The organism is Petroclostridium sp. X23, from assembly GCF_030013905.1.
Classification (GTDB): domain Bacteria; phylum Bacillota; class Clostridia; order SK-Y3; family SK-Y3; genus X23.
This window is the reverse complement of sequence record NZ_CP124862.1, coordinates 3,460,285-3,575,627: the sequence shown is the minus strand read 5'-3', so window position 1 is coordinate 3,575,627 and position 115,343 is coordinate 3,460,285. Positions and strand designations below refer to the sequence as shown.

Genomic DNA, 115,343 nt, shown 5'->3' with positions numbered 1-115,343 from the left:
GCTCTATCCTGCACCGAACCTATTAATACTTCCATGTCCAATGCGTCCTTGTAGATATATCTAAGTTCATTTTGAAGATCATATGCGTTATTTTCATATATATCAAAGATAAGTAATTTCTTAGGATTAAACCGGGCGATTTGTCGGCAGAGTTCGGAACCGATAGAGCCTCCTCCTCCGGTGACCAATACTACTTCATCCTTCAAGTATCCGCAGATTTCGTCCATATTCAATACTACTGGATCTCTTCCCAGAAGATCCTCTATATTCACGTCTCTAACCTGGGTAATATCCACTTCGCCATTGATCAGCTCATTAATCGTGGGAAGTGTCTTTAGCTTGCATTTGGTAAGCTTGCATATCTCCAGAATTTCTTTCATTTCTTTTTTCGTTGCCGACGGAATGGCGATAATGATTTCATCTACCCTATACTTTTCGGCAAGTTCCTTTATCTTGGTCCTATCCCCTTTAACGGGAACGCCATGTACATGCGACCTATGCTTATCGTAGTTATCATCGACCATCACCACAGGTATACTGATTCCCTCATAATGACTTTTCATTTCTTTAATGACCATAGAGCCGGTAAACCCCGCACCTATCACCATCACTCTCTTTCTTCGATCTGTTCCTATAAAAGACATGTTCTTCAACCGCCGCATTACTCGATAACTCAAACGGGTGCTGCCAATAAATAAGAATGTCAACATCCACGAAATCGCATATACGGTTCTAGGAAGCATTAATCCCAACAAAAGTCCGAAAGTTAAAGATGCAGCAACGCCTGCAAATGTTGCGACAAACACCTGAAAAAGCTCCTCAACGCTGGCATATTTCCAAAGACTTGAATACAAACGACAAAAGTAATATATGGTTACGTTAATACCGGTAAGCCATAAAGTTGAATGGAGAAAAACATTTATATATTGAACGGGTATTTTTCCATCGAAGCGGAATAATAAAGCAATATAAACAGCACTATTGATGAGCAGAATATCTGCCAATAGCAACACAATTTTTTGCACATTTAACTTTAGTATGGTTCTATGTACTACTTTTCCCTCACACTCTATCACGCAGTTCCCCTCCTAACCGTTAGAAAGCCGCTAACCACAGCGGCAGATAGTTGTCTTCATGTATTATTATGGTAAAAATTTAGCTAATTTACATATTAATACATTTTCGTCCAATTAGCAATATCTTTTTATATTTTTTACAAACTTTTAACACGATTACAATTCCAACTTTACCAAGTTAAATAGTTAAAGTAATGTTATATAATAAAAGCTTCGGCTTACTGCGGGTTATCGCATCACCAAGCTGTACGATCCTTCATTGCTAATGTAATTATCGCAGTTTCATCCTTATACTAGTTCTTTAGGCTTGCTGTTTATGGGTACTTAGCTCTATACATATTTTAAGTTTATTATACATTATTGGACATACTATTGCAATAATTTTTATCCATCTAATGCATATGCCGAACTTGTCAATATTAATCACTTGACAAAAAGTGGACATTTTATGAATACTAGTATTTTTTAGGCGATTGTCCACCTCTCCCGCTTGACACATTCATTATTTTTACATATGATTGTTACATCAATTCGTTTTTATGTTACAACAATGTTAACATTTCTATTTTTTTACATATATCGTTAGAGGAGGTCAAAATGTGGCTAAGAAGAATGTTTTAATTGTTGATGATGACATTAGCATACTTCGGCTTCTGGAAGCGGCATTAAAAAAAAATGATTTTGATGTGCTGAAAGCCTCCAGTGGTGAGGAAGCCATAGGGATACTTGAAAGTCATCCTGTTCACGCAGTAGTACTAGATGTAATGCTGCCGGGAATGGATGGCTTAGAAACTCTGAAGGTGATTCGGAATCATCCGCTTCACAAGTCTGTTCCTGTCTTAATGCTTACCAGCCGGAATGAAGAAATCGATAATGTCATCGGCTTAGAGCTGGGTGCAGATGATTATATCGGCAAACCCATACGTTATCATGAACTGATCGCAAGGATTAAGGCGGTACTCCGCAGAGCAGGTGAAAATAGTGAAAGTCTTTCTAAAAAATTAGTTGTCGGCAATCTGCAGATTGACCTTTCCTTTCGGACTGTGCGTTTAAATGATTATGAGATACCACTTTCTTTTAAGGAATTTGAGCTGTTATGTCTTCTGGCTAAAAAACCCGGCAAGGTCTTCACGCGTGATGAGATCCTTGATATGGTTTGGAAAGAGGAGTACTTCTTGGAAACGCGGACGGTGGATGTACATATCCGGCGTATCCGGCGTAAATTTGAAAAAGTGGCACAGAGTGCTGTTGTAATTGATACTATTAGGAATGTGGGGTATCGGTTGATAGCGATGTAGAGGGGCGAAACAGGCAAAGTGTTTATCGTTCGGAAATCTGACATGGGCAGGGGCCCAGGGCCGCAGTCCAGCCAAAAACCAGGCCTGACAGCAGACCAGGGCCCCGCCCATGTCCGACTTCCTCTTCGTGCTAAATCGCACTGCCCACATCATTACTCAATCTCCATATCCTCCAAAGCATTCAAAATATCATCTTCATTTATTCCAAACTCTCTTAAAACATCTTCTTGTGAGATTGCTTTATCTGCTGAATAATTTCTCATTCGTTCTTCAGCTATTTTCATTAATTCCAGATCTTCCATTCTTTCCATCATTTTTTCATATTCCTCTATAGACAGAATTACTGCTTCGGGTTTATTATTCTTTACAACAATATACGGCAAATGATCCTTTGCAACTTGCTGCACAATTTTTGAAGCTTTCCCTCGTCCTAAATCAGTCACTGAAATAATACGACTAATAAATTCTCTAATATCACCTGGTATAATGGACGGCATGCTATCACCCTACTTTAAATAGTTTAGTTTTATATCTCTATTATATAATACTTCATGCTGATTTAACACCATTATTTTTAATCATTTTTTTCTACAAATATAGGAGGATGTGAAAAAGTGGGTATCGTTCGGAAATCTGACATGGGCGGGGCCCAGGGCCCCGCCCATGTCAGATTTCCTCTTCGTGCTAAATTCGGCTGTCCCCATTCTTATAGGCGGGTGGACAGGGTCGTCCACCCCTACGGACACTAAAGTCAGCTATGCAAGGTGTCTTTTATTTCTTTGAGTTCTTGAATGAATGAATCTATGCAGGCGGTTAGTTTTGCATACATCGCTGCTGCCTCTTCTATGTTGCCGTTATGGGCATTTTTCTCCACGGTTTTTACCATCGTATATATTTCATCGGCATAGAAATTGGCTATGGAGCCGGCCAGTTTGTGAGCGCTTCTTTCCAGCTTCATGCAATCTCTATTTTTCAGGTCTGTTTCTATTTGTTCTATTTGTGTCTCATATGTCTTTAAAAACTCATTGATGATATCAATGATCACATCTTTTCCGAATAATTCAGCTTCTTCTTTGAAGATTTCCATATCAATGAAGGAATCTCCTGAAGAGGACGATATAGACGTAACCGCTGAAAGAGCGTTGGTCGTTCGGAAATCTGACATGGGGATAGAGCTTCTTTCATCAGTCGCCAAGCACGGGGACGGAGCTTCAGCTTCACCAAAACCGGGCGCAGCAGTAGCTCCGTCCCCGCGCTTCACTCCTTCTATGAGATATTCAGGCAGGCATTCGGCACCCATGTCTTGCTCCTTCTCTTTGCTGCTGCTGATTTCGTTGAGGATATTTAACAGCTCCTTCTCCCGTATAGGTTTTGATAGATAGTAATCCATCCCTTCCGCAAGCAGTTTTTCCCGGTCGCCTACGATGGCCGATGCGGTGAGTGCGATAATGGGAATATGCCTCCCGGTTCCGGCCTCATTTTTACGGATGATTCGTGTTACTTCTATCCCGTCTTTTTCCGGCATATTTTTATCCATCAGGATGCAGTCATATTCATTTTCTTGCATTAGCTTCAGCAGCTCATTCCCATTGTCTGTGATGGTAACATCACAATTGTAATATTCCAGTAAATGCTTGATATAGATCTGATTAATGGAATTATCTTCAGCGGCTGCTACTTTTAGTCCCCGTAAGTCTCTATTCACCCACTGAGGTATTTCCCTTTCTTCTATAACCTCCAATACCTTTATATTGTCTGCGATATTAAAAGGCAGCGTACAGACAAACATACTTCCCAACCCTTCCGTACTTTCTACTTGAATATCTCCCTGCATCATGTTCACCAACTTTTTAACGATTGCCAGGCCCAGGCCTGTTCCTCCATATTTTTTTGAAATACGTGCATCTACCTGGATGAAACTATCAAAGATACAGTCCAGCTTATCCGGTGGAATTCCGATTCCGGTATCTTTTATCACAAACTGTATGACCGCCGTATTTGCTTGGATGGATTTTAGATTTACTTCCAGCGTTACGCTTCCCTCATGGGTGAATTTGATTGCGTTGGTGATGATGTTGTTGAGAACCTGCTGAATTCTCAAGGGGTCTCCTTGCAAACATTCCGGCACTTCCGGATGAATCATACAATAAAACCGTATGCCTTTTGCTTTCGCATCATACTCCAGTACCTGTGCTAACTCCTCCAGCAGCAGCCGAAGATTGAATTCCTTGTACTGCATCACCATCCGGTTAGCCTCAATCCGCGAAATATCCAAAAGGTCATTGATAATCTCCAATAGCGTTTGTGCTGATGATTGAATCATTTCCACGTACCGGTTCTGTTGCAGGCCGGATTTTTTTAATAGACTGACCATACCGATAATTCCCTGCAGAGGCGTTCGTACCTCATGACTGATATTGGCTACAAAGTTTGTTTTCGCTTCGCTGGCATCGGCCAACTTTTTATTGGTATCAATCAATTCTTTATTTTTTTCTCTTAATTCTTTGGTTCGCTTTTCAATGATACCTTCCATCTGCTTGTATAGTTTCGCATTCTCCAGAGAGATTGCGATCTGGGAAGCCAACATCTGAAGGATATACAGCCTTTCACGGTTAAACGCGCCTTGGATCAGTTCGTTTTCAAGGTATAATATGCCTATGATTTTTCCCTTCACAATCACCGGCATGCAGAGAACAGAAGCAGGAGACGCCAATATCACTTCTTCCCCTGTTCTTACTACATAGTGAATAAGCTTTTCAGGCAGCTCATCATCTTCATCTAGCAGATTGGATTGTACTAATTGAATCTCCGCATCCGCGTGTCCTTTTGCTGCGACGCTTAGATTCCCTTCTTCGTTAATCAGAAACACAGCCTTCCGTGCTCCGGAATTTTGCAATACGGTCTTTATGAGAAGCTTAAGCAGTTCATCCAGCTGGATTTCCCCGGAAATGGCCTGACTGGCTTTTATGATCGCATGAAGATCGATACTGGACAGCGCATTGTATGCAGCATTCCCGCTATTATGCTCATTGGTGCCGTAGCCCTTTTCATTATCTTTTGATAACATCTCCGCGTATTTGTTTTCCAGATCTTTTACCTTTGCGGTGGCCCCCCATTTCTGATAGCAGCTGCAGGCATTTTTGAAATAAATAGCTGCAATCTTTGTTCTGCCCATCGCATGATAAAATCTTCCGGCTGCCTCATTAGCCATCGCTTCTTCTTGTATAAACCGATTCTTTCCGGCATGCTCTACCGCCAGGTCATAATAGGTAGCTGCTTCTTGGAAATCTTCATAAATCCGTGCTCTTTCTGCTTTCATCAGATACAGCTTATGCAGGTTATTCTCCGGGGCGGAACGCGAAAACCTTTCCATCACTCTAATGCTTTTATTTATTTTTAGACGGTAAACATGTTTTTGAATTCCTTTAAAGACATCCATGTTTGCTGCGGCTACAAGTGTTGTATAGAAGTGAACCAAAGGGGTACAATACGTCCCCAATACACCGTCCAGATACTCCCATACCCTTGGTACATTCTCCAGTGCTTTGTCGGCTTTTCCAAAGGAGTAGTACTGTATCATCCGATGGAAATAGATATTGAAAACAACCGTTCTGTCGTTGGATTCTTTATACACCGGAAGCATCGTACTCTCATCAAAATATCTTCCTGCCAACCGGCATGGATCTTCTGTCTCCCCTTTAAAATTCAAAATGGTTTGAAGATATATCTCACACAAGCGTATGGAAGTTTCGTGCTTGGTTTTTAACATTGCACCGCGATGCTCATGCCACTCCTTCTCAATGATCGCAAGCTCTCGCCCTGAAAAGTATGAATACACAAAATACTGCATAATGCAGTGGCCGGCTGAAATCAAATCTCCCGATGCGAACCCGCATTCATAGGTGTGCGGAAAATCTTCCAACGTTTTTCTGAGGGGATCTACTCCATGTCGTATGATCATGTTGAACATCAGTCGGGTCTTACATTCATATTTTTTTACATTCATTTTTTCCTGAAGCTTAAGCGCTAACTGCCCGAACGTATACCCCAGCTGTGCCTTATTCAGCAGTGAAGAACAGATGAAGCCGTGCCCCGAGTATGCGATTATGGTTACATCGGTAATCCCGTGTTTTAACGATAATAGCATGACATAGAACCCGATAATGATGGTGGTGTAATACGACGAAGAGTAGCTGGCCATACTGATGGTGTTTAATATGCTCATAGCTGTGATATATTTCTCATTGGTCATAGGGGGTATATTCAACAGCTCTTCCATTTCTTTGCCTCGCAGTGCATGCTGTATCCTTATATAAAGCCAGAATATATGCGCCAAAGTAGGGTTTTTAGGAATGCGTATTCCTAAACGTTTTAGGATATATCTTCCTGTCTCCAATGCTTTTTTTAAGTTATTTTGCACTGTATACGCCGCAATCAATACCTCGTAGACCCGTGCCTCATCCAATATATTTTTCACATGGTCAAGGATCTCATCGGCTGTTTTTTCCATCAACCGGAACCGGGTACATACATAAGCCGCTTCAATAGCTTGAATATGCAGATTCAGTGTAATCTCGTACTGTTCTTTCCACTTATCGCCACCTAACAGATGAATCCCTGACTTGAAATACTCCAATGCCCTTTCATAGGCCGAAGACGCTTTGGCCTTTTTTCCGGCCTGGAGGTTAAGCCGTGCAATCAATTGCTGTTCCTTTTCTTCATAGATGCATGCATGCGCCATATTATAATGGTCAACGATTTCAAAAAGCATGGTCTCTTTTTCGCTAGCTGCCGTATTCTCATACAACAGCTTTGCGATTTTATAATGGATGATGCACTTTTTATCATCATCCACCAGCGAATATACCGCCTGCTGCACCCGGTCATGTAAGAAACGATACCCCTCTTGCTCTTTTATAATTAATCCATCGTCTACGGCAACCTGTAAATATTCTGAGACAGTATACTGCGTTTTCTCTGTGACTGTTGCCAGTGTCCGGACAGTAAAACTGTGATTCATACACGCAGCTGTTTTTAAAATTTCTACGCTTTCCTGAGGAAGCTTCTGTATTTTCTTGATCATCAAGCTCACAACATTTTCAGTGGCATCCTCATGGATGATACTGTCCAAGTCCCATTCCCACATCCCTGCCTCCCTATTCAGCCATAGAAATCCATCTTCTTTTAATGTTAATAAGAATTGAATAAGGAAGAACGGGTTACCCTGGGTTTTTTGGTGGCAGATATGCGCAATCTGCTCGGATTCTTGAGGAGTTCTCTTTAGAATTTCTGCAATCATAGGGGTGATTGCACTAATCTTTAAAGGCTGCAGTGTTATAAAATTGGTACATTGTGATTCTTTTGATATTACTTCTAAAAAAGTATTCATAGCAAGTGACTCTTTTACTTCTTCTTGTCTATATGTGCCAATGATAAGTATATACTGCCGGTCTGTATCCTTAATCAAATTCTCCAGCAGCTTGATGCTTGCATCATCCGCCCATTGAAGGTCATCCAAGAATAGTACCAGCGGATGATCTTTGGAAGCAAATAACCGGATAAAGCGTATAAATACCGTATTAAAACGGATTTGCGCTTCCATAGGTCCAAGGGTTTGTACGGCCGGCTGCGAACCGATAATCTTTTCTATTTCAGGAAAAACTTCAATCATAAGCTGACCGTTACCCGATAGCCTATCCAATATACGGTCTTTCCACTGTCTGATCTTTTCATCGTTTTCAGATAGTATATTTCTGAAGATTTGTTGAAAAGCTTGTATGAATGCCGAATACGGTGTATTCTTTTTATATTGGTCAAATTTTCCCGAAGCACAGGTTGCTCCTCTAGCTTGCATATCGTCCGACACACGGTTAACCAGCATTGTTTTGCCGACACCGGGAGAACCGGCAACAAAAGCTATCTCCAACCGGCCTTCCTTAACCCGGTCATAAGCTGTCATAAGTTTTTCTTTTTCTTGCTCACGGCAGTATAACCGGTCAGGTATGCACAGCTTGTCCGGCAGATCATACATGCCAATTATAAATTCATCGACATCCTCCTCTTGTCCTTCATCGGATAAGCGCTTAGAATATTCTTCTAAATCATATTTCAATCCATAAGCACTTTGATATCGATGATCTGCTTTTTTCTCCATCAGTTTTTCTACAATCTCAGATATTGTCTTGGGAATGCGGTTGTCTAATATATGCAGTGGGTGAGCTTTTTGTGCCAGATGGAAGTGGACCATCTCCATCGCGCTATCTGAGTTAAAAGGATGCTTTCCTGCCAGCATGTGATAAAATATAATTCCTAATGAATATAAGTCGGAACGAAAATCTATAGGGTCGTTGATCCGTCCTGTTAATTCGGGTGAGATGTAAGATAGATCTGTAGATATATTCTTTTCAGACCGGATGATTTTTACTGTTGGTTGCTTTGCATCAACCATTATGCTTCCCGGATGAATATTTTGATGAACCATACTCTTTTGATGCAAATCTGATAGTTCTTTCGTAATAGCTATGGCAATCTTTAGAAATGAGCTTATGTTCATCGGACCATTTTCCAGAAGGACAGCTAAGGGTTGATAATCTTCGCTGCTATTGTAAGCAAGTATATTATTCGAATTTAGCATAGAATCACCTGATTGGTTATATATTTTAAAATATATTATATTATAACTATGCGATATATGCTATACGAGGATGTAAAAAAGTGCTTAATCGTTCGAAAATCAAACATGTGGACAGTCCCTCTGTTATGCCAAAACCGGGCAAACAGCAGGGACAGTCCCCAAGTTCGATTTTCTCTATGTGCTAAATTTGACTTTTTCACAACCTGCTATAGGTGAATATACACATTTTTCTTTTTTAAGAATTTATAGAGGTCCTTGTTCCCTCTATATCCGCAGTAAATCCATACGGGAATGATTCCGATACCAACGGTAGCAGCACAGATTACGAGCATTAAGATGCCTTTCCCTATCATTCCTTTTTGAATATACCAGATTGGCCCTTTCACCAAGGCATCTCTATTCCATCCGTCTTTTTGTATTCTCATATGTCGCATGTGCACCTCCTGCTTTTTCCACATTATGCTTGCAGTATATATTTATCATGCTAATGTTACGGTTATTCGATTAATTGTTACAATAATGTAAACAATGCCAAAAGGACAGGTATAGGCCTGCCCTTTCAGCATTAAACGATTGATCTATAAAAATTTTTATGGAAGTATTAATGATCGATATATATATTTCTTCTCTTTAAAAGTTGGTAGAAATCCTTATTGGCCTGAAACCCGCAGTAAATCCATACCGGAATAATGCCGATGCCTAATGAGCATAAGCAAATGAGCAGCATCAGTAATCCCTTCCCAGGCATATTACGGTATATATACCAAAACGGGCCAGCAATAGCAGCTGCTGTATTCCACCCATCTTTGTGCACCACGATTTTTTTCATATTTACTCGTCCCCCCATGCATATCCTTGCGAGATCAACAAAGAAATATTATTACAATCATAATATTCCTATCAAAATAATATCCATTATTTGGGTTTTTATTCATTTTATATTATATTAGATGGACTTTGTTATTTCAATCATTATCGGTCGCAATATACAACGAATTGTGACATGGAGGGTTCTGAATTGTAAAGTAATGATTTGTTTTAGATGTTTATGTCAAAGATTGTAATAGTATTTTTCTATACAGCGCAAAAAAACGCGCCTATCATTAGACGCGTTTTTGCTTAGCTTATATTTAATTATTCAACGATAGATGTAACAACGCCGGATCCTACAGTTCTTCCGCCTTCACGGATAGCGAATCTTAATCCTTCTTCGATAGCGATGTTAGTAATCAGTTCAACATCCATAGTGATGTTGTCACCAGGCATACACATTTCAGTGCCTTCCGGCAGATTGCAAACACCGGTAACGTCAGTAGTTCTGAAATAGAACTGTGGTCTGTAGTTGTTGAAGAAAGGAGTATGTCTTCCACCTTCTTCTTTAGTTAATACATAAACTTCACCTTTAAACTTAGTGTGCGGTTTAATGGATCCTGGTTTAGCTAAAACCTGTCCTCTTTCGATTTCATCTCTCTGAACACCTCTTAGAAGTGCACCGATATTGTCACCAGCTTGAGCCTGGTCAAGAAGCTTTCTGAACATTTCGATACCGGTTACAACAACTTTTCTCGGCGCTTCAGAAAGACCTACTAGTTCAACTTCTTCAGAAACCTTAAGTGTTCCTCTTTCTACTCTACCGGTAGCAACTGTACCACGTCCAGTGATGGAGAATACATCTTCTACAGGCATTAAGAACGGAAGGTCGCTTTTTCTTTCCGGAGTTGGAATGTAAGCATCTACTTCTTCCATCAACTTCAGAATCGGAGCATATTCAGGTGCATTAACATCAGTTGAAGTAGATTCAAGCGCTACTAAAGCTGAACCCTTAACGATTGGAATATCATCACCTGGGAATTCATATTCGCTTAATAATTCTCTGATTTCCATTTCAACTAACTCTAATAATTCTTCATCATCAACCATATCTGCTTTGTTCATAAATACTACGATATAAGGAACACCAACCTGTCTGGAAAGAAGAATGTGTTCTCTAGTCTGAGGCATTGGGCCGTCAGCAGCAGATACAACAAGGATACCACCGTCCATCTGAGCAGCACCGGTGATCATGTTTTTAACATAGTCAGCATGTCCCGGGCAGTCAACGTGAGCATAGTGTCTGTTATCTGTTTCATATTCAACGTGAGCAGTAGAGATAGTGATACCTCTTTCTCTTTCTTCCGGAGCTTTATCGATCTGGTCGTATGCAGTATAGTTAGCTTTACCGGAAAAACCTAAAACTTTTGTGATTGCAGCTGTTAATGAAGTTTTACCATGGTCAACGTGACCAATTGTACCAATGTTAACATGGGGTTTGTTTCTCTCGAATTTAGCTTTTGCCATTTTAAAATCCTCCCTCTTGTATTAATGGACAATGGACAATGGACAATGGACAATGATGAGCGTACTCACACTTCCATTTCCACTTCCATCCCCATTTGTATTAATATTAAATATTTTTTGCAGGCTCATCCTGCGAAATATCTGTTTTAAACATTTTATTACTAATATTTCATATTTTCAAGAAGTAATTAGAAATCTGTTATAAAACTTTCTAATAAGCTCAAACCATTCATTGTACATTGTCCAATGTCCATTGTACATTTTATATCGGTTAGTCTGCTTTCTTTGTTCTTGAAGTAATAATTGTTTCCTGAATGCTCTTCGGTACTTCTTCAAAGTGGCTAGGTTCCATACTGAAGGTACCTCTACCTTGGGTTCTGGAACGTAATGTCGTTGCGTATCCAAACATTTCACCAAGCGGAACATTTGCAGTAATCTGCTGTGCTCCAGGTCTTGCTTCCATACCTTGGATCTGACCTCTTCTGGAGTTCAGGTCGCCCATTACATCTCCCATGTAGTCTTCAGGAACCATAACAACAACCTTCATGATTGGCTCTAACAGAACCGGATCCGCTTTTCTGCAGCCTTCTTTGAAAGCCATAGAACCGGCAATTTTAAACGCCATTTCTGAGGAGTCAACTTCATGGTAAGAACCATCATACAATGTTACTTTTACGTCAACAACATTGAATCCTGCAAGTACACCGGCTTGCATAGCACCTTGTACACCGGCATCAACGGGAGCGATATATTCTTTAGGGATAGCTCCCCCAACGATTTTGCTGACAAATTCGTAACCTTTTCCCGGTTCTTGCGGCTCAATTTCAAGGAATACGTGTCCGTATTGACCTTTACCACCGGACTGTCTTGCATATTTATGTTCAATCTTAACCGCTTTTCTGATTGTTTCTTTATAGGAAACTTGAGGTTTACCTACATTTGCTTCAACCTTAAACTCTCTTAAGAGACGGTCAACAATGATTTCAAGATGCAATTCACCCATTCCGGCGATGATTGTTTGCCCTGTATCTTCATCGGTATATGTTCTGAATGTCGGATCTTCTTCCGCAAGCTTAGAAAGCGCAATACCCATTTTTTCCTGCCCGGCTTTTGTCTTAGGCTCAATCGCAACCTTGATAACCGGTTCCGGGAATTCCATAGACTCAAGAATGATCGGGTTTGCTTCGTCACACAATGTATCTCCGGTAGTGGTATCTTTCAAACCAACCGCTGCAGCAATATCTCCGGCATATACCGTTGTAATATCCTGTCTGTGGTTCGCATGCATCTGAAGGATACGTCCGATACGTTCTCTCTTACCCTTTACAGAGTTAAGAACATGGGAACCGGAATCCAGCGTACCGGAATATACTCTGAAGAAGCAAAGCTTTCCTACATAAGGGTCAGTCATAATCTTAAATGCTAAAGCTGCGAATGGTTCTTCATCACTTGATGGACGAACCCCTTCTTCCCCTTCAGCTTCAGGAATAATCCCTTTGATTGCAGGTACATCCAGCGGAGAAGGCATATATTCGATAACTGAATCAAGTAACTTCTGTACCCCTTTATTTTTGTAAGAAGTACCACAAAGAACAGGAATCATTTGTACAGCAATCGTAGCTGATCTGATCCCTTTCTTAAGTTCATCGATCGTAATCTCTTCACCTTCAAGGTATTTCATCATGAGCTCTTCATCTTGTTCAGCAACAGCTTCAAGAAGGGCCGCATGATATTCTTCCGCCTTGTCTTTCATATCAGCAGGAATTTCTTCTTCTCTGATATCTTTTCCAAGATCATCATAATACATATATGCTTTCATTGCTACCAGGTCGATGATGCCTTTAAAGGTATCTTCCTGACCGATAGGCAATTGAATCGGCACTGCATTACATTTTAATCTATCCTTCATCATGGCTACAACATTATAGAAGTCAGCTCCCATAATATCCATTTTGTTTACATAGGCCATACGAGGAACTCCGTATTTATCTGCCTGACGCCAAACTGTTTCCGACTGCGGCTCAACACCACCTTTTGCACAGAATACAGTTACAGATCCGTCAAGTACTCTTAAAGATCTTTCAACTTCAACAGTAAAATCAACGTGTCCTGGTGTGTCTATAATATTGATTCTATGATCATTCCATTGCGCTGTCGTTGCAGCAGATGTAATGGTGATTCCTCTTTCCTGTTCCTGCTCCATCCAGTCCATGGTTGCAGCACCTTCATGAACTTCACCGATTTTATGAACCCTACCTGTATAAAATAGAATTCTTTCTGTTGTAGTTGTCTTACCGGCATCGATGTGCGCCATGATACCTATATTTCTTGTTTTTAGTAATGAGAATTCTCTTGGCACAGAACTCCTCCTTTCCTCAATGAGTGGGGAGTGATGAGTGGGGAGTGGGGAGTATTCTTCCCGTTGTCCCAAACTCTATTATCCCTATCAATAATTAATACTTATTTTATACATTCTTTTCGCATATACTAATATACAATATATGCTTATATATTTAGACTAAAATAGACATTTTTACACCTGGAAATTAATAGCTAATAAGTTTACCTTATGGATCGTCAGGATTTTGCTCCCCACTCCCCACTGTTCACTCCTCACTATTCTACCATCTATAGTGTGCAAATGCTTTGTTAGCTTCTGCCATCTTATGCGTATCTTCTTTCTTCTTCACTGAATTACCAGCGTTGTTGATCGCATCAAGAAGTTCATTCGCTAATCTTTCTCTCATGGTTTTTTCACCACGGTTGCGAGCGTATAATGTCAACCATCTTAAACCTAATGTCTGTCTTCTTTCAGGTCTTACTTCGATAGGTACTTGATAAGTTGCACCACCCACTCTTCTTGCTTTTACTTCAAGAACCGGCATGATATTGTTCATTGCCTGCTCGAATACTTCTAGTGGATCCTTACCGCTTTTTTCTTTAATAATATCAAAAGCTTCGTATACTACCTTTTGCGCTACACCTTTTTTTCCATCAAGCATGATGCTATTGATCAGCTTTGTAACAACCTTATCGTTGTACATTGGATCTGGGAGCACTTCTCTTTTAGCTATATATCCTTTTCTTGGCACTTTTCTTCCCTCCTTTGCATGATAAATCATTATCATCGGTACTCGACAACGCCGCGTATCCAGTTAATAGCTAATAATTAATAGTGAATAGTAGTTGCTCTGCTAAACACAATGCATTATTCACTATTCGTTATTCACTATTCACTGAATTAATCCGGTTGCCGTCAGTGCTGACTACTTGTAATTTATAATAACTATATATATAAACTCCGTACGTCGCACCTAAGTTTCGTGCATACCGCACGAATCAATTCATTCTTATTATTTTTTTGCTGCAGCACCTGGTTTAGGTCTCTTTGCACCATATTTCGACCTTCCCTGCATTCTCTTAGCAACTCCAGCAGTATCCAGAGTTCCTCTGATGATGTGATATCTCACACCAGGAAGGTCCTTAACTCTACCACCTCTGATCAGAACAACGCTATGCTCCTGAAGATTATGTCCAATCCCAGGGATATAAGCTGTTACTTCTACACCATTGGTAAGTCTTACTCTGGCAATTTTTCTTAACGCAGAGTTCGGCTTCTTAGGAGTCATGGTTTTAACTGCTGTACATACTCCTCTTTTTTGTGGCGAGCTTTGGTCAGTCGGCATTTTCTTCAATGAGTTTAATCCTCTTTGAAGAGCAGGAGCCGTTGACTTTTTTTCGGTTGTTTCTCTTCCTTTTCTTACAAGCTGGTTAAATGTTGGCATTCATACACCTCCCCTCGAGATCAATTAATAATTAACAATTAACAATTAATAATTGTAATTGGCGTATATGGCAGCTAGCGGTTCATCTATTAGCTGCTATTTCAATATAAAAAATACAGGAGCAAACTTAGCGCTTTTCAATTATTCACTATTCACTATTAATTATTCACTAACAATGACTGCTACTGCCGCTCCTACGGTTATGTCGCATGCTTTTCCCAATTCTTTCATGGTGTTCACATATTCAATCGGGACAGAGTGACTTTGGCAAAGTTCTTTAAAATGTCCTGTTACTTTTTCTTCTGCGTCTTTTGCTATAAATGCTTTTTTCACTTTACCGGTTTGTATTGCTTTTATAGATTGCTTTATTCCTACAATCTTATTTGCAGTCTTGAGTTCATCTAACATCAAATATTATCCCCCTGATTGCACATTTAATGAAGTATAAAAAACTGTGTATTTTCACACACTGCAATATTTTATCATTGAAGCAAATCAGTGTCAAGGGTTTTGTTGAGAAAAAAGCATAAGGGCAGACACAAGGCCTGCCCCTACATTTATATCCTGAACCGATTGTAAATTTATTCGATTACCAGCGGCTCTTCGACAGATTCGATGCTTATATCTCTGTATCGCGTCATACCTGTTCCTGCGGGAACAAGTTTACCGATAATAACATTTTCTTTCAACCCTACAAGAGGATCTATCTTTCCTTTTATCGCGGCTTCCGTAAGTACCCGTGTGGTTTCCTGGAAAGATGCCGCTGATAGGAAGGACTCGGTCGCCAGAGATGCTTTGGTGATACCAAGCAGTACACGACCGCCTTGGGCAGGTTCAAGTCCTTGTTCCAAAGCTTCATTGTTCTTTTGTTCAAATTCAAACATATCTACCAAGCTGCCGATTAACAGGTCGGTATCTCCCGATTCATCAAGCTTCACCTTACGAAGCATCTGTCTTACAATGACTTCGATATGCTTGTCATTGATATCAACACCCTGGAGTCTGTACACTCGCTGTACTTCCTGGATCATATATGCCTGCACAGCCTGCCGTCCCTTGATCTTTAATATATCATGCGGATTTACCGAACCTTCGGTTAATTCGTCCGCTGCTTCTACTACATCGCCATCGGCTACCTTGATTCTTGAACCGTAAGGGATGAGATATGTCTTAGATTCTCCGGTTTCATTATTAGAAATAATGATCTCTCTTTTCTTCTTGGATTCACTATTCTTCACAGTACCGGGTATTTCCGCAACGATCGCCAATCCTTTAGGTTTTCTGGCTTCAAATAGTTCTTCTACTCTAGGTAGACCCTGTGTGATATCATCCCCTGCAACCCCGCCGGTATGGAAGGTTCTCATGGTGAGCTGCGTTCCGGGCTCACCGATGGATTGGGCTGCGATAATACCTACCGCTTCGCCTACATTTACTTCTTCGCCGGTAGCAAGGTTGGAGCCATAGCATTTTGCGCATACACCGGATTTGGAATGACAGGTGAGCACCGAACGTATCTTCACTTTCTTAACGTTAGCTTTAACGATTTTTGCGGCATCATCATCACTCATCATATGTCCGCTAGGAACAATCACTTCTCCTGTTTCAGGGTGCAGCACATCTTCCATAGTATAGCGGCCTAATAGTCTATCCTCCAAGCCTTCTATGATCTCATTACCGTCTTTGATATCTTTAAGTACCATTCCTTCAGTGGTTCCGCAATCTATCTCTCTTACAATAACATCCTGACTGACATCTACCAATCTTCTTGTGAGGTATCCCGAGTCAGCTGTTCTTAACGCCGTATCCGCCAAACCTTTTCTGGCACCATGAGTGGATATGAAGTATTCCAATACATTCAGACCTTCACGGAAATTCGCTCTGATCGGTATTTCTATGGTACGACCTGATGTATTCGCCATCAGACCTCTCATCCCCGCCAACTGACGGATCTGGTTGATACTACCTCTCGCACCGGAATGCGCCATCATATAGATCGGATTGAACCGGTCCAAATGGTCCATCAGTGCATTAGTAACACTCTCACTGGTCTGGTTCCAAGTTGCTATAACAAGATTATATCTTTCTTCATCGGAGATAAGACCTCTCTTATACTGCTTGGTAATCTTATCAACCTTTTCTTCCGCCTGCGCAAGGAAGTCTTTCTTGGCTCCCGGAATCTCCATATCGGATACACTGATGGTAATCGCGCCCCGGGTTGAATACTTAAAGCCCAATGATTTAATTCTATCCAGAACAATCGCTGTCTCCGTCGTACCATGTGTTCTTATACATCTATCGACAATCTTGCCTAACGGCTTCTTATCGACTAAGAAGTTAATCTCCAAATCAAATATTTTGTCAGGATCGGTTCTATCTACATATCCTAAATCCTGAGGAATCGCTTCATTGAATAAGATTCTTCCTACTGTTGCGTCAATCAGTTTACTCTTTAGCTCTCCATCAATCATTTTTCTTACTCTGACTTTAACGGCAGCATGCAGGCTGACTACTCCGCTTTCATAGGCTAAAATCGCTTCATTAAAGTTGGAGAATATTTTCCCTTCTCCTTTGTCGCCTTTTTTCTCAAGGGTCAGATAGTAGCTTCCCAATACCATATCCTGTGTAGGTACGGCAACCGGACGTCCATCCTGAGGCTTAAGCAGGTTATTGGCTGAAAGCATGAGGAACCTTGCTTCCGACTGCGCTTCGGCAGACAATGGTACGTGAACCGCCATCTGGTCTCCGTCAAAGTCAGCATTATATGCGGTACATACAAGAGGATGAAGCTTAAGCGCTCTACCTTCAACAAGTACCGGTTCAAATGCTTGTATACCAAGTCTATGCAGTGTAGGCGCACGATTTAACAGCACCGGGTGCTCTTTGATTACCTCTTCCAATACGTCCCATACTTCATTTTTTACTCTTTCTACCATTCTCTTGGCACTCTTGATGTTATGTGCCAAACCGTCATTCACCAGCTTCTTCATTACAAACGGTTTAAACAATTCCAGAGCCATTTCCTTCGGAAGACCGCATTGGAACAATTTAAGTTCAGGGCCTACAACGATAACCGAACGCCCGGAGTAGTCAACACGCTTACCCAACAAGTTCTGTCTGAAACGTCCCTGTTTTCCTTTTAGCATATCGGACAGTGATTTTAGAGGTCTATTTCCCGGTCCTGTAACCGGTCTTCCTCTGCGGCCATTATCAATAAGCGCGTCTACAGCTTCCTGAAGCATTCTCTTCTCATTCCTTACGATGATATCAGGCGCACCTAAATCCAACAGTCTCTTTAAACGGTTATTTCTATTGATTACTCTTCGATATAAATCATTAAGGTCGGAAGTGGCAAATCTACCGCCATCTAATTGTACCATCGGTCTAAGCTCCGGCGGAATAACAGGCACGACATCCATGATCATCCACTCCGGTCTGTTGCCTGACTGTCTGAAGGCTTCAACAACTTCAAGACGCTTAATGGTTCTTATTTTTTTCTGGCCTGACGCATCTTTCAAATCTCTTCTTAACTCTTTTGAAAGTGATTCCAATTCGATTTCCTGCAGAAGGTCTTTGATTGCTTCCGCGCCCATACCGGCCTTAAATTTGTTGCCGTATTTCTCCATTGAGTCTCTATATTCCTTTTCTGAAAGCAGCTGCTTTTTCATTAAAGGTGTTTTTCCTGCGTCAATGACTACATAGGATGCAAAATAAAGGATTTTTTCCAATGCCCGGGGTGACATATCCAAGATCAAGCCCATTCTGCTCGGAATCCCTTTAAAATACCATATATGTGATACAGGGGCAGCCAGCTCAATATGCCCCATACGTTCACGTCTAACCTTCGACCGTGTTACCTCAACACCGCAACGGTCACAAACGATGCCTTTGTAGCGGATTCTTTTGTATTTACCGCAATGGCATTCCCAGTCTTTTTGAGGTCCGAAGATTCTTTCACAAAACAGCCCGTCTCTCTCAGGTTTTAACGTCCTGTAGTTAATGGTTTCAGGTTTTTTTACCTCACCTTTGGACCATTCACGAATTTTTTCCGGAGATGCAAGACCTATCTTAATTGCCTGGAAATTATTAAACTCAAACATGGCTTCAGCTCCCTTCCTTATAGTTCTTCGTCAAAATCTTCTATATCGTCTGAGGTGTCATCCTCTTCAAAAATATCATCAGGAAGGTCCTCATTGAGATTATTTACACTTTCCAATTCATCTATATCAAGGTCATCAATGAGCACTTCATCTTCATTAAAATCATTTGCATCATCATCATAATCATAAAGAGGCTCTTCATCTTCTCTGCCTTCGATGTTCACGCTCAGGTCTTCAAGCTCATCTTCCACCGATTCCTTAATCTCGATTTCCTGATTTTCTTCACTAAGTACCTTGATATCCAAGCCTAAGCTTTGAAGCTCTTTAATTAATACCTTGAAGGATTCCGGCACACCCGGCTCCGGCACATTCTCACCTTTTACGATGGCTTCATAGGTTTTTACACGGCCCACAACGTCATCCGATTTGACCGTAAGAATTTCTTGCAGTGTATAAGCCGCGCCATACGCTTCCAGTGCCCATACTTCCATCTCACCGAATCTCTGTCCTCCAAACTGGGCTTTACCACCAAGCGGCTGCTGTGTTACCAGCGAGTACGGACCGGTTGAACGGGCATGGATCTTGTCATCAACAAGATGCGCCAGCTTGAGAATGTACATATATCCTACCGTTACTCTATTATCAAATGGTACTCCTGTTCGTCCATCATATAACACTGTCTTACCATCCGGGTCATATCCTGCCTTCACAAGGGTTTCCATGATATTTTCTTCTGTCGCACCGTCAAATACCGGTGTCGCAATCTTCCATCCTAATGCCTTCGCAGCATAGCCCAAGTGAACTTCAAGTACCTGACCGATGTTCATACGTGAAGGTACTCCCAGCGGATTAAGCACGATTTCTAAAGGTGTGCCATCGGGTAGGAACGGCATATCCTCTTCCGGCAGTATTCTGGAAATAACACCTTTATTTCCGTGACGTCCAGCCATCTTATCACCAACAGAGATCTTTCTCTTTTGAGCGATATAGCATCTTACCAACTGATTTACTCCCGGAGGCAGTTCATCCCCATTTTCCCTGGTAAATACTTTCACGTCTACGATAATTCCTGCTTCACCGTGAGGTACTCTTAAGGAAGTATCTCTCACTTCTCTAGCCTTTTCACCGAAGATCGCTCTGAGCAGCCTTTCTTCAGCCGTAAGCTCGGTTTCCCCTTTTGGCGTCACCTTACCTACCAATATATCTCCCGATCTAACCTCAGCACCGATACGGATAATTCCTCTTTCATCAAGGTCTTTTAACGCATCTTCACCGACATTAGGGATATCTCTGGTGATCTCTTCAGGCCCCAGTTTGGTATCTCTTGCTTCAGATTCATATTCTTCGATATGAATAGAAGTAAATACATCTTCTCTAACCAGCTTTTCACTGATGAGAATCGCATCCTCATAATTATAGCCTTCCCAAGTCATAAATCCGATTAATATATTTCTGCCTAGCCCGATTTCTCCTCTATCGGTAGAAGGACCATCCGCGATGACTTCACCCTTGTGGACTTTATCGCCTCTGGACACGATAGGCTTTTGATTTATACATGTTCCTTGGTTGGAGCGCATAAATTTAAGCAGCTTATAAGTATCCCGTTTACCGCTTTCCGTCCGGATCACAATTTCATTGGCAGAAGCCTTTTCAACAATGCCCGCCTCTCTGGCCAGCAAAACAACGCCCGAATCTTTCGCTGCCTTATATTCCATTCCCGTTCCTACGATAGGAGAATCCGTTCTCAATAGTGGAACAGCCTGACGCTGCATGTTCGAACCCATCAGCGCACGGTTCGCATCATCATTTTCCAAGAACGGGATCATGGCGGTTGCTACCGACACTACCTGTTTTGGTGAAACGTCCATAAAGTCAACTTTTTCACTTTCTACTTCAAGGATTTCTTCCTTGAATCTTGCAGTAACCTTTTTATCAATAAATCTTCCTTCTTCATCCAGCGGCTCGTTTGCCTGTGCGACAATATATTCATCTTCAATATCCGCAGTCATATAAACGATTTCATCGGTAACCATACCGGCTTCTTTATCCACCCGTCTGTATGGCGCCTCAATAAAACCGTATTCATTGATTCTCGCATATGTACTCAATGAACTGATCAAACCGATGTTAGGTCCTTCAGGCGTTTCAATAGGGCACATACGTCCGTAGTGAGAATGGTGGACGTCACGCACTTCGAATCCGGCTCTTTCTCTGCTTAGTCCTCCAGGACCAAGGGCACTCAATCTACGCTTATGTGTTAGTTCCGCCAGCGGATTGGTCTGGTCCATGAACTGAGACAACTGGGAGCTTCCAAAGAACTCCTTAATAGCAGCAGCCACAGGACGAATGTTAATGAGCGCTTGCGGTGTTACAATATCAAGATCCTGAATGGTCATTCTTTCACGAACCACTCTTTCCATTCTGGCTAATCCGATTCTAAATTGGTTTTGCAGCAGTTCCCCTACAGAACGCAATCTTCTGTTACCCAAATGGTCAATATCATCTATAGTACCAATATTATAAGAAAGGTTATTGTTATAGTTAATGGATGCCATGATATCTTCAATGGTAATATGTTTAGGAATCAACTCATTGATTCTTTGTTTGATCTCATTTTTAATATCCTCTTCAGATGAATTTTCATCCAAAATGGTTTTTAACACATCATATTTCACTTTTTCAGTAATACCAATAGCGGTAACATCAAAGCTCACATGTGCTTGAAGATCTACCATACCGTTACCCAGTACTTTGACCTTTCTACCTTCAACATCAACGTTAACGGCATTCACACCTGCATTTTGTATACGCTCCGCAGTAACTCTATCAATTCTGCTGCCTGCTTCAACCAATATTTCTCCGGTTTGAGGATCAATAATATCCTCTGCTGCGCGTTGATTGTTAATTCTTACGGAAATTGCCATCTTTTTATTGAATTTGAATCTTCCTACCTTTGCGAGGTCATACCTCTTTTCATCAAAGAATAAGCCGCTTAATAAAGATTTCGCGCTTTCAACCGTAGGAGGCTCACCCGGTCTTAACCTTTTATAGACTTCAAGCAAACCTTCTTCTTCCGTTTTTGTACTGTCTTTTTCAATGGTTGTCAGTATTCTTTCATCTTCACCCAGAATGTCAACAATTTGTACATCCGAACCAAACCCTAATGCACGGATCAATACTGTAACCGGCAGTTTTCTGGTTCTATCTATTCTCACTGAAAAGATATCATTAGAGTCGTTTTCATATTCCAACCACGCACCCCTATTCGGAATCACTGTGGCCGAGAACAATTTCTTACCCACTTTGTCAAACTGCATAGCATAGTAAATCCCCGGCGACCTTACCAACTGGCTGACGATAACTCTCTCAGCGCCATTAATAATGAACGTCCCCTGGTCAGTCATAAGCGGAAAGTCCCCCATGAATATTTCCTGCTCTTTAACTTCTCCGGTTTCCTTATTGATAAGTCTTACTTTTACTTTTAGCGGTGCAGCATATGTAGCATCTCTTTCCTTACATTCTTCAACCGAATATTTCGGATTGTCTTCAAGAGAATAATCAACAAACTCCAGAATTAGATTACCTGTGTAGTCAGTGATGGGTGATACATCTCTAAATACTTCTCTCAACCCTTCTTCAAGAAACCATTTATAGGAGTTCTTCTGAACTTCTATAAGATTTGGCATGTCCAATACTTCATCAATTTTCGAATAGCTCATTCTGACATTTCTTCCAAGTTGCACGGGATGTACCATACTTTAGATCACCTCATTTTATTTTTAGGGGGGTTTTATCAATGATTTAGTATATTTTTTATAAAACTACATAAATTATAGCTAGATATCAATTTTTAGCAACACTAAAATATTATTAACAATTATTGCCTTGGTTATTCATTTATGATATAATTTATGTAGTAAAATCGACAATTTAATATGGCACTATAGCGTGTATAGCAATTGACTACAATGCAAGTAGTAATTTTAACATATTATCATCAATTAGTCAATAACTTTTTAAAATAAAAAAAACACCTCTTTCGAGGTGCTTTTTTATTGCTTTTCTTTACTATTTTACTTCAACAGTTGCTCCAACTTCTGAAAGTTTTGCTTTCATGGATTCTGCTTCTTCTTTAGATACATTTTCTTTAACCGGCTTTGGTGCGCCATCTACTAATTCTTTAGCTTCTTTTAAGCCTAAGCCTGTTAATTCTCTTACAACTTTGATAACTTTAATCTTTTCAGCTCCGGCACTGGCAAGAACAACAGTAAATTCAGTCTGTTCTTCAGCTGCAGGTGCTGCTGCACCAACTACCGGACCAGCTGCTACAGCTACAGGAGCTGCTGCAGATACGCCGAATTCTTCTTCTAAAGCTTTTACCAATTCTGATAATTCTAATACTGTTAACACCTTAACATCTTCAATTAATTTTGTAACTTTTTCACTTGCCATTTTAAATTACCTCCGACTTTTTTTAATTAATAGTTAATAATTAATAGTGAATAGTATTATCGCTCTATCCTCTGATGAGCACTGATTCACTATGATTTTTTACTTGGTTAATAGCTAACAATTAATAGCATTGTACACACACTTTAAGTGGACCGGTCACTATTCATTATTTACTATTCGTTATTCACTGCCTTACTCGCCTGCTGCTTTCTTTTCTGCGATCGCATTCAACGCAACTGCAAGACCTCTTAAATTACCGTTAAGAACATTTACGAAGCCGGATATCGGAGCATTGAATCCTCCCAATACCTTTGCAATAAGTACTTCCTTAGGCGGCAATTCAGCTAATGCTTTAACCCCATTAACGTCAATAACTTTTCCGTCAACAAAACCGGCTTTGATTTCCAGCTTATCGTTCTTCTTCGCGAACTCGCTTAATACCTTCGCAGCTGCGACCGGATCTTCATAGGTTAATGCTAATGAAGTAGGCCCATGTAAGAACGGATCTAAAGCTTCATAACCGGTTTCGTTAGCAGCAAATCTTGTTAAAGTGTTTTTTACAACTTTATATTCAACACCTGCTTTTCTCAGCTCATTTCTAAGGTCTGTATCCTGTTCTACAGTCAATCCCCTATAGTCAACCAAAACACCGGAACTAGCACTTTTTAACTTCTCAACCAGTTGTTGAACGGCTTCCTTTTTTTGCTCAAGAATTTTTTCACTTGGCATCCCAACACCTCCCGTCGATCAAATGTACAATGGACAATGTACAATGGACAATGATTTTGCTTCAACTCACTACTGTATTCATAACTGCATGTGATTGTACATCTCCAGGAAATATAAAAAGGTTCTCTATCCGTAGATATAGAGAACCTTTAAAATATCTTATTAACGTCCAGACATAAGTCTTTCTGTGAATCTCAACATTTATATATGTCCTCGGTAGGATGATCAACTATTAAGCTTACGCACCTACTGTCTACGGATTGAATATTCAATTTATGCTTATTTAATATAGCATTAATTTATAAGTCTGTCAACCCCAAAAACTATCCATTTACTGTAAACCAAAAACATTGTCCATTGTACATTGTACAATGTCCATTATTCTTTATTCGGATACTCTTGTCGGATTGATTTTTATTCCCGGTCCCATGGTAGAAGCTACTACTACACTTCTCAGGTATTGTCCTTTTGCAGCAGAAGGTTTTGCCTTTACGATCGCTTCCATTAAAGTGTGGAAGTTATCGGAAAGCTTTTCCTGACCAAAAGAAACTTTTCCGATAGGACAGTGGATAATATTTGTTTTATCCAATCTATATTCAATCTTACCAGCTTTGATATCTTTAATCGCTTTCGCTACGTCCATTGTAACGGTTCCTGCTTTAGGGTTAGGCATCAAACCTTTTGGACCAAGGACTCTACCTAATCTACCTACTACACCCATCATATCCGGAGTAGCAACAACAACATCAAATTCAAACCAGTTTTCACCTTGAATCTTTGTAACGAGGTCTTCAGCACCTACAAAATCAGCACCATTTTCCTCAGCTTCTTTCGCTTTGTCTCCTTTAGCGAATACAAGCACTCTTACAGTTTTACCTGTTCCATGAGGTAAAACAACAGCACCTCTAACCTGTTGATCCGCATGCCTTGAGTCTACACCCAATTTAATATGCGCTTCTACAGTTTCATCAAATTTTGCCTTTGATACCTGTGGTATTATGCTCAAAGCTTCTGCAGGATCATACAGTTTAGCTTTATCTACAAGCTTTGCGCTTTCTAAATATTTCTTTCCTTTTTTCACTACAAATATCCTCCTTCTGTGGTTAATACGGAATATTATTCCTCCCACTTACATAAAATGTACAATGTACAATGCACAATGTACAATGACTAAGACTATTAGTCTTCAACTACGATGCCCATGCTTCTTGCTGTTCCGGCAATCATGCTCATAGCAGCTTCTACACTTGCTGCATTTAAGTCAGGCATTTTTTGCTCAGCAATCTGTCTGAGAGCGTCTTTGGTAATCTTAGCAACTTTCGTCTTATTCGGCACACCGGATCCGCTTTCAATTTTACATGCTTTTTTAAGTAAAACCGCAGCCGGCGGAGTTTTAGTAATAAACGTAAAGGATCTGTCCTGATATACACTGATAACAACAGGAATAATCAGTCCTGTGTCCTTAGCAGTTTTTTCGTTAAACTCCTTACAAAATGCCATAATGTTTACCCCATGCTGACCAAGAGCCGGACCAACCGGCGGCGCTGGTGTTGCTTTACCTGCAGGTATTTGTAATTTAATAAAACCTGTAACTTTCTTTGCCATTGTTTGCACCTCCTTATAACACAATGTGGTATGGCGGGCTATACACCCTCCCACTTACAGTAGCATTGCTACCGAAAACCGGGAGCAAATTTCGGAGTATTCCTCCTCATCCTCCCATGTATATTATTAGTAATGGACAATGTACAATGGACAATGTACAATATACAATTACTAAAAATATCTAAAAAAACAAACACTTTATAATAATTTCACAAAGATAGAGAACAAACTATACTATGCACGAACTAGTATTGTACATTGTACATTGTACATTCAACTAAATCAGTGTAGTCCTTCAATCTGATCAAATTCCAATTCAACCGGAGTTTCACGCCCAAACATGGATACCGAAACTCTGATTTTTTTCTTCTCAAGATTTATCTCTTCTATAACTCCAATAAAATTCTCAAGAGGCCCGGAAATGACTTTAACGCTTTCTCCAACTTCATATTCAAAGGTTGGAAGACCCACTTCAACACCCATGGCTTTTACTTCCTCTTCTGACAGAGGCACAGGTTTGGAACCAGGGCCTACAAATCCGGTTACACCACGTGTATTCCGAACTACGTACCAGGTTTCATCTGTCATTATCATATTAATCAATACATATCCGGGAAAAACTTTTTTCATTACAGCCTTCTTCTTGTTGTCCTTTGTTTCAATCACTTCTTCCATCGGCACTTGAACTTCAAGAATCTGATCGCCTAATCCGCGGTTTTCTACAAGTTTTTCAATATTCGCCTTTACCTTGTTTTCGTATCCGGAATATGTGTGAACAACATACCATTTTGCATTATCTGTCATAAGCCTAAGAAGCTAGATGAGCTTCCATTCCTCCTTCTTATCTATTTAAGAGATAGTTTAAAGCCTCTCCAAAAATAACATCGAGAGTCCAAATAACAACACCTACTACAATGATAGACAGAATAACAACAAGTGTATTATTTCTAACTTGGCTCCATGTTGGCCATGTAACTTTTTTCATTTCCGCTCTAACTTCTCTAAAGTACTTCATCATTCTGGAGAAGGAAATATTCTTTTTTGATTGCTTTGCAACTTCAGCCATCGTATCTTCACTTCCTCTTTATTTGTTGATACTCTTCCTCATAAGTAAACTATCCAGATAGTCCTATAAATAGTATTGACAAATCTTCAAGTGTTTTACACTTAAATAATGAGGAAATACTATTTTGTTTCTTTATGAGCAGTATGTTTTCTACAGAATCTGCAGTACTTGTTCATTTCAAGTCTATCAGGGTCGTTCTTCTTATTCTTCATGGTGTTATAATTTCTTTGTTTGCACTCACTACAAGCTAACGTAACTCTTACTCTCATGCTGGCACCTCCTAAAAATCTTGTTAGTTCACAGTTCACAGTTCACAGCTCACGGTTCACAGTATTAATATTCTTTAGAACCACGCCCCGCTTCTGGACTGGATTAGGTCTTTACATATATTTGTTAAATTATTAAAAATAATAATTACATTATAGTTAGTAATTAATTGTTAAAAATATTTGCGCATAAAAAAAAGACCTATGGAAAGCAATAATCAATATATCATATTTATCTTATTTCGTCAAGTTTTTTATGCAATTAAAAATTACAAGGTAAATTATTGACTTCTAAAGAAGAACACTAAATAAAAAGTTGAATATATTATAATAATTCCCCTAACCCTTGTTAAAACTATTATTAGTTTTTGCATTGCAAAGAAACGATAAGGAGTGGAACAAGACATGTATGTATATGAGAAAATCACAGTAGTGCCAAAATTGCCTGAAAGAATTAACCGCTTAAATGATTTGGCATATAACCTCTGGTGGTCATGGAATACGTATGTATTGGAAGTTTTTAAATCCATAGATCCTAAGCTTTGGGTAGAATGTGAAGAAAATCCGGTATTATTCCTTCAGCAGGTAAGCAGTAAAAAACTGATAGACGCGTCAAATGCTAAGGAGTATCTTCAAAAATATGATGGTTTTTTAAATGAATTTGACACTTATATGAATTCTCACGATACGTGGTTCGATAAAAATTATTCTAATATGAAAGACCATAAAATTGCATATTTTTCTGCTGAATACGGACTTCACGAAATTCTTCCGATATATTCCGGCGGTCTGGGTGTACTTTCAGGTGATCACTGTAAGTCTGCAAGCGATTTAGGATTGCCCTTTGTGGGCATAGGTCTTCTCTACAAACAAGGATATTTTAAGCAGCATATTAACCGTGAAGGATGGCAGGAAGCTCAATTTTCAAGATATAATTTATCCCAAATGCCGGTTCAACCAACTAAATCCCAAGATGGAAACGATATTATTATATCTGTAGATTTTCCCGGAAGGATTGTGTATGCGAAAATATGGGAAATTCATGTCGGTCGCATTAAAATACACTTACTGGATACCGACATCTCTAACAATAATTCGGAAGATCGCTATATCACTTCCGCACTTTACGGTGGAGATCAGGAAATGCGAATCTCTCAGGAAATATTGCTTGGGGTGGGTGGAATAAAGATGTTGGATGCCTTAGGCATTCAAGCGGCAGTTTATCACTTAAATGAAGGACATTCTGCGTTTTGTACTTTGGAAATCATGCGCAAACTTATCCAAAATGAAGGATTATCGTTCCATGATGCCAAGGAAGTCTCCGCCGCTGCTACCGTTTTCACTACCCATACGCCTGTTCCTGCCGGAAGCGACAGATTTCCTCTTTATTTGATTGATAAATATTTTGGCAATCTGTGGACAGCTTTAAATATTAGCCGTCAGCAATTTTTAGAACTAGGCATAGATAATGGCGCAGATGCTTCAGATGTGTTTAATATGACTGTTTTAGCGCTTAAGATGACGGGACAAAGGAATGGCGTAAGCAAATTGCATGGTATGGTATCCAGAAATATCTTCAACAGTGTGTGGAAGAATGTTCCTGAAGAAGAAGTTCCTATAGGATCTGTTACAAACGGCATTCATACCGCTACATGGCTGAATGATTCGCTTAAAGGGCTATATAACAAGTATCTGGGACCTGACTGGATATACAATATACCGGATACGTTTATGTGGAACAATATTCGTAATATTCCTGATGAGGAGTTATGGAATACACATATAACCAACAAACAAAACATGATAAATTTTGTAAGAGAAAGACTTAAGAAACAAGAAATGAGAAATGGAGCCCCTCATGAAAAAATTGAAGAAATCAATAACATGCTGGATGCAAACGCACTCACCATTGGTTTTGCCAGAAGATTTGCGACATATAAAAGAGCCACTTTGATTTTCAGGAATATGACACGGCTGCAAAAAATTATTAATAATGCCGCGATGCCGATGCAAATTATCTTTGCAGGTAAAGCACACCCGGCGGACCATCCCGGCCAAGAACTCATTAAAAACATTCATGATTTGGCACATCAGGAAGGGTTTAAAGGAAAAGTGGTTCTGGTTGAAAACTATGATATGAAGCTGGCCGGCCACCTCATCTCCGGTGTCGATATTTGGCTTAATAATCCTAGAAGACCCCTTGAGGCCAGCGGTACAAGCGGTCAGAAAGCCGCACTAAACGGTGTGATTAATTTCAGTGTACTGGACGGTTGGTGGGTTGAAGGCTATAACCATCATAATGGCTGGGTCATTGGCGATGAGAATTACTACACTGATGTAGAACATCAGGATAATATAGATTCACAGTCACTATACACGACACTGGAAGAGCAAATTATTCCAATGTACTATCAAAGAAACCAAAAAGGACTTCCCAGCGGATGGATTCAGATGATGAAAGAGTCCGTCCGAACATGTGCACCGGTGTTCAGCACTGCAAGAATGGTTCAGGATTATACCAATGAATACTATGCTCCGGCAATACGAAAAAATGAAGAAATCAGTAAAGACCATTACGCACTTGCCCGGCAGCTGACACAATGGAAATCACAAATACAAAACCAGTGGAATCAGATTAAGATTATTCCTGATAGAAAACTAAACTATCATTCGGAACATAAAATATTTGCCGGACGTCCGATTGAACTCAGCACAACGGTACATCTTGGAAATATCGACCCTGATAACGTTAGGGTTGAGGTATACTACGGAAAGATCGGCAGAGACGGGTTGATCGAGCAGCCGGAAATAGGAATTATGGAACTTCAGGGTGATAAAGGAAACAATATCTATCATTACAGAGGGTCCATACACATGGATACCGGCGGAGAATATGGGTATACGTTCAGAATTCTTCCATATCATTCCGAGCTGGTAAGCGAATATGATGTAGGATTGATTAAATGGGTGGACCACAACGAGCAAACGCTACACTAATTTTTAGTGAATAATTAATAGTGAATAGTGAATAGTGAATAGTGAATAGTGAATAATTGGTGGGTAGTATGAGTGTACAATGGAGCGTTTGCTCAATGTACAATGGACTATCTGGTGAATGTACAATGGACATTGGACAATGGACAATGATGGTATGCGAACATTGATATTCATTTGAAGTATGATGTGTGTTTTAGTGTGAGATGTTTTTTATTACAGCGAAAAAGTCATTCAGGGTTAGAGCAATAACCTTGAATGACTCTTTATATTTTACAACAAATGAATTCTGTATTTCGGGCAACCATTTTTTATACGTCATGCTACTTGTCCAATATCTTTAATAAAGTTCATGCTATATAAGTTGAATTAAACATTTGAATCGGAACGGCACAGGGGCCGTTCCCTACATAGAACACCAAATTCCATTCATACATGATTTTCAATTCGTAGGGAACGCCCCCCGTGGCGTTCCGTTGACTTGCAATATCCAATTATTTAATTCAACTTATATAGCACTCAAAAGGAATGTGACCCATCAAGTATGCTCCATTCTTTTGTAGTGGCAGGCCTTGTGTCTGCCATCGCCAATCATCTACATATTTCTGGCAGACACAAGGCCTGCCACTACATGTACCTATCAAATTTAATATTTTTTTCAATAGAGTCACGTTCTCCCGAGACATGTCATTGTCCATTGTACATTGTCCATTGATTTCGTCCATTGTCCATTATTTTTCTATTCAGTGATTAAAAACATCTAACAATCCCACTTTCTCAATCTTTTGTTGAATCGCCTGCGGGTCGGTGGTATAAAGATCTCTTTGCTTCATCCGTTCAAAGTAGACTGATCCTGAGAAGGTGTATTTTTTTGTGAGGCCTTCTTCGGTTTGCATTTCTTTTTTTACGTAGGCAATGGCGTCTCCTACTGCTGTTTCAACAGGTAGCTCCATTCGTTGTTGTCCCAATGCATAACGCACCGCATTGTAACCTGCCAATACTCCGGTACAAATCGCCTCGGTGTGTCCTACCAGCAGTCCGGCTTTTTCCCCGGCGCAGAATAAATTATCCGCCCCTTCTACCTTTAGACTGTTGTCCCTCGGTGCCATTCCGATATACCTCATGGAGTTTCCTAACCCCCCCGCATACGGATCCGCATATCTGGCCCTTTCAAATCCCGGTATGCTTCTGAGCCGATCCAATGGAATATAGGGCGACATGAGCTTTGCATGCCCTGTATCCAGTAAGATAATGTTGGCAGCATACTCTTGCAAAGCATATTGCTGACAGGCTTTTTTAGATAGAGTGTCTTGCGGACACAGATGCTCTGGAATAGCTACCATCACGACTCCCTTTTCATTTAGTTCCTGTACTATTTCGTCTGATAAAGATTCTTTGTATAGCTTGCATGACCCACTCATCGCTCCGAACGATCCATCTTTCTTGGTTCCGATGATTTCTTTTACACCTGCCGCGTCAGTTAGACTGATACGGCCGCCAAAGCTTGGGCATCGTATAATACACATCGCGCACCCGTTCCCGTATTTGACGCAATTGTGAATCGGACCTGCCGTACCTGTGGTATCTATGAACACATCTCCTTCAAATGTATCTTCTTTATTAGTGGTTACGGTTATAATCTTTCTATTTTTCATGTGGGCAAGCCCCACTCTGCTGTTATAATGAATTTTTACCCCATATTTCATCAGCATGATTATAACCGCACCCTCGATCCTGCTCACATCATATAGGCTTGCATGCTTATGTCCGGGAAATGTGATACCTGTATGCCTTGAAGTGTTATCACAAACTTTAAACAGTTCTCCGCCGCCCATTGCAATCATTTCTTCAGTTGCTGTAAATCTTCCGTTATTTCTCATGATTCCGCCCACCAAACCGGTACCCAAAATCATATCTGTTCTTTCAAGCAGTACAACATCGGCTCCACCTTTAGCCGCCTGCAGTGCTGCGGCACATCCTGCCCACCCGGCACCGATGACAATTACTCTATCCATTCCAAACTCACTCCTTACGTCAAAAAATATCCATGTATATTTTGTCGTATAAATCAGCATATTGATATTAAATATACTTCTATGGTTCTTTATCTATAAGTATATCCAAATACGGTTATTTTAGTGGAATGAACATTGTTTAAATTATTTTACTCAATGTTAATAAATTAACATTGACAACTATATCGTAATATTGTAATATATAAATATAAAGATATACTATCAAAAGGAGTGACGGTTATGAAAGTTTTAATTGTAGGCGGCGTTGCCGGCGGCGCAAGTGCTGCAGCACGTCTAAGACGTATCGATGAAAAGTGTGAGATTGTATTATTTGAGAGAGGAGAGCATATCTCGTTTGCAAACTGCGGCCTCCCTTATTACATTGGAGAAGTCATCAAAGAAAAAGAGAAGCTTTTGGTACAAACGCCTGAGGGAATGAAGCAAAGGTTCAATATCGATGTTAGGGTATTCAGCGAAGTTACAGCAATAGATACACAAAAGAAGCAAGTAGAGGTATATGATTCAAAGAATAATAAAACTTATACCGAAAAATACGATAAATTGATTCTTTCACCGGGTGCTGCACCCATCAAACCAAATATTGAAGGCATTAACGCGGAAAATGTGTTTACATTAAGAAATATTCCCGATACTTATGCCATCAAGGATTTTGTTGATAACAAAAAACCTAAGAGAGCTGTTGTTGTCGGTGGTGGCTTTATAGGGCTTGAAATTGCCGAGAACCTTCATGAAAGAGGTATCGCGGTAACGGTAGTGGAATTGGCCAACCAGGTCATCGGGCCTATTGATTACGAGATGGCGGCGCTTGTGCATGCTCATCTGAAAGAAAAAGGTGTGGAATTTTACCTTGAAGACGGTGTGGACGCAATGTCACATCAGTCCAAATACTCTACTGTAAAACTCAACAGCGGTAAAGAGATCAAGACCGATATGGTCGTATTGGGTATTGGCGTACGTCCTGAAGTAGCACTGGCAAAAAAAGCAGGACTTACTCTTGGTGAACGCGGCGGTATCCGGGTAGATAAGACTTTAAAAACTTCCGATCCGGATATTTACGCCGTAGGAGATGCCATCGAAGTTGCAGATTATATGAATGGCAATGCTGCGCTGATTCCTCTTGCAGGGCCTGCGAACAAACAGGGTAGAATCGCAGCCAACAATATTTGCGGTATCTCTGAGGAATATGAAGGTACACAAGGTACCTCCGTCCTTAAGGTATTTGATATGACGGTTGCTTCAACAGGGAATAATGAAAAGGTACTGAAAAGATTTAATATTCCTTATGAGAAATCTTTTACCCACTCAGCTTCCCATGCGGGATATTATCCTAATGCTATGCCTATATCACTTAAATTACTATTTTCTCCTAAAGACGGCAAGGTCTTGGGCGCACAGGCTGTAGGCTATGATGGTGTGGAAAAACGTATTGATGTCATTGCGACCGCTATTCGTGCCGGCATGACAGTATATGATTTGGAAAAGCTGGAGCTTTCTTACGCACCTCCATTTTCGTCTGCCAAAGACCCTGTAAACATGGCCGGTTACGCAGCTTCCAATATCTTGAAAAATGATGTTTCAATCATTCACTGGCATGAAATCGCCGCTTTGGATACTGCAACATCCATGCTGGTAGACGTTAGAACACCACTGGAGTTCGCGATGGGTACCATTGAAGGTGCAGTGAATATTCCCGTGGACCAGCTTAGGGAAAGATTAAGTGAAATTCCGAAGAACAAGGAAATTATTATTTTCTGTCAGGTAGGCCTTAGAGGATATCTTGCATGCAGAATTCTTACCCAGAACGGTTATAGCAATGTAAAGAATCTTAGCGGCGGATACAAGACTTATTTTCCTGCTATACAAAAACAAGGAAACCATGACATCTATGATTATGAAAAAATTGATAATGCCGACTTAATTCATGCGTCCGACCCAAGCCCTGAAAACTGCGATTCCGTGGCGGATATTCATTTGGATGCCTGCGGCCTGCAATGTCCCGGCCCTATTATGCAGGTAAACAACTCATTGGCTTCCATGAACGTAGGCCAGGTATTGGAAGTCAGCGCAACAGATCCCGCTTTCGGAACCGATATTAAGACATGGTGTGAACGGACCGGACATCAGTTGATTAAGGTAACCAAAGAGGATAAGAATATTAAAGCGTATATTAAAAAAAAAAGAATTGATGAAGTAAATAATCCGGCAATCAGCTCAGGAAATGATAAAACGATGGTCGTATTCAGCGGAGACCTTGATAAAGCCATTGCTTCTTTTATCATTGCAAATGGTGCGGCAGCGATGGGCAGAAAAGTTACGATGTTTTTCACTTTTTGGGGATTGAATATATTGAGAAAACATAATAAAATAAATGTCAGAAAGAACATCCTTGAGTCCATGTTCGGGATGATGATGCCAAGGGGCTCAAAAAAGCTCACATTGTCCAAGATGAATATGGGCGGCATGGGCGGTAAAATGATAAGATACATTATGAATAAGAAAAATGTATCCTCCCTTGAAGATCTCATTGATCACGCAAAAGCCCAGGGAATCAGAATCGTGGCATGCAGTATGTCCATGGATGTGATGGGGATTAAAGAAGAAGAACTGATTGATGGTATTGAAATCGGCGGCGTAGCTTCTTACCTTGGTGCGGCAGAATCCGCAGATACGAATTTGTTTATATAAGTGGAATATAGATGTAGAGCGACCTTGTCCATCCAAGCATGGCGAAAATGGCTTCAATAGTACAGGGTGTAAATGTAGGGGCAGGCCTTGTGTCTGCCCTCATACAAATGTTATATATCGGGCAGACACAAGGCCTGCCCCTACTATAATAAGTTTAGTTGTGCCTATAGGCTGATCAAATCTGATTGTGAAAGTTGGATATATGATGGAAATTAGTAAAGATTATAACGGCAAAAGTGAAATACTGAAAGCGCTTGCTCATCCGGTTAGGCTGTGCATTGTGAAAGGATTGATCGAAAACCAATGCAATGTCACTAAAATGCAGGAATGCCTTAACCTTCCCCAATCTACCATATCCCAGCATCTTGGAAAGTTGAAGGCAGCCGGAATCATCGAGGGGGAACGCAATGGGTTGGAAATCTGCTATAAAGTAATCAATGAAGATGTGCGAAAGATCATGAAGGTACTATTTGAATAATAGTATCTTTATTTTTTTATGCATTTATAGGATAAAACTTTAAAAATAAGAGAAAGATTATATGTGTAAAAAAATATTTAAAGTCGAAAGGAGTACGATTTATGCCTTGGAAAACCGGGAAAATAAGATTTGCAGATGGTACAACCTACGATGCCGATTTATTAATCGAAAAAGGAAATGAAGTTTGGAATGTAAAAATCCACAAAGGAGACAACATGGTGGAAGAAGTTGATGCTCATAGATTTGCCTCAAAATTTGGCAAAACGCCGGAGCAGGTATATCCTTTCTCTTATGACGTACAATAAAAATTTTTGCCTTGACGGACAACTGCTGTGGGGGAGGTTATTGACCGTTTGTGAATACCGCTGACTACCTATGCGGGCGGTCAAAGGCCGCCCCTACAGTCATACTTATCAGTTTTCCCCTTTCATACTTGCTCTGCATATAGGAATCCGCAGTATAAAAAGAATATGATTGCAATCAGTTGAAAATGCATGTCGATGTCTATCATAGAATGAATAAATATTGTGATTACAATGACTGCGGAATAACTATCTTTTCTTTTGTTTTTATGATATTTTACTGCAACAGATATTATAAAAAGAAATAAAAACATAGCCCCAACCAATCCTACATCTGTCAGTACCTGAAGATAATAATTATGTACATACTTCACATAATCACCCGCGTACTTTTCGCATAGTACCGCCCACCCCATAGCACCGGAACCAAACAGCCGGTAATCTTGCACCAGACGCAAAGCCCCTTTATAATACGCTGTTCTCGCAGTCCATTCTGTAGCATTGAAACTGATATTTGATAATCGTGTTACGATGGTATTGTGAAGAAAAGAAGCCGCTGCAAAACCGCCTGCAGCAAGCAGCCGAATGGCGGTAGAATAATAATAAAAAGAAAAAATTTCAGGCAGCATGCATACGACTGCTCCAATGAACAATACCAACACAAAACTTTTTTGTCCCGTTAATGAGGCCAGAAAGACTGAAGCTGCAACTGCTACCATCAGCAGATATATATACCTTATTTTATTTATCCTCTCTGCCAGTTGACGCGATAATAATAGATAAACGTTAAATACGGCAAATATTATCCACATTCCCCGCGAATAAGTCAAAATCAGTCCACAGGTAAGGACATATATACACAGGTTGATGATGTTTGCTTTCCATTTCCCGCTTTCTTTTCTCTTCATAGCTTTTATGCATAATACAATCCCTATCATCAAATATACGGCGGTAACATTCGCATACTGAAACGTCGACTGCATTCTTTCCCCATAAAGCGTCCCATCCATTAAGAGAATCCCTGAAAGGTTTAATAGTCCGATGAAGCTTGTTGAAACACCGGAAATAATGACCGCTTTATCTACCTGCTCCTGGTGTATCTTATCATAGAGCCACCCAATGACAAATGCCGGTAAATACGCAAGTATTCTTAAAGCTTCATTAGCTGCGCCGCTGCTATTGGCGCCATAGAAAACAGAGAGTACATTGATACCCCAAAAAATAAAAAGAGCAACCACCGCAGCATTTACAGGCAGTCTTCTCCCTTGTTTAAGTATGATATATAGTGTATATATCAAAATGAAGATATTGGCGATTATATACTGATGAAAAAAATACAATCCCTGAAAAAAAACCGCAGTAATAAAAAATAGCATGACTGCGGCCGCTTCAATATTTATTTTGTTATGTTTATCCTGAGTCGTTAACATATGTTTTCCCACGCTAATCAAGTATTTGTTCAGTCGTGAAGCACGGGACGATTCGAGAATACTGAAAAAGTGCTTATCGTTCGAAAATCTGACACGGGGACAGGGCCGCAGTCCGGCCAAAACCCAAGCCTGACAGCAGACCAGTCCCCATGTCCGATTTTCTCTTCGTGCTGAATTGGACTTTTTCAGCGATCTCGGACGGTCCTTATTTGTTACTGCGCCTTGATATAGATATCTTTTTGCACGTCCGACTGTTTTGGCTGTGTTGCTGTATTCGCAGATTCGGTCTTTGGCGTTGTTGGAGTTATAATCCTTGTCTCTTTCGGAAGGCTTTTTAGCTCATCCGCAATCATTTTAGAATACTCTTCACTGGCTTTTATATCATTGATTTGTGCCTCTTTTTTTTCTAACTGTGCCTTCAGTTCTTCTATTTGTTCATCTTTTATGCTCAACTCATTTTTCATCTGCTCAATGACCTGCGCCTGCTCATTAATGGTATTCTTTTCACTTCTATTTATCTTCCGATCGGCAGAGATCTTATTGTAGGATATATAAAATGATAGAAAAAATATAATACCCAGTATCCCAATACAAGTTGTAATCAGAATAATAAGCTTTGAAGGATTTATATTGTAAGCTTTGGTTGTCTTTGTCGGATAAGTATATTCATTCATAGTCATTTCCCCTTCATACATTAAAATAAACTATAAACATCATTATAACATGATATTTGAGTTTTTGTTACACAAATTTGATTTTTTTCCATTTTTATGCTTTTTCTATTGTTACCTTGCTGCCTTGTCCGCAGGATGTGGGCGGTTCAACCACCAAGCGGCGGCAGATCCTGTTACGAAGTTCCGGTACGTGGCTGATTAATCCGATGACACGTTTTGTAGTGCTCAGCCGTTCCAATGAATCAATAACCGTATCGAGCAAATTACCATCCAACGTTCCAAAACCTTCATCCAAAAAGAAAAACTCCAGCGGACTCTGTCCTTTCAGTTGAATTTGTGAAGATAAGGCCAGTGCCAAGGCTAACGATGTCAGAAAAACTTCTCCTCCCGATAAGGACGTAATCATTCGATGCACACCGCCATTTGCATTGTCTCGGATCACGAACCCGTTTTCGGTATCCAGTTCAAGCGCATACTTATATTTGGTCAATAATCCCAAAGTTTCGGAAGCCTCACCGGCGATATATCTCAACCTCTCTTCAGAAATAAATTCAATGAAGCTATTTCCTTTTAACAACCTTTGGATCTGCTCCGAATTTTCTTTCTTTTTATTCAAGTCTTGGAGCTGTACATTTAATTCAACCCATCGATCAAAGTTTTTCTTGATGTGATTATAAATGCTTTTTTTATTTTCATAAAGAGAAATGCTCTGTTCTTTCTCTTCCTTTTTAGAAGCATACAGGGTATTGATTTGCTCCCATGCATCGCTGCTTAAGCTGCGTCCATTCAATCTTTCGTCCAATATGTTCTTACTCATCTGAAGCTGCTTGCAGATTTTCTCATATTGTTCGATCTCATCATTCAAAACCTGCTGACGTTCTTTTGAAAGTATGCAGCTCTCTACTTCCCCGATACTCGCGAATCCGTTTTGCTGCAATAATGTATTCATTCTCCCAGTCTCTTCATTAACCTTTGCAGTAAAAATTTGCTGTTGATTCTCCAATGTGCTTTTTTGCCCGGCAGTTTGCTGATACTTGTTCTTCAATATTGTTAATTGCTGCGCCAATTCTTGCCTGTGCTGTTGGAGGAATGTGACCGCCGTATTCACCTCTTCAAGTTCTTTGCCGATCTCTTTTCCTTCTGTGATTTCACCCAGTTTTGCTTCTTTTTGTGTTTTATGTTCCCGTAAATTCCGGCCTTCTATTTCTATTTCGTTGTATTGAATGTCTAACTGCTGTCTCTGCTGTACCAGTTGACTTATTTCTTTGCGTATGCTGTCCAGTTTTTTTTCATGCTGCTCCATGCCGCTGCGCAGTGTCTCAATCATTCTGTCGTTTTTCTCAATATTTTCAAGCTGGATACTAAAACTCCTGATATTGAGGCTTTCCAGCAGTTCAGGAAGTCCATGATGCAATTCATCATATTCCGTCTGCTTTCCGTCTAACTCCAATGTCATTTGCCCCAACTGCTGCTGCAAAATTTTTACCTGTTCAGAAAGCTTAATCCACTGATTCTCAGCCTGCCGGAAATTCTTTTCCTCTTTTACCAATTCAGCTTCCGCCTGCTTTAACTGTTCTTCTACATTGGTATACTCAAGAGACTCTTTTTCTTGTATCTGCCCGACATGATATAAAGAACCGCAGACCGGACAAGGACTTCCTTCTTTCAGATTTTGCGCCAGCTGGAAGGCCGCATTTTTAAAATAGTTTTCTTTCACGCTTTGCACTTTTTTTCTGTGCTCCTCCACCAAAGACTGATTAATATCTTTGCTTCGCTGTACTTCTTCACATTTTCTTATTTGATTTTCAATTTGCAGCTTTATTTGGCCTATTTTTGAATCAATCTCTTCCAGCCCGGCTTTCTTCACTTTTAAAGTTTGTTCACGCCGGCTTCCTTCCTGCATCTTCTTTCGATAATCCACGTCTGTCTTCAGGTCCTCTATCTGCTGCTTTGCGTTCATCACGCCGTCCGTCACTTGTTCTTCCTCTTTTGTCTTCTCCCTTATTTCTTTTTCGGCGATATCCTTTTGTTTCTTGCAGCTTTGATATTTTTTACGAAGCTCATTTAATTTTTGCTCAATGCCCACCAGCTCTTGCTGTATTTCCATTGCGGTATTAAGCTTTGCTCTCCGTTCTATAAACATAGGGATTTCTTTTTCTGCTTTTTCTACTGCTTGGTCATACTCGACTTGCAGATGGCTTAACCGGTTTTCTAATTCGGGCAGCATTTTCTCCACCGCTTTTAACTGTTCTTCCGTTTTTGTCAAATTGGCGGCGGTTGCTTTATATATTTCTATTGTATCATGCAAATGGTCGGCTTTAACAGCTTTTTGATACATTTCTTTTTTTCCATTTATGACCTCTGACTTAGACAGGTGTGCCTGTTCCTTTTTCTCAATCTCATTTTTTTGCAGGGTCAGCTCCCAAATTTCTTTGTTGTTATTGAACTCTATTTCCGCAAGTTTAAGCGCTTGGTCTGCCTTCTCTTTACCTTCCCAAGCTTCTTTCATCTGTCCTTCCGCTTGTATAAGTGCCTTTTCAGAAGCATCTCCCAATGAGGACATCGCTCCTTCTACATGGTAAAGCCGGTTTTTTATGGATGATAATTTCCTATTTACCTTATCGGACAATTTACGACCGTATTCTTCAAGATAAAAAATGCGCTCCATCATATCTCTCTTTTTGGATTTATCCAGAAAAAGAAATTCTTGAAACTTATTTTGCGGAAGCACCACCGAACGGGTGAAATCATCACAATCAAGACCCAACAGATCAACAACCTTTGCTGTTACCTCCCTTTCCTTATCCGCAATGGTAATCTCTTGGTTGACATCAATCAGCCTGGAAGTCTTTGATTCCACGTAGTTATCTGAATTCTTTTTTCTTTTGTAGGTTCTATCCACTCGGTATGTTTTTCCACTATTGTCTTTTAACAAGTCAAAAGTAAACGATACCTTCAGACTATTTACAGCGGTATTCATGATCCCCTGCGTACCTCGGCCGGCACGCTGCACATTCCCATATAGCGCCAACGTAATGGCGTCCAGTATTGTAGACTTACCGCTTCCGGTAGGGCCGAAAATACCGAACAAACCTGTTTCACCTAATTTATCAAAATCGATACGCTGTACCTCTTTAAAGCTCTGCAACCCTTCTATTTCAAGAAATCTTGGTCTCAATACCGTCACCTCCACTGTATTTCCCCGGGAGTGAGGAGCTTGGAGCAGATAATATCCCTGTGTCAGTACTTGTATCCTGCTCATCCTCTGCAGATTCTTCATCATTTAATATATCCAGGAATGTATTGATCAGTTCTTCTGAAATTTCCGTTCCCGTTTTATAATGGTAATATTCTTTAAATAATTCATCAATTTTTTTTGTTTCACGGTCCTGGAATGTTTCTATCTCACGGTCTTCCGATATAATCACCGGGCGGATATTCATAATGCCGGAATTTTGTTCTCTCAGCTCTTTTTGTTCTTCGGAGGTAATAATCCTGTCGGTATGAATTTCAAGGTCTATCCACGCATTTTTATCCTTACCTTCTTTGCACCAAGCCATGGCTTGTTCGATTCCTTGTTCTGCAATCCATCTGACCAGAGGTTTCCCGCTATTTAAAAAGATTTCCTTTATATCCGCTTCGTTCCCCGGAACAGCATCGACCACAAATACTGCTTTGGCCTGTCCGGCTTCCGAAAAACTGTAAGCAAGGGGTGAACCTGAATAGACTGTCGGTGCAGGCGCACTTTTGATCCTCTGTGGCCTGTGCAAATGCCCCAATGCGATATACTGCGCATTGGTCGGCAGCTTTTGAGTATTTACCGTCATTGCTCCCCCCACCTGAAGTGTCCGCTCTGAGTCACATTCTTTCCCTCCGTTTAAGAACAGGTGGCTCACGATTAAATTGACCGTATCCTGCCTGAATTTTTCACTGAGCTGTGTCAATACATCTGTAATCTTATCTGAATAAGCTTTCTGCTGTTTTTCTTCATCTGTTTCATGGCATAATACCTGCTCTAATCGGGATTCCGAAGGATACGGAAGTGCGATGATTACCGCATGATGCGCACAATTTCCGGTTTTAAGCTCCAACCATCCGCTTCCTGAATCGACCACTTTAATATTGTTCCCTATGGTGGGGTACTCACCGGCATCACTATTGGGGTAGCCCAGTATGATGACGCCATTTTTATATGCCAGCGGGCTGGCGGCACAAAGTCTTTCGGGACTATCATGGTTTCCGGCTATGACAATAACAGCCCGTCTTCCCTTATCGGATAAACGGTCTACAGCATCGTAAAAAAGTTCTTCGGCTGCTGCCGATGGTGTATATGTATCAAAGATGTCACCGGCAATCAAGACAATATCAATGGATTCCTGTTCACATATATCACATAGCTCATCAATGAATTCCCGTTGTTCTTCAATTCTGCTGATATTTTCAAGATGTTTGCCAAGGTGCCAATCGGAAGTGTGGAGTATTCTCATCATCATCACGCTCCTTGAATTTTAGCAATACACGGGCAGACACAAGGCCTGCCCCTACCAAATTATTTACTGCATCGAAAGGGTTTCTCCGTTCCAAAACAAATAGATATATCTCTCTTTTACTCTCTTACAGGTAATGCTTTCCAATGCTTTGGCATAGTATTCAATTTGTACCCTGTATCTTTCTTTTATTATATCCATATCGCCGTCGGGTACATAATCCGTTTTATAATCTACAAGCACAAGTTCGTCCTGCTCTTCAAAATAACAATCTATCATTCCTTGAAGCAAGATGCTTTCTTCCCCATAAATCTCTTCATCCAGTTCTTTATGCAGCTCGGTACTTTTGAGCTCAATATTAAAGGGTATTTCACGGTTCACCTCATCCGCATTTAACAACCGCTGCCCTAACGGCGAATCAAAAAATCTTCTGATTTTACGTACATCTACCACACCTGCCTGCTGTTCGGTAAGTAATTCCATACCTACCATCTCTTTTAATTGCTGAGAGAGTTCTTGGACTGATGCGATCTTGTCCAGCTTTAAGTGCTGCATCACAAAGTGCATGGCGGAACCCCTCTCAGCAGCATTAAGACCTTTGCTTTCTTCCATGAACAAAGGTTTTTTTATAAGCGTAGGTATAAAAATCGGCATAGCGTATTCATCGGCCAGCTCAGCGTTAAAATGCCTTTTCAGTTCTGTCACCGACATCTTTGTGGGCAGCATTTCCGAAACTTTATAGCTGTACTGCCAGCTTAATCTTTTATCAATCTCGTCTTGATAGTACCCGTGTTCCGCTTCAGCGTCTTGTTCCAAATGCTGAAGCAGCTCCTGCTCTTTTTGCTCCATCTCCTGTTGTATACCCATCGCATCTTTTTTCGTCCACAGTTTTATATCCCATGTAGAGTCATGGTCTATCAATGCATGCTCTTGATCCACTCCGGCGGTATTCCTCAACAGCTTGCCGTCTTTGTGTTTTACAACGATAGGGCCGATCCAATCAAGGTAGCTCTTTGCTTTCATTTTTTCATACTCCGGCAGTTTCGCGCCGATTGTTTCCAGACTTTTGCACCAGGCTGCCGCAGTTTTTTCCAATCCCTTTATGCAGCCGGTGATGATCAATTTTTCTTTGGCTCTGGTAAAGGCCACATAAAGGATTCTCATTTCTTCCGACAGGCTCTCCAGCTTAATTTTATATTTCAATGCCTGTTTCGGTACCGAAGGATATGCAATCCTTCTCTCATGATCTACAAACTCGGGGCCGAATCCTAAGTCCTGGTGAAGCAGTATGCTTTTATTCATATCCTGCATATTAAATTGCTTCCCTGTTCCGCAAACAAAAACCACAGGGAATTCCAACCCCTTACTTTTGTGGATACTCATAATCCTCACTACATTTTCGTTTTCACCCAGTATCTTGGCGCTCCCCATATCCCCTCTGCTGCTTTTAAGTTTATTGATGAAATTTATAAAGTTGAATAACCCTTTATAGCTTGTTTCTTCAAACTGACGTGCCCGTTCAAATAGAATTTTCAAATTGGCCTGCCGCTGTTCCCCTCCCGGCATAACACCTACAAAACTAAAATAGCCCGTATCGGTATATAAATACCAAATCAGTTCATCAGTGGACATATGCCCGGCATTTTTTCGCCAATGAGCAAGACGATCAAGGAATTTTTGGGTCTTGTGCGCTGTCTGATTCGAATCCTCTATACTCAGTTTTTTCATGCATTCATAAAAAGAGCATTCCTTATCCACTAAACGGATATCGATTAACTCTTCCGGAGTAAAAGACGCGATAGGGGATCGCAGTACTGAAAGCAAAGGAATATCCTGCATCGGATTATCAATAATTTGCAGCAGCGACATCATGGTCTTGATTTCTACTGTTTTAAAATAACCCGTTCCCGTATCCGCATATGCAGGGATTCCCTGCATCCCCAGTTCTTCCACAAAGATATCCGCCCAATTCCGTGTTGTACGTAGTAAAATAATGATATCCTTAAATGCTACGGTCCGATATCCGCCGGCATTCTTATCATAAATCTTATGTACCGTCCCTGTTTCATCCGCAGACATAAGCTGTTTTATTCTTTTTGCTACGATTCTCGCCTCACATTGTATCTGGTCCGGCTGCTCTTCTTCCTGTTCGTTCATTTCCTCATCTTCTACATCATCATTAGGTTGGGTAAAAGTTCTATCGTCCTCATCATGCTTTAAATCTATCAGATGTAATTCTACAGGGCCTCCAACACTCACGTCCGAGCTCTCCTCCGAATCAAAGTGCGCCCCAAAGTTTAATGCTTCGACTTCATCATATTCCAACTCACCCACATCTTTTGACATCATCTGCTGGAATATAAAGTTAACACCATCGATGACTTCTTTTCGGCTTCTGAAATTTTTATATAACCGGATTCTTCTTTCAGGCATGCCTTCATCACCGGAATAACGCATATATTTGTCCAAAAAAAGTTCCGGCCTCGCCTGTCTGAATCTGTAAATGCTCTGCTTTACATCTCCTACCATAAAGATATTAGGCTTATCGATATTTTTTCGAGAAATCACATTCATGATAACTTCCTGTACCATATTGCTGTCCTGATATTCATCGATAAGAATTTCTTCAAATCGCTGTTGAAGATCTTCCGCTGTTTTCGTAGGGATCATATTTCCGTCTGCATCCTGACCGGTCAATATCTCGAGACAAAAATGCTCCAAGTCATTGAAATCGACAAGTGCTTTTTCCTTCTTTTTATATGCATATCTGTCGTCAAATTCCATCACCAGGTCACATAGGCACTGCATCAAAGGGTACAAATTCCTCAAATCTCCGGTTATTTCCCGGGAAATCGCACAAAAAACCTCTTCTTTGACTTTCTTCAGTCTTTTTTTTACTTCATCCCGGATGTTCTTCACCTGTTCTTGTTTCTCTTTGTCAGCTTCTTTTCCGCATCGGGCAAGTCTACTGAATTCCGTACCGGTAAAAGCGTCATAGAGTTCATCCCATGTACCTGCGCATTTACTTATCAATAAATTGATATTATGAATATCGTCGACAATATTGGTATGGTATGGCTGCAGGCCTTCAGATTGCAGGATAATATTCTCTGCTGTTTTCAGAATATTTAAAAAACCTTGCAGCTCTATTCTCAAACTACGCATAAGCACTTTTCCCCATGCAGTTTCCGCAAAATCTATATGCTCAGGCAAATTGAACGCTTCCGCTTGTTGATGCAGCCACATTTTAGGCCACGGTGCGCTTTGCACAAAATCATACAAAGCAAAGACCATATCCTGCAGCATGCTGTCATCTATACTTCCGCCATAGCATTCCACCAACCGTATAAACTCAGGCTGTATCGGGTCTGTTTGATACCGTTCTTCAAATAATTCTTCCAGCGCTTCTATTTTCAAAAGGACCGTTTCTGTTTCATGAGCAATACGAAAATTCGGGTCCAGATCTATACAGTGAAAGTTATTCCTTATGACTTCAAGACAGAAAGAATGTATCGTGGTGATGCTGGCTTTATGGAGCAGCGTAAGCTGTTTTTGCAGCTGCCGTGATTCCGGCTTTTTCTCCAGTGCCTTTATGATCGCCGCACCTATTCTTTCTCTCATTTCCGTAGCGGCGGCATTGGTAAAAGTAACGATTAGCATTCTATCTATATCAACCGGATTTTTGTCATCGGTTATTTTTTTTATAATTCTCTCTACAAGTACCGCTGTCTTTCCTGATCCCGCAGCAGCTGCGACCAGCAGGTTGCAGCCCGATGTAGTAATTGCCGCCAGCTGTTCAGGGGTCCAGGTGACAGCAGGGAGTTTCTTTTTATTATTTATTTGTTGGTTGTTCATATTATCAGCTCCCGTGTTGGATTTTCAGTGGTTTTTTACACATTTCTTTAGGAGAATGTGATAAAGTCGAATTCAGCACATAGAGAAAATCGAACTTGGGGACTGTACCTGCTGTTTGCCCGGTTTTGGCATAACAGAGGGACTGTCCCCATGTTTGATTTTCGACCAATCAAGCACTTTTCACAGCCTCCTTTATGTATGTATAAGTTTTTATCATCCTACGATTTAGTAGGGAACACCCCCAGTAATGCTGGGTTTACTGTAGGGGCGGACGACCCTGTCCGCCCGGTACATTATTGGATGATCTTCGGGTGGACAGAGTCGTCCCCCCCTACAAACGCTCCTGTGATTATATTGGTTATCTATAATTCAAATTATCGTAACTTATAATATTAAGTTGACAACATTTATTCCTCGTCCACCTGTAAATACCAACGGTTATCGATTCGGGCAGACACAAGGCCTGCCCCTACAGTCTAGCCTATGTTGATTGTACGGTATTAATCGCCCATGAGCTTCCATACTTCTTCATCTTTTATGTCCTGCAGTACCCTGTATTTATTGTCACGCATGACGGGATCGAATTGGCAGATAGAGGCATAGTTACAGTACGTACAAGAACTGACTTTATTTTTCTTATAAGGTTGAATGGATACATTTCCTTTCAACAGTTCTTCCCCCATTTGCATAAGCAGATTTTTCACATGTCCGCGCAGTTTTTCAAATTGCTGCAGTGTTGCTGCTGATGATGTCTTTCCCAGCACATCTCCCTTATTTACTCTGGCAGGGACAATGAGCGAATCACCGTCAATATCGCGGTCCATTTCTTTGATCATCTTTACGTCTGCCAGCAGCAGACCCTTCATTTTAAGCTGTTTCATAATGGCTCTTTCTATTTCTTCCTCTTGGATATCCGACCTGCTTTTAATAATGGGATCATCAATTCTAAAGTATAAAATCCCTCCGGGCAATACCGGTTGCTGCAGTTTTTGATGTCCGTTCTCCCATATGGCGTCCAAATAAGTGATGAGCTGAATCTGCAGACCATAGTAGGCATCCGCCAATTTGAATGCTTTGGCACCGGATTTGTAATCAATAATCCTCAAATAGGATCCCTGTTCCGATTGCATGGTATCAATCCGGTCTATCCTTCCTACAAGTTTAATTTCTTCCCCACTACCCAACATTAGTGTAATGGGCGGGAAATGCCCCTGATCTTGGAAGGTCATTTCATAACCCAAAGGATCAAAACCGCTTTTTTTAATATGCTGGGCAATCACCCATACCGCCCGGGTAAGCACCCGTTTTAAACGTATTGTCAAATACCTGTATCTCTTAGTACTATTAAAAATAGAACCGGACATTTTTTGTATCAGATCGTCTACAATCTCAGATATTTTTTGTGTGCACCAATCCGGTTCTAAGTTTCTCCAACCTATGTTTTCATTTTCCAGCATATTCGAAAACTCGTCCAGTACGCTGTGTATAAATGTTCCTACATCCGGTGCGCTAAGTTGAAAGACTTTTCTTTCTTTCGCCTTCAGTCCATATTGCATATAGTAGGCGAAGGGACAGGAAGCAAATCTTTCCATCCTGGATATGCTGGAATATACGGGGGTCCCGTAAAGCTTTCTAATCTTTCCACTGTTCACGTACTGTACCTGATTTGAATAATGAATAGCTGAAGCTACTGCTGCGCATTTGTCTTTCCACGGTTCCTGCTGCATATACCATTGATACACTTCCTGCCATACCGGCTCCATCTCTGCACCTTCGGCTTTTTTTCTAATTGCAGCAACAAGCTGATTAAAGGTGGGTACCGGTGCAGATATCTCTTCCATGCCTTTTCCGTTTTTCTGATATTTTACAATATTGCTGTTCTCCCTGATTTCCGGAAACAACTTTTTAATTCTCGAAATGATGGCGGAAGGCCGCATGGTCTTTCCTTCATGATCCGCGATCGGATAGCTTAGTGTTAAATGCGTTCTGGCTGTTGTCAAAGCGGTATATATTAAATATTGTTCTTCAAACGCTTGTATACGTGTGTCCTGCGCAAGCTCAACCCCTTGCTTGCGCAAATTTTGTCTGTCTTTATCGGTTAAGATCCCTTCGTCTGCCGCGGGAGCAGGAAAAACACCATCATTAATGCCTAATATATACAACGCCTTAATATCGTGGCTTTTAGAACGTTCTATACTCCCTACAAGGACTTGATCCAAAGTAGGGGGTATTAAACCGATCTTATATTCTCCAAATGCGAGTGCAAGCAGTTCTCTGAATTTTTCTACACCAACCTGGTCCTCTCCCATGCTCTCTGCAATCTGATCAAACACATGCATGCAAATATTCCATATCTGTCCGTATTCATTTGCCGGACTCGCCTGTCCTTCTTTTTTAAGATCCTCTATACGGACTTCTATTCTCTCCGGCACACCGATATCACATAGGAATTCAAAAAGGGCAGCACAAAATTCCCTTGCATTTCTTCTTCCTTTTGTCTTAGAACGGAAATTTGCAAGAGGTGCAGTGATCTTTTGCCGGATCTCATTTACTTTATTTAGCGTCCCTATCTCGTATTCCGTTGCTTGGTTTTGTTCAAACCCGCTTCCTAACCGGAACGTCCATACTTCACCCTTTGTCCATGCACTGCCCTTGATCCCGTTGGCAAGCACATAGTTTTCAATCATATCTACATCTTCTTTATCAATATCTGTTAAATCCGTTTTTAAATATCTAAAAACCGATTCATAAGACCAGTTTCTAATAAAAATTTCTAATACTGACAACACCAGCAAAACAAAAGGATGATTGCTGATATCCTTTTTCCGGTCAATAAAACAAGGAATACCATATTCTCCGAATATGGACTGCACCAACTTTTCATATCCCGGCAAGTTCCTTGTAACCACAGCAATATCCCTATATCTCATTCCTTTATCTCTGCACAATCTGATAATATCTCTCGCCGTATCCTCAACTTCCGAATAAATGTTTGCGGCTGAAAAGATTCGGATATCTTTTGTCTTGCCTCTATATGTACGGTAAGGAAACGCCGCGTAATACTGCTCAAGATGCGCCAATTCTTTGCTTTCATCAAACCTGCTAAACGCTTGATGCTCACATCTCACAGGGCTGTCTGTATTAACACCGCAATCTTGTGCCAATTTCAACAATTTCTTGGCTGTATTACGGGTAGGTGAGAATATTTCACATTCATTCTCTTCTATTTCTGTGACCAAGCAATCGGTACAAAGAGAAATGTTCACTCTCTTGGCTTTGTTTAAAAGCTTTTCAATGATCCTATATTCCTGGGGAGTAAACCCCGAGAATTCATCTATCCATATCTCCGCACCGGCTAGACGGGAGGATCTATCCAATTTATCCGCAAGGATGGTTAAACTGTCATCACCATCCATGTATTTTTGATGAAGGGTTTTTTCAAATTCATCAAAGATCATATGAAGATCTTGCAGTTTGTCCTGCAGCAAATCATCATGCAAACCATTCTTTATATTTGCCAGCAGCTGAGGGGTAACATTATACCGTTTCATTTCAGATATCGTACTGCAAAGCGTATTTACGAATCCCTGTTGTTTTACTGCTCTGGTAAAAAACTTCAACTGTTCCTTTATACGGTCCATCACTCTATATAGGATAATGCATTTTCCTGCGGAATTAATGTGTTGGCGTGTTACACCCCCAACCTCATTGAATACCCTGTATGCCAGACGTTGAAAGCTTAATACTTCCGCCCGCATGATTCCCGCCGTTCCAACCATCCTGATGAGATTCCTTTCCGTCTGCAGCGTGTACTGTTCCGGCACTAAAAGGATTAACGGCGTATTGCTTTCGTTTTTCAATTTTTCTTTTATCTCATTAAGGCAAAAATAGCTTTTGCCGCTGCCTGCCCTTCCATAAATCGGCCTTAAGCTCATGGACATATTCCTCCGCTATTATGATAAGAACATTTTACCATAGGCAAGGCCATTAATAAAGGTTAATGATAGGATGGTATTTTAAGACTATTGGACAAAGGATATTGAATATAAATAATTACGGTATAAAAATCTCATCGGAAATAAGGGGGGAGGGAAATGTATTGCCAGAATTGTAAAACCAAGATGATAAGGGTTTTATACGTAGTTCACAAGAAAAAATGCCTTCATGCTTATTACTGTACGAAATGCGGAGAGCTTGTTCATTTGAAAGGTACTTATGCATATAAAATTTGGAGAGGACGCTATTTGAAAAGAATTACTTTTAAATATTAAATTGGCTTTATGGTAACTAATTGTAGGGGCAGGCCTTTTGTCTGCCCAAACGAAAATATTTACGTATTATTAGGGCAGACACAAGGCCTGCCCCTACCTTCATTTATAGTATAGTGTTGTTAAGAGGATTTCATTTATTCTTATTATTTACCAAACTCAACATTTATCTCTGCGTGGCTGATATACTGTCCGTCTTTTGCGCTAAATTCGCCTACTTCAATGCTTCCTTTGGCTGCTGCCGGGGATGGATATGCGATCTCTTCGTCAAAGCTGCCCCAATACGGTGCTCCGGTGGTTTGAAGATTTTCCTCTTTTAGAATATTTCCATCAGCATCCAATATTCGTACAGCAAAGCTTCCTTCAAAAGCAGCTACCATTCCCTTTACCCTCACCGGATTATCAATTTTTTCCCCTTCTCGAGGCATCTCAAATGCAGCTAGAAATACTTTGCTTTCTAACGGAAATGTATTCCCTTTTTTATCTTCAATCACATACTGGGCAATCTGATCATCCTTGAACCGTAATATTATGGACGGATAAGTAATCGCTTGGGTAACCATCTCACCTTTTTGAGGTTCTGTAACTTCTGCTACGATCTTTTTCTCATATTCATTGTCAATAAAATCTTTTATTTCTATACCATATCCGCCTGTAGGTTTTTCCCCTGCATTAATTTTGATATAAGTATTGTCAGGGTGCTGGTATACATATGCCCCTCTGTCTGTACCAAAGCTATCAAACCAGTCCATTACCTCTTGAGGTGCTTTTTCTACTATCAAGTCGGCATACGGACCTTCCTTCTTTTCTTCAGGCACTTTCGGCTCCTCCTTGGTTTCAGGCTTATCCGCTGCTGCCGGAGGATTGGACGCCGGAGGCGGATTGTCTTTCCCGTCGGGCGCAGCCCCCTGCTGTTTGCTGCACGCCATACCGGTTAATAAAATAAATATAATGAACATGATCATACATAATCTTTTCATAAACAAACACTCCCTTCTGTATTATATAACCAAAATCGAGGTTATCCGCGGGCGGACAGAGTCGTCCGCCCCTACAAGAACCCCCATGACATATAACCCTACAAATTATAAGCCTTATTTTAGTTATCTATATGATTAGACGGAAAGGAGCCGCTTTTGTTCCATGATCTAATCATACTTCATTTGCTCTTTATTTTCATTCCCGGCTTTAATTCATTAGACGGGCCGATGACGATTTGCTGGCCTTCGGATAAACCTTGCAGAATCTCAATGTACTCATCATTTTCTATTCCTGTCTGCACGGCTTGCAGTATCAATTTACTATCCGTAACCGAAAATACATAGTCCTCTCCATCCAGATTAAATAACGCCTTATCAGGAACATACAGCGCATCTTCCTTTTCCTGTGTAATAATATCCACATCCACACCATATCCGGGTTTAAGCTGTACGGTATTATTATCGTACGCAATCTTCATCTTTATTCGCTGCTGTTCCACACCCAGTGATGACACGGTACTTTCTGCTTTAGGTGCAATATAATATACTTTTCCCGTTATTTCATGATCATCCAATATTTCACCCGATATCAGCGCCTTTTGCCCTAATTGAATCTTGCGGGCATTATCGGTAAGAACGCTTACTTCAATATATGCCGTATTAGAATCTCCGACTTCATATAGCGGAGTCCCAAGCTCAACAGCCATTCCCGGTTCGACATACTTTGAAAGCACCCTGCCTTCTAGCGGCGAATAAATATGTGTTTTCCCCAAGCTATTTTTTAATTCTTCTATTTGGAGCCTTTCCTGCTCGGCATTTGCTTCCGCTGCCTGCACCGCATCAGCCGAAACCCCTTTTCTTAAAATATCAAGCTGGGTTTCCGCAATAGTGACACGCTGTTTTGCATCATTCAGTACGCTTTCCGCTGCTACTGCCAACATTTGTGCATCTTGCAAATCCTGCTGTGAAACCCCTCCTTTATCATATAGTACATGCATATCTTTAACTTTTTCGCTGTTATAATCATACTCTTTCTGTGCTGCTTCTAATGCAATGCGTGCCTGCTCCAACTGGGCTTGTGCCTGCCGTACCTGTTCCGGCTTTATACTGTTTTTCAACTCTTCCAAAGATGCTTTTGCGGCGTTATAGGCAGCATGAGCCTTGTCAATAGCTATGTCCAAGTCCTCTACGTCCAGCTGGGCCAGCGGCATATCTGCACTTATTTGATCGCCTTCTTTTGCTTTTACTTGCGCAATGATTCCTGATAATCTGCTGTATACTTTTTCTTTTTTGTCTAATTCTACTTTTCCTCTAAGCTCGATAAATTCTTTCATATTCCCTCTTGTTACGGTTTCTATCCTTGCATCGGCCGCCTTCGTTTGGCTGACCGCAACAGCAACCGCAATCACTCCTAGTACAATTACTATCCCAATGAGCCCTTTTTTTCTATTCATCATGGCTAACCCCCGTCAATTCTCTCTATTTTTTAGTACTTCCACCATATCCAGGCCGGATATATTCTTCCTGTTTGCCCATTGGGCAAGGATGATAAATATAAAAACACTGATAAAAGTAATGAGATATGTTTTGCCATAAATGATTACTTCCAATGTAAAAATCTCATTGCTGAAATGTCGCCCCAGCATTTCGCACATCCACCTACCCAGTACCGTACCAATAGGCAGTGCCACAAACCCCAGCAGCATATTCTCTCTGAAAATCGTGCTCTCAATCTCACGGTGCGTATAACCCAATACCTTCAATGACGCAAGTTCTCTACGCCGCTCCATGATGTTAATGACCGTTGTATTAAAAATAATAGCAAAGCCCATAATCGCTCCAAAGGTAATCATCAGTCCGACAAACACATATAAGAGATCAAGGAATTCCATAAACCCTTCATATGCGGCTAATCTTCCTTCTACCGTTTCTATGCCAGGTATTTTGAATAACTCTTTCACAACCTTGCTACCCATTCCGGGGTCTATCTTGATAAGCGCATGTGTTGCAAACTTTCCTTCCCCCATCAAATCACCCAATGCTTCAATATTCATAAAGCAGTTAAAGCTTATATATTGCTTGGTTAAGCCTACAACTTTAACATCTTTTTCTTTGGTGGTTCCCTCATAAGTTTTAATAGTAACCATATCACCGGGCTTGATGGAAAGTTTATCCGCCATTCCATGAGAAACCACCAGCCCACTTTCCGGCATATCCATGGACTCTCTTTGTACATCAATCAAATGATAAAAAAAATTATGATCCACCACACCAATCAGCGTAGTTTCCTCCTTACGCCATCCGTTTTTTAGTTCTATAGGCACTTCCAGCAGAGGTTCGGATTTTTTTATTCCTTCAATGTTCTTCAATTCATGCGCATCATAATAGGATGCAGGCTGCGCAAATACCACCTTATAGTCCTGTGTCTGAAATTCAAAAAAATGCTTAGCAAAAATATAATTAACACAGTCCATAAAAAATAGAGAAATCATGAAAAACATAATGGTGCACGAGATACCGAATATGGTAAGCATAGTGCGCTGCCGGCTTCGAAAAATATTTCTGATACTCATCTTCCACCCGAAAGTAATCCCGTTCCATAACCATTTGATGCGCTCCAAAAATATTCTCTTGCCTGCCCTAGGAACTTCGGACCGCATGGCTTGCGCCGGGTGAATCTTAAGCACCCGCTTGGCGGAATGATATCCTGCCACAAGGCAAAATCCCATACTTAGTCCGATACCGATAAACAATATATCCCAGTATATGGTGATGTGCATTACCGGAATATTAAATATCTTATTATATAAACCGGTCATCACTCTTCCGACTAAAAGCCCTGTAAAAACCGCAGGAACCGCCCCGGCCAACCCTATAAGAACAGAGTATAGTATATAATGCCATAGTATCCTTCTATTTGTGTATCCGAACGCTTTCATTACACCGATCAATGTCCTCTGATTACTTATGATCCTTCGCTGCATAATATAGATAATCATCGCCGCTACACTAAGGAACAGCATGGGAAACATAACCGCAATCTCTTCCAACTCATTGATCTCATTATCCACAAACACATAACTTAATTGGTCCTTACGTTCAGTCCCCCGGATAAATCCATAGGGAGCAAGTATATCCTCAATTTCATCTATTAATTTGCCGTGGTCCATGTCCTGTTGAAATGTAACATGCAGCTGGTTATACGCATCACCATATCCCAGAATACTTCGGGCAGCCGATTCCTTCACATAGATGACCCCAAAATCTTCTGCCGAAGGAGACACCGACGCAGTGGACTTCATGGCATAAATAAACTCCGGACTGGCCACGATACCATCCACCTTCAGCTCATGTGTTTTCAGATTTATAATGGCGCTGATACTATCTCCCCGCTCCAATTTATAAAACTCCGCAAACTTTTGATCCACCAGACATACATTTTGCAGCCTTTGACTGAAGTAACGACCTGAAATAAAGTAAATATTATTGATTGAAGGAGGCTCATGATCAGGCAGAGAAATCAGCCTTACGGTTACTCTCCGATCCGAGACCATGTCTGCCGCCACATCGACACTGATTCTTCCTATTGCATCTTTTACACCGTTCAGCCTTTTTACTTTACGAATGACTTCCGGTGTAATATTCTGGGCTTCCGCATAATAGTCCAGGAAACGGTATTGCTGATAATAGTAATCTACCGAGTTTTTCAAGTTCTGATAGGACATGTACGATGCGGAAAACATCACGATACCGGCAAATATTACTGCTGCTGCTGCAATAAATTGCCCTTTTGACTTTTTTATTTCACGCAAAAGCATTTTATTTAACTTCTTCATGGAAAAACTCCTCACTTTGCACTTTACAGATCCCCAAATATAAAATTAAAAATCTCCAAGCTATATATCAGACAAGTGCTCGTAGGGGCGGACGACTCTGTCCGCCCGCAGATATTGCAATAATACATCGGGCGGACAGGATCGTCCACCCCTACGATAACTAACTATAATTTCTCTACGTAGATAAGCTGTGAACTGTGAACTATCTCACCATATAATCCTACTGGGATCTATGGGTTTTTCATTCTCTTCTATTTCTACAATATCTCCGCTTCTCATCTTAATAACCCGGTTCGCCATTTGAGCGATAGGTTGATTGTGTGTAATGATGATAATGGTTTTTCCTGTATCCCGGTTAATGTCCCTCAGCAAGCTGAGAACCTTGATCCCTGTAGAATAATCCAGCGCTCCGGTGGGCTCATCGCACATAAGCACCTCAGGGTTCTTCGCCACCGCTCTCGCAATTGCCACTCTTTGCTGCTCACCACCACTCATCTGAGCCGGGAAATGGTCTGCCCTGTCTTTAAGACCCACCTGTTCCAATACCTTATCGATTTCAAGCGCATTCGCCGATATTTCCGTAGCCAGTTCTACATTTTCTTTTGCAGTAAGATTGGGCATAAGATTATAAAACTGAAATATAAAACCTATTCTGTTACGCCTAAATAGAGTCAGTTGTTTATCGTTATAAACTGAAATATCCTGACCATTAAAGAAAATCTTTCCCTCCGAAGGACTATCCATGCCGCCCATAATATTCAACAGCGTGCTCTTCCCTGAACCGCTGGGTCCTAATACCACTACCAGCTCTCCTTGGTATATCTCAAATGATACAGGTTTTAATGCTCTTACACTGACTTCTCCCATTCTGTATTCTTTTGTAACGTCTTGGAGTTTAAAAAGTGTTTTCCCCAGCATACCTTTCACCCCTTTAAGAGAATGTTAAAAAGTGCTTAATCGGGCTTTAACACCCAGACTTCTATATTAGCCGGATACTTCCTTTCTCTGCGCCCAGTACCCTTTCAACGACATCTTGGGTAGCAAGCATCTTCTGACGATATATCTCCTCGTCTCCGCTAAAAGCGACGGAATCATGAATATAGCCTACTCCAAACAATAGTACTTCCGCCGATTCCAAAGGATGGTCGGTATCGAAAACCCCTTCTTTAACACCCTCCTCTACAATTTGGCTGATCAAAGGAATTATCTTCTCAATAAGACTTGCTGCAAGCCTATTATGGACGATAGCATTTTGTTCACGATGAACGTATTCCATCATACTTTCTTTTCCTCTTTCAAACGAAAAAAGTCCATCTATAAATCCCTGCATTTTTTGTACTGCATTTAGACGTTGGTCATACACTACAGAAGTTAGACTCTTTACAATCTGATCAATTAATCTTTCTAAAACGGCCTTTAAAATCTCTTCTTTCGATTTAAAATAATAGTAAAAGGTTCCCTGCGCAACCCCTACTTTTTTAACAATATCGCTTACTGCAGTCTGCTCGAATCCCTGTGTGATAAATAATTCCTGCGCCGCATCCAGAATCTCATTCTTTCTTGTTTCAGGATCTTTTGTAATTCTAGGCATATGTATTCTCCTTACTGCTCCTCATTTATGCTTTAAGATATTCATAGTATAACACACCGACTGACTATCAGTCAATTTAAAAAGAATTATTTTCCATTGATGTTTATTGCATATATATCAAATACTATCATTGAATTCAACTTTGAAAGGAGTAATATCTATGCGAAAAATTCGAATGGGTGTTATCGGCACAGGCATGGCGTGGGAACGTCTTCACTGGCCCGCAATGCAACAGCTTAGTGACAGATATGAAGTAGTGGCACTATGCAACCGAACAAAATCAGATGCAGAAAATTTTGCACGCAGTATTCAGCTTGACTTAAACAATGTATACGATGATTATCGTCAAATGCTTAAGAGAGATGATATCGATGCGGTAGATGTAATGGTACCTATCTCTCAGAACTATGATGTGGCAGCCGCAGTTATACAATCAAACAAGAATTTGATTGCTGAAAAACCGCTGGCCGCTACGCTGGAAGGCTGCAAGAAATTATTGGAGCTTCATCGAGAGCATGATGTAAAAATAATGGTGGCGGAAAACTATCGGTATAATGAAGAAATCAATAAGATTCGGGATATCATCAATCAGGGTAAGATCGGTGAAGTGGTTTATTTCATTCAAAATAATGTTGTGGATTTTGAATCGGAAATGAAAAAAAACACTTTTGCCGCTAAAGAATGGCGTCAACATCCTAACTACAAAGGCGGTGCTTTTCTTGATGCCGCTCTTCACGACATTGCCGGAATGAGACATATTTTTGGTGCTGTTGATCATGTATATGCAATGGGCAGACCCCAGCAGGAAGATTTCAATCCGTATATGTCGGTAAATACACAGATCCTATTTAAGAATGGCGTCATCGGGCAATATGTTTATTATCCTGACGGCAAAGAAATGCAAGCGCCCTTGGTAGGACTGCGCATCTTCGGTACTAAAGGTGAAATCTACCTTGAAGAGAAGGTTTGCGGGTTTATTAATGTGGCTTATAATGACGGAGGCAAGGAGCTCATTCAATATACCCCAAAAAGAGGCTATTATAATGAGCTTTTGAATTTCTATAATGCGATGATCGGTATAGAAAACATCTCTGTTACCCCTGAGATTGAATATGGGGATGTTAAGATGGTATTTGATATATTAGCTTCTATAGAAACAAAACAACCGGTTAAAGTGGATGTGACAGGACCTACGAATGAAATCGGACATATCGTGCATAGTGATATTCATACCATCACCCCGCACCAGCCATATTATCTGCAATAAAGCCATGAAGCAGGGTGAAAATCCTCAATAAGTGCTTCATCGGTCAGGGCAACACATGGGCGGGGCCCAGGTCTTACTAAGTTAAATGAAACATTTGAGTCGGAACGGCACAGGGGCCGTTCCCTACATAAAATACCAAATTCCATTTATATAATGATTTACAATTCGTAGGGAACGCCCCCCGTGGCGTTCCTTTAATTTTGCGATATCCAATTATTTAATTCAATTTATGTAACCCTGTGGGCTTCTCTTTGATCATAAAAATAATGCAATAATCGGAATGGTAAGTACCGATAGCAATGTAGATATAAATACCGATTGGGCTCCAAGGTATGCATTGCCGTCGAACTTCTCGGCTAATATCGCGGAATTAGCGGGAATAGGCATGGCTGTGACAATAACCGGTATACCTATCATGAGCAGTTCCAAGTTAAAAAGCTTCAATACCAGCAATACTGCAACGGGAAGAAGAATTAGCCGGATAAAGCTTACAATATATACTTTGTAATTGGAAAACATTTTTGAAAACGCAGCATTTGCCAAAATAAGTCCTGAAAGAACCATCGCCAGCGGCGTAATGGTATTTCCAACCATAGAAACAGTTTGAGCTATGGGCTTAGGTAATTGAATAGAGAATAAAAATATACATAGACCGATAATCAATGCAACCATTGGCGGATTGACGATGTCCCTTAGATGTATATTTCCCATCCCTTTTGCATCTTTTCTCATAAACATTATTACTCCTAAAGAGTTAAAAAGAATATAAAGGGGAAGACTGAAGAGAGAAGCGTACAAAATCCCTTCTTTCCCAAATAAAGCTTCAATAACCGGATATCCCATAAACGCAAAATTGGAAAACATAATACTAAATTCAAAGACATTCCGTGAAGCCTGGTCTACATTAAGAAGCTTAACCGCTATGATAGAAACTCCGGCGGAAAGCAAGATGATCCCTATGCAAATGACAATGAGCCAGCCCGCATCCCGAATGACTTGCATTGAAAAAGGGTAATTGAAGGCATTTATAATCATTGCCGGTAATACAACATTAAATAAAAAGCTTGATAAATTTTTGGTAAAGGAAATATCTACGATATTTAGTTTTCGTACTAAAAAACCTACTAGTAACAGTATAAAAATGACCAGTATTTGATTAAGTGTGACAATAAAATCCATAACTATATTCTCCTTGTATATAAAAACTCCAATTCATAAGTCATTATAATAACCTTAGATGTCATAATTTGTATTATAAACACATATGAAAAACTACCATTTATCATTTTACCACAAATGTTTATCAAAGGATATTATATTCTTTTTACATCAAAAAAAATTTTTCATCCCCATTAAAGCCATGATATAGATGGCTAACTCTAATTTCAAGGTTTTTTATCTGCATCTTGACCTTTTTCCGTGTTAGTGGAATAATAGTATATGTCTTATTACAAAAGAAGGAGTGCAATTACTATGAATCTTGCTTATATTACCGCACCGCTTGTAGGTGCTTTAATCGGATACATTACTAATTTTATCGCTATTAAAATGTTATTCCGGCCATTGAAGCCAAAATATATCCGGGGTTTGAAAATTCCTTTTACACCCGGCATTATCCCTCGCGAGAAGGCACGACTTGCAAGAAGTATCGGCACCGCAGTGGGCGAGAAGCTTTTAACGGATGAGATCATTATTGATACTCTGACTTCTCCACATTTCCAGAAAAAAATAGAGGAGTTTGTCGATCAGAAAATCGCTGAATTTGAGAACGATAATAAGACACTCGGTGATATCTCTCAAGATTTACTGGATGCCGGTGATGTTGAAAAAATACTGTCGTATGTCCGGAACAATGCCGTAGATTTTTTGCATCAAAAGATTACTTCACCTGAAGTAGTGGAAAAACTCACTTTATATATTTCAGGAAGTTTGGAAAAATATATGGAGACGCAGTTAAATCATCCTTTAATCAAAATGGCGCTAAGTTTTAACAAAAATATTGTAGACTCTATAAAAGATGTAATAACAGATAAGATAAAAGAACTTGTTTTTTCTAATTCCCATACCATTATCGAGTTATTGGTTGAAGATGAAATGGACAAAATTCTAAATGTAGAGATAAATCAAATATCCCGGCAGTTGGAAGATAAACTGCCGCAAATAAAAAATGCAGCAATCAATGCCTTTATGAAATTGGTAAGAAAAAATGTTCATACGATAACAGCTATGATTGATATTCCTTCAATTGTAGAAAAACGCATTAACGATTTTGATGTTATCGAGGTAGAGCAGCTTGTTTTAAGTATCATTGACAAAGAGCTAAAAGCAATTATTTGGCTTGGCGCACTGTTGGGGCTAATCATGGGGTTCCTAATGCCTTTATTTTCATAACCGGATACGCTCTTATTCCTCCGTTTCTATCATCCATACTTTCATTTTTCTCTGTCCGAAACGGAGGGCTGCCTGTTTATCAAACATGGCAAGGTCAAACCGCGCTTTTCCGTCAATAGCACTCCCCGTATCCATCGCTTCTACCATTCCGACTCCCTGGATATAAAACCGCTGGCCGTAATTCCAATAGTCGGTATCTACCGCAATAGAATATCCCGGAACGATAGCTTGTCCGGAAGAAGTGATGCCACGATCGTTTCCACATTCTTCAGCCGAAGGCGTATACGCTGTTCCCAACCATTCTCCTACATATTGCATTCTACGGAATCTGGATGCACTTTGACGGCTGATTTGCGGTGTAGGTTTGGTATAATATACAGGTTTTTTCCCTTCAAACGCAAGCATCTTGATCGTACTTTGAAGTGACATATTCTCCTCATTGATTAGATCAATCAGGGTTCTGTACTCCTCTATTTGATCAGACTGCTGCATGATAAGCTCTTCCAATTTCTTATTTTCTCTCGTTAATTTATACACTTGGGTTGGTAGTGATGAAAAAATAGCTGTACCTATAAAGAAAAGAACGATACTTAAAATAAATATTACCAACAAAAGTAAGAGTATGGTCTTATCCTTATTACTTTGAAACAATGCTAACATTGTTCCCATCCTCCTTTGCATATGGTAAATTTTTCTTTTTTATTGTATCATATCCTAATGATAAATAAAAGTAATATTTTTCCTTTTTTATCTATAGGAGGTTGTGAAAAAGTGCTTAATCGTTCGAAAGTCAAACATGGGGACAGTCCCTCTGTTGTGCCAAAACCGAGCAAACAGCAGGGACAGTCCCCAAGTTCGATTTTCTCTATGTGCTGAATTCGACTTTACCACAGTCTGCTATAGGAGGTTGGGAAAAAGTGCTTGACTGGTCAGGGCAACGCACACATCATACTTCAAATGGATATCAATGTTCGCACATTATTCATTGTCCATTGTACATTGTCCATTCATCAGATCGTCCATTGTACACCATTCTGTCCATCAGTTATTCACTATTCACTATTCACTATTCACTATTCACTATTAATTATTAACTATCAGTTGTTCACTATTAACTTTTGGAACTAAAAGCTTGTTCTATCCGTCTAATACTATAAAATTGTTAGGAGGGATTAATCGTGAACAGATTTTTCTGTTGGTTAGTTATTTGCATAATGGTGATATCTATAAGTGTTTCTCTCATCGGGTGCAGTGCCAGTAAAAGTAGTGAGATGGCTGCACCTCAGTCTAAAAGTGAAGCCTCCGGCGCGGCGGCAAGCAGGAACACAAGCAGTGCAACAGACATGGCAGTAAATGACCGCGTTGATACCGAAGAAGCTGCCGAAGCAACTACAGTTGAAAAAGATGACGGCGGCAGTTTTTCGGCACTCGACTCACAAAACGTCAATAATAATGTATTGGGTGATAGAAAAATAATTTTTAATTCTTTTATCTTATTGGAGATAGAAGATTTCGATGCGAATTTCAAGAAGATTACTTCTATGGTACAGAATTCCGGGATTGGCTATCTGCAAAGCTCCAGCGTACGTTCTACAAAAATCTCATCGAACCCCGAAAAATATAAAAAGGAAGGATCCATCGTACTGCGGGTATCCCAGAATAAATTCCAGAACGTTTTAGATGAGCTAAGAGGTATGGGGACGGTACTGGATGACCGTACCACCAGCGAAGAAATCACCGATCAATATTATGACACAAAAAGCCGTGCTCAAACATTTGAAGCAGAACGTGAAAGGGTTTTAGAATATTTAAAACAAGCAAAAGACTTAAATACCATGCTTCAGTTGGAAAGAAAGCTAAGTGAAATTACTTATGAGATCGAGAAATTAAAAGGTTCTTTAAGGAAATGGGACAATCTTGTGGATTTCTCTACCATCACTATCGAATTGCGCGAAAAGTTACCTGATGATATCAGAAGAACCAATACCTATGGAGATAGACTGCTTAACGCGCTTGTGGATAGCTTTGAAGATACCATAGACGCATTAGGAGACTTTGTAATCGGTGTGATCCGTTTACTGCCTGCTCTTATCATCCTGTTCATCTTATTCCTAATTTTCAAACCTTTTATAAGCAAATTTGTTAAGAAAAACAATATACAGAGTTAAAAATCTATAAGCAAATATTTTTCCATAATTATCCACATATGTTAATAACCTTGTGGATAATTATGTGAACAAGCTATTTAAATCAGGTATCCTGTTATGTTTTGAATTTGCCCTGTGAAAACTAAAACGCCCATAATGATTAGTATAATCCCGGAAATCATGTTTATAATCCTCTGATACTTTCCTATTGTTGAAAATAGGTTTTTCAGCTTATCAAAAAGTATAGCTGACATTAAAAAAGGAATACCCAATCCAACAGAATATATTACAAGCAGCAATATTCCTTTACCTACCGTCTCAGAAGTAGCCGCTAAAAGCAGTACCGACCCAAGAAAAGGTCCTACACATGGCGTCCATCCAAGACTAAAAACCATACCGAAAAGCATCGAACTTCCAAAGCCTAGTTCTTTAAATTCCATATGGATTCTTTTTTCCGTATTTAAGAAATTCAGTCTAAGTAATCCTATAAAATAAAGACCGAAAATAACAATGATACTTCCACCGACTTTTCTTAATAAGCCGATATGATCTTTAAGCAGATCACCTATCGTAGTGGCAGAGGCCCCAAGCAGTGTAAATATAATAGTAAAACCTAATATAAATGCCAACGTATTGATGATCAGTGTCTTATTGATTGCATGTGATGTATTGTGATGTGCGGATGCTCCTGCAAGATATACAAAGTAAATGGGAAGCATGGGCAAAATACACGGAGAAATAAACGTAAGGATTCCTTCAATAAAAACCATTAAAAGTGACACATCCGTCATAGTGTACCTCCTCTAGTTACTAAGGGGGACGGTTTGAGAATTACTGAAAAAGCGCTTCATTGGTCAGTCGCAAAGCATGGGCGGGGCCCCGCCCATGCTTCACTCCTTCTGCGTGCTAAATCATACTTTTTCAGCGGTCTCGGATAGTTTATTTGCTTTGCTGCTGAGCAATAGACTTCTTCATATTTCCTACCGTTTATTCTTCAATAATCTCCGGCTCGGGATATTCTTGCCCCTTCACATCAACCGTTACTTTTTTCATGGTCTGAGGCTCTAACGGTCTATCTCTGAAATCGGTTTGTACGGATACAATCTTATCCGCTGCTTCCATTCCTTCTATGACTTTTCCAAATGCCGCGTACTGTCCATCAAGATGCGGTGCATCGGCAACCATGATAAAAAATTGGGAGCCGGCCGAATCAGGATGTCTTGACCTGGCCATGGATATGACTCCTCGGGTATGCACCAGAGAATTGTCAAACTTATTGTCTTTAAATTCACCTTTAATGTGATAGCCGGGGCCTCCGGTTCCAACACCCTCCGGGCATCCTCCCTGAATCATAAAACCGGGAATGACTCTATGAAAAATCAATCCGTCATAGAAGCCTTTCTTTACCAGAGATATAAAATTATTCACCGTATTGGGTGCGGTATCAGTGTATAATTCAATTTTTATCTTATCCCCATTTTCCATTTCAATTGTTGCTACAGGATTCGACACGATTAAACATCTCCTTTCGGTGGTATGTATATATTAGCAATAGGATTATTATACCATAGTTCTATTCATTATATAATCCAACGTGAAACTTTTTTCTCAGAATCTTCGTCTAATATTTGATAAATAGTAAACCTTTGTCACTTTTCATCGTATAATATTAAGGACTACTGAGCAAAGGAGGAATGATTTATGCAGATATTAAAAGAGAAGCTGGATCAATATAAGCATTTTAGCATACTGTCCTACTATCTGGTCATCGTCATTTTATATCATGTATATGAGAAGATTACTGTTCCTAAATATATTATGTACTCAAAAATAGATAATTATATTCCTTTTATTAAAGAGATGGTAATCCCATATTTATTTTGGTATATCTATATCATTATTGCTTTGGTTTATTTAGGCTTTACATCAAAAAAGGATTTTTATAATCTTTGTTCTTTCATGTTTATCGGAATGACGATTTGCTTTGCGATATACGCTGTTTTCCCTAATGGGCAAAACTTACGGCCTGTGATTACAGGTAAGGATATCTTCTCAAGAATGGTTTACTATATCTATATGACGGATACACCAACCAATTCGGCCCCCAGTATGCATGTATTGGATTCTATTGCCGTACATGCAGCTTTAATGAATTGTGAGTCATTACAGAATAACCGCTGGATTAAAACAGGTTCCTGTATAACCACGCTGTTGATTATATTGTCCACCGTGACATTAAAGCAGCATTCTATATTAGATGTGCTTTATGGTATTATGCTAAGCGCCTTGCTCTATATGGTTATTTATAAACTTGATGCATTGAGAGCATTTACAACCGGGCAAATATTTACAAAAAAAGTGGAAGAGTGATATTCACTCTTCCCATACCTCTTGCATCAGCTTTTCAATTTCTTCTTTTCGTTTATCGGTCTCACATGTATCCATGTGAAAAAAGCCATCTACGATATCCAATACGTCTCCTTCCTTTGCACAAGGGGGAAGCAGACTTTTCGGAATTTTCTGTGTTTCTCTATTTTCTAATTCTATTACAGCAAAGTTACCTTCAAAGCGATCAATGGTTGCTTTCATGAGCAGCCTCCTTTATTAGTGGGGAGTGGGGAGTGCTTAGTGAGGAGTATTTGTCCGCCCTCTATTCATTCTATTTTTCTATGATTATACTTATTGGGACTTCTCAACACTTATATTAATATTTTTCCCATCGCTTGCCATTACTATCGTGCCGTTTTTGTCTGTTCTGTAATATTTTATGCCGCTTTTATCCAACCGTTCTATGACTTCTTTATGCGGGTGTCCGTATGAATTTCCCTCTTCTACACTGATGACCGCATAAGTAGGATTAACGGTTTTTAAAAACTCGGGTGATGTTGAAGATGAAGAGCCATGGTGCCCTGCTTTTAGCACGTCTGCAGTCAGCAGAGATGGAGATTTCTTTAACATCTCTTTTTCGGATAACTCTTCCGCATCCCCTGTGAGCAAGAAGGATGTTTCTCCATAAGTGATTTTCGCTACAATACTATAATTATTCAATTCTTCGTACTTTGTTGACACCGGGGCTAAAAATTGTATTTCAAGTCCATCTTCATCAAAAATAACCTCTTCAGGCTTAGGGCTTGATACTTTCAAATCTTTTTCTTTAATAGCCAGAAGGACATCTTTAAAGGTTTTAGATGTATGTGTTACTTTGGGCATATATACTTTTCCGATATCAACGCTTTTGATAACGGCATCTAATCCGCCTATGTGATCTTCGTGGGGATGTGTACCTACTAAGAAATCTATTTGCTTTATCCCCTGGCTCTTAATATAGTCAATCACTGTGTCTTTATCACCATTATTTCCGGCATCGATCAGCATGGTGACTTTGCCGGGAAGATTGATCAATATACTGTCCGCTTGCCCTACATCGATGAAATGTACTTTTAAATCCTTTTCGTCATCCTGTACTGAAGTGTCAACTTCTAGGGTGCATCCTGTAAAAGCAACAATAAAAACTATTAATAGTGTTATGATAAACTGCAGCCTAATTTTATACATATATTCTCCCATCCTTTATTATTCTTAAGGTACATTATAGCATACAATAGCCTAAATATTGAAGAGTAGAATTTATAACGAGGCGAAAAGATGGGCCCCGCCCTACCTCTATAGATGGTAGGTACCGATTAAATTAAACAGGCAGTGAGCATATCTCCTGCCTCGTTGAAACGGTGTGTAGTAATTGCTTATGCAATTACTTCTGTTGTTATAACGATAAATGTTGAAATTTATTCCATAATATAGTAGGATTTATTTATAGGTAGTGTGAGACAATTCATTAAAATTTGAATTTCAGTAATCAACTGCCTATACGAGGTTGTAAAAAAGTCCAATTTTCGAACGATAAGCACCTTTTCACAACTTCCTATAATCTCCAACGTAACGTATATTGAGGAGGGTTTTAAATGGAAAAATTAAAAGTACTTTTTGCTTCTTCCGAGGTAGTACCCTTTGCTAAAACAGGCGGACTGGCAGATGTTGCAGGCTCTCTCCCCAAAGCCCTTAAAAATCTGGATGTTGATATAAGGGTCGTCATGCCTAAATACAAAGATATTCCGCAGCAATATGTTGATCAAATGGAGTATATCGGATATATCTATGTGGATATCGGCTGGCGGCATCAATATTGCGGCTTACTGAAAACAGAGTATGACGGTGTTACAATCTATTTTATAGATAATGAATATTATTTTAATAGAAACGGTCTCTACGGCTATCATGATGAAGCAGAGCAATTTATCTTCTTTTCCAAGGCGCTTATAGAAATGCTTCCATGTATCCAATTTCAGCCGGACATTATCCATTGTAATGATTGGCAAACCGGTGTTGTCAGCTTGCTGCTCAATGCTCGTTATAAGCAACAGGATTTTTTTAGAAATATCAAAACCGTGTTTACAATCCATAATCTCAAATATCAAGGCGTCTTTCCAAAGGAAGTGCTCACCGACATACTGGGCATAAGCTGGGAACATTTTACCGTAGATAAGATTGAATTTTATGACCAGATTAACTGTATGAAAGCCGGGTTAGCTTATTCCGATATCATCAATACCGTTAGCAAAACCTATGCAGAAGAAATCAAGCATGACTTTTTCGGAGAAAACCTCCAAGACATGATACGAAAAAGATCCGAGAATTTATACGGTATCGTTAATGGTATTGATATGGAAACCAACAATCCCGCCTCCGATCAAAGGCTATTTGCCAATTATGATGTAAATCATTTGGAAGGAAAATATGAAAATAAAAGAGAGCTGCAGCGAGTCCTTGGACTTCCTGTCAGGAATGATGTCCCAGTGATTGGTATTATCTCCCGCCTGGTTGCTCAAAAAGGACTTGACTTGATATCATGTGTACTTCATGACATGCTGCACGAAGATCTGCAGCTTGTGATACTGGGAACCGGTGAATCTATCTATGAGCAGCTCTTTATACATGCTGCCTCCTTATATCCTGCCAAGGTATCGGCCAATATAAAGTATGACGGTACTTTAGCGCAGAGAATATATGCCGGGTCCGATATGTTCCTTATGCCGTCATTGTTTGAGCCTTGCGGGCTCAGCCAGCTCTTCAGCCTCCGTTACGGGGCCATCCCGATTGTAAGGGAAACTGGTGGGCTCAATGATACCGTACAGTCGTATAATGAGTTGACCAATGAGGGGAACGGCTTTAGTTTCACCAACTACAATGCGCAAGATATGCTGCATACCATCAAACGGGCAATACATTTTTATCAGGATAAAGAGATCTGGAACGCGCTTATCCGCCGTGGCATGTCGGCAGATTACAGTTGGAATAAATCTGCTGAAGAATATGTGGAACTTTATCATACTGCGTCAAGCAAATAACATGGTGAACAAATTTTACCCTAACAGATATCTACTGTAGAGGCGGCTTGAAGTCGTCCGCGAACACCAACGCTACTGATACGGACGACCACAGGCTGCCCCTACAAGCTTATTATCTGTAAGAATTGCACCTAAAAAGTTTCTTAACAATACAGAACCCCAAGGATGATATACTCTCAACAGCTTATTTAATTATATTTTCAATATCTATTTTGCAATAAATCACTCTGTGAATTTCTACAATGTTATCCTTTACTACATAGAAAACAGCATAATTTTTGACTGGCAACATCCTATACTCTTCATCCAGAGCTATAGCAGCTTGATATACTTTGCATGAATATGGAAACTTTTCCAGTCTCTTTATTGATTTATCAAGCGCATCTACCAAGTCCGCTGCTGCTTTTGCAGCCTTCAAATGCTGGGCTATATATAGTACAATTTCCGATATATCTTTCCTTGCAGACGGAAGATACCGCAACTTATACATCATCTATTTCTACCTTTTGATTAAGTTTCGCTCTTAGATCATCAAAAACTTCTTCATGAGAATATCTCACATCAGTTGTCTTGGCTTCATAAGCAGCTTCTTTTAACTTGAAGTAAACTTCATTTTCAAATTTATAACGTTCATAAGTTTCCATGCTCATTACAACCATGTCCCCATAACCATTCTTGGTTAAGTATACTGGCTCAGATGTTTCATGTACCATTCTTGAAATATCAGCAAAGTTATTTCTTAAATCTGATATCGGTCTAATGTGTGGCATAGTATCACCCCTTTATTTATATATCATAATTTTATCGTAATTATGATAATTTGGCAATAAATTTTAGAATAACAAACTTTACACGAAGTATTTCCTAACAATAAAAAAACCGCCACGGGTTGATTCCCTTGACGGTTTTTTGTATAATTGATAAAATAATTATCTCTTTGAGAACTGTGGTGCTCTTCTTGCCCCTTTGAGTCCGTATTTCTTTCTTTCTTTCATTCTTGGGTCTCTGGTTAAGAATCCTTCTTTTTTCAAGACAGGTCTAAACTCTTCGTCAGCTTTCAACAGTGCTCTTGCAACACCATGCCTGATTGCTCCAGCCTGTCCGGTAAACCCTCCGCCAACAACCTTTGCAATCACATCAAATTTATCAAGAGTCTTTGTAAGCGCTAAAGGCTGTTTTACTATAACCTTTAATGTTTCAAGACCGAAATAGTGATCAATGCTTCTATCGTTAATAGTAACATTTCCATCTCCAGGTACCAGTCTTACTCTAGCAACGGATTTTTTTCTTCTTCCTGTTCCATAATATTGAACTTTAGCCATTTTATTCATCCTCCCTCTTCAATTATAGTTCTTGAGTCCATACTTCGGGCTTTTGAGCTTCATGATTGTGCTCTGCTCCTCTGTATACTCTCAAGTTTGTCAGTGCTTCTTTTCCGAGAGAGTTTTTGGGCAGCATTCCCTTAACGGCGAGCATTACTGCTCTTTCAGGCTTTGTAGCCATCAAATCTCTGTACTTCATTTCTTTTAATCCGCCCGGATGCAAAGTATGACGTCTGTACATCTTTTGATCCAACTTCTTACCTGTTAAAACGATTTTGCTGGCATTCAACACGATTACATGATCCCCAGTATTTACATGAGGTGTAAAGGTTGGTTTATGCTTTCCTCTAAGAATTCTTGCGACTTGTGTAGCTACTCTACCAAGCGGCTTATCTGCAGCGTCTATGATGTACCATTTTTTTTCTACGTTTCCGGCATTAGCCATAAAAGTACTCATAAAATTCCCTCCTAAAAAATTTATTGTGGGTAGTGGGTGGTGGGTAGTAATCCAAACCCATACCTATCGTCCTTCTAACACTACCTCTTATATCGCACAAAGCGTTATATTGATTATTTTTTTCATATAACCGTATGTTTTACCCGAGGCTAGTATTGACACGTAACATATTTTAATACATATCCTACTCGATGTCAAGGACTTTTTTTGATATTTTTAATTTATCATAGGTATCCTTCGATTTTATACCCAAAATACCCATTTTTCTCGTTATAGATACGATATCATTTCATGTTTTTATAAACAATGTGTTTTAATAAAGCCTCCATATCTTTTTTATCCTAGTCATTTACTTCCATTTTGTTTTTTGATAAAATTATGTTCAGTTGTTGTAGTAAATATTAGGAGGTATCTTATGAAAGTCAGAAAAGCAATTATTCCCGCTGCAGGGTTAGGAACCAGATTTTTACCGGCGACTAAAGCGCAGCCAAAGGAAATGCTCCCGATTGTAGATAAACCCACTATCCAATATATCGTTGAAGAAGCTTGTGCTTCGGGTATTGAAGATATCATCATTGTTACAGGCAGAAGCAAGAGAGCTATTGAGGATCATTTCGACAAATCTTACGAGTTGGAATCAGAGCTTGAAAAGAGCGGCAAAGAAGATTTACTTGAACAGGTACAGAATATTTCCAATATGGTAAATATCCATTATATCCGTCAAAAAGAGCCGCGCGGCCTTGGACATGCTATCTATTGCGCAAAATCCTTTATCGGAAATGAACCTTTTGCCGTATTGCTTGGTGATGACGTAGTAGATGCGAAAACACCTTGCCTAAAGCAGATGATCGATGTATATAACGAGTATAAAACCAGTATTCTAGGCGTCCAAAAAGTACCTGATGAAGACGTATCAAAATACGGTATCGTCAATTGTATCCATGTGGAAGATAGAGTATATAAGGTAAAGGACTTGGTTGAGAAACCAAATAAAGAACAAGCCCCTTCCAATATTGCTATCCTAGGCAGATATATTATTACCTCAAAAATCTTTGAATGTCTGGAAAATACCAAACCGGGAGCCGGTGGAGAGATTCAGCTTACCGATGCACTAAAAGACCTCTCTCAAACTGAAGCCATGTATGCCTATGATTTCATGGGCAGAAGATACGACGTAGGAAATCGAATGGGATTTTTAGAAGCGACTGTTGAATTTGCGTTAAAACGGGATGATTTAAAAGATGAATTCCGGACATATTTGAAAACTATTATTGATTAAAATGTAAAATTATAGGGCGGCCTGTGGCCGCCCGCATTGATGGTATTGGTATTCGTGGACGACCGCAGGTCACCCCTATAGTTGTTTACTCATCCTTAGTATGCATTTTTGTTTATAAAGCCTTTAAATACTGTAAGCCATAGTATCCGTATGTCAAACATTAAACTCCAATTTTCTATATAGTAAATATCATGCTTGATTCGCTCTTTTATAGAGGTATCCCCTCGCCATCCGTTTACTTGGGCCCATCCGGTTAAGCCAGGACGCACATGGTGTTTTATCATATATTTAGGAATTTTCTCTTTAAATTGATCCACAAAATATGGGCGTTCCGGTCTCGGACCTATGATGCTCATATCTCCCTTCAACACATTAAATATCTGGGGTAACTCATCAAGGCTTGTTGCTCTAAGAAATTCACCGAATTTTGTTTTACGGTCATCTTCTTTAGTAGTCCATGTTGTATCAGATTGCTCTTTCTTTTGGTTTTTCATTGTTCTGAATTTATACATCACAAAAGGCCTTCTATTAAAACCTATTCGTTCCTGCTTAAATATAACAGGACCCGGAGAAGAAATCTTAATAACAGCAGTGATTACCAACATAATCGGACCAAAGACAATCATCATGCTTGCTGCAGTGATAATATCAAAGGCTCTTTTAATCATGCGGTTTCCAATGTTATCTAGCGGAACATACCTGGTATTAATTAGCGGAATATCTTCAATCTCATCAAAATGAGGCCGGGCAGGCATATACCTTATATAATCCGGTATGATCAGCGTCTTAACTCCGGACTTCTCACAGATATTAATAATGCCCTTCAACCGGTCATACGCTTGTATGGGCAGTGCGATAATAACTTCATCCACATGATGTTGCTGCAGCGCATTCTCCAAATCACCTATTTGTCCGATTACTCTTGTATTTACTATTTTCTTGCCCTGTTTCACTTCACTATCATCAAAAATTCCCAATGCAACATATCCTAGATATCTGTTGCGATAAATTGCCTTCAAGTAGTTTCTGCCGAGCTGTCCGCCACCTACCACAAAAACATATTTGATATTATACCCTTTTGCTCTAATGTTTCTCAGTGCTATTCTTACCGACGCTCTCTCCATAGCAGATAGAGCTATATTAAAAATGATTAATAATGCAATGAACATACGTGAGATATGTATCTGCTTCGCTATATACAACACACTCATTATTAGAATAAAAAGTGAAAAATTGCTCTTTATAATATTTAGTATCTCTATATATAGATGCTTTGTCCTTTGAGGCATATATAGTTCGTGAAGATATTGAATTGCTAGGAGACAAGGCAAAGTAAACAACAATACTTCAGCATATATAATAAAACTAAGATGAGATTCAAGTGGAAATAATCCGCTTTGAAATTTTATGAACCAAGCAATCCCATACGAAAGAAGAAAAGCCAACATATCAAAAACAACAAGCATCCCATTAAGGAACCTTTGATTCTGCTTAATCATTGTTATTCCCCCTCTCTTATTTTTTGAACCGATTTATAAAAATTTTTAGATATGCGAGCAAATCAATAGAGGCATAGACAAACTCATTAATAAATTTATTATGTTTATTGGCATGATGTTTTCGGTAATATACTTTCATCGCACGAAAAAATTCTACCAATGCTTTTGGATTTTGTTTGCTGCTGGCTCTTTTATGATGGATGATCGATGCATCTGCATAGTAGAATACCTGCCATCCTGCCTGCTTCGCCCGATAGCACCAGTCGATGTCTTCACCGTACATAAAGAACTCTTCATCTAAGAGGCCTATTTCTTCAATAGTCTCACGGCGTAACATCATAAATGCGCCTACGACGCTGTCAACCGGATAACTTTTGTGCTCATCAAGATAGGTAAGGTTATAACCTGAAAATAGTTTTATTTTGGGAAAGGCCTTGGCAAAGCCGGTGAACTTGAAGAAAGAATTTCTCAAATTTGGAAAACCTCTTCTACAAGCTAAATCAAGCTTACCATTTGGCAACATCACTTTACATCCTAGTATACCTATATCATCATGCTTGTCCATATAATCGATACATTTATCAAGGGTATCTACTAAAACTTCCGTATCAGGATTAAGAAGTAGTATATAACGTCCTTTAGCTTTGCTGATAGCTTGATTATTTGCTTTTGAGAAGCCAGCATTATCTTTGTTTAAAATTACATTATTAGGTTGATCTAAATTGTTAAGATATTCGATACTACCATCGGTAGAGGCATTATCTACTACAAAGACTTCATAGCCACCAACCGGCGGGAATTTATTGATTGAATCCAAGCATCTTTCCAGCAGTATCTTAGTATTATAATTAACGATAATAACCGATAAATCCATGTGTCCACCATCTATTTAAAATATTTATATATTTCTCTATCATCTACTCTACGTGTCGATTGTATCAGCTTTCTTTTTCGTAAAGTCTGCGGTAATAGCTTTACCACTTCTATTATATACCTTAATGCTTTAAAGTCAAATAATAAACAGTAAAAGAAGACTGCCAGTTCATATATCAGTATCTGTGGAAGATGCTCAAGAATACCTACTATGCTATCATTTTTTAACATCATTAGGATGCGATTTTTAATGGAATGGACACGTATAAATAGAGGCTGAGATTTTCGGTTCCCCTCATTCCAGCCTCGCATATGGTAAGCAACTGCTTCCGGACAATATATGCATTCCCAGCCCTTTAACCTCGCTCTCCAGCTCAAGTCAATATCTTCTTTATATGCAAAGAAGGATTCGTCAAAATACTCATTATCAACTTTGATATCTTCTAACATCGCCCTTCTATAAATAGCTGCCGCCCCACAAGCACCAAAAACATCTATATCATAATCATATTGTCCTACATCCATCTCAGCTTGTCCTCTATCAAAAGCTCTGCAGCTTTTTGATATAAAAATTCCTGTAGAGTCAATTTCATCAGTCTTTTCAAAATAATTTCTCATTCTTAAAACCTTTCCTGTTACTAGACCGACCCTAGAATCTTGGGCCATTTTAGCTATTATATTAGCTATAAATTGTTCTTCTAATATTACATCAGGGTTTAATATCAATATATATTCCGCCTCTGCTACAATAAATCCGATGTTATGTGCGGCACTAAATCCTATATTACAGCCATTTTTAATTATTCTAGTTTCCTTGTAATATTTGTTTACTAATAATATTGTATCATCTGAGGAATTATTATCAATTATAATAATTTCAATATTATTATAGGTTTGTATGCTTAAACTCTCTAAGCACTTTATAATATATTTCTCACTATTATATGTTACAATCTGTACTAACACTTTTTTGTAATCCATCGACTTCCCTTCCTTATATGACTATCCTTAAAAATCAAAAACATTTAAGCTTAATAATGATGTTTGAAAGCTTTATATCTATCTTAATCAAATCCTAACACTTATTTCACTTTATCTTACATTGAACTAAATATTTGTAGTTGTTCAGATTCTAATATAATTTTGCAGATGTAGTTTCAAGCCCTATAATAAAAATATTAGGTAAAGTATTTATTTTCCTGCCATTCTAGCGGATTAATGCCTATATATTCCCACATTTTTTGATGGGGATTGTAGGGCCCGTCCGGTTTTCTTTTTCATTCGTTAGAACTGGATTCCTTTTTTGATCTATATTTCCTGACTACTTAACGGTTTCTATTTCCTTTTGTATTTCTGTTGATTTTAGCCATTCATTTTGTACAATCTGCCCAAATTCATTCATCCAGACGTTTTAAAAGAAGCTTAAAGAAATTTCTCTGATGTTAATTCATTCGACCATTGACTGCAACTTTTATTTCATTCAACTTTTTTCTTGCTTGCTTTTGAACATAAGTATCTACAGCTTCGGGTGTTATATTTCCACGAATTGCTAAATGGTTAATAATTGCTCTACCTAATACTCCAAAAATGTCGCTTAGAAAACTCGAAAGCTTAAATCTCTAAGTTCCCGTATATCGTAGAAGGAATAAAACTTCCATTAAGAAGACCTGCGCGTAGTAATGTAGCAATCCATTCGGCATCCTTCATATCGGTCTTCTTTCCTAGAACATTCTTCATATGTCTAGCGTTTGCAACGATTAATGCCATGGATTCATCAAAAGCTGATTCCAGAATGCTATCTTTCCATTACTACATAACGGCAATTTTCTGTTTCCAACCATTGACGTAATTCCTCTAAATCTGCAATTAGGGTTAAGAATACCGGAATGGATTTCTCTGTGCCTCGTCCAATGAAACCTTTAAGATTGATTTTAAATGGTAAATTCTATCCTTAAATAAACATATTTCACTTATTCTCAATTTTAAACTTTATCTCAAAAGGTTTATACTTATATGTTTTATCGTTTGAAATTACAATAATTTGAATTTTATCAGTGCTAATCAACTCATTTGTTGGAATGTTGAATTCAAATCCTGCATAGATATATTCTTGTTTTACCTTTGCTAAATCAGGTCTTTCCATCATAACAGCCTTGTAGTACTTATTATTCAATTTAAGATATAACCCTCCTGATAGCTTTTCTTCTTTTGCATCAACTGCCCAGCCAAGAATAGGTGTAGTAATAGTATCACTATTCACGGGTAAAGCACCATCTTTAATAACTGGTATATCGATATAGACTGCTGGTTGCTGATCTATCGTTTTTAATGATTCATATGTAAAATCGTTATCTATATAGTTAGACATTTCTGCAATAGATTTTGTCTTTACCGCATAATTAAACCCTCGTTCTACCGTCTCATATACAACAATATCAGCTTTTATCGTTTCTTGCAACTTTACTATTTCATAGGCATTTGAATATCGTGTAAAATACACATCGCTGAAGCTTTCTGTAAGCATTGGCAGCATGTATAAATATATAAAAGAGTCTCCTATCATTAATAATTTGGGCAAATTGGGATCTTTGGTATTTGTATAATGATAAAAATTATTATTTTTATCTAATACAACTCCTTCTGGGACTTTATCTGTAACTTTAAAATTATAGCCTCCTTTTAAATTATAACCATATATGCTGTCCTTGAGTCTCATAGCATCTGCTATAATTTTAAAATCCGCTAGATGGGCTAGCGTCCCTTTTGATGGCATTTCCGTTATATCAAAATCTTCCTTATTCAAAATCTTTATATCCGGAAAGCTTTTTTGTATCTTTTTCATAAGTTCCATATATCCTATAAAGGCACCATTCATGTTCCAGTGGGCTGGGTCAACATTGCGATAATATAATAATTCCTTGCCTTTATTATTAATGAGCTGCTCTTTAACACTAAACACATCAATATCTGTGTTTTTTTGTAAGTATTCAATTAAAATATCTACAGTTGTCTTATCATTCAAGCGAATTATAGATTTTGGATAGTACTCTGGATAAATATTTTCCTTCTCCGGTATTGTCATCATCAGAAACTTAGCACCTGTTTTTTCAAAATACTTTTTCATTGTCATAAAAGCATCTGCAGATTGCTTTAACTCTGTTTCTTTCAAGTGATTCTTTCCTTGATAAATAGGAATATTGTTCCAAGGAACTGCATAGAAAAGATGTTGATTCTTACCCTCTAAATAATGTGGAACTTTTACTTTATGAAAAACTTTATAGAAATAAGCTATATCAGCAATAACAGCTTCTTGCTTAAATCCAATATTATCATCCACAAATTTTTCAAAATCTTTAATAAAAGAGTGATTATATTTATTTTTCTCCGTTTTCAACGGTGGAAACGGAGAAAGCTTTCTGTTTTCAGTAACAGAAATCTTATTTTTATCTGTATTGATAAAAATAAGAGGTAATGTAATTAGTAAAGAAAAAATAGCAATAGAAATATAAGTACACATTTTATTTATACTAAAGTCCTTCATTATTGCCTCCTAGAATCTAAAATAAATAAATGGGTTGTATGTAGACGTCATTACAAAAATTATACTTACAAATAATATAAAAGAAATATACCCAGCTTCAGTAATCACATAAATATTTTTATAGAGTTTTAAATTATCATTCAGTTTTAGTAATAGCCCAGTAGAAGCTATAGTTGCAATAATTAAAATAAATATTAAAAAATTATCTATATAATATGCTGTCGTAAATCCAACATTTTGTCCTTCTACTACACCGAACATTCTTCCTAAATAACCAATCGCATAACTTAAATTATCTGCCCTAAAAAATACCCATCCAATAATCACAACTAAAAGTGTATAAATACGCTTTATAATTGATGGTGTCTTAACGATACTATATCTTTTAAATATTCTTTCAGTAATTATAAAAGCGCCATGCCATAATCCCCATACAACAAAATTAAGGGAAGCTCCATGCCATAATCCTGTAGCAAAAAATACGATTAGTAAATTAAAGTATACATTTCCTGTTCTGTTTCCTCCAAGTGGAATATATAAATAATCTCGAAAAAATGATGACAAAGAAATATGCCATCTTCTCCAGAACTCTGTGATACTTTTAGAAATATACGGATAGTTAAAATTCTCTAAAAATTCAAAGCCAAACATTTTCCCAAGACCAATGGCCATATCACTATACCCACTGAAATCAAAATAGATTTGTAGAGAATAGCAAATTATACCAAGCCATGCAGTTAATATGGCATGCTCCATATAGGGCACATTAAAGATGTTGTCCGTAACCAAAGCAACGGTATTCGCAATAATAACTTTCTTACCCAATCCAATGCTAAAACGTTTAATGCCTGCGTTAAATTTGTATATATCTACATTTCTGTCGTCAATTTGATCATTAACATCTTTATATCTTACAATAGGCCCCGCTATCAGCTGTGGAAATAGTGAGATATATAGTGCTATTTTAAAAGGATTTTTCTGTACACTTACTTTTCTCCAATATAAGTCAATTACGTAAGTCATACCTTGAAAAGTAAAAAAAGATATTCCTATAGGAAGAGCAATTTTCATTAATGGCATATTGCTACTGAATAAGGTATTTACTATTCTAATTGAAAAATCCAAATATTTAAACCAAAAAAGTAGCCCTAAATTAGAGATGACCGCTCCAAATAATACGAGCCTTTTAATACCTAGCCTCAATTCTTTTATATGAGTAAAATGAATCAATAATCCATATATGTAGTTAATTGTAACTGACGAAATCATTATAAGTATAAATTTTGGTTCGCCCCAAAAATAAAAAAACAAACTGCATATTAAGAGCCAGTAATTTCTTAACTTAGAATTTACAATATAATATCCTCCCAAAGTTAATGGCAAAAAAATAAATAAAAATATATTAGAACTAAAAACCATAATACATCTCCTTTTTTCATAACTTGATTTATATACTTTTAATACTTCCTCAACTCCAGTTATTATTCTATTTTTGCATTCCATTCTTATTGATTTGTACACAATACATTTTCATCAATACTTAATTAAATAATTAATATGTATAAAAATACTTACTATAAATCTATTTGTTTTAACAAATCTCTGTCAGCTCGTTATACAGTATTACCTTCTTAAGGATTGTTACTTATATTGTACGTATCTATGAACTTATACTGTATTTTATCCAATACTTTTACTAGTGGCTTTTCAACAAATAAGTAATATAGTATACTAACTATCACTCCTAAGCTAAGTATAATTAATAATATCAAATTATAGTCAATTACTTTTTCCAATTGGTTTACTTTTGTAACACCTATTAATATATTAACCGTCACTAAGTAATGCATAATATAAATGGAATATGACGCATCTCCCAAGAAACATATTAATTTGGGAGTTACAATTTCATATTTCATCTCTACCAATACTAAACCAAGTATAACTAGCGAAACTGGTGCAGCAATACTTAACAATCTATGAATTTCAAAGTTAAATCCACATGAAAACCCGTATAGAAACATACCAACTAAAAGAAAATAAGTTTCATACTTGATATGGAACTTCTGTACAATATAGGCCACCAAACATCCCATAAAAAACTCTAAAAACATCCAACTAAATAGAAAAGAAACCAAATAATTATTATATTTGGATAAGCTTATTATTTCAAATAAATTTAATACGATCGCCAGAAGCCAACATGATACCATTGGGATAAAAACTTTTGGTTTAAACATTACTAGTGAAAATATTATATAGAAGAAAACAATATAGCTTAATGTCCATGCCGGAGCTACTATAGGATAACCATTTTGCGGAATTAATAGTAATGATTTAAACAATAATTCTTTGTTTTCCCAAAGCTTTACTTTATACAGTCCAAATAAAGTAACAACAGTCAGTAGAGTCACAATCCAATATAAAGGATATATACGTAAAATCCTTTTAATTAGAAAATTCCTCGCCCCTTTTATATCTCCTATTTTATGAGAATAATTATAAAAAATAACAAATCCACTTAGTATAAAAAACAAATCAATTGCTGTATATCCATTAGCAATTATTCTTGATAGTAGTACATACTGGGATTTATACTGATTATTAAGCTCTAAGATTACATGAAATAATAGAATATAAACAGCAAGGAATGCTCTTAAAAATTGTAAAGTATTAATTCTATTTCTCATTATAATAGTATCTCCTTTTCGTATGAACTGGTATATTATAATCATTATAACTATTCCAGTAATTGAAATAATTCTATAGCATTAAGAGTTTTTTAGTTATGTCCATTAAAACTTTTTTTATTCGAATATTACTAGTGATAAAAGAGTACTACCATGCATCAATTTTATTTTTATGCTGAATATGGCCATTCACTATTACTGATATCCCATTATTAAGACTTATTCGCGGTTTCCATTTTAACTCTGCTTGCGAAGTTTTTGTCTCTAGTAATGTTTTTGAGACATCGCACTTCCTCATATCTGCATATTTTATTAGAATAAACTTTCTATCTGCTTGTTTTTCTATACTCTCAATAATTTCATTAAGAGTATGCACCTGACCGGAACCAATGTTAAAAATATGCTTATCTCCACTGTATTTTGTCAAAGCAATAAGAGCATCCATCAAATCATCCATATATATATAGTCTCTCTCATTATTTCCATCACCGAATATAGTAATTGGTTCATTATTAAACAATCTTTTTATAAAAATAGGAATGACACCTTGCGGTTTATCAGGATTTTGTCCTAACCCATACGGATTTGATATTCTGGCAATTTTATAATTGATTCCATAGCGGATACCATAAAACTCTAAATAGCTTTCTATTACCTTTTTTTGTACACCATAGCTACAAATAGGATTTAAACGATCGTCTACGCAGTTTATATGATTTCCTGTTTCTCCGTAAATCGTTCCACCTGAAGAAGCAAAAATAATTTCATTCACGCCACAAGCAACCATACCTTCCAAAAGCCTTACTGTCGGAATTATATTGTGCTCTATCTCAATATCTATATGCTTGGTACTTTCTGATGGTATTGTAGTACTTATCAAATGAAATACTTTATCAACACCATCTAGAATATTTTGAAAATTTTTTTCTTCTATAAAGTTTCCTGTTACTATTTTTATATTTTCGACGTCTTTAAGCTCTTCAATCGGTCGAATATCATAAGCTAAAACTTTATACTCTTTAGCAAGCTTTTTGCAGAGAGCCTTGCCTATAAAGCCCCCTGCACCCATAACCAAACACGTTTGCATTGTCATCTACCTCTCTAGTAGTTCATTATACACTTTATCATAAGCATCTACCATTGTTTCAACACCAAAGTTATCCCAAGCACGCTTTTGATTAAACCTTCCAATTTCTTTACATCTTTCATAATCATTAAGCAACTGCACCAAGATGTCTGAAAGCTTGTCTGAATCATCCGAAGGCGCAAGTACTTCGCTAGTGCCAATAATTTCACTTAGTGCACCAATATCATATCCTGCGACAGGCATACCCATACTCATAGCAAATGGTGAAACTTGTCCAAAGCTTTCTTTCCAAACTGGAGCTACAAATATAGTGAATTTTTCATACCAACTTGGCAAGGAGTTATACGGCACATATCCAGTAAATATGAAATTTTTGAAAACTCCTGCTCTTTTTACTTTGTCCACATAATACTCATATTGTGGCCCTCCGCCAACAATAATTGCCTTTGTCTGAGGTCTTTTCTTTACTGTTTTAATAAATACATCTATGGAATATTGATTTAATTTATCATATCCTAACCGATATACCATGCCAATAGTATCTTTTGCCAGGTATTCTCCCTCTAACTTTCTAGTAAACATATGAAAATTAGATCCGGGATAAATAACCATGCTTTTGCTATCATCTTTTTTATGAAAGTTTTCTAAAACATAGTTGCTTACAAATACATATTTATCAACATATTCTCTTAAAATAGGCTCTATCGGAGTATTTATATTTTCTATCATCTTAATACTGTTAACTTCTTGCAGCAAACTAAAGACTTTATGATACCACTCACCTTCCCAGATATGAACATGAATAATATCAGGATTATACTCCTTAATTTTTTTAAGCACATCTTTTTTATTATTAACATCAACTACTTCTACTTCAACACCTAGAAATTCTTCTTTCCCACGATATGCCATGGTAAAAATTTTATTATCATATTTATGACCATAATACTCAATAATATCAATGATCAAACGTGATGAACCTCCTGTATAGAAATTTTCGATAAAATGGAGTATTTTTTTTCTATTAGGTTCAAGCTCTTGCTTAATTGTTACTTGATAAGGCTCAACCACTTGCTGGATTGTTTTATCGGCTGCACCCTCTTTTATTGCAAGTGCCGCTTTTTCTTTCGCACCTTGAACCGCTTCAATCAAACCTACTTCCTTTATTTTTCTCAGAATTTTACCTAGATTAATATGATTATTAGAAATATATCTTATTACATTTCTATAATTCTTAAGAGCACTTACACTCATTTTTTTTATTACTTCAAAAATAGTTGGTTTTTGAATTTTAAACTTTTGAAATTTAAAGTTAATGGGTTTAAAACCAAAATCAAAACGAAAAGCATCACTTTTGTTTTTTAGTCTTAATATATACGTATATTCCTCTCCATCCATAAAACCAAGCTCAAAAGATTGTTCTTCACAGAATGCATTTTCCGGTAACAATGCATAGTATAACTTAAACCGTAGGCCGTCGATGTCACTCTTTATTTTGTGTGTGATTTTAATATATTTATATTTATCTTTTGTAAAAGCAATAAAAAGCGAGTTATCATCTCCACCTAAAAATTCTCTATTGTTTTTGTGAAAAAAGTTGTGACCATATACATCCTTTACGTTATTGTTCTCTTGTATTACAATGTTTTTAAATCTATACATATTCTCATTCATTTAACTATCTCCGCTTAATAATTCGTTAGTAATTTTTAGTATATTATCATTAAATACATCAACAGAGAAATGTTTTTCATATGTTCTTCTGCCTTCAATTTTTATTTGCGTAAGCTTTTGCTCGTTATCTATGACACACTTAATTTTTTCCATTAACTCTTTATAATCATTATTATGATAGATAAATCCATTTACGCCATCTATTAATAGATCCGCAGTCCCTGTATTCTCAGAACAAATTGCAATTTTTGAAAGCATTAAACACTCTGTCATAAAGATAGGCATAGGATCATCTCGAGAGGCACAAACTATCGCAGTACATTGATTATAAATATCTCTAATTTCATCTCTTGAAACTTCTCTAATTAAAGATACATTTTTCGGATACAGTTCTTTCACTTCTATAACCTTATTATAAATATCTTGGTCTATATTCCTTCCAATAAACAAAAATTGGCACTTCTTAACATACTCATACGGCATCTCTTTAATTGCTCTTGCGAAAATATCCTGACCTTTACGCCATTCTATAGTACCTATAGTTGCAAAAACAAATTTTCCTTCAATGTTCTCTAACTTATAACCATAATCTTTTTTAATCCCTGTTGAATAGTCAGGCACATAATAAAGCAGTTCTTTTGGCTGATATTTAGGTCTATATTTATTCATCATGCGTCTCGCATACCCACCGCCACAGTAAATATGTACATTTTCAGATACTGTATGCGGAATTAGGTCTTTAGCTCCTCTTTCATAGCTATCTTGTGCCTCATGTACCCACCACATTACAGGAATATTAAGTTTCTCAAGCTGAATTATACTATGATATTGTACCAATGTACTAACAACAATTAAATCAAAGTTTTCTGCAAACTTTAGCCAAAACTCTCCTCCGTTTATTGATGAATTTATTATGACACTAATACCTTCTTTTGATATTTCTTCTCTCATTCTTCCATCGTATGGAGATAATACACTTGTATAATACCCATTATCATGTAATGCCTTTGCAGCATAGCTGAGCGCTACTGGAGCTCCTGTTATAGATAATTCGTGAGAAATTAATAATACACTCTTAGCAGATTTTTTACTACTGTTTTTTGCAAAAACTTTATAATCTATTGGAACATTTTTGAGCATGACATATCTCATACTATCCGTAAAATACGGATCATGACTTAAAAATTCTCCATAATTTTTTAGCATATAAATATAGGCTGTCTTGCTCTCTCTTTCAAACCAACTATCATACCAATTGCCGCCGTTCGCATATACTTCAGATTCTGAACAGTACACACAATATAAACCCTGTTTTTGTATCTCAAAAGAAAATGCAGCATTACTGAATTTCTCTTTTGTTTCATATTCATTGAATCCATCTGTTTTATCAAAAGTAGACTTTCTTACAGCAAGACAAGTGGCTGAAAGAACAGAAATCTGTCTATTCGTAAATACAGGTTCACTAAAACTTTCCACCAAAGTATTCGGTTCTCCATTAAAAGGTAAAGAAAAAAATCCAAATCCACCTGAAATAATACCTGCATAACGTATAGTATTGTCACTTCTCAAAATCTTTGGAGATACTCCTCCTACATTTGAAAATACAAAGCAATTAATCATATTACATAGCCAAGTTTTTTGTTCAGTAATAATATAATCATGCAAAAAAACAAAAAACTCTCCTTCTGCATTTTTTGCTCCTAAATTACACTTCTTACTATAGTTAAATTCTTCTTCATAAGTAACATATTTAATACTGTCTGCATATGCAAAGTATTTTTGAAGCTTTGAACATATTTGATTCGTAGATACAATAATAATTTCATATACGGCATACTGTGTATTTAATAAAATATGTTCTATACACACAAGCACTTTTTTATAGTCGTCAGTAGGAATAATAATTGATACCTTTCCATTTTTTTCTAAAGCATGTAGGCTAAAGCTTCTTTGTTTCGGTACCACGCTTAATTTAAAGCCCATTCTTTGCAATGATTTTTTGACTATACTGCTGTTTTCTAACACAATATCCTCTTCAGTATAGCTGTTTCTTAGTAGCAATACCCTTTCAATATGAGTGATATTGGATGATATACTTGCAACTTTTAATACTGCATCACTTATTCTTCCACTAAAAGTTTTCAGCTTTTCATCAAATCCCCCAACCTTTTCTAAAGCAAATTTAGAAAAGGAAACCCCCTGTCCTATATAAAGACTATTATACAAATCATAACAAGAAAAGTCTGGTTTTATAAAATACTTAATTTTTCTTCCGTTTTCACCGTCAAATAAACATTCATCACAATAAGCCAAGTCACTTCCCGTATTTTCCATTTCTTTCGCAAAATATATCAAAGCATCTGGTGAGAGAACATTTCCGCCATTTATAAATAAAAGATATTCATTTTCTGCTTCTGCAAGTACGTTATTTACTACGTCTCTCACATTATCATCAAAATAATATGTTCTAATTTCTTTTGATATTTGTTGGGGTATCTGATAACCTTTAGGTGCCATCACAGCAATATTAAACTTTTGATAACTCTGCTCTTTCAAACTATTAAGAGTTCCTCTAATGCACACATTTAGACCTTTAATATCAATAACTACTGTTAGTTTTGTATTTACGTTAAATTCCTGTTTTTCCTCGGACTGTTGCATCTCATAGATATCTATTGTACCTGCAGTAGTATTTTCTGCTTTGTTGCTCACATTTAAAATTTTATTCTTTAAGCCAACCAATCCGCCATTTTTTAATGCATAGAGAACTTTTTTAAATATCAAATGTTTGTTTTCTATATTTTTATATGCTACTTTTATTACATGTAATTTCCCCATTAACCCCATATAAGTTACCCCATCTATTTAAATATTTTTTTTACCCACCGAAAGGGTTTTGTGATTTTATAACTAATAGAATTTTTTATAAAATCTAATTGTTTACTTATTTCCTCGATCCTATTATCTTTTTCTTCCAAGATTTTATCTAAACTTTCAATAAAAGAATCTTTATATTTAATTTCTTCTATTGCGCAATGAACTTCGTCTTGCTTATCCCTTATATGTTTATTCAACCGACTTATTTCAAAATCTCTTGCCTTGATTTCTTCTATCGCTCCATTAATTTCATCTTGCTTTTCCTCTATGTGATTATTCAACCGGTTTATTTCAAAATCTCTTTTCTTGATTTTTTCTATTACTTGATCAATTTCACCTTGCTTTTCCTCTATGTGATTATTCAACCGGTTTATTTCAAAATCTTTTTTCTTGATTTCTTCTATTGCTTGGTTAATTTCACCTTGCTTCTCTTGTATATGCTTGCTCAATTGACTTATTGTTTTGTTTAACTTGTATATATTAATAGTTGCTTCGCTAGAGATTCTCTTGTTTTCCTCTAAATAATATTCTTCCAATTCTTCAAATGTAATTTTTTGTATACTACCGCTAATTTCTATCTCTTTAATGCCTGTAAAATCATCACATTCTAAAATATAAATAGGATCACTATTCATAAACACATCAATATTATCTTTACAATATGCTATATTATATTTATTGACTTTTATACCCTCAATATTAGAGGTAATTTTAAAATCTTCTATTTTACATGGAAATTCACATGGATCAAAACGAAGAACCTTAACATTTTCTTTATCAATATTAAAACGCACTGTAAAAGTATTATTTTTATTATAGTAATAGCACTGAATTTTTTTTTCTGTTTCTTTAAATCCTTCACCTATATCCAGATATAAAGCAGTACTATATAATCTGCTATACTCTCTTATATTTCTCATAAGAATAATATTGTTTTTATTTTTTTCATAATAACTACGTTTTATAGCTGAAAAAACATATTGATATACATTTGCAAACCTTCTATTTTGAAGCGCCTCTGCTACATTTCCTTCCACATCTGCAAATGATATGTTAAACTCTGTATCCTCAACATTATTATAAATCGCTTCCTCTTTTTCAACAACCATATCGCTACTTTCTAATAGCTGATCCAATGAATGCTTTGTAAAAAAATGTATATGGGTATCATCTAATAATCCTGTTTTTTTATATTCAAATTTATTATTTATTAAATTGATTATAATTGCATTATGCGCTATATTAGGTATAGAAACAAATAATCTACCATCATCTTTTAGCAATGTCAAACTTTCCTGTACTACTTCACGAGGATTCCTTAAATGTTCAAGCACATCGGCAAAACAAATGTAATCAAACTTTATTTGCTTAAACTTTTCTTTCCAAGCATAACCTTCTATATCCCCCAGTAGGCCGCCATCAGCATATTGTATCGCATGAGAAAATGCTTTTTTTTCTACTTCTACTATATATACATTACAGTTTAACTCTTGCTTCAAATATTTTGTCATATATCCCGTTGCAGGACCAAATTCAAGAACAGTAGAATTTTTTTTAATTTGTTTTAAAATACAAGTTAGTGTACTATCTTTATCGAAATCTATATTAGTTTCATATCTATTCACTTTGTTGCCCCTCGCGATGCAAATTTAATAAGGCTAGATTTTATAAAAAACTTCACATCTTTTAAAAGATTTTTGTTAGGTTTTCTACAAATCAAAACACTGTCTTTCCATATCTCATCCATATCAGGATGTTCATTAATATCTGACTGTGTATAAATTTCTACTACGTCCAATCCTACATATTTTGCAATCGCTCTTAATCCATCTGAAAAATATCTATAGCAATCTAAGGGATACTTATGCTCGTAACCCGATGATGGTACAATAATACAGCACAGCCCTTCATGCTTTAATACTCTTTTGATCTCTAAAAAAGTTAACCAAAAAAATTCTACATGTTCCAATGCCTGGCCACTAATTATCACGTCATATGAATTAGATTCTATTTCTCTCCAATTGTATACATTTTTTAGAACAATATCAACATTATTGCCAGCAACCATATCGCACCCATAATAATCCCATTTTGCTTTATCATTTTTAAAAAACACCTTATACGATCCCATGATATCTTCAGGTACTGTCTGGCTTCCTACATCTAATATTTTTAGATTCTTATTCTTATCAAGATATTTATTAATGAATCTTTCCATATTCAAAAGAGAACTTTTGTGCATATCATAACCGTCCTATCTACTTTTGCATTTGATAAATTTTTACTTTAGCATCTACATCCAACAATGCATAATGATATCCTTCATTTATAATTTTTATATTTAATACATTATATAACCATGCCAATGTTTCATAATTCTCCATAATCCCATCAGCAATCGCTACCTCAATAATATAATCGCCGCCTATTAATTTTGGCATGCTAAAACTAAAATCTACTTTATTGATTGTTCCGCTTTTTACATTAAAACTCCTTTTTCCATCAACAATCAATGTATTTGGGTTTATAATCCACATACCTTTATTCGTCGCTAAAGCAAAACCTGCAATGCATTTTTTTATATCTCTATTACTTTCAAATATAATACTTAAAGTACATTTTTCACCTGCATAAAATATATCTCTTATTTCTCCTTTATTATTCGTAATAAAACATGAAATTATTTGAACATCCTCTGTTACTACACTATCATTTGTATATTTTATATTAGGATAATTTTGCTTATCCATAGAAAGAATATCATAATTTTTTGATTCTAGATGATCTGTAGAATATATTTTATGAAATTGGCTTTTTTCCTTGAGTAAATTGTTACTATACTCATTACATACTTCCAAATTCTCACCATACATTTTTAATTTCCCTTTTTCAAGCCAAATCGTTTTATCACACATTTCTTTTATGCTGGCAAGGTCATGAGATACATAGAGTACTGTAGTGTTCTTCTCCTTAAGTTCCTCAAACTTTCTAAAGCACTTATTTTGAAAAAATATATCCCCAACACTTAAAGCCTCATCTACAATTAAAATATCAGGCTCTACATTAATTGCGACTGCAAACGCAAGTCGAGCAAACATACCACTTGAGTAGCTTTTTACAGGCTGCCTTATAAACTCTCCAATATCAGCAAAATCAATAATACTTTGTACTTTATCACTCATCGCTTTCCTGCTTAATCCCATCATGGCTCCATTTAAATATATATTTTCCAATCCTGTATATTCAGGATTAAATCCTGTACCTAATTCTAATAATGCTGACACTTTACCATTAATAAATATATCGCCATTAGTGGGCGTCGTTACACCTGTAAGTATTTTTAGTAACGTAGATTTTCCTGCTCCATTAGCTCCTATAACTCCTACTGTATCACCTTTTTTAATCTTAAAGCTAACATCGTTTAACGCATAGTAATTCTCATGATATTGTTTTCTTGTTAAACTTAAAGATTCTTTTAGCCTATCTAATGGCTTATTATATAATTTATATACTTTAGATACATGCTCTGCTTGTATTGCAATATTACATTTCATTTCACAATTCTCCTATTATAATACATCTGCAAAATGTGGCCTAAGCCTTTTAAAAACTAGGGCTCCTATCACAAAAATAATTATGACTATACCCCAAAAGTATAAGTTAGTAAAACCTCTTTCCCAAAACCAAACATTATCAATAAAGCTATCTCTATACCCTCTACATATATAAAACATAGGATTAATTTTTAAAATACTTTGTACAAATTGTGACATGTTATCAGGCGACCAAAAAATTGGCGTTATCCAAAATCCTATTTGTATAAAAACAGATACTATATTTAATATATCTGGTATAAATACAGCTAAAGATGATAAAAGCCAGCCCAAACCAACCAGAAGTATCACCGTACATATAAAATAATAAATAACTTGAAAATTATACATAGATATACTAAAACCATATATTCTACATACAACAAAAATAAATAAGATAAATCCTATATGAACAAAACTTGACGAAATAATTTTAACCACTGGAATAGCACTTATTCGAAAGTTTACTTTTGTTACCAAATACTTATATTCTATTAAAGAATTTGTCACAGAGATTAATGCCTCCGAAAAATATGACCACGGTAAAAAAGCCGGTATAAACCAAACTACAAAAGGCACATTATTTATAGGTGGATTTTTAAAACCCACCTCGAATACAAACCATAATACAAATATAGTAACGAGAGGCTGTATAAAAGCCCATACTATTCCAAACAAAGAAGATGCAAATTTCGCTTTAAAATCATTTCTTGCAAGTAATAACAAAGTTTGCTTATTTTTTACAATGTTTAGGATAAAAGTATAAAAACCATTAATATATGTCATTTGTTTCTAACTCCTCATTATACAGCTAGTGATAAAGAATAGTCCTATTATAATATTATCGATATAAAAATAAAAGTAGCGAAATTATCATTCATTATATATCAAGTCATCATGCAGTATTTAACAGTTCAAAAAACTAGAATGTTTTATCAACTTAACTCACTTTTGGATAATAAGCATCACCTATGATAGAGATTATCTTATCTCCTTCCATACATTTTTTCGTAATAGTTTTTATACTCTTCATTTATAATATTTTCCCACCACTTTCTATTATCTAAATACCATTGTATAGTCTTTTTTATACCCTCATCAAAAGTAGTCTGAGGAAGCCAACCAAGCTCATTATGAATCTTTGTAGGATCAATGGCATATCGCAAATCGTGTCCTGCTCTGTCTTTTACAAATTTAATTAAGCCTTCATTTTTTCCAAGTTCTCTAATAATTGTCTTTACTACTTCTAAATTAGTTCTTTCATTATGTCCACCAATGTTATAGACTTCTCCAATTCTGCCCTTGTGAATTATTAAATCAATTGCAGAACAATGATCTTCTACATACAGCCAATCACGTACATTTTCACCCTTTCCATAAACAGGCAAATGTTTGTTGTTTAGCGCATTAGCTATCATTAATGGGATTAGCTTTTCGGGGAAGTGATACGGACCATAATTATTTGAGCATCGCGAAATTGTCACAGGCAATTTAAAAGTTCTATGATATGCCTGTACCAGTAAATCTGCCGCTGCCTTAGATGCTGAATAAGGACTTGAAGTATGAATAGGAGTATCTTCCGTGAAAAATAAATCCGGTCTATCAAGAGGCAAATCACCATAAACTTCATCAGTAGATACTTGATGGTAACGGTCTATTCCATATTTTCTACAAGCATCTAAGAGCACCTGTGTACCCATTACATTGGTCTGCAAAAATACAGACGGGCTTTCTATAGAACGGTCAACATGGCTCTCTGCTGCAAAATTTACGATAATATTTGGTTTCTCTTCTTCAAAAACTTTATAAATTATTTCTCTATCTGAAATATCCGCTTTGATAAATTTAAAGCTTGGATTTTCTAAAACTGCTTCTAAAGTTTCCATATTTCCAGCGTATGTTAGAGCATCAACACAGATAATTTGGGAATCTTTATACTTATTGAGCATATAGTGAATAAAATTTCCACCTATAAATCCAGCTCCACCTGTTACTAATAATTTTAACATTCTTCCACCTCATTTATTTATATAAAAGTTGGCCTCAGTTTCTTTTAATGTTTTCCACTTCTCATCTTTTGCTGAAAGAAGTATACTTGCTACTTTATCTAAAGGCCATTCTATTCCTACATTTGGGTCATTCCAAATGATTCCTCCCTCATCTTTCGGATGATAGTAGTCTGTACACTTATAAACAAACTCAGCTACATCGGAAGTAACAAGAAAACCATGGGCAAAACCTTCAGGAACATAAAATTGCTTTTTATTTTCTTCAGATAGATATAATCCGTACCATTTTCCAAATGTCTCAGAGTCTTTTCGTAGATCTACCGCAACATCAAATACTTCACCTTTAATTACTCTTACCAATTTCCCTTGAGGATAATTATACTGGAAATGTAGTCCCCTGAGTACACCCCTAGATGAACGTGACTGATTATCTTGCGCAAATACCATATCAAGCCCGGCTTCTTTAAACTCTTGTGCATGATACGTCTCCATGAAGAAACCTCTATGATCATCAAATACTGTAGGTTCCACTACATATAAATCTTTTATTCCTGTTTCTAAAAACTTAAATTTACCCACTCCTTACAGTCCTTCCGCTACACTTAATAAGTACTGTCCATATTCCGTTTTGCTTAAAGGTTCAGCAAGCTCAAGAAGCTGTTCTTTTGTGATGTAACCTTTTCTATACGCAATTTCTTCGATACATGAGACATAAAGCCCTTGCCTTTTTTGTATAGCTTCTACAAAGTTACCCGCCTCTAGTAATGCATCATGAGTTCCGGTATCCAGCCATGCCATTCCTCTTCCAAGAAGTTCTACCTTTAATTTACCCTGCTTCATATACTCTTCATTCACTGTCGTGATTTCCAATTCTCCTCTAGCAGAAGGTTTAATTGTCTTCGCTATCTGTACCACATTATTATCATAGAAATACAAGCCAGGCACTGCATAATGGGACTTTGGCTGTTGAGGCTTCTCTTCTATGGATATGGCATTACCATTTTCATCAACTTGAACAACACCATAAGCAGTAGGGTCTTTAACATAATAGCCGAAGATGGTTGCGCCCTCATCTCTTTTTGCAGCATTTTCTAATATACGACCAAAGCTTTGTCCATAGAAAACGTTGTCACCTAGTACAAGGCAAACTTTATCGTCTCCAATAAATTCTTCTCCTACAATAAATGCATCGGCCAGTCCTCTTGGCTTGTCCTGTACGGCATATGACATAGAAAGACCTATATGCGAACCATCCCCAAACAATTCTTTAAATAACCCAATATCCCTAGGAGTAGAGATAATCAGCACTTCTCTAATTCCAGCCAGCATCAGAATTGACAGCGGATAATAAATCATTGGTTTATCATAAATCGGTAATATTTGTTTTGAAACTGGCTTGGTAATCGGATAAAGCCTGGTTCCGGCGCCTCCAGCTAGAATAATTCCTTTCATTTGCTCAACCTCATCTCTTATAGAATTATATTTCTTCTAAATAATCCGCCAAAGCTTGTTTATAACTTCTTAATTGTTCATGCCCATTAAGCTTCCAGTAAAAGTTTTCTAATGGCGAATACTTTGGCCTTGGTGCGGGACGGTCTATTTCTTCGGTTGTAATAGGTACTACATTGACACCCTGTGCACCAGCTAATTCCAAGATATCTTTAGTAAATTCATACCATGATACAACGCCACTGTTCGTTATGTGATAGATACCGTAAGCAGGCGTCTGTATCAGCTCTTTGATAGCATAAGCTAGGTCTAAGGTATACGTCGGGCTGCCAAACTGGTCATTTACCACTCTGATCTCATCCCGCTCTTTCGATAAGTTTACCATCGTCTTCACAAAGTTCTTTCCGTTCTTGCCGTACAACCACTGAGTCCGGACAATGTAGTGCTTATTTAATACAGTTCGAACATAATTTTCTCCTGCCAACTTACACTTTCCATATACACTTAATGCATTTGTTGCATCGTCTTCTATATAGCTTGCTCCCTTTGTCCCATCGAAAACATAGTCTGTACTGATATGTACCATCGCGGCATTTATCTCATTACATGCGACTGCTACATTACGGGGCCCTAATGCATTTACCTTATACGCCAGCTCCATCTCACTTTCACAGCCATCTACATTGGTGTATGCCGCACAATGAATTACGATATCAGGTCGTAATTCATTAATATTCTCAACAGTCTCTTTGATATTAGTAATATCAAAGTTATCCATGTCTACACCTATAACCTCATGTGTGTCTTGCAGTACTTCTGCCAAATCCGTTCCTAACATTCCTTTAGCTCCGGTTATCAATACTCTCATATCACACCTCATTTTACAATTTTTCCAATAGCTCTTTGGCCTGTTCGATCATTTTCCCTGTCTCACTATTTAATGTTACCGGTTTAAGCTTTATTGCGTTAAGCTGCTCTATTTGTTCTTCAATGCTTATTACTTCTTGTACCAGCTCTTTCGCTTTATCATTGTCCTTTTTATTTAAATAATATTGCGCAGCCTGTAAATATGCATGTGCTTTCTGCTGGTAGTTCTCCGGTCTTAGAGGCTGAAGCTGTACCGACTTATCGAACAGTTCAAGCGCCCGGTCAATTTCTCCGATTTTAAAGTAAAACGCTCCCGCACGTGCATGCCGGTCAGCATTATATTTATCTAAACTAAGAGACTTTTCTGCTTGCTTCTTCGCTTCATCCATAACCTCTCGTGGTATTTTATTATCCTTCACGTAAGAGTCAAACAGCGTGTTTGCGTAGTCTATTCTATAGGATGCCATTAGGGGATCAAAGTTAACAGCTGAACGAAACAATACCGCAGCTTCTGTCAACCGCTTGGCTTCCCCATAGCGGACACCTTTTCGCGCATAATCACTTGCAACGGCAAATGTACATACAGTTATGAATAGTACTATTGTGGGTATTATCCCATAGCGTATAGGGAGTTCTTTATTTAGCTTGTGACTCTCGTCCTTTTGTGATGCATATACTCCTATCAGTGCAAACAAAGTCCATAGTATAATGGATATCGCACTTAAGGATAAATCAAAATCAATGAAGCTATGCGCAACTAGACTTCCTGCAGCAGTAAATATACCGATTAATAGCAAGTAATCTTCTTGCTCTTTCATATGTTTTCTTAAACACCTTACTGATTCTATCAAGAAAGCCAATATTGTTCCGATATATATAATGAATCCTATGGTACCCGTTTCTACCCATACCTGCATAATGTAGCTGTGCGCTTGATTTGACCAGTATAAATAGGACTGATACATGAAATATAGACTTTCCCACGCACCGCCTCCACCGCCAAGTACCGGATAATCTTTAACAATTTCAAAAGCATCAAAGTAAAATACAAATCTCTCTCTTACTGTTCCGGTAGAAAAATTTATACCTTGTAATCTGCTGAGAAGATCCTGTGGAAGGATTTTAGCAAGAATGTTTGGTGCAAATAAAAATGCAATAATACCACCTAAAGTCAATACTCCAATTAATGAAATAATGATTATCTTATAATTACCGATTAATTTGCCCATCCTTTTCTTACAAACATTTATTATATACTGCATTAATAAATTCACTATTATACATACAGCAAAACCAATAACCAGCCACTTCCATGAAGATGATTGGTCTCTTAACAGTGTAGCTGCACGGAACCCCTGGGCACTAATCACTGTAGGTACGATAAGACTTATGCTTAGCGCTATCATATCCATCAAAATATATTTCCACGCGGCAATCATTAGAATGAATATAAATATAGGAAGCAGAACCCATGCACCTCGAGAATAAGAAAAAATAAAGCCAAATAAAAGCATAAACCCAGATATGCTTATGATACTTTTTACCCACATATTCTTATATACAGTATATAGAACATAGCAAAGAAGCAGTCCACATAGTACTAAGGCTGCAAAAGCATTATGGTATTGTATCGTAGAATTGATCCATTTTTCATTTTCCGCCAATGAATAAGCGCCATCATATTTAAATGTGCCTGCCGCAGCTCCTAATCCGATAAACGCTACCGTTGTGATACTTCCTAAAATAATGCTTAGTATTAGTTTCACATATTTACTTTCATGAATAAGCTCTTTTACTAAGAAATAGATTACCAGATAGTTAAAGTACTTTAATACTTCTGCTATTGCTAATCTTGTATTGACGGCACCCGCTGCAGAAATAGTATATGCTATGACTAAACCTATCAATGTATAATCAAGATATGTATTTAAAGCAAGGCGTTCTTTTTTTATCGCCTTGTATGTCAAAAGCGCTATAAAAGAAATAAAAGATATTATATATACAACAAACTGTTCTTCTTCAAAAAACAATCCCCTGAAAAAAGGAGGCAGCGCAATAAGAGCTGAAGTAATACTCAGCAGGATCCATTTCATCATTTCGTGATTCCCGCTTTGCACTTGAACTGCATTTTTTCTACGTTTTCCCATATTACCCTCCATGTTCTATCAGTACCAAATACACAGCACTCAAAAACCCCATTATTTTAATTCTTTAAATATTTTACATTAATATGATATATTTCGCAACCACTTTAACAGAAATGTAAATATTTGATGAAAAAAGATATCTCCTGTCTGAAGATATCTTTTGTAAAAACTTATTTATTAATATTAGCAACAACTTCCTCCATAAAGGATGTTAGTTTCTTCTGTGCTGCCGGCAGCATATCTGATACTACTGAAAAATATATCTTGATCTTAGGCTCGGTCCCCGATGGTCTTACTACGAACCATGATTTATCTTCCAGTTCAAAATACAGTACATCTGATTTTGGAAGATGAATAACTTCTTCTTTATTATGGATCATATCATATCTCTTGCTTGCTTTATAATCTCTTAATACGGTAACCTTTACGCCATTTATCTCTTCTGGCGTCTCTTTTCTAAGCCTGTCCATGATGTCTTTCATCTTTTCAATGCCTTCTTTACCTTCAAGGGTAATAGATTTAAGACTTTCCAAGTATACGCCATACCTATCATATAACTCTTGCATTCCTTCAAAAAGGCTCATCCCTCTGGACTTATACCATGCGGCCATCTCAACTATTAACATAGCTGCAACTACCGCATCTTTATCTCTCGCATATGTTCCCGCAAGATAGCCGTAACTTTCTTCAAATCCGAAAACATATTGTTTTTTATTACCATTTTGTTCAAACTCTTTAATTCTTTCACCAATGAATTTAAATCCGGTGAGGACATCCATGATTTCAACATCATAATGCTCGGCTACTGCTCTGGCCATCTCCGTGGTTACTATGGTCTTTATCACTACGCCATTTGAAGGAAGCGTACCTTTTTCTTTTTTCTGAGATAGGACATATTCCGTAAGCAATACGCCCATCTGATTGCCTGAAAGAGTAACGTATTCACCTTCTTTATTTCTTACTACCACACCAATACGGTCACAGTCCGGGTCAGTACCGATAATGAGATCAACATTCTCTTTCTTAGCCATCTCGATCGCAATGGTAAAACCATCTTTTTCCTCGGGATTTGGTGATTTGACAGTGGAAAATGCCGGATCAGGTTGTTCCTGCTCCTTCACTATGAGTACATTTTTCATGCCTATCATATCAAGAATCCTTCTTACAGGCTTATTGCCCGTCCCATGAAATGGTGTGTAAATCACCTTGAAGTCCTCTGCCATTTTTTCTACAATTTCAGGATTTATACTTTGTTCCTTTACCTTCGCAAGATATTTCACATCAATTTCTTCACCGATCATTTGAATAAGGCCTGATGCCTTCGCCTGATGCTCGTCCATTACGTTTACGCCGGTAAAAATATCTATCGAATCCATGACTTCCAGTACAACATCCGCACTTTCAGGCGGGAGCTGTCCCCCGTCTTCCCCATAGGCCTTATAACCGTTATATTTTGCAGGATTATGGCTTGCCGTAATAACGATTCCTGCCATCGCACCTAACTCTCTTACCGCAAAGGACAACTCGGGTGTTGGACGGAGTTCATCAAATACATAAGCTTTTACCCCGTTAGCCGCCAACACCTTCGCAGATTCCATCGCAAACTCAGGTGATCTATATCTGGAATCATAGGCGATTACTACGCCTCTGTTTTTTGCATCCTGTCCCAGCTTTGATATGTATGTCGCCAAGCCTTGCGTCGCTTTACGAACGGTATATTTATTCATCCGGTTCGTTCCTGCACCGATGATTCCTCTTAATCCGCCTGTACCGAAAGCAAGATTGGTATAAAATCTCTCTTCTATTTCTTTCTCATCGTTCTCTATTTGCTTTAATTCTTCCTTGATCTCTTGATCAACGTATGGACTTTCAAGCCAGTATTTGTATTGTTCCATGTAGTTCATATGATCGAACCTCCTAGATGAATTAGATTACGTCTTCAGATATTAAGTTGGGAGTGAGGAGTGGGGAGTTTTTTTGATCTTCTCTTAACTCCCGACTCCTCACTAATACACGTATATATTTACCAATTAATATAATATAGTACTTTCTAATGTTTGTCTATAGACAATTTTACATTTTATGGATTATTTATGGTAGGTTTCATTACTTGTTATTTTAAAGGAACGATATATCTGCTCTAATAATATTAACCTCATTAGCTGGTGAGGAAAGGTGAATTTGGAGAAGCTTAATTTTAAATCTGCCTTTGATTTGACTTCATCGGATAAGCCTACCGATCCGCCGATAATAAACGCAATGGTGCTTTTTCCCGTGACAGCCAATCTATCAATGGTTTCGCACAGTTCAACAGAATCAAGCTGTTTTCCTTCAACACACAGTGCAATAGTATAGATACCATCTTTAAGATGATTAAGGATTTTTTGCCCTTCGGTTACTTTAACCATTTCTTCTTGTTTTTCGCCTGCGTTGTCAGGAATTTTTTCATCACTAATCTCTACGATATCCAGCTTGCAATATCGCGATAAACGTTTGGCATATTCGCTTATTCCGTTGCTCAGATATTTTTCTTTGATTTTCCCGACAGTAATAAGTTTAATGGTCAACACGAGGATTACCCCTTCACAAACGATATACTTTGCTTCGACTCTCCCGATCCGCTACATCCAGCAGTACATCTTTCCCTACTTTTATCTTTCTGCTTTCCAGCGCATTATATACAGTCTGGTAAGCTAATTGCGGAAAATTATTTTCTCTGCTTAAATGCCCTAGCAGAAATCGCGAAGTCCCTTTCATCGCAAGATGCGCAACCAGCTCCCCTGCTGCTTCATTACAGAGATGTCCTCTTTCTCCCAGTATCCTCTGCTTGAGAAAATACGGATACGAGCCGCACTTTAACATCTCTATATCATGGTTCGACTCTATCAGGATCATCTCACTTCCTTCAAGCTGCGAAACCAATCCTTCATTAACATGTCCGATATCGGTGGCCAACGTGACTTTTGTATCATTCATCAAAAAATTATATCCTACCGGCTCAGATGCGTCATGGGGAATGGAAAACGGCCGAACACAGATATCTTTTATGCAAATTTCTTTGTGAGTATCAAAGACTTTTTTATTCTCCGTCTTTATGTTTCCGAGATCGCCCTGCATACCCGACCAGGTATTTTCATTCGCATAGATGGGTATGTCATACCGCCTGGACATAATCCCTACCGCATGGGTATGGTCCTTGTGCTCATGGGTTACAAAAATAGCATCTATTTCCGATGCTTGAATATCCATAGTTGCTAAAGAAGCGGCAATACGCTTGCCGCTCACTCCACAATCAATCAATATTTTAGTGTTTTCACTGGCTAAATATATAGAATTTCCACTGCTGCCGCTAAATAATGAACAGAATGTTATCATAATTGATCCTTTCAAAAAAGTTTACAGGTTCATATTTTTATTCTCTTAATATCCGCTCCGAGACTGAGAAGTTTTGCTTCAAAGTTTTCATACCCTCGGTCGATATGTTTGAGGTCGTGTACTTCAGTAATCCCGTCGGCCACTATACCTGCGATAACCATTGCCGCACCGGCACGAAGGTCCGTTGCTTTTACAGGAGCACCTGACAATTTTGCCACGCCTTCTATCACAGCAACTCTTCCTTCTACCTTTATATTGGCACCCATACGCTTCAATTCATCTATATACTGGAATCGAGAATCCCATACCCCTTCGGTTACAATGCTTGTGCCTTCGGCCATCGCTAATAAAACGGCAACGGGGGGTTGTAAGTCGGTAGGAAATCCAGGGTAAGGCAGTGTTTTTACATTCGCTTTTAAAAGTTTATCTGTTCTCCATACCCTGACTGCATCATCATATTCATCTACATTCACATTCATTTCGATCAACTTTGCTGTAATTGACTCCAGATGTTTTGGGATAACATTCTTAACTACAACATCCCCTCCGGAAGCTGCCGCTGCAATCATAAACGTGCCCGCTTCAATCTGGTCGGGAATAATAGAATAAGTCCCTCCTGTGAGCTTGTCTACTCCTTTGACTTTAATCACATCTGTTCCGGCACCTCTGATATTGGCACCCATCGCATTCAAAAAGTTCGCTACGTCTACGATATGGGGCTCTTTTGCCGCATTCTCGATGATAGTGATCCCATCTGCTTTAACGGCCGCAAGCATTACGTTTATGGTAGCTCCTACACTTACCACATCCATGTATATTTGCGCTGCTGCTATTTTATCGGTACATGCATGGATTACACCATGCTCCATTTCCACTTTTACACCCAACGCTTCGAATCCCTTAATATGTTGATCAATAGGTCTCACCCCAAAATCACACCCGCCGGGAAAAGCAACTTCTGCTTTATTAAAGCGCCCTAATAGCGCACCTAACAGATAATAGGAGGCGCGCATTTTCTTTACCATCTCATATGGTGCTGTATAACTATTTACTACCGAGCAATCTATTTCTATAGTATTATTATTTATGTAATTCACTGCGGATCCAAGCTGCTTCAGCATATCCACAATTACGGTCACATCATTTATGTCCGGAACATTTTCTATCCTGCACACACCCTCTACCAGAAGCGCTGCAGGAATAATAGCAACAACTGCGTTCTTTGCACCACTGACAGTGACTTCCCCCTTCAGTTTATTGCCTCCTGTAATCACGAGTTTTTCCAAGGCATACACCTACCCTTGCTTTTTTCAATGTTTATATTATATCACTGTACACGAATGATTTAAAGAACAATTTTTAACTAGATAATTTTTCCTATAAAATATCACTGTTGTAGAAAAACATGCATTTATTCCTCAAAAAATACATTACTTAATTTTCCATCCCCATATAATTTCCTGTTGCCCCATCGTAATAATAGGATTTGCCATCTCCGGTTGAGATTCGCCATACAGGTTTGCCTGTCGTATTTTTTATATATACTTTATTGGTATCTACACGATAGTATCCTAATGTAATGCCTGTAATGGTACTGTTTTGATCCTGCGGTCTGTCCGGATTCTTGATAAAATCAATCAGGATGCCGGTAATATGATATACCGGCAGCTTTTCCGACGTAAAGCGCTTTGGTAGTAACCAATATCCTTTTATATTGGTTACACCTTTTGACGAAAGGATAACAGTAATATGATTACTAAAAACATCCCTTTTTTCGAACTTCTGCCGGAAAGTCACTGCGAACTCATCATCATTTATTTTTCTTACTATACCCGGCGAAGCATATTTTAAATCGAACTTGAATTCTTCCAGTGCCTCTTTTGCATAACTTACCGCGTTTGCATCATTGAGATCTATCATATCCATATCCGGTTCCGGATCTGTATAGATAAATTCACACCCATGTACCTCTAGTATCTTATTATTTAAAACAAACTTATATTTATTCTCTTCCTCCTGTTGTTCAAACCCTGCCCCAAACATGGTCTCAGCTAGCTCAGACGGGTGCTGTACAGGGTTCTCAATTTCAAGTGACGGCATATTACGCATTTTGGTAGGAATGATGCTTGGGTCTATTCCTATACCATTTCTTTTTAATACCTCAACAGTATCTTCCACGACATCAGCACTAATGGTAATCGTCTGATTGACAGATACCATCATATTCACCAATAATATAATATTAATACATAAAAACAAGATGATCAGAATGGTTTTTACCCTAGACCAATACATAATCCTTCCCTCAAATCTTTATTTTCCTACAGGTATTTTAAATATATCTTTGCTTCCTTCAATTCTTACACCCCAGTACGGTTCAAGCAGTTCTTGACTTCCGGACTCTTCATACTCTAAAAATAAATCGGAAATTTTAACTTGCCCTTGGCTTTCACTCATCATATTAATAATATTATCCATAACATAAGATACCGGCAGACCCACATCTGTTTCTTTTACAATTTGATAATCCCGTGCGTAATGACGATAGCTTTTTAACCTTCCGTTAACCATCTCTATAACCACAGCATCTCTTGCCTTCACATCATCCAGCTTCACTCTGATTTGTAATCCCTCAAAATAATAGTTGAAAATGAATTTATAGCTTCCTGATTTATTGGGATCTTCTATAACAGAAGATAGCTTTATATCATGTGTTTTCTCAATATAGCTCATAAAATCCAACGCCATCTCCAGAGATTGCCGAAAAGTGGGCAGTATACTTTCGCCGGCGGCAGACAAATTATTGAGCAATAAACCTTTTCCCTCTTGTACTGCGTCATACTCAATAAATCCATTTGGATGGATTTTTAGCGTACTGTCATTTTCAACATATACTACCGTATCATCAATCTCGGTATATTTTCTTAAATTATTGGTGCTATACTTAAATGCTCTCAAAATGCTTTTTACATCATTTTCATCATGAATGGGATTTATACCACCTAAAACATTGATTTTCTGCTTGCTAAACGGAAATAGAACAAAAGAATCTACTATAATTTTTTCATTAACTATTTTATCCATTCCAAGTTCATATGAAAACCTATGATTTACAGCAGCACTTGCAGCGTACTGCTCCATTAATCGGTTTATATTTGATTTGTCATAATTCAAGTAGCACTTAAAAACCGAACCATCTTGAGCATTTCTTACTAGAACAGTAATGCTGCCGGAAATGGTATCTCCCGGAACTATAATAAGCTCCTTAGCCTCTTTTATATAACCCGACAAGGGTGTCTCCTTTATCCCTAAGAACTGTGCCATATGCTTCATTCTATACGGTGTATCCAAATCAATCAAAAGAGATTTCTGCTTTAACGCATTTACCCACTCATCCTTTAATTGACTTTGCTGATTTTTTAATTCTGTTTCTCCTTTTAATAGTTTCTCCATAATCTTTGAAATTTCATTCAGATATTCATCATATACTTCTTGCCCATTTACATAAACAACCCTATTACTATTCCCATAATTGACTACAATCTTTAATGATAAATACGAACTAGCATCTGTAGATGCTTCTTCTTTCATATTCTGACCTAACCATGGAACAACATCAACAACCACATTTCTCCAATTAGCAAAAAAATTATAGTCATTCGACCATAATTTTTCATTAAGCCATATTCTCGATGTAAGGACTAAGCTATTTACAACCAGCAAAATAAGTATTAGCGTCTTTAGTTTTTCTTTATTCAAAATTATCAATCTCCCATACTATACGCTGCGGTTGCGACTCGTCTTCTACTTGTTTGCGTTCTTTAGCAGATCTTTATATTCTCTATAGTAACCTGTAGGAAGCCCTTTAATTTTATCCGCCAATGCTTTCATAAGCGTAAATCCTATCTTCTCTACTTGATAGACTTCATCACTTAACTGGGCCCTTAGTGCAAACTGATTAACGCCTTCAACTAAATCCAGCTCTTGAGCAAATAATCCGGATGCCCCCAGCTCGATTTCATTTACCAGTTCTCCCTCATCATCTTTTAACATGATGTTCCTATATTTACTGCTTCCATTATCATATACATAAACAGCTATCGAAACCCCTTCTCGTCCTGAAACCGAAATAGGCTCTACTTCGTTATAAGTCGTAACATTTTCTTCTGCCGGACTAATTATAGTGATAAGATCATCTACAGTGCCGTCATCGTCTATTTCCATTGCATCGGGAGCTGCAAAACCAACCGTTGCAACCGATAATGCCATCGTCACTATAAAAGCTTGTATCAGGCGCTTAACCATCACTTCACCCCTTCGTATATAACTATACATTTACATATATATTATACAATATTATTGTTACAATTGGGTTACATCAGAATTAAGAAAAATTTACATGTCTAAAAAATCAAGCTACAGGTATTTTGATGGTTACTTCAGTTCCCTTATCCAGTTCGCTGTCTATGGAGAGGGTCCCATTATGAGCAAGCACAATCTCTTTTGCAATCGCCAATCCAAGACCGGTACCGCCCATCTCTCTGGAGCGTGCTTTATCCACTCTGTAAAATCTCTCAAATATCCTGGAAAGGTCTTCTTTCGGTATCCCTATACCGCTATCTTTAATTTTAACATACACCTCATTATATACACAGCCGGCAAATATGGATATTTCTCCTCCGTCCGGGGTATATTTTATCGCATTGGAAACAATATTCTTTAACACCTGCTCTATCCTGTCTCTGTCCCCGTAGATATCAGGCAGAGAGCTGACCAAAGTAAAAGTAAGCCTATGCTTCCGATGTTTAGCACTTAATGTGAGCTTTTCTACCACTTCATCTATAAGCTTTTTCATTGAGAAATACGTCTTGTTCCACTGTACTTGTTTATCACCCAGCCTGGACAGAATTAACAGATCTTTGACCAATCTGGTCATACGGTCAGATTCGTTATTTACAACTTTCAAAAAGCTTACCGCTGTTTCCCGATCGTCTAAGGCTCCATCCAACAGCGTCTCCGCATAACTCTTGATAGATGTCAGCGGCGTTCTAAGTTCATGGGATACGTTGGCAACAAATTCCCGTCTTGCAGCGTCCAGTTTTTGCTGTTCAGTGATATCCTGCAGCACTACCACTACACCGCCCACTTTTTCTTTTTCTACCTTGAAAGCTGCAAATGAAGCTTTCAAGTGCACATCATTTATCTCAATTTCACGTTCCAATGTTTTATTATTATCAAGATATATTAATTCTCCTATGGAAATATCTGCATTTAGACTTTTAAAAAACTCATCAAAATTTGCTTCTTTATCATCGAATGTTTGTATGTTCAATATATTTCTGGATACAGGATTTGCATGAATCAAAGTGCCATCAACATTAAATGCCATTACCCCATCTGTCATATTCAACAGTATGGTTTCAGCCTTATTCTTCTCACTTGCGATTTCTTCCAGTGTATGTTTTAGCTCTGATGCCATATAATTAAAAGTATTGGTCAGCTTTCCTATCTCATCATCGGATTTTGCTTCCAGCATTTGTTCAAAATCACCGGCAGCCATTTTCTCAGCTTTTTTTGTCAATGATGCAATAGGTATGGTGATGGTACTGGATAAAAAATAACCCATAATCATTGAAACGCCTAGCCCGACAGCTAACGCTTTGAGAATAATATTAAACAGCTCGCTTGTCATTTCATTGAGGTCATTCTTTTCATCTCTTATATATATAATGAATTTGGTTTTTCCACGCTCCATAATCGGAATGGCATAATCCATATAATCCTTATTATTCTTAACATCTACGGTTTTTTTGCCCCGCATCGCCCTGATCATATTGGGGGTATACTCAAGATCTCCCGCCAGCTCCATATTGGATGACTGGTATACCCCTCCCAACGGGTTTAATATAAAATAATTGCGGTAGGTGTCAATTCCCAACATTCCGATAAAGCTTTTTAACACTTTATCCAATTGATCGGTACTAACAGCAGCACCGGAAAAGTCTATATCATCATTATTAAAGACCCTGTCCATTTTTTTCTTAAAATCATCGTGGTAAAAGCTTGTTACGCTGCTGGACAAGTATATTCCGACTACAATAATGACAGAGATCACAAGAAGAACAAACATCATTACCAGTTTCCACTGAATACTCTTAAACATTCCCATCCGCCCTAAAAATTATTGTTGAAGTAATATCCTACTCCTCTTTTGGTCATGATATACTGTGGGTTGCTCGGGTTATCTTCTATTTTTTCTCTAAGCCTTCTTACGGTTACATCAACGGTCCGTACATCTCCATAATATTCATAACCCCATACCTTCTCAAGAAGATTTTCCCTTGAAAAGATTTTAGTAGGCTGCGTTGAAAGAAACCTAAGCAGCTCAAACTCTCTCAATGTAAGTTCTAGTATGCTTCCTTCTTTTTTTACTTCATAACGTTCCATATCGATCACAAGTTTGTCTACGGCAATACTTGATTGTCCACCGCTAGCAGCAGCAGTATCGGCACTTACCCTTCTAAGATTAGCCTTTACTCTTGCCATCAATTCTCTCACACTAAAGGGCTTTGTGATATAATCATCAGCACCCAATTCAAGGCCAAGCACCTTATCTACTTCTTCTTCCCTTGCCGTAAGCATGAGAATGGGGGTATCGCTTTTTTCTCTAACCTTTTTACATACGGCAAACCCGTCCATTTTTGGCAGCATCACATCCAATAATATCAGATCCGGATTTTCATTCAATGCTTTTTTGACAGCCTCTTCACCATCATAGGCCTCTATAATGGTATATCCTTCTTTTTTTAAATTAAATCTTAATATATCTACAATTGGTTTCTCATCATCTACTACAAGTATTTTTCTGCTCATCATTACCTCCGTGTTAGTGGGGAGTGAGGAGTGGGGAGAACTGATCCCTTACTCCAAACTCCGGATACCAAACCCTAAGCTATTGTTATCATTGTATCAAATTGTTTACTACACTTTCAAGTGAAACTTTACCGGTCAATCCTATTTGTCCGCGGCCTAATTGGTCTAGTAAGGACAATATTTTTTCTTCCCCATATATATCGGCTATTTTCTTAATTATTTCAAAACTTTGTCTATATGCGATATCTTTATCAAGTGTATCAAAGTAGTGAGTCAGTTGAGCCAGCGAGCTGCTGTTATATATATTTCCCAGCTCTTCTCCCCATTCATAACCGGTCAACTGATATTCGTAGTATAATGCAACTCCTTCGGTAAACCATAGCGGAAAATTACCGTTTGTTTTCTGATCGACAATTAAGTGTACTAACTCATGTACCATTGGTCCGTTTTTCTCAAACTCTCGGCTTACTATGCTCATATTATTACTTTTTATCCACACTTTAGGCGATAATATATGAAGGATTCCTCCATAGTATATGCCCATGGGATAATCTCTTTCTGTTAGATCAAGCTTCTCTCTCATGGTTTCTAAATCAGGATAAATAATAATTTGAATCTTTATACTTATATGATGATTCAATCTTCGCTTTACTCTAGCAAAATCTTTTTCTATAGTATTTGACACTAAGTAAGCAATATCTCTGTCTTGTTCCGTGTACATTACTTTAAAATCAGCTGTCTCATACACAGCATAATGCTTCACTTGAAATATACTCTTTATTTTAATGGCCTCAACACATACATTGTAAATAGCGTTTCTCATAACTATATAATTATTGGCTATAATGTGCATAAAAATAACCACTGTGATCAATACAGTGGATTTCTTGTTGACTGCGGTTATCACTGACCTCACCCCCAGTATATCCTTATTATAACAGAGATAGGAGCGAGATGGAAGAAGAATATATTGTTATATAGAGGGATGTGAAAAAGTGCTTAATTGGTCAGTCGCAAAGCACGGGGACGGACCTGCAGCTTCCCTAAAAAACAAGCGCAACAGTAGGTCCGTCCCCGCGCTTCACTCCTTCTACGTGCTAAAACGGACTTTATCAGTGATCTCGGGCGGACAGAGTCGTCCGCCCCTACAAAAAACAACATATAAATTACCCAAGATAGTCTAAAACTACCGAAAAGCACTTTTTTCGTCACCAAGTCACTGTGATCTGTGAACTATCATCTCATCTATTCAAATAATTCAACGGATTGACAGGAGTGCCATCTTTCCGTACTTCAAAATGTACATGCGGCCCGGTACTTCGACCGGTATTGCCTACATATGCGATGACCTCGCCTTTGGCCACCCTTTCTCCTTCTTTTACCAGAAGCTTGCTGCAATGTCCGTAATATGTTACATATTCATTATCATGGCTTATTTTCACCAATAAACCATAGTTGCCTTGTCTGCCCGCAAATATTACCTTCCCTCCGTCAGATGCATATATCGGATCTCCGATATTTCCTGCAAGGTCTATGCCGGTATGCCACTCTCTCCCTCTGGTGCCAAATCTGGAAGTAAGGACACCATACGTAGGTCTGCGGAATACCCCCGTACCATATTTCGGCGGCACAGGCTTCGTTCCTACTTTCTCCGTCTGTATCTTAGGTTGGGATAGAACATAAGTTTTCATCACTTCTTTCCCTGTTTCAATACCGTTCACTTTGACTATTTCCGCTTCAACCTTTTGCTCACCGTTAAATCCTTTATCGATAACCGTTCTTCTACCCTGGTACAAATTAGCATCTTCAATTTCCTTTACTTCAAAGGGAATGTCTTCATTATATACCACCGTTTCCCTTGTCTCTATACCTAATATAGGTTCAGGAACTGTCAGGTTGATCTGCTGACCCGGCTGAATATTTTCCCCAACCCCAGGATTAATACGCATGATCTCTTCTACAGGAATTTTATATAATTGCGCTATTCCCCATAGTGTGTCATTCTCTTTAATGGTATACTGCTTCACTTCTTCCTTCAGCTGTGAAAGTGCGTTAAAAACTTCTTCTTTTTGCTGTATCGCACCCACCTGTACATATTTTTTTTCTATTTCTACATTATTAGCAAACCCTACTTTTATATTAGGATCATCAAGCAAAAACGGCTTTTTGATTTCTTGCAACACTGCATTAGCAGTTGTTTCATCTTTCACCAGGCCCATTTGCTTACCATCCACTATGATTGCATAAGCAGCTATAGAGATATCCACCATAGACTTAATATTCTTTTTAATCTCATTAGTTGCAGAAAAAGCATTTTCTTTTACTCTCCTGCCTATGAGTATCGGCTTTTGTTCTACATATACCTCATTCCCTTCAAGGAACTGGCTAAGCTCAGCCTTAGCCTCGCTAAAATATTTTTCAAATTCTTCCTCCGATGAAACCACGCCTATGGTTTGGCCATTAAACTGTACTTCAACGGCAGATTTATATTGACTGTTTTCTATCAAGCCGGCTATAAGAAAGAAAGCTATACATATAGCCGATATTAAGGCCACTGTTCGGCGGGTAGCTATAAATAGCTTCAGACGATGAACCGCACGCCTTTCCAGCTCCATGGTCGGAGGTTTTATTTTTAATTTCGGCATCTTTACCTCAGGTACTGCGACGCAATTCCTTCTGGCAGAGGTGCCTCCCTTTTTATTTGCTCTATTAAACGCTTGCATGTATGCACTACTCCTTATTCCTTCAGCTTTAATAGCCACTGTTAAACCCTCCTGCCAGCTTTTGTATATTATAAAAACTTTATTTAGGTGAGAGTGGGAATTGACAGTATTGAGAGGTCTTCTCCCACTTTATAATAGTAATTTTTACTGCTCTAATATCTTATTATGCTTGTTTATTAAAAATGTATTACATATTTGTTACAAACTTATTATTTCTACAAAAATTCGAAAAATCCTGCTTATTTTAAAAATTTTTTATTTTTTTATTACATTTTTGTTACTGATCTATTCTTCCCAGTTTATTTTCAAAGAAAACCTTTAGATCTTTTTTATTGATTTTATTGGCTAATTGAACAAAATCTTTAATGCTGGCATTCTTAAATCTATAATTCCTATAATACCTTTTCAGCAGCTTAAAATACTTTCCATCTCCCATTATGCTTCTCAATTCTTCATGCAATAACGCTCCCCGGCTGTATACATTTACAGAATATTCTTGCCAGTTATCATATTGATAAATAGGCATATTTATTAAATGCTGATAGCTATTCTCTTGGTGATGGCTCCGCACACTGCTATTAATGAAAATATCCTTAATCTTTTCTTTATGTTCAACACTATAATTCATTTCAAAATATAACAGCGTAGAGTATTCAGTGAGTCCCTCATCCAACCACGGTTCTCGAATTTGGTCATTGCCGATAACCCCGTACCACCATTGATGAGCTATCTCATGAACTACCAGATATTCTAACCATAATTTGCTATCGCTATAAGCAGACGTATCAATCTGCACCACCTGTGGGTACTCCATTCCTCCTACATAAAAATCCGATTCCGCAATAGATAATGTTCTATACGGATACTCTCCAAACAAGCGATTAAAAGTTTTCAAAGCTTTTGTGGCGATTTCCAACGTACGTATTCCGCCCTTGGTATAGTTAAAGCATTTTATTATCGTTTTATCACATTTGTTCTGTATGACTTCATAGTCTTTTGATGCAAGCCAAGCAAAATCTCTGACATTCTCTGCTGTAATGGTTAGCAAATTTAAACCTTTATCTTTATCTTTTTCTTTACTAATTAATTTACCGGTATGTGCCACTTCGTACTGGTCCGGCATTGATAACGTTACCTGATAGTCCGAAGTATCGCTGTAAAACGGGTCCCCTATTTTATAATAAGGGTCTAATTTCCAACTACCTTTATCATATACGCAAAGAATAGGATACCAATTAGTGATATTTATACTGCTCTCCCCATATCCGAACCTATTTAAACACTGGGGGAGCTGTATATCGTATTCCATAAATATTTCAACAGACTTTCTTCTTTTTAGTAAGCGTGGCAACTTTATGTATAGTATAATATCACTTCGACCTTCAACGGCAAACGAAACCGGAGTATTATCAATATTAACTTCTTTGACTTCTATAAATCCCTGAGAAAAACCTGCCGGATACGCAATAGACCATTCATCTTCAGATATAGGCGCTTGCTCTTTATACTTGAATGCGTTGGGATACAGATGGAAATATAGTGCCTCGAGATTTTCTTTCTCATTATTAGTAATCTTTATACTTTGTGAACAGTGTAAACTCTTACTCCTGTCATTATATTCTACATTAATATTATATGAATTATGTAAACTTTTGTGACTTTTTAGCATATATATGACAGTTACTATCCCACAAATGCCTGCAAATATTAATAGAAATATCAATATTCTTTGTCCTCTATTGATTTTTTTCCCCACAATCCACTCCCCCTCATTCCCTCTGACATATAAAAATAGCCTATCCATATATATAGATAGACTATTTTTATATATTATATTTTATAGATGCTAAAAATAGAACAAGTTAGGTGTAACGCATAGATCACTCGGTAACCACCACAATGGTACTTGCTTCAAATACTCCTGCTTTCTTTGTGCGTACCGCTGCAATAGCATCTCCAATTTTTATATCACTCAAAGATAATGCTTTCGAATCACTGTTTCGTATAATTTTTGTATCATTGCCGATAAAAATCTGCTGCGTGGTTATTTTTCCGGTATCAGTATCTGTAACAGAAATATTAAGCAAATTATAACTACTATTTATTAATGTTACTGTCCCGCTTAATGTAGTAACCTGCGCTTCCGATTTCACTTTAATCTCATTCACCGCATTGCCGTTAACAACCAGCTCTACAGGATACCCTAATCTTAAATCATAAATCTCTTTTACCACATCATCTATCTTTATGATTGTATCTCCTGTAATATAATATTTTGCTTCATCATTACCATTCTTTATTTTGATAGATGGTGTATTGGAGATGATGATTTCCTCAATGTTTCCCGAAGTGATACTACTTACCGCGGAAACGGTGACTTTTTTTATTTTATTGTATTCCAGCATTAAATACACCGGGTCACCTACAACAATACCGGTGATGTTTAAGCTGCTATTGTTTTTTATGACCTCCGCATCATCCAATACTTCAAATTCCTTTAATGTGCCATTATCAAGTTTTATTTCCAACTTATCTACTGACCCCAACATAATGTTTTGAACCGTTCCATGCACTTCTACATTCTTGCTTTGTACCTCTATTCTTGTAACTATATTATTTTTTATGACCAACGTTGCATAATCTTGTACGGTAATATTATTTAACGAAGAAATCACATCATTATATAATACGCTAACATCTTTATCTAAAGAATAACTCCTGCCAATCGTCTGTCCATTCTCCTGTATGCTAAGACTTATAGACCTTATGTTTCCACCTGCGCTTATACCGGTAATAATACCTTCTACAGTTTCCTGTACTTGCGTTTCATCTTCTTTTTCTTGTGCTGAAACGCCTTCTACCATATATAGCTGCTCCGACTTCCAGGTTAATAACACTTCAGTTCCAATTTGAATATCCGCTAAGTTTGCCGTTTCTCCATCAACCTTTATAATTGTAGTATTATTAATTTCGTATGTTCTTTCAACATCTATAATATCTTTTATCTTCAATGTATTATTGGCTATATCCTTACTGGTCACTTTACCGGTAGAGGTCTCTCCAATCTCTTCATTTTTTGTTAGCACTCTATACAACATTACCGCCATTTGTGCCCTGTTCACGTCTTCCATCGGACCAAATTGCGTTTCTGTCATCCCTTGCATAATGCCCTCATCCTTTACAAACTCAACATAGGGTTTGGCAGACGAAGGAATAGCAGTTACATCCGAGTAGGGGAGGATAGTAATCAGCTTACTCTTGACTTCTTTTTCTTTCCCCATTGCTTTAGTAAACAATACAGCGGCTTCATACCTTTTTAGAGCAAGATTTTCGTTTTCCGGGGAAATATATGTATCAAGTTCGTTTACTGTAATAATATTCTTATATAATAAGTAGGAAACTTCTTTCTTATTCGAAATGGAATATAGTTGGAGATCATCACTATAATTCTTTTGGGCTAATTCTACATAGTTTTTATTCTCGTCATCATTCACTCCCAGTATTCTCGCCATAAGAATTAGTGATTGAAGCTTTGTAACGGGCAGCGAGGGACCAAAAGTTCCGTCGGGATATCCCGAAATATAACCTTTACTACTCATTTCCTCTACAATCGATTTCGCCCAGCTCCACTTGGCATCCTCAACATCGGGAAATGAAGCAGCAAATACAGTAGCGGAAAAAGTGGTTAATAGGATAGAAACAGTAAATACAAGCCAAAGCTTTCTTTTCATTAGTAACCCCCCTGATATTATCACAAACACCTTGATACATTTAAAACTACTAAAGCTTATGTATTCAATGATTTATAAACACTCACAAATCACCAACTAAATTATAGCATTCCTGTATCTTGTTTGCAATGATATTCACAGTTCATTTTTTTATCCGATGACTAACCGCCACTTATCTCCCGCTTCTATAAGCGGGAGATAAGTGGCGGTTAGTCCCTGGATAACGATTTCTAACCTTCAGCGGGGGATAAAAAACCCCGCTGAAGGTTAGAAATCTGTTTATAGGAACACCGAACTATATAATTCCCACCTTCAACCACCATTAGTAAAATTTATGCCTTGATATATTAGCCCGGGTACGTTACAATATTCGATGTGGTTAACATAATTATTACTAACTTCGAATAACATATCTATAATAATTATACCCGAAGTATATGACAGCTATATAAAGCGATGTTTACAGAATATTTAACGCTTTATTACAAGTCTATTACTTTAATGACAATATTTTATGTATATGTTATTATGTTAACTAAAGGGTGATAACATGCTTTCCGTTTAAGTCTTTAGAAGGAGGTGAAACGTATATGATTAGTCAAAGAGATGGAAGTACAACATGTTTTGAAAGAGGCAACAAAGATAATAACAAAAATTCTAAACTAATTAATTTATTTTCAAGGAGGCAATTATTTATGAAGAAGAAAATTATTTCTATGGTTACCGTGCTTGCATTAACTGCAACCATGCTTGTACCGGTAGCTGCTTTTGCTGCAACAACTAATACTTCTGTAGGTGCTATTAGAACTGTTGCAGGAACAAGCACTAATATTAACTTGGCAGATTTGCGTATAGATGAAGGTGTTATGGGTAACTTTGCCGATGGAGACGTAATCGCATTGACACTACCAAGTGGTGTAAAATTTAATTCAGCTCCTGTTGTAACTTTTACAGGTAGCGGAAAAGCTGATTTTGATACTGCAGCTACAAATGCATCTGTAAAATCAGTAACTAGCAGAGTATATAATATCACAATCAAGACAACCGGTGCTGCTAGAACAGACAAAGCAGCAATGCAGATTGGCTTAAATGTTGATATTACTTCAGCAGGAACCGGAGATATCGCTGTAAACGTAGCAGCCCCTGGTACCGCAATCACTGAAGGTGATGTTGTAGTTGGTAGATTTGTTAGCGGAAACGGAACTGTTTCTGTTTTAACTACACCAACTAAAGGTGGAAGCGCTGAATTCGGAATGATCCGTATTGTTGAAAATGCAATAGGTGCACTTGATCAAGATGAAACTATCAAGATCAAATTACCTAATGGTTATACCTGGAATAATCCGGTAGCGCCATCTGCAACTGATACTTTAGCCATTGCTGTTGTAAGCGGTGACGGTGAAAGAACTTTAGAACTTAAAGTAACAAACGAAAGTACTTCTCGTCCAGCTATGATTGATATCAAAACTCCTATCAGTGTTTCAACTGATGCAGGCAAAGGTGATATTACCGCATCTTTCAGCGGTACAGCTGGACTGTCTGATGAAGTTGTAGTTGGAACCTATGCTGATTACGGCGTTTCTACAACTGCAAAAGATGCGAAAGAAGTAACTGCAGGTAAAGATGATCAAAGAGTTGCTGAAATCGTAATTGAAGAAGGAATCGCAAATAGCTTAATTCCAGGAAGAACTATTACATTTACTCTTCCGGAAGGCGCAAGATTTAGAAGCTATACCGATACTGATGGTAATGTTGTAAATGAATTACCGAAGCTTAAAGTTGTATCCGGCGATAATGGAATGTTCGGCGGAAGCAGCACTTTAGCGGGCGCTCTTAGCAACAGTGGAAGAACTATGACTTATACTCTTGCTAATACTTCATCTGCAAGTGCAATGGAAATAGAATTCAACGATCCAGATGTAGATATCGCTGCTAACTTTGCAGGCGAACTTGAAATTGAAGTAGGCGGAACTGCCGGTGCTACCGGTGACTTCGTAGTTGCTGATGTTAAGCCTCTGGTAACATTAGAATCTGAACCTACAGATATCAAAGTAGGTGTGCAAAATCAAAAAGTTGGAGATATCATCATCACTGAAGGTGCTAAAGAAGCACTTGAAGAAAAATCAGAAATCGTATTATCCGCACCAGCTGATGTAACTTTCTCAACTGTACCAACTGTTGAAGTAATTGAAGGTAACCTTGAAATTGATGGCGTAAGCAAATCTGGTGGTACAATCACTATTAAAGTAGATACTGAGGGAACAAAACCTAGTGTAATTAAAGTAAGTGGATTGGCAGTAACAGCGAACCGTGCAGTACCGGAAGGTGAAATTAAGGTTTCAGTTAAAGGTTCTGCTGTAATGCAAAATGCAATTGAAACCGGAAGCAGCTATGCATTTGCTAACGTAACAAATGCTGGTTCTGTAGTAGTTGCTAATGTTGTAACTCCAGCTCCTGACGGTGTTGGTGGAGGCCAAGTTGTTGAGTTTGTTCTTGGAAACAAAGCTTATACAGTTGATGGCGTTGAAAAAGAAATGGATGTAGCTGCATACGTACAGAATGATCGTACAATGCTTCCTGTAAGATTCGTTGCTGATGCTTTAGGCGTAAGCAATGATAACATTATCTGGAACGAAGCTACAAGCCAAGTAACTATTATCAAAGATAATAGAGTTGCTCAGATGACCATTGGAAGCAATATCTTGACTATAAACGGTACAAGAATTACAATGGATACAACTGCAGTAATTAAAGATGGTCGTACAATGCTTCCGATCAGATTTGTTGGTCAAGCTCTTGGCGCAACAATCGGCTGGAACGAAGCTACAAGTACGGTAACAGTTTCTAGATAATTTAATAGTATTGAATGAAATGCGAAGAGCTGCCTTTAAACAAAAGGCAGCTCTTTTTTGCATATCTAACGCATTAAAGTTTTTACATTAGCAAACGGGTTGAGCTGGTGTATGTGTCCTTCAGAGACGCGCCCAAACTCACTTCGTTCAAACAGTGGACGGTCTCTTACGGAAACATACACCACCACAAACCTACCGCTGCTGTAATTTCTTTAATGCGTTAGATATAGTATTACTGTTTACTTTCATATGTT

General features: G+C 38.0%; 85 protein-coding genes, 1 pseudogene and 1 other annotated feature (2 of these 87 only partly in view). Of the genes and pseudogenes, 12 read left to right on the top strand and 74 right to left on the bottom strand.

Going from position 1 to position 115,343, the window contains the following annotated elements; translation table 11 throughout:
* On the bottom strand, window positions 1-1,025 hold the 5' portion of the coding sequence (locus QKW49_RS16770) for a nucleoside-diphosphate sugar epimerase/dehydratase (RefSeq protein WP_282868163.1). It extends 793 nt beyond the left edge of the window; 1,025 of the gene's 1,818 nt are visible here — the first part of the coding sequence; it begins with the start codon at window positions 1,023-1,025; its stop codon lies beyond the left edge, outside the window.
* A 650-nt stretch (window positions 1,026-1,675) separates the two neighbouring features.
* Here QKW49_RS16770 and QKW49_RS16765 point away from each other — a divergent pair.
* Window positions 1,676-2,374, top strand: coding sequence for a response regulator transcription factor (locus QKW49_RS16765; protein WP_282863813.1), 699 nt, complete (start codon window positions 1,676-1,678; stop codon window positions 2,372-2,374).
* 152 nt (window positions 2,375-2,526) lie between these two features.
* Here the strand turns inward: QKW49_RS16765 and QKW49_RS16760 are convergent, their stop codons facing one another.
* From QKW49_RS16760 to rpmG, 18 genes are all read right to left on the bottom strand, one after another.
* A complete protein-coding gene (locus QKW49_RS16760; protein ID WP_282863812.1) occupies window positions 2,527-2,871 on the bottom strand; it encodes a type II toxin-antitoxin system Phd/YefM family antitoxin in 345 nt (114 codons plus the stop codon).
* Between the two features lie 254 nt (window positions 2,872-3,125).
* On the bottom strand, window positions 3,126-9,008 hold the full coding sequence (locus QKW49_RS16755) for an AAA family ATPase (protein ID WP_282863811.1): 5,883 nt from the start codon (window positions 9,006-9,008) through the stop codon (window positions 3,126-3,128).
* Window positions 9,009-9,214: 206 nt separating this feature from the next.
* Window positions 9,215-9,442 carry a hypothetical protein gene (locus QKW49_RS16750; RefSeq protein WP_282863810.1) on the bottom strand — a complete coding sequence of 76 codons (228 nt, stop codon included), beginning with the start codon at window positions 9,440-9,442 and terminating at the stop codon, window positions 9,215-9,217.
* 167 nt (window positions 9,443-9,609) lie between these two features.
* Window positions 9,610-9,837 (bottom strand): hypothetical protein, encoded by a 228-nt coding sequence (locus tag QKW49_RS16745; protein ID WP_282863809.1) that lies wholly within the window; start codon window positions 9,835-9,837, stop codon window positions 9,610-9,612.
* Window positions 9,838-10,142: 305 nt separating this feature from the next.
* Complete coding sequence (gene tuf, locus QKW49_RS16740) at window positions 10,143-11,345, bottom strand: elongation factor Tu (RefSeq protein ID WP_282863808.1); 1,203 nt, start codon at window positions 11,343-11,345, stop codon at window positions 10,143-10,145.
* A gap of 271 nt (window positions 11,346-11,616) precedes the next feature.
* Window positions 11,617-13,704, bottom strand: coding sequence for an elongation factor G (gene fusA, locus QKW49_RS16735; protein WP_282863807.1), 2,088 nt, complete (start codon window positions 13,702-13,704; stop codon window positions 11,617-11,619).
* A gap of 262 nt (window positions 13,705-13,966) precedes the next feature.
* Window positions 13,967-14,437, bottom strand: coding sequence for a 30S ribosomal protein S7 (gene rpsG / locus QKW49_RS16730; RefSeq protein ID WP_282863806.1), 471 nt, complete (start codon window positions 14,435-14,437; stop codon window positions 13,967-13,969).
* A gap of 261 nt (window positions 14,438-14,698) precedes the next feature.
* On the bottom strand, window positions 14,699-15,130 hold the full coding sequence (rpsL, locus tag QKW49_RS16725) for a 30S ribosomal protein S12 (RefSeq protein WP_282863805.1): 432 nt from the start codon (window positions 15,128-15,130) through the stop codon (window positions 14,699-14,701).
* A gap of 162 nt (window positions 15,131-15,292) precedes the next feature.
* Entirely contained in the window at window positions 15,293-15,538 is a 246-nt protein-coding gene (locus QKW49_RS16720) for a ribosomal L7Ae/L30e/S12e/Gadd45 family protein (RefSeq protein WP_282868162.1), read from the bottom strand.
* 173 nt (window positions 15,539-15,711) lie between these two features.
* A complete protein-coding gene (gene rpoC / locus QKW49_RS16715) occupies window positions 15,712-19,227 on the bottom strand; it encodes a DNA-directed RNA polymerase subunit beta' (protein ID WP_282863804.1) in 3,516 nt (1,171 codons plus the stop codon).
* 17 nt (window positions 19,228-19,244) lie between these two features.
* Entirely contained in the window at window positions 19,245-22,982 is a 3,738-nt protein-coding gene (gene rpoB, locus QKW49_RS16710; RefSeq protein ID WP_282863803.1) for a DNA-directed RNA polymerase subunit beta, read from the bottom strand.
* 313 nt (window positions 22,983-23,295) lie between these two features.
* On the bottom strand, window positions 23,296-23,679 hold the full coding sequence (gene rplL, locus QKW49_RS16705) for a 50S ribosomal protein L7/L12 (protein WP_282863802.1): 384 nt from the start codon (window positions 23,677-23,679) through the stop codon (window positions 23,296-23,298).
* 192 nt (window positions 23,680-23,871) lie between these two features.
* Complete coding sequence (rplJ, locus tag QKW49_RS16700) at window positions 23,872-24,408, bottom strand: 50S ribosomal protein L10 (protein ID WP_282863801.1); 537 nt, start codon at window positions 24,406-24,408, stop codon at window positions 23,872-23,874.
* Window positions 24,409-24,513: 105 nt separating this feature from the next.
* Window positions 24,514-24,685 (bottom strand) — a sequence feature (ribosomal protein L10 leader region).
* 108 nt (window positions 24,686-24,793) lie between these two features.
* Window positions 24,794-25,489 carry a 50S ribosomal protein L1 gene (rplA, locus tag QKW49_RS16695; RefSeq protein WP_282863800.1) on the bottom strand — a complete coding sequence of 232 codons (696 nt, stop codon included), beginning with the start codon at window positions 25,487-25,489 and terminating at the stop codon, window positions 24,794-24,796.
* A gap of 98 nt (window positions 25,490-25,587) precedes the next feature.
* A complete protein-coding gene (rplK, locus tag QKW49_RS16690) occupies window positions 25,588-26,013 on the bottom strand; it encodes a 50S ribosomal protein L11 (protein WP_282863799.1) in 426 nt (141 codons plus the stop codon).
* Window positions 26,014-26,295: 282 nt separating this feature from the next.
* A complete protein-coding gene (nusG, locus tag QKW49_RS16685; RefSeq protein ID WP_282863798.1) occupies window positions 26,296-26,817 on the bottom strand; it encodes a transcription termination/antitermination protein NusG in 522 nt (173 codons plus the stop codon).
* Between the two features lie 37 nt (window positions 26,818-26,854).
* The gene (secE, locus tag QKW49_RS16680) at window positions 26,855-27,079 is read right to left on the bottom strand and encodes a preprotein translocase subunit SecE (RefSeq protein WP_282863797.1); all 225 of its coding nucleotides are present in this window, start codon (window positions 27,077-27,079) and stop codon (window positions 26,855-26,857) included.
* Between the two features lie 119 nt (window positions 27,080-27,198).
* Window positions 27,199-27,348: a 50S ribosomal protein L33 gene (gene rpmG, locus QKW49_RS16675; protein ID WP_282863796.1), complete on the bottom strand. Its 150-nt coding sequence runs from the start codon at window positions 27,346-27,348 to the stop codon at window positions 27,199-27,201.
* 402 nt (window positions 27,349-27,750) lie between these two features.
* Between rpmG and glgP the strand changes: the two genes are divergently transcribed.
* Entirely contained in the window at window positions 27,751-30,342 is a 2,592-nt protein-coding gene (gene glgP, locus QKW49_RS16670; protein ID WP_282863795.1) for an alpha-glucan family phosphorylase, read from the top strand.
* A 740-nt stretch (window positions 30,343-31,082) separates the two neighbouring features.
* Here glgP and QKW49_RS16665 read toward each other — a convergent pair.
* Complete coding sequence (locus QKW49_RS16665) at window positions 31,083-32,354, bottom strand: FAD-dependent oxidoreductase (protein WP_282863794.1); 1,272 nt, start codon at window positions 32,352-32,354, stop codon at window positions 31,083-31,085.
* 240 nt (window positions 32,355-32,594) lie between these two features.
* Here QKW49_RS16665 and QKW49_RS16660 point away from each other — a divergent pair, with 240 nt between their 5' ends.
* From QKW49_RS16660 to QKW49_RS16650, 3 genes are all read left to right on the top strand, one after another.
* Window positions 32,595-35,060 carry a CoA-disulfide reductase gene (locus QKW49_RS16660; RefSeq protein ID WP_282863793.1) on the top strand — a complete coding sequence of 822 codons (2,466 nt, stop codon included), beginning with the start codon at window positions 32,595-32,597 and terminating at the stop codon, window positions 35,058-35,060.
* Between the two features lie 202 nt (window positions 35,061-35,262).
* Window positions 35,263-35,538: a metalloregulator ArsR/SmtB family transcription factor gene (locus QKW49_RS16655; RefSeq protein ID WP_282863792.1), complete on the top strand. Its 276-nt coding sequence runs from the start codon at window positions 35,263-35,265 to the stop codon at window positions 35,536-35,538.
* A 101-nt stretch (window positions 35,539-35,639) separates the two neighbouring features.
* A complete protein-coding gene (locus QKW49_RS16650; RefSeq protein WP_282863791.1) occupies window positions 35,640-35,843 on the top strand; it encodes a hypothetical protein in 204 nt (67 codons plus the stop codon).
* A 122-nt stretch (window positions 35,844-35,965) separates the two neighbouring features.
* Here QKW49_RS16650 and QKW49_RS16645 read toward each other — a convergent pair whose 3' ends face one another.
* The 11 genes from QKW49_RS16645 to QKW49_RS16595 form a co-directional block, all read right to left on the bottom strand.
* The gene (locus QKW49_RS16645) at window positions 35,966-37,270 is read right to left on the bottom strand and encodes an O-antigen ligase family protein (RefSeq protein WP_282863790.1); all 1,305 of its coding nucleotides are present in this window, start codon (window positions 37,268-37,270) and stop codon (window positions 35,966-35,968) included.
* 212 nt (window positions 37,271-37,482) lie between these two features.
* Entirely contained in the window at window positions 37,483-37,944 is a 462-nt protein-coding gene (locus tag QKW49_RS16640) for a hypothetical protein (protein ID WP_282863789.1), read from the bottom strand.
* Between the two features lie 94 nt (window positions 37,945-38,038).
* The gene (locus tag QKW49_RS16635) at window positions 38,039-41,122 is read right to left on the bottom strand and encodes an SMC family ATPase (protein ID WP_282863788.1); all 3,084 of its coding nucleotides are present in this window, start codon (window positions 41,120-41,122) and stop codon (window positions 38,039-38,041) included.
* Entirely contained in the window at window positions 41,103-42,434 is a 1,332-nt protein-coding gene (locus tag QKW49_RS16630) for an exonuclease SbcCD subunit D C-terminal domain-containing protein (RefSeq protein WP_282863787.1), read from the bottom strand. The genes QKW49_RS16635 and QKW49_RS16630 overlap by 20 nt, the downstream gene beginning before the upstream one ends.
* A 63-nt stretch (window positions 42,435-42,497) precedes the next feature.
* The gene (gene addA / locus QKW49_RS16625) at window positions 42,498-46,286 is read right to left on the bottom strand and encodes a helicase-exonuclease AddAB subunit AddA (RefSeq protein ID WP_282863786.1); all 3,789 of its coding nucleotides are present in this window, start codon (window positions 46,284-46,286) and stop codon (window positions 42,498-42,500) included.
* A 500-nt stretch (window positions 46,287-46,786) separates the two neighbouring features.
* Window positions 46,787-50,221, bottom strand: a complete 3,435-nt coding sequence (gene addB, locus QKW49_RS16620; RefSeq protein ID WP_282863785.1) for a helicase-exonuclease AddAB subunit AddB — start codon at window positions 50,219-50,221, stop codon at window positions 46,787-46,789.
* Window positions 50,222-50,700: 479 nt separating this feature from the next.
* Window positions 50,701-51,534, bottom strand: a complete 834-nt coding sequence (locus QKW49_RS16615) for a Gmad2 immunoglobulin-like domain-containing protein (protein ID WP_282863784.1) — start codon at window positions 51,532-51,534, stop codon at window positions 50,701-50,703.
* Between the two features lie 179 nt (window positions 51,535-51,713).
* Complete coding sequence (locus QKW49_RS16610) at window positions 51,714-52,991, bottom strand: efflux RND transporter periplasmic adaptor subunit (RefSeq protein WP_282863783.1); 1,278 nt, start codon at window positions 52,989-52,991, stop codon at window positions 51,714-51,716.
* A gap of 12 nt (window positions 52,992-53,003) precedes the next feature.
* Entirely contained in the window at window positions 53,004-55,370 is a 2,367-nt protein-coding gene (locus QKW49_RS16605; RefSeq protein ID WP_282863782.1) for an FtsX-like permease family protein, read from the bottom strand.
* Window positions 55,371-55,577: 207 nt separating this feature from the next.
* Window positions 55,578-56,288 (bottom strand): ABC transporter ATP-binding protein, encoded by a 711-nt coding sequence (locus tag QKW49_RS16600; protein WP_282863781.1) that lies wholly within the window; start codon window positions 56,286-56,288, stop codon window positions 55,578-55,580.
* Window positions 56,289-56,349: 61 nt separating this feature from the next.
* Window positions 56,350-56,961, bottom strand: a complete 612-nt coding sequence (locus tag QKW49_RS16595) for a TetR/AcrR family transcriptional regulator (RefSeq protein ID WP_282863780.1) — start codon at window positions 56,959-56,961, stop codon at window positions 56,350-56,352.
* Between the two features lie 160 nt (window positions 56,962-57,121).
* On the opposite strand from QKW49_RS16595, the gene QKW49_RS16590 reads away from it, so the two are divergent.
* Window positions 57,122-58,228 carry a Gfo/Idh/MocA family oxidoreductase gene (locus QKW49_RS16590; RefSeq protein ID WP_282863779.1) on the top strand — a complete coding sequence of 369 codons (1,107 nt, stop codon included), beginning with the start codon at window positions 57,122-57,124 and terminating at the stop codon, window positions 58,226-58,228.
* 255 nt (window positions 58,229-58,483) lie between these two features.
* Here the strand turns inward: QKW49_RS16590 and QKW49_RS16585 are convergent, their stop codons facing one another.
* Window positions 58,484-59,407: an AEC family transporter gene (locus QKW49_RS16585; RefSeq protein ID WP_282863778.1), complete on the bottom strand. Its 924-nt coding sequence runs from the start codon at window positions 59,405-59,407 to the stop codon at window positions 58,484-58,486.
* 294 nt (window positions 59,408-59,701) lie between these two features.
* Here QKW49_RS16585 and QKW49_RS16580 point away from each other — a divergent pair, with 294 nt between their 5' ends.
* Window positions 59,702-60,619 carry a DUF445 family protein gene (locus QKW49_RS16580; RefSeq protein ID WP_282863777.1) on the top strand — a complete coding sequence of 306 codons (918 nt, stop codon included), beginning with the start codon at window positions 59,702-59,704 and terminating at the stop codon, window positions 60,617-60,619.
* A gap of 12 nt (window positions 60,620-60,631) precedes the next feature.
* On the opposite strand, the gene QKW49_RS16575 is transcribed toward QKW49_RS16580, so the two are convergent.
* Window positions 60,632-61,279: a 3D domain-containing protein gene (locus tag QKW49_RS16575; protein ID WP_282863776.1), complete on the bottom strand. Its 648-nt coding sequence runs from the start codon at window positions 61,277-61,279 to the stop codon at window positions 60,632-60,634.
* Between the two features lie 518 nt (window positions 61,280-61,797).
* On the opposite strand from QKW49_RS16575, the gene QKW49_RS16570 reads away from it, so the two are divergent.
* Entirely contained in the window at window positions 61,798-62,787 is a 990-nt protein-coding gene (locus QKW49_RS16570) for a DUF4349 domain-containing protein (protein WP_282863775.1), read from the top strand.
* Between the two features lie 77 nt (window positions 62,788-62,864).
* On the opposite strand, the gene QKW49_RS16565 is transcribed toward QKW49_RS16570, so the two are convergent.
* Both QKW49_RS16565 and QKW49_RS16560 read right to left on the bottom strand, forming a co-directional pair.
* Window positions 62,865-63,557 (bottom strand): cytochrome c biogenesis protein CcdA, encoded by a 693-nt coding sequence (locus QKW49_RS16565; protein WP_282863774.1) that lies wholly within the window; start codon window positions 63,555-63,557, stop codon window positions 62,865-62,867.
* Window positions 63,558-63,753: 196 nt separating this feature from the next.
* Window positions 63,754-64,278, bottom strand: a complete 525-nt coding sequence (locus tag QKW49_RS16560) for a peptidylprolyl isomerase (protein ID WP_282863773.1) — start codon at window positions 64,276-64,278, stop codon at window positions 63,754-63,756.
* Window positions 64,279-64,467: 189 nt separating this feature from the next.
* Between QKW49_RS16560 and QKW49_RS16555 the strand changes: the two genes are divergently transcribed.
* Window positions 64,468-65,136, top strand: a complete 669-nt coding sequence (locus tag QKW49_RS16555; RefSeq protein WP_282863772.1) for a phosphatase PAP2 family protein — start codon at window positions 64,468-64,470, stop codon at window positions 65,134-65,136.
* A gap of 3 nt (window positions 65,137-65,139) precedes the next feature.
* On the opposite strand, the gene QKW49_RS16550 is transcribed toward QKW49_RS16555, so the two are convergent.
* Together QKW49_RS16550 and QKW49_RS16545 are read right to left on the bottom strand one after the other, a co-directional pair.
* On the bottom strand, window positions 65,140-65,355 hold the full coding sequence (locus tag QKW49_RS16550) for a DUF3006 domain-containing protein (protein ID WP_282863771.1): 216 nt from the start codon (window positions 65,353-65,355) through the stop codon (window positions 65,140-65,142).
* A gap of 90 nt (window positions 65,356-65,445) precedes the next feature.
* Window positions 65,446-66,321: a ComEC/Rec2 family competence protein gene (locus QKW49_RS16545; RefSeq protein ID WP_282863770.1), complete on the bottom strand. Its 876-nt coding sequence runs from the start codon at window positions 66,319-66,321 to the stop codon at window positions 65,446-65,448.
* Window positions 66,322-66,728: 407 nt separating this feature from the next.
* Here QKW49_RS16545 and glgA point away from each other — a divergent pair, with 407 nt between their 5' ends.
* Complete coding sequence (gene glgA / locus QKW49_RS16540) at window positions 66,729-68,171, top strand: glycogen synthase GlgA (protein ID WP_282863769.1); 1,443 nt, start codon at window positions 66,729-66,731, stop codon at window positions 68,169-68,171.
* Between the two features lie 184 nt (window positions 68,172-68,355).
* On the opposite strand, the gene QKW49_RS16535 is transcribed toward glgA, so the two are convergent.
* The 4 genes from QKW49_RS16535 to rplM all read right to left on the bottom strand — a co-directional run bounded on the left by QKW49_RS16535 (window position 68,356) and on the right by rplM (window position 69,950).
* The gene (locus QKW49_RS16535) at window positions 68,356-68,664 is read right to left on the bottom strand and encodes a type II toxin-antitoxin system RelE/ParE family toxin (protein WP_282863768.1); all 309 of its coding nucleotides are present in this window, start codon (window positions 68,662-68,664) and stop codon (window positions 68,356-68,358) included.
* On the bottom strand, window positions 68,654-68,941 hold the full coding sequence (locus tag QKW49_RS16530) for a type II toxin-antitoxin system Phd/YefM family antitoxin (RefSeq protein WP_282863767.1): 288 nt from the start codon (window positions 68,939-68,941) through the stop codon (window positions 68,654-68,656). Before QKW49_RS16530 ends, QKW49_RS16535 begins: the two co-directional genes overlap by 11 nt.
* A 159-nt stretch (window positions 68,942-69,100) precedes the next feature.
* A complete protein-coding gene (gene rpsI, locus QKW49_RS16525; RefSeq protein ID WP_282863766.1) occupies window positions 69,101-69,493 on the bottom strand; it encodes a 30S ribosomal protein S9 in 393 nt (130 codons plus the stop codon).
* 22 nt (window positions 69,494-69,515) lie between these two features.
* Complete coding sequence (gene rplM, locus QKW49_RS16520; RefSeq protein ID WP_282863765.1) at window positions 69,516-69,950, bottom strand: 50S ribosomal protein L13; 435 nt, start codon at window positions 69,948-69,950, stop codon at window positions 69,516-69,518.
* 415 nt (window positions 69,951-70,365) lie between these two features.
* Here rplM and galU point away from each other — a divergent pair, with 415 nt between their 5' ends.
* Window positions 70,366-71,229 carry a UTP--glucose-1-phosphate uridylyltransferase GalU gene (gene galU / locus QKW49_RS16515; protein ID WP_282863764.1) on the top strand — a complete coding sequence of 288 codons (864 nt, stop codon included), beginning with the start codon at window positions 70,366-70,368 and terminating at the stop codon, window positions 71,227-71,229.
* A gap of 95 nt (window positions 71,230-71,324) precedes the next feature.
* Here the strand turns inward: galU and QKW49_RS16510 are convergent, their stop codons facing one another.
* The 32 genes and pseudogenes from QKW49_RS16510 to QKW49_RS16355 all read right to left on the bottom strand — a co-directional run bounded on the left by QKW49_RS16510 (window position 71,325) and on the right by QKW49_RS16355 (window position 112,237).
* Window positions 71,325-72,728, bottom strand: a complete 1,404-nt coding sequence (locus QKW49_RS16510) for an undecaprenyl-phosphate glucose phosphotransferase (RefSeq protein ID WP_282863763.1) — start codon at window positions 72,726-72,728, stop codon at window positions 71,325-71,327.
* Between the two features lie 16 nt (window positions 72,729-72,744).
* The gene (locus QKW49_RS16505) at window positions 72,745-73,602 is read right to left on the bottom strand and encodes a glycosyltransferase family 2 protein (protein ID WP_282863762.1); all 858 of its coding nucleotides are present in this window, start codon (window positions 73,600-73,602) and stop codon (window positions 72,745-72,747) included.
* An 11-nt stretch (window positions 73,603-73,613) separates the two neighbouring features.
* On the bottom strand, window positions 73,614-74,582 hold the full coding sequence (locus QKW49_RS16500) for a glycosyltransferase family 2 protein (protein ID WP_282863761.1): 969 nt from the start codon (window positions 74,580-74,582) through the stop codon (window positions 73,614-73,616).
* A 660-nt stretch (window positions 74,583-75,242) separates the two neighbouring features.
* Window positions 75,243-75,374 (bottom strand): annotated as a pseudogene (locus QKW49_RS16495) (IS110 family transposase); the annotation flags it as partial.
* Window positions 75,375-75,567: 193 nt separating this feature from the next.
* Window positions 75,568-77,142: a hypothetical protein gene (locus tag QKW49_RS16490; RefSeq protein ID WP_282863760.1), complete on the bottom strand. Its 1,575-nt coding sequence runs from the start codon at window positions 77,140-77,142 to the stop codon at window positions 75,568-75,570.
* 9 nt (window positions 77,143-77,151) lie between these two features.
* Window positions 77,152-78,561: an MBOAT family O-acyltransferase gene (locus tag QKW49_RS16485; protein WP_282863759.1), complete on the bottom strand. Its 1,410-nt coding sequence runs from the start codon at window positions 78,559-78,561 to the stop codon at window positions 77,152-77,154.
* 212 nt (window positions 78,562-78,773) lie between these two features.
* Window positions 78,774-79,832: an acyltransferase gene (locus QKW49_RS16480; RefSeq protein WP_282863758.1), complete on the bottom strand. Its 1,059-nt coding sequence runs from the start codon at window positions 79,830-79,832 to the stop codon at window positions 78,774-78,776.
* A gap of 148 nt (window positions 79,833-79,980) precedes the next feature.
* The gene (locus tag QKW49_RS16475) at window positions 79,981-80,925 is read right to left on the bottom strand and encodes an NAD-dependent epimerase/dehydratase family protein (protein ID WP_282863757.1); all 945 of its coding nucleotides are present in this window, start codon (window positions 80,923-80,925) and stop codon (window positions 79,981-79,983) included.
* Entirely contained in the window at window positions 80,926-82,593 is a 1,668-nt protein-coding gene (locus QKW49_RS16470) for a glycosyltransferase family 4 protein (RefSeq protein WP_282863756.1), read from the bottom strand.
* Window positions 82,594-85,440, bottom strand: a complete 2,847-nt coding sequence (locus QKW49_RS16465; protein ID WP_282863755.1) for a glycosyltransferase — start codon at window positions 85,438-85,440, stop codon at window positions 82,594-82,596. It lies immediately after the preceding gene.
* Between the two features lie 14 nt (window positions 85,441-85,454).
* A complete protein-coding gene (locus QKW49_RS16460; protein WP_282863754.1) occupies window positions 85,455-87,095 on the bottom strand; it encodes a methyltransferase domain-containing protein in 1,641 nt (546 codons plus the stop codon).
* Window positions 87,092-87,712 (bottom strand): methyltransferase domain-containing protein, encoded by a 621-nt coding sequence (locus tag QKW49_RS16455; protein ID WP_282863753.1) that lies wholly within the window; start codon window positions 87,710-87,712, stop codon window positions 87,092-87,094. Before QKW49_RS16455 ends, QKW49_RS16460 begins: the two co-directional genes overlap by 4 nt.
* A gap of 16 nt (window positions 87,713-87,728) precedes the next feature.
* Window positions 87,729-89,024, bottom strand: a complete 1,296-nt coding sequence (locus tag QKW49_RS16450; protein WP_282863752.1) for an ABC transporter ATP-binding protein — start codon at window positions 89,022-89,024, stop codon at window positions 87,729-87,731.
* A gap of 15 nt (window positions 89,025-89,039) precedes the next feature.
* Window positions 89,040-89,849 carry an ABC transporter permease gene (locus QKW49_RS16445; protein WP_282863751.1) on the bottom strand — a complete coding sequence of 270 codons (810 nt, stop codon included), beginning with the start codon at window positions 89,847-89,849 and terminating at the stop codon, window positions 89,040-89,042.
* Window positions 89,850-90,049: 200 nt separating this feature from the next.
* On the bottom strand, window positions 90,050-91,072 hold the full coding sequence (rfbB, locus tag QKW49_RS16440) for a dTDP-glucose 4,6-dehydratase (RefSeq protein ID WP_282863750.1): 1,023 nt from the start codon (window positions 91,070-91,072) through the stop codon (window positions 90,050-90,052).
* A 9-nt stretch (window positions 91,073-91,081) separates the two neighbouring features.
* On the bottom strand, window positions 91,082-91,651 hold the full coding sequence (gene rfbC, locus QKW49_RS16435; protein WP_282863749.1) for a dTDP-4-dehydrorhamnose 3,5-epimerase: 570 nt from the start codon (window positions 91,649-91,651) through the stop codon (window positions 91,082-91,084).
* Between the two features lie 3 nt (window positions 91,652-91,654).
* Complete coding sequence (rfbA, locus tag QKW49_RS16430) at window positions 91,655-92,524, bottom strand: glucose-1-phosphate thymidylyltransferase RfbA (RefSeq protein ID WP_282863748.1); 870 nt, start codon at window positions 92,522-92,524, stop codon at window positions 91,655-91,657.
* A gap of 25 nt (window positions 92,525-92,549) precedes the next feature.
* A complete protein-coding gene (rfbD, locus tag QKW49_RS16425; protein ID WP_282863747.1) occupies window positions 92,550-93,389 on the bottom strand; it encodes a dTDP-4-dehydrorhamnose reductase in 840 nt (279 codons plus the stop codon).
* A gap of 13 nt (window positions 93,390-93,402) precedes the next feature.
* Entirely contained in the window at window positions 93,403-95,535 is a 2,133-nt protein-coding gene (locus QKW49_RS16420; RefSeq protein ID WP_282863746.1) for an O-antigen ligase family protein, read from the bottom strand.
* 170 nt (window positions 95,536-95,705) lie between these two features.
* Complete coding sequence (locus QKW49_RS16415) at window positions 95,706-97,439, bottom strand: phospho-sugar mutase (RefSeq protein ID WP_282863745.1); 1,734 nt, start codon at window positions 97,437-97,439, stop codon at window positions 95,706-95,708.
* Between the two features lie 183 nt (window positions 97,440-97,622).
* Entirely contained in the window at window positions 97,623-98,102 is a 480-nt protein-coding gene (gene rlmH, locus QKW49_RS16410; RefSeq protein ID WP_282868161.1) for a 23S rRNA (pseudouridine(1915)-N(3))-methyltransferase RlmH, read from the bottom strand.
* Between the two features lie 16 nt (window positions 98,103-98,118).
* A complete protein-coding gene (locus QKW49_RS16405) occupies window positions 98,119-98,910 on the bottom strand; it encodes an MBL fold metallo-hydrolase (RefSeq protein ID WP_282863744.1) in 792 nt (263 codons plus the stop codon).
* Window positions 98,911-98,939: 29 nt separating this feature from the next.
* Window positions 98,940-100,196: a UDP-N-acetylglucosamine 1-carboxyvinyltransferase gene (locus tag QKW49_RS16400; RefSeq protein ID WP_282863743.1), complete on the bottom strand. Its 1,257-nt coding sequence runs from the start codon at window positions 100,194-100,196 to the stop codon at window positions 98,940-98,942.
* Window positions 100,197-100,344: 148 nt separating this feature from the next.
* A complete protein-coding gene (gene yycI / locus QKW49_RS16395; RefSeq protein ID WP_282863742.1) occupies window positions 100,345-101,205 on the bottom strand; it encodes a two-component system regulatory protein YycI in 861 nt (286 codons plus the stop codon).
* Window positions 101,206-101,223: 18 nt separating this feature from the next.
* The gene (locus QKW49_RS16390) at window positions 101,224-102,669 is read right to left on the bottom strand and encodes a hypothetical protein (protein ID WP_282863741.1); all 1,446 of its coding nucleotides are present in this window, start codon (window positions 102,667-102,669) and stop codon (window positions 101,224-101,226) included.
* Window positions 102,670-102,714: 45 nt separating this feature from the next.
* A complete protein-coding gene (locus QKW49_RS16385; RefSeq protein ID WP_282863740.1) occupies window positions 102,715-103,218 on the bottom strand; it encodes a hypothetical protein in 504 nt (167 codons plus the stop codon).
* 103 nt (window positions 103,219-103,321) lie between these two features.
* Window positions 103,322-105,073 (bottom strand): ATP-binding protein, encoded by a 1,752-nt coding sequence (locus QKW49_RS16380; RefSeq protein ID WP_282863739.1) that lies wholly within the window; start codon window positions 105,071-105,073, stop codon window positions 103,322-103,324.
* An 11-nt stretch (window positions 105,074-105,084) separates the two neighbouring features.
* Window positions 105,085-105,786 carry a response regulator YycF gene (gene yycF / locus QKW49_RS16375; RefSeq protein ID WP_349239035.1) on the bottom strand — a complete coding sequence of 234 codons (702 nt, stop codon included), beginning with the start codon at window positions 105,784-105,786 and terminating at the stop codon, window positions 105,085-105,087.
* 85 nt (window positions 105,787-105,871) lie between these two features.
* The gene (locus QKW49_RS16370) at window positions 105,872-106,690 is read right to left on the bottom strand and encodes a peptidase MA family metallohydrolase (RefSeq protein ID WP_282863737.1); all 819 of its coding nucleotides are present in this window, start codon (window positions 106,688-106,690) and stop codon (window positions 105,872-105,874) included.
* Window positions 106,691-107,024: 334 nt separating this feature from the next.
* Window positions 107,025-108,545, bottom strand: coding sequence for a peptidoglycan DD-metalloendopeptidase family protein (locus QKW49_RS16365; protein WP_282863736.1), 1,521 nt, complete (start codon window positions 108,543-108,545; stop codon window positions 107,025-107,027).
* Window positions 108,546-108,783: 238 nt separating this feature from the next.
* On the bottom strand, window positions 108,784-110,262 hold the full coding sequence (locus QKW49_RS16360; protein ID WP_282863735.1) for a M1 family metallopeptidase: 1,479 nt from the start codon (window positions 110,260-110,262) through the stop codon (window positions 108,784-108,786).
* Window positions 110,263-110,386: 124 nt separating this feature from the next.
* On the bottom strand, window positions 110,387-112,237 hold the full coding sequence (locus QKW49_RS16355) for an S-layer homology domain-containing protein (RefSeq protein WP_282863734.1): 1,851 nt from the start codon (window positions 112,235-112,237) through the stop codon (window positions 110,387-110,389).
* Between the two features lie 695 nt (window positions 112,238-112,932).
* Here QKW49_RS16355 and QKW49_RS16350 point away from each other — a divergent pair.
* Window positions 112,933-115,089: a copper amine oxidase N-terminal domain-containing protein gene (locus tag QKW49_RS16350; RefSeq protein ID WP_282863733.1), complete on the top strand. Its 2,157-nt coding sequence runs from the start codon at window positions 112,933-112,935 to the stop codon at window positions 115,087-115,089.
* Window positions 115,090-115,321: 232 nt separating this feature from the next.
* Here the strand turns inward: QKW49_RS16350 and QKW49_RS16345 are convergent, their stop codons facing one another.
* Window positions 115,322-115,343, bottom strand: the 3' portion of a protein-coding gene (locus QKW49_RS16345) for a YbhB/YbcL family Raf kinase inhibitor-like protein (RefSeq protein ID WP_282863732.1). The gene runs 1,118 nt beyond the window's last position; only the last 22 of its 1,140 coding nucleotides appear in the window; its start codon lies beyond the right edge, outside the window; the stop codon is at window positions 115,322-115,324.

Coding starts and splice junctions, on each gene's coding strand:
- rfbD (WP_282863747.1), bottom strand. CDS start 93,389: ATGAGAGTATTGATAACCGGAGCTAAAGGAATGTTAGGAACGGATTTG.
- QKW49_RS16445 (WP_282863751.1), bottom strand. CDS start 89,849: ATGACATATATTAATGGTTTTTATACTTTTATCCTAAACATTGTAAAA.
- yycI (WP_282863742.1), bottom strand. CDS start 101,205: ATGTATTGGTCTAGGGTAAAAACCATTCTGATCATCTTGTTTTTATGT.
- rplK (WP_282863799.1), bottom strand. CDS start 26,013: ATGGCAAAGAAAGTTACAGGTTTTATTAAATTACAAATACCTGCAGGT.
- rpsI (WP_282863766.1), bottom strand. CDS start 69,493: ATGGCTAAAGTTCAATATTATGGAACAGGAAGAAGAAAAAAATCCGTT.
- glgP (WP_282863795.1), top strand. CDS start 27,751: ATGTATGTATATGAGAAAATCACAGTAGTGCCAAAATTGCCTGAAAGA.
- QKW49_RS16615 (WP_282863784.1), bottom strand. CDS start 51,534: ATGAAAAGATTATGTATGATCATGTTCATTATATTTATTTTATTAACC.
- yycF (WP_349239035.1), bottom strand. CDS start 105,786: ATGATGAGCAGAAAAATACTTGTAGTAGATGATGAGAAACCAATTGTA.
- galU (WP_282863764.1), top strand. CDS start 70,366: ATGAAAGTCAGAAAAGCAATTATTCCCGCTGCAGGGTTAGGAACCAGA.
- QKW49_RS16450 (WP_282863752.1), bottom strand. CDS start 89,024: ATGAAATGTAATATTGCAATACAAGCAGAGCATGTATCTAAAGTATAT.
- nusG (WP_282863798.1), bottom strand. CDS start 26,817: ATGACAGATAATGCAAAATGGTATGTTGTTCACACATATTCCGGATAC.
- QKW49_RS16500 (WP_282863761.1), bottom strand. CDS start 74,582: ATGGATTACAAAAAAGTGTTAGTACAGATTGTAACATATAATAGTGAG.
- QKW49_RS16380 (WP_282863739.1), bottom strand. CDS start 105,073: ATGTTTAAGAGTATTCAGTGGAAACTGGTAATGATGTTTGTTCTTCTT.
- QKW49_RS16755 (WP_282863811.1), bottom strand. CDS start 9,008: ATGCTAAATTCGAATAATATACTTGCTTACAATAGCAGCGAAGATTAT.
- QKW49_RS16585 (WP_282863778.1), bottom strand. CDS start 59,407: ATGGATTTTATTGTCACACTTAATCAAATACTGGTCATTTTTATACTG.
- QKW49_RS16555 (WP_282863772.1), top strand. CDS start 64,468: ATGCAGATATTAAAAGAGAAGCTGGATCAATATAAGCATTTTAGCATA.
- rplL (WP_282863802.1), bottom strand. CDS start 23,679: ATGGCAAGTGAAAAAGTTACAAAATTAATTGAAGATGTTAAGGTGTTA.
- QKW49_RS16720 (WP_282868162.1), bottom strand. CDS start 15,538: ATGTTAGATGAACTCAAGACTGCAAATAAGATTGTAGGAATAAAGCAA.
- rpoC (WP_282863804.1), bottom strand. CDS start 19,227: ATGTTTGAGTTTAATAATTTCCAGGCAATTAAGATAGGTCTTGCATCT.
- QKW49_RS16600 (WP_282863781.1), bottom strand. CDS start 56,288: ATGCTGGGGAAAACACTTTTTAAACTCCAAGACGTTACAAAAGAATAC.
- QKW49_RS16575 (WP_282863776.1), bottom strand. CDS start 61,279: ATGTTAGCATTGTTTCAAAGTAATAAGGATAAGACCATACTCTTACTT.
- QKW49_RS16580 (WP_282863777.1), top strand. CDS start 59,702: ATGAATCTTGCTTATATTACCGCACCGCTTGTAGGTGCTTTAATCGGA.
- QKW49_RS16745 (WP_282863809.1), bottom strand. CDS start 9,837: ATGAAAAAAATCGTGGTGCACAAAGATGGGTGGAATACAGCAGCTGCT.
- QKW49_RS16405 (WP_282863744.1), bottom strand. CDS start 98,910: ATGATAACATTCTGTTCATTATTTAGCGGCAGCAGTGGAAATTCTATA.
- rplM (WP_282863765.1), bottom strand. CDS start 69,950: ATGAGTACTTTTATGGCTAATGCCGGAAACGTAGAAAAAAAATGGTAC.
- rfbA (WP_282863748.1), bottom strand. CDS start 92,524: ATGAAAGGAATTATTCTAGCTGGAGGCGCCGGAACCAGGCTTTATCCG.
- rpsL (WP_282863805.1), bottom strand. CDS start 15,130: ATGCCAACATTTAACCAGCTTGTAAGAAAAGGAAGAGAAACAACCGAA.
- QKW49_RS16420 (WP_282863746.1), bottom strand. CDS start 95,535: ATGGGAAAACGTAGAAAAAATGCAGTTCAAGTGCAAAGCGGGAATCAC.
- QKW49_RS16550 (WP_282863771.1), bottom strand. CDS start 65,355: ATGAAAGCAACCATTGATCGCTTTGAAGGTAACTTTGCTGTAATAGAA.
- QKW49_RS16760 (WP_282863812.1), bottom strand. CDS start 2,871: ATGCCGTCCATTATACCAGGTGATATTAGAGAATTTATTAGTCGTATT.
- QKW49_RS16605 (WP_282863782.1), bottom strand. CDS start 55,370: ATGAAGAAGTTAAATAAAATGCTTTTGCGTGAAATAAAAAAGTCAAAA.
- QKW49_RS16590 (WP_282863779.1), top strand. CDS start 57,122: ATGCGAAAAATTCGAATGGGTGTTATCGGCACAGGCATGGCGTGGGAA.
- QKW49_RS16640 (WP_282863789.1), bottom strand. CDS start 37,944: ATGAATGAATATACTTATCCGACAAAGACAACCAAAGCTTACAATATA.
- QKW49_RS16465 (WP_282863755.1), bottom strand. CDS start 85,440: ATGGGGTTAATGGGGAAATTACATGTAATAAAAGTAGCATATAAAAAT.
- QKW49_RS16645 (WP_282863790.1), bottom strand. CDS start 37,270: ATGTTAACGACTCAGGATAAACATAACAAAATAAATATTGAAGCGGCC.
- QKW49_RS16505 (WP_282863762.1), bottom strand. CDS start 73,602: ATGGATTTATCGGTTATTATCGTTAATTATAATACTAAGATACTGCTG.
- QKW49_RS16545 (WP_282863770.1), bottom strand. CDS start 66,321: ATGTATAAAATTAGGCTGCAGTTTATCATAACACTATTAATAGTTTTT.
- QKW49_RS16530 (WP_282863767.1), bottom strand. CDS start 68,941: ATGCCACACATTAGACCGATATCAGATTTAAGAAATAACTTTGCTGAT.
- rfbB (WP_282863750.1), bottom strand. CDS start 91,072: ATGTTAAAATTATTAGTAACAGGTGGAGCTGGATTTATAGGTGGAAAT.
- QKW49_RS16595 (WP_282863780.1), bottom strand. CDS start 56,961: ATGCCTAGAATTACAAAAGATCCTGAAACAAGAAAGAATGAGATTCTG.
- QKW49_RS16350 (WP_282863733.1), top strand. CDS start 112,933: ATGAAGAAGAAAATTATTTCTATGGTTACCGTGCTTGCATTAACTGCA.
- QKW49_RS16490 (WP_282863760.1), bottom strand. CDS start 77,142: ATGAAGGACTTTAGTATAAATAAAATGTGTACTTATATTTCTATTGCT.
- QKW49_RS16610 (WP_282863783.1), bottom strand. CDS start 52,991: ATGATGAATAGAAAAAAAGGGCTCATTGGGATAGTAATTGTACTAGGA.
- QKW49_RS16665 (WP_282863794.1), bottom strand. CDS start 32,354: ATGGATAGAGTAATTGTCATCGGTGCCGGGTGGGCAGGATGTGCCGCA.
- QKW49_RS16565 (WP_282863774.1), bottom strand. CDS start 63,557: ATGACGGATGTGTCACTTTTAATGGTTTTTATTGAAGGAATCCTTACG.
- secE (WP_282863797.1), bottom strand. CDS start 27,079: ATGGCTGAAGTTGCAAAGCAATCAAAAAAGAATATTTCCTTCTCCAGA.
- QKW49_RS16660 (WP_282863793.1), top strand. CDS start 32,595: ATGAAAGTTTTAATTGTAGGCGGCGTTGCCGGCGGCGCAAGTGCTGCA.
- rpoB (WP_282863803.1), bottom strand. CDS start 22,982: ATGGTACATCCCGTGCAACTTGGAAGAAATGTCAGAATGAGCTATTCG.
- QKW49_RS16475 (WP_282863757.1), bottom strand. CDS start 80,925: ATGACAATGCAAACGTGTTTGGTTATGGGTGCAGGGGGCTTTATAGGC.
- QKW49_RS16470 (WP_282863756.1), bottom strand. CDS start 82,593: ATGAATGAGAATATGTATAGATTTAAAAACATTGTAATACAAGAGAAC.
- QKW49_RS16750 (WP_282863810.1), bottom strand. CDS start 9,442: ATGCGACATATGAGAATACAAAAAGACGGATGGAATAGAGATGCCTTG.
- QKW49_RS16455 (WP_282863753.1), bottom strand. CDS start 87,712: ATGCACAAAAGTTCTCTTTTGAATATGGAAAGATTCATTAATAAATAT.
- QKW49_RS16485 (WP_282863759.1), bottom strand. CDS start 78,561: ATGGTTTTTAGTTCTAATATATTTTTATTTATTTTTTTGCCATTAACT.
- QKW49_RS16355 (WP_282863734.1), bottom strand. CDS start 112,237: ATGAAAAGAAAGCTTTGGCTTGTATTTACTGTTTCTATCCTATTAACC.
- addA (WP_282863786.1), bottom strand. CDS start 46,286: ATGAACAACCAACAAATAAATAATAAAAAGAAACTCCCTGCTGTCACC.
- rpmG (WP_282863796.1), bottom strand. CDS start 27,348: ATGAGAGTAAGAGTTACGTTAGCTTGTAGTGAGTGCAAACAAAGAAAT.
- QKW49_RS16415 (WP_282863745.1), bottom strand. CDS start 97,439: ATGAACTACATGGAACAATACAAATACTGGCTTGAAAGTCCATACGTT.
- QKW49_RS16535 (WP_282863768.1), bottom strand. CDS start 68,664: ATGATGTATAAGTTGCGGTATCTTCCGTCTGCAAGGAAAGATATATCG.
- QKW49_RS16510 (WP_282863763.1), bottom strand. CDS start 72,728: ATGATTAAGCAGAATCAAAGGTTCCTTAATGGGATGCTTGTTGTTTTT.
- glgA (WP_282863769.1), top strand. CDS start 66,729: ATGGAAAAATTAAAAGTACTTTTTGCTTCTTCCGAGGTAGTACCCTTT.
- rplJ (WP_282863801.1), bottom strand. CDS start 24,408: ATGCCAAGTGAAAAAATTCTTGAGCAAAAAAAGGAAGCCGTTCAACAA.
- QKW49_RS16650 (WP_282863791.1), top strand. CDS start 35,640: ATGCCTTGGAAAACCGGGAAAATAAGATTTGCAGATGGTACAACCTAC.
- QKW49_RS16655 (WP_282863792.1), top strand. CDS start 35,263: ATGATGGAAATTAGTAAAGATTATAACGGCAAAAGTGAAATACTGAAA.
- tuf (WP_282863808.1), bottom strand. CDS start 11,345: ATGGCAAAAGCTAAATTCGAGAGAAACAAACCCCATGTTAACATTGGT.
- QKW49_RS16630 (WP_282863787.1), bottom strand. CDS start 42,434: ATGATGAGAATACTCCACACTTCCGATTGGCACCTTGGCAAACATCTT.
- QKW49_RS16480 (WP_282863758.1), bottom strand. CDS start 79,832: ATGAGAAATAGAATTAATACTTTACAATTTTTAAGAGCATTCCTTGCT.
- addB (WP_282863785.1), bottom strand. CDS start 50,221: ATGAGCTTAAGGCCGATTTATGGAAGGGCAGGCAGCGGCAAAAGCTAT.